General features: G+C 64.3%; 107 protein-coding genes and 1 tRNA gene (1 of these 108 cut by a window edge). 75 read left to right on the top strand and 33 right to left on the bottom strand.

The annotated features are described in order from the left end of the window. From AC3A6F_RS24265 to AC3A6F_RS24255, 3 genes are all read right to left on the bottom strand, one after another. A protein-coding gene (locus AC3A6F_RS24265) for a GH92 family glycosyl hydrolase (protein ID WP_487686110.1) crosses the window boundary here: on the bottom strand, nt 1–1,586 show its 5' portion. Its footprint begins 754 nt before the window's first position; only the first 1,586 of its 2,340 coding nucleotides appear in the window; the start codon lies at nt 1,584–1,586; its stop codon lies off the left edge, out of view. Nucleotides 1,587–1,728: 142 nt separating this feature from the next. Further along, nucleotides 1,729–2,130 (bottom strand): RidA family protein, encoded by a 402-nt coding sequence (locus AC3A6F_RS24260; RefSeq protein ID WP_487686107.1) that lies wholly within the window; start codon nt 2,128–2,130, stop codon nt 1,729–1,731. Nucleotides 2,131–2,192: 62 nt separating this feature from the next. Further along, a complete protein-coding gene (locus AC3A6F_RS24255; protein ID WP_487686104.1) occupies nt 2,193–3,095 on the bottom strand; it encodes a LysR family transcriptional regulator in 903 nt (300 codons plus the stop codon). Nucleotides 3,096–3,233: 138 nt separating this feature from the next. Here AC3A6F_RS24255 and AC3A6F_RS24250 point away from each other — a divergent pair, with 138 nt between their 5' ends. After that, nucleotides 3,234–4,844, top strand: a complete 1,611-nt coding sequence (locus AC3A6F_RS24250) for a CehA/McbA family metallohydrolase (protein ID WP_487686101.1) — start codon at nt 3,234–3,236, stop codon at nt 4,842–4,844. A 3-nt stretch (nt 4,845–4,847) separates the two neighbouring features. Here the strand turns inward: AC3A6F_RS24250 and AC3A6F_RS24245 are convergent, their stop codons facing one another. Then, nucleotides 4,848–5,423 carry a TMEM165/GDT1 family protein gene (locus tag AC3A6F_RS24245; RefSeq protein ID WP_487686098.1) on the bottom strand — a complete coding sequence of 192 codons (576 nt, stop codon included), beginning with the start codon at nt 5,421–5,423 and terminating at the stop codon, nt 4,848–4,850. A gap of 184 nt (nt 5,424–5,607) precedes the next feature. On the opposite strand from AC3A6F_RS24245, the gene AC3A6F_RS24240 reads away from it, so the two are divergent. Both AC3A6F_RS24240 and AC3A6F_RS24235 read left to right on the top strand, forming a co-directional pair. Then, nucleotides 5,608–7,464 carry a M1 family metallopeptidase gene (locus AC3A6F_RS24240; protein WP_487686095.1) on the top strand — a complete coding sequence of 619 codons (1,857 nt, stop codon included), beginning with the start codon at nt 5,608–5,610 and terminating at the stop codon, nt 7,462–7,464. Then, nucleotides 7,461–9,074 carry a serine hydrolase gene (locus AC3A6F_RS24235; RefSeq protein WP_487686092.1) on the top strand — a complete coding sequence of 538 codons (1,614 nt, stop codon included), beginning with the start codon at nt 7,461–7,463 and terminating at the stop codon, nt 9,072–9,074. Before AC3A6F_RS24240 ends, AC3A6F_RS24235 begins: the two co-directional genes overlap by 4 nt. 193 nt (nt 9,075–9,267) lie before the next feature. On the opposite strand, the gene AC3A6F_RS24230 is transcribed toward AC3A6F_RS24235, so the two are convergent. Further along, a complete protein-coding gene (locus AC3A6F_RS24230) occupies nt 9,268–10,875 on the bottom strand; it encodes a S1C family serine protease (RefSeq protein WP_487686090.1) in 1,608 nt (535 codons plus the stop codon). A gap of 122 nt (nt 10,876–10,997) precedes the next feature. Then, nucleotides 10,998–11,783 (bottom strand): class I SAM-dependent methyltransferase, encoded by a 786-nt coding sequence (locus AC3A6F_RS24225; protein ID WP_487686087.1) that lies wholly within the window; start codon nt 11,781–11,783, stop codon nt 10,998–11,000. Nucleotides 11,784–12,113: 330 nt separating this feature from the next. Between AC3A6F_RS24225 and AC3A6F_RS24220 the strand changes: the two genes are divergently transcribed. The 12 genes from AC3A6F_RS24220 to AC3A6F_RS24165 all read left to right on the top strand — a co-directional run bounded on the left by AC3A6F_RS24220 (nt 12,114) and on the right by AC3A6F_RS24165 (nt 27,554). Next, the gene (locus AC3A6F_RS24220; protein WP_487686084.1) at nt 12,114–13,748 is read left to right on the top strand and encodes a TldD/PmbA family protein; all 1,635 of its coding nucleotides are present in this window, start codon (nt 12,114–12,116) and stop codon (nt 13,746–13,748) included. A gap of 13 nt (nt 13,749–13,761) precedes the next feature. Next, nucleotides 13,762–15,096: a TldD/PmbA family protein gene (locus tag AC3A6F_RS24215; protein ID WP_487686080.1), complete on the top strand. Its 1,335-nt coding sequence runs from the start codon at nt 13,762–13,764 to the stop codon at nt 15,094–15,096. A 190-nt stretch (nt 15,097–15,286) separates the two neighbouring features. Next, nucleotides 15,287–16,924: a TldD/PmbA family protein gene (locus AC3A6F_RS24210; protein ID WP_487686077.1), complete on the top strand. Its 1,638-nt coding sequence runs from the start codon at nt 15,287–15,289 to the stop codon at nt 16,922–16,924. Between the two features lie 10 nt (nt 16,925–16,934). Further along, nucleotides 16,935–18,272, top strand: a complete 1,338-nt coding sequence (locus tag AC3A6F_RS24205; RefSeq protein ID WP_487686074.1) for a TldD/PmbA family protein — start codon at nt 16,935–16,937, stop codon at nt 18,270–18,272. Between the two features lie 15 nt (nt 18,273–18,287). Further along, a complete protein-coding gene (locus AC3A6F_RS24200; protein WP_005663557.1) occupies nt 18,288–18,911 on the top strand; it encodes a DUF4159 domain-containing protein in 624 nt (207 codons plus the stop codon). 3 nt (nt 18,912–18,914) lie between these two features. Further along, complete coding sequence (locus AC3A6F_RS24195) at nt 18,915–19,919, top strand: AAA family ATPase (RefSeq protein ID WP_487686070.1); 1,005 nt, start codon at nt 18,915–18,917, stop codon at nt 19,917–19,919. A 14-nt stretch (nt 19,920–19,933) separates the two neighbouring features. Further along, nucleotides 19,934–20,818, top strand: a complete 885-nt coding sequence (locus AC3A6F_RS24190) for a DUF58 domain-containing protein (protein ID WP_487686067.1) — start codon at nt 19,934–19,936, stop codon at nt 20,816–20,818. 3 nt (nt 20,819–20,821) lie between these two features. Further along, nucleotides 20,822–21,805, top strand: coding sequence for a BatA domain-containing protein (locus AC3A6F_RS24185; RefSeq protein ID WP_487686064.1), 984 nt, complete (start codon nt 20,822–20,824; stop codon nt 21,803–21,805). After that, on the top strand, nt 21,789–23,882 hold the full coding sequence (locus AC3A6F_RS24180) for a hypothetical protein (protein ID WP_487686061.1): 2,094 nt from the start codon (nt 21,789–21,791) through the stop codon (nt 23,880–23,882). The genes AC3A6F_RS24185 and AC3A6F_RS24180 overlap by 17 nt, the downstream gene beginning before the upstream one ends. Continuing rightward, nucleotides 23,879–25,414 (top strand): hypothetical protein, encoded by a 1,536-nt coding sequence (locus AC3A6F_RS24175; protein ID WP_487686059.1) that lies wholly within the window; start codon nt 23,879–23,881, stop codon nt 25,412–25,414. Before AC3A6F_RS24180 ends, AC3A6F_RS24175 begins: the two co-directional genes overlap by 4 nt. Before the next feature lie 152 nt (nt 25,415–25,566). Then, entirely contained in the window at nt 25,567–26,580 is a 1,014-nt protein-coding gene (locus AC3A6F_RS24170; protein WP_487686056.1) for an AraC family transcriptional regulator, read from the top strand. 17 nt (nt 26,581–26,597) lie between these two features. Continuing rightward, nucleotides 26,598–27,554 (top strand): AraC family transcriptional regulator, encoded by a 957-nt coding sequence (locus AC3A6F_RS24165; protein WP_487686053.1) that lies wholly within the window; start codon nt 26,598–26,600, stop codon nt 27,552–27,554. On the opposite strand, the gene AC3A6F_RS24160 is transcribed toward AC3A6F_RS24165, so the two are convergent. After that, a complete protein-coding gene (locus AC3A6F_RS24160) occupies nt 27,542–29,971 on the bottom strand; it encodes a TonB-dependent receptor plug domain-containing protein (RefSeq protein ID WP_487686051.1) in 2,430 nt (809 codons plus the stop codon). The genes AC3A6F_RS24165 and AC3A6F_RS24160 overlap by 13 nt on opposite strands. Nucleotides 29,972–30,326: 355 nt before the next feature. Here AC3A6F_RS24160 and AC3A6F_RS24155 point away from each other — a divergent pair, with 355 nt between their 5' ends. Both AC3A6F_RS24155 and AC3A6F_RS24150 read left to right on the top strand, forming a co-directional pair. Next, on the top strand, nt 30,327–30,524 hold the full coding sequence (locus AC3A6F_RS24155; protein ID WP_147936230.1) for a hypothetical protein: 198 nt from the start codon (nt 30,327–30,329) through the stop codon (nt 30,522–30,524). After that, complete coding sequence (locus AC3A6F_RS24150; RefSeq protein WP_487686047.1) at nt 30,525–31,040, top strand: hypothetical protein; 516 nt, start codon at nt 30,525–30,527, stop codon at nt 31,038–31,040. Here the strand turns inward: AC3A6F_RS24150 and AC3A6F_RS24145 are convergent. The 8 genes from AC3A6F_RS24145 to AC3A6F_RS24110 form a co-directional block, all read right to left on the bottom strand. Further along, nucleotides 31,003–31,773, bottom strand: coding sequence for a spermine/spermidine synthase domain-containing protein (locus tag AC3A6F_RS24145; protein ID WP_487686045.1), 771 nt, complete (start codon nt 31,771–31,773; stop codon nt 31,003–31,005). The genes AC3A6F_RS24150 and AC3A6F_RS24145 overlap by 38 nt on opposite strands. A 50-nt stretch (nt 31,774–31,823) precedes the next feature. Continuing rightward, complete coding sequence (locus tag AC3A6F_RS24140; RefSeq protein WP_487686042.1) at nt 31,824–33,194, bottom strand: sensor histidine kinase; 1,371 nt, start codon at nt 33,192–33,194, stop codon at nt 31,824–31,826. Beyond that, a complete protein-coding gene (locus tag AC3A6F_RS24135) occupies nt 33,191–34,522 on the bottom strand; it encodes a sigma-54-dependent transcriptional regulator (protein WP_487686039.1) in 1,332 nt (443 codons plus the stop codon). The genes AC3A6F_RS24140 and AC3A6F_RS24135 overlap by 4 nt, the downstream gene beginning before the upstream one ends. A gap of 25 nt (nt 34,523–34,547) precedes the next feature. Continuing rightward, the gene (locus AC3A6F_RS24130; RefSeq protein ID WP_487686037.1) at nt 34,548–35,780 is read right to left on the bottom strand and encodes an ABC transporter permease; all 1,233 of its coding nucleotides are present in this window, start codon (nt 35,778–35,780) and stop codon (nt 34,548–34,550) included. A gap of 31 nt (nt 35,781–35,811) precedes the next feature. Next, entirely contained in the window at nt 35,812–37,119 is a 1,308-nt protein-coding gene (locus tag AC3A6F_RS24125; protein ID WP_487686034.1) for an ABC transporter permease, read from the bottom strand. 9 nt (nt 37,120–37,128) lie between these two features. Next, nucleotides 37,129–37,842: an ABC transporter ATP-binding protein gene (locus AC3A6F_RS24120; RefSeq protein ID WP_487686031.1), complete on the bottom strand. Its 714-nt coding sequence runs from the start codon at nt 37,840–37,842 to the stop codon at nt 37,129–37,131. Between the two features lie 27 nt (nt 37,843–37,869). Further along, nucleotides 37,870–39,138 (bottom strand): efflux RND transporter periplasmic adaptor subunit, encoded by a 1,269-nt coding sequence (locus AC3A6F_RS24115; RefSeq protein WP_487686028.1) that lies wholly within the window; start codon nt 39,136–39,138, stop codon nt 37,870–37,872. A gap of 169 nt (nt 39,139–39,307) precedes the next feature. Beyond that, a complete protein-coding gene (locus AC3A6F_RS24110) occupies nt 39,308–41,053 on the bottom strand; it encodes a YbhB/YbcL family Raf kinase inhibitor-like protein (RefSeq protein WP_487686025.1) in 1,746 nt (581 codons plus the stop codon). A gap of 280 nt (nt 41,054–41,333) precedes the next feature. Here AC3A6F_RS24110 and AC3A6F_RS24105 point away from each other — a divergent pair, with 280 nt between their 5' ends. Continuing rightward, on the top strand, nt 41,334–42,911 hold the full coding sequence (locus tag AC3A6F_RS24105; RefSeq protein ID WP_487686023.1) for a MutS-related protein: 1,578 nt from the start codon (nt 41,334–41,336) through the stop codon (nt 42,909–42,911). A gap of 133 nt (nt 42,912–43,044) precedes the next feature. Here the strand turns inward: AC3A6F_RS24105 and AC3A6F_RS24100 are convergent, their stop codons facing one another. Together AC3A6F_RS24100 and AC3A6F_RS24095 are read right to left on the bottom strand one after the other, a co-directional pair. Next, a complete protein-coding gene (locus AC3A6F_RS24100; protein ID WP_487686022.1) occupies nt 43,045–44,883 on the bottom strand; it encodes a phytase in 1,839 nt (612 codons plus the stop codon). After that, complete coding sequence (locus AC3A6F_RS24095; protein ID WP_487686018.1) at nt 44,883–47,405, bottom strand: TonB-dependent receptor; 2,523 nt, start codon at nt 47,403–47,405, stop codon at nt 44,883–44,885. The genes AC3A6F_RS24100 and AC3A6F_RS24095 overlap by 1 nt, the downstream gene beginning before the upstream one ends. A gap of 281 nt (nt 47,406–47,686) precedes the next feature. Between AC3A6F_RS24095 and AC3A6F_RS24090 the strand changes: the two genes are divergently transcribed. The 5 genes from AC3A6F_RS24090 to AC3A6F_RS24070 all read left to right on the top strand — a co-directional run bounded on the left by AC3A6F_RS24090 (nt 47,687) and on the right by AC3A6F_RS24070 (nt 51,380). After that, complete coding sequence (locus AC3A6F_RS24090) at nt 47,687–48,550, top strand: GGDEF domain-containing protein (RefSeq protein WP_487686015.1); 864 nt, start codon at nt 47,687–47,689, stop codon at nt 48,548–48,550. After that, a complete protein-coding gene (locus AC3A6F_RS24085; protein ID WP_487686013.1) occupies nt 48,547–49,596 on the top strand; it encodes an AraC family transcriptional regulator in 1,050 nt (349 codons plus the stop codon). The genes AC3A6F_RS24090 and AC3A6F_RS24085 overlap by 4 nt, the downstream gene beginning before the upstream one ends. An 80-nt stretch (nt 49,597–49,676) precedes the next feature. Beyond that, nucleotides 49,677–50,168 (top strand): hypothetical protein, encoded by a 492-nt coding sequence (locus tag AC3A6F_RS24080; protein WP_487686011.1) that lies wholly within the window; start codon nt 49,677–49,679, stop codon nt 50,166–50,168. Between the two features lie 22 nt (nt 50,169–50,190). Further along, entirely contained in the window at nt 50,191–50,421 is a 231-nt protein-coding gene (locus tag AC3A6F_RS24075) for a hypothetical protein (RefSeq protein ID WP_487686008.1), read from the top strand. Continuing rightward, the gene (locus AC3A6F_RS24070; protein ID WP_487686006.1) at nt 50,418–51,380 is read left to right on the top strand and encodes an alpha/beta hydrolase; all 963 of its coding nucleotides are present in this window, start codon (nt 50,418–50,420) and stop codon (nt 51,378–51,380) included. The genes AC3A6F_RS24075 and AC3A6F_RS24070 overlap by 4 nt, the downstream gene beginning before the upstream one ends. 4 nt (nt 51,381–51,384) lie before the next feature. Here the strand turns inward: AC3A6F_RS24070 and metE are convergent, their stop codons facing one another. Then, nucleotides 51,385–53,664, bottom strand: coding sequence for a 5-methyltetrahydropteroyltriglutamate--homocysteine S-methyltransferase (gene metE, locus AC3A6F_RS24065; protein ID WP_487686003.1), 2,280 nt, complete (start codon nt 53,662–53,664; stop codon nt 51,385–51,387). A 104-nt stretch (nt 53,665–53,768) separates the two neighbouring features. Here metE and AC3A6F_RS24060 point away from each other — a divergent pair, with 104 nt between their 5' ends. The 7 genes from AC3A6F_RS24060 (at nt 53,769) to AC3A6F_RS24030 (ending at nt 60,843) form a co-directional block, all read left to right on the top strand. Continuing rightward, nucleotides 53,769–54,650, top strand: coding sequence for a LysR family transcriptional regulator (locus AC3A6F_RS24060; protein WP_487686000.1), 882 nt, complete (start codon nt 53,769–53,771; stop codon nt 54,648–54,650). 319 nt (nt 54,651–54,969) lie between these two features. After that, nucleotides 54,970–55,353, top strand: coding sequence for a 30S ribosomal protein S12 (gene rpsL, locus AC3A6F_RS24055; RefSeq protein WP_005663517.1), 384 nt, complete (start codon nt 54,970–54,972; stop codon nt 55,351–55,353). 149 nt (nt 55,354–55,502) lie between these two features. Beyond that, a complete protein-coding gene (rpsG, locus tag AC3A6F_RS24050) occupies nt 55,503–55,973 on the top strand; it encodes a 30S ribosomal protein S7 (protein WP_005663516.1) in 471 nt (156 codons plus the stop codon). A 129-nt stretch (nt 55,974–56,102) separates the two neighbouring features. Further along, nucleotides 56,103–58,208 (top strand): elongation factor G, encoded by a 2,106-nt coding sequence (gene fusA / locus AC3A6F_RS24045; protein WP_487685996.1) that lies wholly within the window; start codon nt 56,103–56,105, stop codon nt 58,206–58,208. Nucleotides 58,209–58,282: 74 nt separating this feature from the next. After that, nucleotides 58,283–59,473, top strand: a complete 1,191-nt coding sequence (tuf, locus tag AC3A6F_RS24040; protein ID WP_487684141.1) for an elongation factor Tu — start codon at nt 58,283–58,285, stop codon at nt 59,471–59,473. 190 nt (nt 59,474–59,663) lie between these two features. After that, nucleotides 59,664–59,978, top strand: a complete 315-nt coding sequence (rpsJ, locus tag AC3A6F_RS24035; protein ID WP_136219921.1) for a 30S ribosomal protein S10 — start codon at nt 59,664–59,666, stop codon at nt 59,976–59,978. A gap of 562 nt (nt 59,979–60,540) precedes the next feature. Then, complete coding sequence (locus AC3A6F_RS24030) at nt 60,541–60,843, top strand: hypothetical protein (RefSeq protein ID WP_487685993.1); 303 nt, start codon at nt 60,541–60,543, stop codon at nt 60,841–60,843. Between the two features lie 33 nt (nt 60,844–60,876). Here the strand turns inward: AC3A6F_RS24030 and AC3A6F_RS24025 are convergent, their stop codons facing one another. The 7 genes from AC3A6F_RS24025 to AC3A6F_RS23995 form a co-directional block, all read right to left on the bottom strand. After that, nucleotides 60,877–62,193: a TerD family protein gene (locus tag AC3A6F_RS24025; RefSeq protein WP_487685990.1), complete on the bottom strand. Its 1,317-nt coding sequence runs from the start codon at nt 62,191–62,193 to the stop codon at nt 60,877–60,879. After that, a complete protein-coding gene (locus AC3A6F_RS24020; protein ID WP_487685988.1) occupies nt 62,190–63,104 on the bottom strand; it encodes an HpcH/HpaI aldolase/citrate lyase family protein in 915 nt (304 codons plus the stop codon). Before AC3A6F_RS24020 ends, AC3A6F_RS24025 begins: the two co-directional genes overlap by 4 nt. Further along, nucleotides 63,097–64,200, bottom strand: a complete 1,104-nt coding sequence (locus tag AC3A6F_RS24015; RefSeq protein ID WP_487685986.1) for a cysteine protease StiP family protein — start codon at nt 64,198–64,200, stop codon at nt 63,097–63,099. Before AC3A6F_RS24015 ends, AC3A6F_RS24020 begins: the two co-directional genes overlap by 8 nt. Next, nucleotides 64,197–64,961, bottom strand: coding sequence for an HAD family hydrolase (locus tag AC3A6F_RS24010; RefSeq protein ID WP_487685983.1), 765 nt, complete (start codon nt 64,959–64,961; stop codon nt 64,197–64,199). Before AC3A6F_RS24010 ends, AC3A6F_RS24015 begins: the two co-directional genes overlap by 4 nt. Continuing rightward, nucleotides 64,939–66,138 carry a phosphoribosyltransferase domain-containing protein gene (locus AC3A6F_RS24005; protein ID WP_487685980.1) on the bottom strand — a complete coding sequence of 400 codons (1,200 nt, stop codon included), beginning with the start codon at nt 66,136–66,138 and terminating at the stop codon, nt 64,939–64,941. The genes AC3A6F_RS24010 and AC3A6F_RS24005 overlap by 23 nt, the downstream gene beginning before the upstream one ends. Then, complete coding sequence (locus tag AC3A6F_RS24000; protein WP_487685977.1) at nt 66,135–67,154, bottom strand: ATP-grasp domain-containing protein; 1,020 nt, start codon at nt 67,152–67,154, stop codon at nt 66,135–66,137. Before AC3A6F_RS24000 ends, AC3A6F_RS24005 begins: the two co-directional genes overlap by 4 nt. Nucleotides 67,155–67,247: 93 nt before the next feature. Beyond that, nucleotides 67,248–67,823 carry a TerD family protein gene (locus AC3A6F_RS23995; protein ID WP_487685974.1) on the bottom strand — a complete coding sequence of 192 codons (576 nt, stop codon included), beginning with the start codon at nt 67,821–67,823 and terminating at the stop codon, nt 67,248–67,250. Between the two features lie 287 nt (nt 67,824–68,110). Between AC3A6F_RS23995 and AC3A6F_RS23990 the strand changes: the two genes are divergently transcribed. Both AC3A6F_RS23990 and AC3A6F_RS23985 read left to right on the top strand, forming a co-directional pair. Beyond that, on the top strand, nt 68,111–68,866 hold the full coding sequence (locus tag AC3A6F_RS23990) for an SDR family oxidoreductase (protein ID WP_487685971.1): 756 nt from the start codon (nt 68,111–68,113) through the stop codon (nt 68,864–68,866). Nucleotides 68,867–69,174: 308 nt separating this feature from the next. Continuing rightward, the gene (locus tag AC3A6F_RS23985; protein WP_487685968.1) at nt 69,175–70,050 is read left to right on the top strand and encodes a hypothetical protein; all 876 of its coding nucleotides are present in this window, start codon (nt 69,175–69,177) and stop codon (nt 70,048–70,050) included. Nucleotides 70,051–70,404: 354 nt separating this feature from the next. On the opposite strand, the gene AC3A6F_RS23980 is transcribed toward AC3A6F_RS23985, so the two are convergent. The 3 genes from AC3A6F_RS23980 to ggpS are packed head-to-tail and all read right to left on the bottom strand — an operon-like array spanning nt 70,405 to nt 74,801. Next, nucleotides 70,405–71,295 carry an AraC family transcriptional regulator gene (locus tag AC3A6F_RS23980; RefSeq protein ID WP_487685965.1) on the bottom strand — a complete coding sequence of 297 codons (891 nt, stop codon included), beginning with the start codon at nt 71,293–71,295 and terminating at the stop codon, nt 70,405–70,407. A 35-nt stretch (nt 71,296–71,330) separates the two neighbouring features. Continuing rightward, nucleotides 71,331–72,446, bottom strand: a complete 1,116-nt coding sequence (locus AC3A6F_RS23975) for a mechanosensitive ion channel family protein (RefSeq protein WP_487685962.1) — start codon at nt 72,444–72,446, stop codon at nt 71,331–71,333. A gap of 36 nt (nt 72,447–72,482) precedes the next feature. Next, nucleotides 72,483–74,801: a glucosylglycerol-phosphate synthase gene (ggpS, locus tag AC3A6F_RS23970; RefSeq protein ID WP_487685959.1), complete on the bottom strand. Its 2,319-nt coding sequence runs from the start codon at nt 74,799–74,801 to the stop codon at nt 72,483–72,485. Nucleotides 74,802–75,206: 405 nt separating this feature from the next. Between ggpS and AC3A6F_RS23965 the strand changes: the two genes are divergently transcribed. The 30 genes from AC3A6F_RS23965 to dsbD all read left to right on the top strand — a co-directional run bounded on the left by AC3A6F_RS23965 (nt 75,207) and on the right by dsbD (nt 91,865). Then, a tRNA-Val gene (locus AC3A6F_RS23965) sits at nt 75,207–75,283 on the top strand. A gap of 274 nt (nt 75,284–75,557) precedes the next feature. Next, nucleotides 75,558–76,214: a 50S ribosomal protein L3 gene (rplC, locus tag AC3A6F_RS23960; RefSeq protein ID WP_159627946.1), complete on the top strand. Its 657-nt coding sequence runs from the start codon at nt 75,558–75,560 to the stop codon at nt 76,212–76,214. 2 nt (nt 76,215–76,216) lie between these two features. Next, on the top strand, nt 76,217–76,837 hold the full coding sequence (gene rplD / locus AC3A6F_RS23955) for a 50S ribosomal protein L4 (RefSeq protein ID WP_005663467.1): 621 nt from the start codon (nt 76,217–76,219) through the stop codon (nt 76,835–76,837). Further along, nucleotides 76,834–77,151, top strand: coding sequence for a 50S ribosomal protein L23 (gene rplW, locus AC3A6F_RS23950; RefSeq protein WP_123069936.1), 318 nt, complete (start codon nt 76,834–76,836; stop codon nt 77,149–77,151). Before rplD ends, rplW begins: the two co-directional genes overlap by 4 nt. Beyond that, entirely contained in the window at nt 77,151–77,978 is an 828-nt protein-coding gene (rplB, locus tag AC3A6F_RS23945; RefSeq protein ID WP_147936467.1) for a 50S ribosomal protein L2, read from the top strand. The genes rplW and rplB overlap by 1 nt, the downstream gene beginning before the upstream one ends. 9 nt (nt 77,979–77,987) lie before the next feature. Further along, nucleotides 77,988–78,263: a 30S ribosomal protein S19 gene (gene rpsS, locus AC3A6F_RS23940; RefSeq protein ID WP_123069938.1), complete on the top strand. Its 276-nt coding sequence runs from the start codon at nt 77,988–77,990 to the stop codon at nt 78,261–78,263. Then, nucleotides 78,260–78,592 carry a 50S ribosomal protein L22 gene (gene rplV / locus AC3A6F_RS23935; protein WP_170976705.1) on the top strand — a complete coding sequence of 111 codons (333 nt, stop codon included), beginning with the start codon at nt 78,260–78,262 and terminating at the stop codon, nt 78,590–78,592. Before rpsS ends, rplV begins: the two co-directional genes overlap by 4 nt. Nucleotides 78,593–78,603: 11 nt before the next feature. Continuing rightward, complete coding sequence (gene rpsC, locus AC3A6F_RS23930; protein WP_123069939.1) at nt 78,604–79,431, top strand: 30S ribosomal protein S3; 828 nt, start codon at nt 78,604–78,606, stop codon at nt 79,429–79,431. Nucleotides 79,432–79,433: 2 nt separating this feature from the next. Beyond that, nucleotides 79,434–79,853: a 50S ribosomal protein L16 gene (gene rplP / locus AC3A6F_RS23925; RefSeq protein ID WP_005663456.1), complete on the top strand. Its 420-nt coding sequence runs from the start codon at nt 79,434–79,436 to the stop codon at nt 79,851–79,853. 12 nt (nt 79,854–79,865) lie between these two features. Next, nucleotides 79,866–80,057 carry a 50S ribosomal protein L29 gene (gene rpmC / locus AC3A6F_RS23920; protein ID WP_123069940.1) on the top strand — a complete coding sequence of 64 codons (192 nt, stop codon included), beginning with the start codon at nt 79,866–79,868 and terminating at the stop codon, nt 80,055–80,057. Next, entirely contained in the window at nt 80,054–80,329 is a 276-nt protein-coding gene (gene rpsQ, locus AC3A6F_RS23915) for a 30S ribosomal protein S17 (protein WP_123069941.1), read from the top strand. Before rpmC ends, rpsQ begins: the two co-directional genes overlap by 4 nt. 236 nt (nt 80,330–80,565) lie before the next feature. Next, nucleotides 80,566–80,934: a 50S ribosomal protein L14 gene (gene rplN, locus AC3A6F_RS23910; RefSeq protein ID WP_005663451.1), complete on the top strand. Its 369-nt coding sequence runs from the start codon at nt 80,566–80,568 to the stop codon at nt 80,932–80,934. A 9-nt stretch (nt 80,935–80,943) separates the two neighbouring features. Next, entirely contained in the window at nt 80,944–81,258 is a 315-nt protein-coding gene (rplX, locus tag AC3A6F_RS23905) for a 50S ribosomal protein L24 (RefSeq protein WP_091877211.1), read from the top strand. A gap of 6 nt (nt 81,259–81,264) precedes the next feature. Then, on the top strand, nt 81,265–81,804 hold the full coding sequence (gene rplE / locus AC3A6F_RS23900; protein WP_123069942.1) for a 50S ribosomal protein L5: 540 nt from the start codon (nt 81,265–81,267) through the stop codon (nt 81,802–81,804). Nucleotides 81,805–81,808: 4 nt separating this feature from the next. Next, nucleotides 81,809–82,114 (top strand): 30S ribosomal protein S14, encoded by a 306-nt coding sequence (gene rpsN / locus AC3A6F_RS23895; protein WP_123069943.1) that lies wholly within the window; start codon nt 81,809–81,811, stop codon nt 82,112–82,114. Nucleotides 82,115–82,128: 14 nt separating this feature from the next. Then, nucleotides 82,129–82,524: a 30S ribosomal protein S8 gene (rpsH, locus tag AC3A6F_RS23890; protein WP_123069944.1), complete on the top strand. Its 396-nt coding sequence runs from the start codon at nt 82,129–82,131 to the stop codon at nt 82,522–82,524. 10 nt (nt 82,525–82,534) lie between these two features. Further along, the gene (gene rplF / locus AC3A6F_RS23885; RefSeq protein WP_137172336.1) at nt 82,535–83,068 is read left to right on the top strand and encodes a 50S ribosomal protein L6; all 534 of its coding nucleotides are present in this window, start codon (nt 82,535–82,537) and stop codon (nt 83,066–83,068) included. An 11-nt stretch (nt 83,069–83,079) separates the two neighbouring features. After that, a complete protein-coding gene (gene rplR, locus AC3A6F_RS23880; RefSeq protein WP_123069946.1) occupies nt 83,080–83,442 on the top strand; it encodes a 50S ribosomal protein L18 in 363 nt (120 codons plus the stop codon). A gap of 12 nt (nt 83,443–83,454) precedes the next feature. Then, on the top strand, nt 83,455–83,973 hold the full coding sequence (gene rpsE / locus AC3A6F_RS23875) for a 30S ribosomal protein S5 (protein WP_005663437.1): 519 nt from the start codon (nt 83,455–83,457) through the stop codon (nt 83,971–83,973). An 11-nt stretch (nt 83,974–83,984) separates the two neighbouring features. Next, on the top strand, nt 83,985–84,164 hold the full coding sequence (gene rpmD / locus AC3A6F_RS23870) for a 50S ribosomal protein L30 (protein WP_123069947.1): 180 nt from the start codon (nt 83,985–83,987) through the stop codon (nt 84,162–84,164). Nucleotides 84,165–84,192: 28 nt separating this feature from the next. Further along, nucleotides 84,193–84,624 (top strand): 50S ribosomal protein L15, encoded by a 432-nt coding sequence (gene rplO / locus AC3A6F_RS23865; protein ID WP_137172335.1) that lies wholly within the window; start codon nt 84,193–84,195, stop codon nt 84,622–84,624. Between the two features lie 28 nt (nt 84,625–84,652). Beyond that, nucleotides 84,653–85,987 (top strand): preprotein translocase subunit SecY, encoded by a 1,335-nt coding sequence (gene secY, locus AC3A6F_RS23860; protein ID WP_005663430.1) that lies wholly within the window; start codon nt 84,653–84,655, stop codon nt 85,985–85,987. Between the two features lie 21 nt (nt 85,988–86,008). After that, nucleotides 86,009–86,227, top strand: a complete 219-nt coding sequence (gene infA, locus AC3A6F_RS23855) for a translation initiation factor IF-1 (RefSeq protein WP_005663428.1) — start codon at nt 86,009–86,011, stop codon at nt 86,225–86,227. A 37-nt stretch (nt 86,228–86,264) separates the two neighbouring features. After that, on the top strand, nt 86,265–86,378 hold the full coding sequence (gene rpmJ / locus AC3A6F_RS23850) for a 50S ribosomal protein L36 (protein WP_005663407.1): 114 nt from the start codon (nt 86,265–86,267) through the stop codon (nt 86,376–86,378). Between the two features lie 14 nt (nt 86,379–86,392). Further along, nucleotides 86,393–86,758 carry a 30S ribosomal protein S13 gene (rpsM, locus tag AC3A6F_RS23845; RefSeq protein ID WP_320473352.1) on the top strand — a complete coding sequence of 122 codons (366 nt, stop codon included), beginning with the start codon at nt 86,393–86,395 and terminating at the stop codon, nt 86,756–86,758. A 14-nt stretch (nt 86,759–86,772) separates the two neighbouring features. Continuing rightward, complete coding sequence (gene rpsK, locus AC3A6F_RS23840; protein WP_005663404.1) at nt 86,773–87,177, top strand: 30S ribosomal protein S11; 405 nt, start codon at nt 86,773–86,775, stop codon at nt 87,175–87,177. 275 nt (nt 87,178–87,452) lie between these two features. Further along, nucleotides 87,453–88,076 (top strand): 30S ribosomal protein S4, encoded by a 624-nt coding sequence (gene rpsD, locus AC3A6F_RS23835; protein WP_487685928.1) that lies wholly within the window; start codon nt 87,453–87,455, stop codon nt 88,074–88,076. Nucleotides 88,077–88,370: 294 nt separating this feature from the next. After that, entirely contained in the window at nt 88,371–89,348 is a 978-nt protein-coding gene (locus AC3A6F_RS23830) for a DNA-directed RNA polymerase subunit alpha (RefSeq protein WP_332530665.1), read from the top strand. A 178-nt stretch (nt 89,349–89,526) separates the two neighbouring features. Beyond that, the gene (rplQ, locus tag AC3A6F_RS23825; protein WP_005663400.1) at nt 89,527–89,922 is read left to right on the top strand and encodes a 50S ribosomal protein L17; all 396 of its coding nucleotides are present in this window, start codon (nt 89,527–89,529) and stop codon (nt 89,920–89,922) included. A gap of 125 nt (nt 89,923–90,047) precedes the next feature. After that, a complete protein-coding gene (gene dsbD, locus AC3A6F_RS23820) occupies nt 90,048–91,865 on the top strand; it encodes a protein-disulfide reductase DsbD (protein WP_487685923.1) in 1,818 nt (605 codons plus the stop codon). 30 nt (nt 91,866–91,895) lie between these two features. Here the strand turns inward: dsbD and AC3A6F_RS23815 are convergent, their stop codons facing one another. Further along, entirely contained in the window at nt 91,896–92,429 is a 534-nt protein-coding gene (locus AC3A6F_RS23815) for a Spy/CpxP family protein refolding chaperone (RefSeq protein WP_487685920.1), read from the bottom strand. 196 nt (nt 92,430–92,625) lie between these two features. Here AC3A6F_RS23815 and AC3A6F_RS23810 point away from each other — a divergent pair, with 196 nt between their 5' ends. The 7 genes from AC3A6F_RS23810 (at nt 92,626) to AC3A6F_RS23780 (ending at nt 103,307) form a co-directional block, all read left to right on the top strand. After that, complete coding sequence (locus tag AC3A6F_RS23810) at nt 92,626–93,354, top strand: response regulator (protein WP_109345397.1); 729 nt, start codon at nt 92,626–92,628, stop codon at nt 93,352–93,354. Next, the gene (locus AC3A6F_RS23805) at nt 93,351–94,712 is read left to right on the top strand and encodes an ATP-binding protein (protein WP_487685917.1); all 1,362 of its coding nucleotides are present in this window, start codon (nt 93,351–93,353) and stop codon (nt 94,710–94,712) included. Before AC3A6F_RS23810 ends, AC3A6F_RS23805 begins: the two co-directional genes overlap by 4 nt. Nucleotides 94,713–94,850: 138 nt before the next feature. Then, nucleotides 94,851–96,044, top strand: coding sequence for an efflux RND transporter periplasmic adaptor subunit (locus tag AC3A6F_RS23800; protein WP_487685914.1), 1,194 nt, complete (start codon nt 94,851–94,853; stop codon nt 96,042–96,044). Then, the gene (locus AC3A6F_RS23795; protein ID WP_487685911.1) at nt 96,041–99,175 is read left to right on the top strand and encodes an efflux RND transporter permease subunit; all 3,135 of its coding nucleotides are present in this window, start codon (nt 96,041–96,043) and stop codon (nt 99,173–99,175) included. The genes AC3A6F_RS23800 and AC3A6F_RS23795 overlap by 4 nt, the downstream gene beginning before the upstream one ends. Nucleotides 99,176–99,381: 206 nt before the next feature. Further along, entirely contained in the window at nt 99,382–100,323 is a 942-nt protein-coding gene (locus AC3A6F_RS23790; RefSeq protein WP_487685908.1) for a hypothetical protein, read from the top strand. A 616-nt stretch (nt 100,324–100,939) separates the two neighbouring features. Further along, nucleotides 100,940–102,073: an acyltransferase family protein gene (locus tag AC3A6F_RS23785; RefSeq protein WP_487686145.1), complete on the top strand. Its 1,134-nt coding sequence runs from the start codon at nt 100,940–100,942 to the stop codon at nt 102,071–102,073. A 79-nt stretch (nt 102,074–102,152) separates the two neighbouring features. Beyond that, entirely contained in the window at nt 102,153–103,307 is a 1,155-nt protein-coding gene (locus AC3A6F_RS23780; RefSeq protein WP_487685905.1) for an acyltransferase family protein, read from the top strand. Between the two features lie 111 nt (nt 103,308–103,418). Here AC3A6F_RS23780 and hemB read toward each other — a convergent pair whose 3' ends face one another. Together hemB and yihA are read right to left on the bottom strand one after the other, a co-directional pair. Next, nucleotides 103,419–104,426, bottom strand: coding sequence for a porphobilinogen synthase (gene hemB / locus AC3A6F_RS23775; RefSeq protein ID WP_487685901.1), 1,008 nt, complete (start codon nt 104,424–104,426; stop codon nt 103,419–103,421). Between the two features lie 19 nt (nt 104,427–104,445). Then, a complete protein-coding gene (yihA, locus tag AC3A6F_RS23770; RefSeq protein ID WP_487685898.1) occupies nt 104,446–105,189 on the bottom strand; it encodes a ribosome biogenesis GTP-binding protein YihA/YsxC in 744 nt (247 codons plus the stop codon). A gap of 144 nt (nt 105,190–105,333) precedes the next feature. Here yihA and AC3A6F_RS23765 point away from each other — a divergent pair, with 144 nt between their 5' ends. From AC3A6F_RS23765 to AC3A6F_RS23745, 5 genes are all read left to right on the top strand, one after another. Then, entirely contained in the window at nt 105,334–106,008 is a 675-nt protein-coding gene (locus tag AC3A6F_RS23765) for a c-type cytochrome (protein ID WP_487685895.1), read from the top strand. Nucleotides 106,009–106,128: 120 nt separating this feature from the next. After that, entirely contained in the window at nt 106,129–108,222 is a 2,094-nt protein-coding gene (locus tag AC3A6F_RS23760; RefSeq protein ID WP_487685892.1) for a cytochrome c biogenesis protein ResB, read from the top strand. Nucleotides 108,223–108,246: 24 nt separating this feature from the next. Next, nucleotides 108,247–109,425 (top strand): c-type cytochrome biogenesis protein CcsB, encoded by a 1,179-nt coding sequence (gene ccsB / locus AC3A6F_RS23755; RefSeq protein ID WP_487685889.1) that lies wholly within the window; start codon nt 108,247–108,249, stop codon nt 109,423–109,425. Nucleotides 109,426–109,493: 68 nt separating this feature from the next. Beyond that, nucleotides 109,494–110,474 carry a protein-methionine-sulfoxide reductase catalytic subunit MsrP gene (gene msrP / locus AC3A6F_RS23750; protein WP_487685885.1) on the top strand — a complete coding sequence of 327 codons (981 nt, stop codon included), beginning with the start codon at nt 109,494–109,496 and terminating at the stop codon, nt 110,472–110,474. Next, on the top strand, nt 110,474–111,097 hold the full coding sequence (locus tag AC3A6F_RS23745; RefSeq protein ID WP_487685882.1) for a protein-methionine-sulfoxide reductase heme-binding subunit MsrQ: 624 nt from the start codon (nt 110,474–110,476) through the stop codon (nt 111,095–111,097). Before msrP ends, AC3A6F_RS23745 begins: the two co-directional genes overlap by 1 nt. 33 nt (nt 111,098–111,130) lie before the next feature. Here AC3A6F_RS23745 and lysA read toward each other — a convergent pair whose 3' ends face one another. Both lysA and lptM read right to left on the bottom strand, forming a co-directional pair. Further along, nucleotides 111,131–112,408, bottom strand: coding sequence for a diaminopimelate decarboxylase (lysA, locus tag AC3A6F_RS23740; RefSeq protein ID WP_487685879.1), 1,278 nt, complete (start codon nt 112,406–112,408; stop codon nt 111,131–111,133). Continuing rightward, nucleotides 112,408–112,599 carry an LPS translocon maturation chaperone LptM gene (lptM, locus tag AC3A6F_RS23735; protein WP_320473371.1) on the bottom strand — a complete coding sequence of 64 codons (192 nt, stop codon included), beginning with the start codon at nt 112,597–112,599 and terminating at the stop codon, nt 112,408–112,410. The genes lysA and lptM overlap by 1 nt, the downstream gene beginning before the upstream one ends. 41 nt (nt 112,600–112,640) lie before the next feature. On the opposite strand from lptM, the gene cyaY reads away from it, so the two are divergent. Beyond that, entirely contained in the window at nt 112,641–112,970 is a 330-nt protein-coding gene (cyaY, locus tag AC3A6F_RS23730; protein WP_487685876.1) for an iron donor protein CyaY, read from the top strand. Nucleotides 112,971–113,185: the final 215 nt, after the last annotated feature.

Genomic DNA, 113,185 nt, shown 5'->3' with positions numbered 1-113,185 from the left:
TTGCGGTAGTTCTGGGCGCGCTTGTAGTAGCGGGCCGCGACGTCCTTCTTGCCCATCTTCTCGGCCATGCGCGCGATGGTCCAGTCGTCGAAGGCGTATTCGACGGTCTTGGATGCCGCTTCCTTCTCGAGGTCGATCGGCACGTAGCCCAGCTTCATATAGTGTTCCAGGCCGCCGTAGGGACCGTATTCGGCGCTGGCCGTCATCGCGGCCAGGGCCTTGTCGGCGTCGAAGCCACGGATGCCCTTCATATAGGCGTCGGCGATCACCGGCACCGCGTGGTAGCCGATCATGCACCATGTTTCCAGGCCGTGGAACTGCCATACCGGCAGGATGCCGTAGGGGCTGTGCTGCTGAGAAGCGATCAGCGAGTTCACGAAGTCGGCATTGCGCTGCTCAGGCGCGACGATGGTGAGCAGCGGGTGCAGCGCGCGGTAGGTGTCCCACAGCGAGAAGGTCGAGTGGAAGCGGAAGTTCTTCGCCTTGTGCACCTGGTTGTCCGGGCCGCGGTAGCTGCCGTCGATGTCCATGAACAGCGACGGCGCCAGCATGGTGTGGTACAGGGCGGTGTAGAACTTGGTGCGCATCGGACCTTCGGCCTCGACCTTCACCGCGCCCAGCGCGTCGTTCCAGGCCTTGCCGGCGCGCTCGCGCTCCTGGTCGAAGTCCCAGCCCGGCATCTCGGCCAGGTTAGCGATCGCATTGTCTTCGCTCACCGCCGACAGGGCGACCTTGACCAGCAGCGTGCCGTCCTGCGGCACGCCGAAGTTGAAGTCGGCCATCAGCTGCTTGCCTTCGACGAGCGCTTTGTCGCCAGGCGTTTTACCCGGTGGGGCGAAGCCGCGGTAGGCGATCGCCTCTTCGCGGTTCAGGAGCTGGCGGGTGTCGATCGGGCGCGAGAACTGGATCGCGAAGTGCACCTGGCGGCCGGGCGCCCAGCCGCGCGTTTCGCGCATGCCGGTGATGGTGGTGCTGTTGCGCACGCGCAGGCGCGCCCACAGGTTCTTCTCGTCGTAGTTGTAGATGCTGGTGCGCAGGTCGAGCAGCACCTTGGCCGGCTCGCCGGCCTTGAATTTATAACGGTGCAGGCCAACGCGCTCGCTGGCGGTCAGTTCGACGTCGACTTCATGGTCCTTCAGGCGCACGGCGTAGTAGCCCGGTTCGGCCTTTTCCTGGTCGTGCGAGAAGCGCGAACGGTAGCCCGAGAACGGACGCTCCGGATAGCCCGGCTCCAGCTTGGTCTCGCCACTGTAGGGCATCAGGAGCACGTCGCCGAGGTCTGAGTGGCCGCTGCCCGAGAAGTGGGTGTGCGAGAAGCCGAGGATCGAGCTGTCGGTGTAGTTGTAGCCCGAGGCCCAGGGATAGCTCTGGCGGAAGTGGCGGTGCTGGGTGTCGGGGCTGAGCTGCACCATGCCGAAGGGGCGGCTGGCGCCGGGGAAGGTGTGACCATCGCCGCCGGTGCCGATGAAGACGTCCACGGCTTCGGCCGGGCTGCCCGGCGGGGCGGCCAGGGCGGGAGTTGCACTAAACAAGAGTGCCGCACTGGCGGCGATCGAGAGTTGTCCGAAAGTGAGTCTGGCCGTCATGAGGTCTCCACACGTGGCGGCAGCGATGGGCGCCGCCAGTTTTAGTTGCACTATACCCAAATGCAACTTATATGTGGAGACTGGTTTCCGGGCAATCCTTACCGTGTTTCAGCCCATCTGTTTAGCCGGTTTACTAAACATTTTACGCGCGGCGCTTGGCCACCGCCTCGATTTCGACCAGGGTGTCGGGCGACGCCAGCGAGGCCACGCCAATGCCGGTCAGGGCCGGGCGCGGCAGGCCGAGGTGCCGTACCAGGATCGGCGCCAACGTTTCGAGGTGCTCGCCGATCTCGCCGCGCACGTAGACGCGCAGTTGCAGGATCTGCTCGACCGAGGACCCGGCCGCCTCCAGCACCGCGATCAGGTTGCGCGCCGCGCCTTCGGTCTGCTCGGCCAGGGTGGTGTGCCTGACCTGGTAGTCGCGGTCCCAGTCGACCTGGCCCGACACGAACACCAGGCCGGTGTCGTGGTCGATGGTCGCGTGGGACAGGCCGTGCGGGGCGCCGTCATACAGTGCAGGGGGATTGATGCGTTCGATGCTCATGCGGGGACCTTTGCCATTGATGGGAATCGCGTCAGCTTAAGCAAGCGCACCGGCCGTGGCAATCAAGCTTCGCTTGTAGCCGATACAAGGCGGGTCTTGACCCGCTCGAGCAGCCAGGCAATGAAAGGATCGTTCTGCGCATTCGGATGGTGGGCGGCCACCACCTGGTAGCCCGGCGGGTACTTGGGCAACGCGATCTCGAATAGCCCCTCGCAGGGCAGCAGGCGCGATGGCATGAAGGCGACCAGGTCCGATCCCTTCAGGTATTCCAGCGCCATGAAGAAGGACGGCGCCGACGCCACCACCCGCCGCTGCAATCCCTGGCGCGCGAACCAGCCATCGGCCGACCCCGTGAAACTGGCCATGCCCGGGTTGGTGACGATGAAGTCGTGCGCCACCAGCTGCTCGAGCGGCATGACGCCGCCGCCAGCCAGTGCGCGGTTGCCGGTAACGCAGCGGTACTGCTCGATAAACAGCGGCTGCGTGACGAGGCCGGGCGCGACGTAACCGTCCACCGTGAAAATCAGGTCGATTTCGCCCTGGTGCAGCTTGCGGGTGAGGGCGCTGACCTCGATGTCGACCACCGCCACCTTTACCTTCGGCGCCTCGCGCCGCAGCACGCGCACCAGGTCGGCCACGATCACCTTCTGGGTGTAGTCGGTGCCCGAGATTACCAGCGTGCGTTCGGCGTGTTCGGGGCGTACCTCGAAGGGCAGGGGAATCCCGTTCAGCTGGGCCAGCACCTGGCCGATGTGCGGCGCGATCAGTTTCGCATAGGGCGTCGGCGCCATGCCCTGGCCGGTGCGCACGAACAGCGGGTCGCCCAGGATGGTGCGGATCTTCTTCAGTTGCAGGCTGACCGCCTGTTGCGAGACGTCCAGGTGCTCGGCCGCAGCCGAGATGGTGTCGAAGCGGCTCAAGGCGTCGAGCGTGCGCAGGTGGGTGATTTCGAGCTTGTCGATCATGAGGCTGCCAACATAAACGGCTATCCCGCTTGTTGCAAGTTGTCATGATTGAAACTCATCAAAGCAAATGGACGAAATGACAATTTTCATGGGAGGCTGGTCAATATGAATGAGGCATGAAATTGCAAGAATTGCATCATGAAAACCTCACTTCGGCCCTCACTTCTGGCCCTGTCGCTGTGCTGCAGCCTGGCGCAAGCCGCCCCCGCAGAACACCAGGAATTCGAAGCCACCCTGCTCGCGCCGTTCCAGGCCGGCGCGGCCCAGGGGCGGACCTTCACCCTGCACTTCGCCCATCCCGGTTTGGCGCGCGCGGACACCGTCGACTGGCGGGTGGAACTGGTCCGTCCCGACGGCAGGGTCGCCCTGCGCTGGCGCGGCGCGGCGCCGTTCACGGGCGAAGAAATGACGGTCTCCGTGCCCTGGTCCGGCCGCCTGGGATTGTCTCCGGCGCCGAGCGGCATCTACCGGGTCCGGCTGCGCGCCACCGTGCGCGGCGACGCGCATGAAGAAATAGAACAGGACTGGGAGATCGCGGTCGGCGCGCCGCTGCTGCCTGCCATGCCGGCATTTTCTCCGCTGCCGCGCGCCTTCGAGCCGGCGGCCGTCGCGGCGCCGGGTGCGCTGCCCTACACGGTCTATCTCGGCAACCTGCACAGCCAGACCAATCACAGCGACGGCGGCGCCGACATCGCCGAGTGCAAGGGCGCGCAATCGCCCCTGAAGGCGCCGCACGGCCCGATTGATGCCTTCGCCTATGCGCGCGGCCGCGGCCTCGACATCCTGGTCGCCTCGGAACACAACCACATGTACGACGGCTCGGAGGGCAGCGCGCCGGATGCCGACCCCGCTGCCGCCAGTGCCCTGTACCGCGCCGGCCTGGAAAGCGCAGCGGGCTTCTCCAAAAAGCACCCGGATTTCCTCGCGGTCTACGGCCTGGAATGGGGCGTCATCAACAACGGCGGCCATATCAATATCTTCAACAGCGACGAGCTGCTGGGCTGGGAGACCAATGCGAAGGGCGAGCTGATGGCCGACACGCGCACACCGCGCGGCGACTACGCGGCGCTGTACACGCTGATGCGCGAGCGCGGCTGGGTAGGGCAGTTCAACCATCCGGCGCACTCGGGCCAGTTCCAGGTCGATGGCGTGCCGCTCGCCTACACCGAGGACGGCGGCGAAGCGATGGCGCTGTGCGAGGTGATGAACAGCACTGCGTTCTCGACCAACGTCAGCGAGACCGAGACCCGCCGCAGCAATTTCGAAGGCGCCTGCAACCGCTTGCTGGAAGCGGGCTATCGCCTGGCCTTCAGCACCAACCAGGACAACCACTGCGCCAACTGGGGGGCATCCTTCACCAACCGCACCGGCATGCTGCTGCCATCGAACACGGTGCTGAGCCGCGCCACGTTCGTCGAGGCGCTCGAGGCGCGCCGCGTGTTCGCGACGATGGACAAGGATTCGCAGCTGGTCCTGACCGCGAACGGCCGCCTGATGGGCGAGCGCTTCACCAATCGCGGGCCGCTCGCGCTGGTGGCGAACTTCGCCAGCCTGAAGGGCAGGAAGGCCGCTTCGGTCGCGATCATGGAAGGCGTCCCGGGCCGCAAGGGCACGGTCACGCAGATGTCGGACCTTGCCGAGACCACCTTCACCCCGAGTGCGGGGGCGCACTTCTATTATGCGAAGGTGACCCAGGACGACGGCAACGTGCTGTGGTCGGCGCCGGTGTGGATCATGCAGGAAGAATAAATATCAGAACCCCAAGCCTTCGCCCATGCCCAGCAGGGTCGCGATGCCGAGCACCGCGAAGATCAGCGCGGCGATGCCGTGCACGAGCTTGAGCGGCACGCGGTTGGCGATGCGTTCGCCGAAGTACACGGCCGGCACGTTGGCCAGCATCATGCCGAAGGTGGTGCCGGCGACGATGGCGGCCATCGATTCATAGCGCGCGGCCAGCGCCACGGTGGCGACCTGCGTCTTGTCGCCCATCTCGGCCACGAAGAAGGCGATCAGGGTGGTCAGGAACACGCCGTACTTCGCCAGCTGCGCTTCCTCCGCGTCGATCTCGTCCGGCGTCAATACCCATGCGGCCATCCCGAGGAAGGACAGGCCCAGCACCCAGCGCATCACGCCGGCGCCCAGCAGCTGGCTGACCAGCGCGCCGACGGCGGCGGCGAAGGCGTGGTTGGCAACCGTCGCGACGAAGATGCCGAGCACGATCGGCAGGGGGCGGCGAAAGCGCGCGGCGAGCAGGAAGGCCAGCAACTGGGTCTTGTCGCCGATCTCGGCGAGGCCCACGATGCCGGTCGAGACGAGAAAGGCGTCCATCAGTCGGGTGATTACACAGCAGGAGGAAGGCCGCGATCATAGCAGAGCCGGCCCCGTTTTCGCCCGGCCGCACGCGTATTTATCGGGCATGATGCCGGCGCTGGCCCGCTTTCGCTGCCCAGGCGTGCATGCTATCCTGCACCCGCCCCCGGCCTGCCGGGCACACCTTCCCCTGCGAGAGACCATGAACCAAAGCACCCTGCTGCGCGCGAGTACCGCCGCCTTCCTGAGCGCCTGGAGCGCCTACGCCTTCGCCCTCGATCCCCTCAGCTACGCCAAGTACGACCAGGTCAAGACCACGGCGCTGCACCTGGACCTGAAGGCCGATTTCGCGAAGAAAAGCCTGGACGGCTATGCCGAACTGACCCTCGACTGGCTGGACAAGAAGGCGACCACGCTCGACCTGGACACGCGCGAGCTGACGATCTCGAAGATCGAGGCGCAGGATGCGAAAGGCGCCTGGCGCAAGGCCGACTACTCGCTCGGCAAGTTCGACGAAGAGAAGGGCCAGCCGCTGCACGTCAAGCTGCCGGGCCAGCAGAAGAAGGTGCGCATCCACTACCGCACCGCGCCGACCGCCACCGCGCTGCAATGGCTGCAGCCGGTGCAGACGATGTCGGGCAAGTATCCGTTCATGTTCAGCCAGTCGCAGGCGATCAATGCCCGCTCCTGGGTGCCGATCCAGGACACGCCGGCGGTGCGCTTCACCTATAGCGCGCGGATCGAGGCGCCGCAAGGCCTGCGCGTGGTGATGAGCGCCGATAACGACATGAAGGCCACCGGCAAGGGTGGCTGGAAGTTCAATATGCCGCAGCCGATTCCTTCCTACCTGCTGGCGATCGGCATCGGCGAGCTCGAAGCCGCCACGCTCGGCGGGCGCACCGGCGTCTACGCCGAGCCGCAACGCATCAAGGCCGCCGAATACGAGCTGGCCGACACCGAGAAGATGGTCGAAGCGGCCGAGAAGCTGTACGGCCCGTATCGCTGGGGGCGCTATGACATGCTGGTCCTGCCGCCATCGTTCCCGATCGGCGGCATGGAAAACCCGCGCCTGACCTTCCTGACCCCGACCATGATCGCGGGCGACCGCAGCCTGGTCGACCTGATCGCCCACGAACTGGCGCACAGCTGGTCGGGCAACCTGGTGACCAATTCGTCCTGGAAGCACTGGTGGCTCAACGAGGGCTTCACCACCTACGTCACTACCCGCATCCTCGAGGAGATCTACGGCAAGGAAGTCGCCCTCATGAACCTGCAACTGGAGCAGGAAGAGGCGCTGGAGATGCTGAAGGACCTGCCTCAGCCCAAGCAGGCGCTGGTCTCGCGCCAGCCGGACACCTCGGCCGAGTACTATCCGGACACCTCACTGGCCTATCCGAAGGGCGCCTGGTTCCTGCACACGCTCGAGCAGCGCGCCGGCCGCGCCGCCTTCGACACCTTCCTGCGCGGCTGGTTCGACGGCCACGCCTTCCAGAGCGTGACCAACGACCAGTTCCTGGATTACCTGCGCAAGAATCTGCTGGCCAAGAATCCAAAGATCATGAGCGAGGCCGAGCTGGATGAGTGGATCTACGGGCCCGGCATCCCGCAAAGCGGGAAGCAGGCCGTGTCGCAGCGCCTGGCGCAGCTGAATGCCTCGATCGACGGTTGGGTCAAGGGATCGGTGTCGACCGAGCAGCTGAAGGCCAAGGACTGGAACGCCGCCGAGTGGATGAAGTTCCTGAACGATATCGACAACAAGGCCGATGCGAACAAGCTCGCAGAGCTGGACCGCGTCTATGACCTGGCCAACACGAAGAACAACGAAGTCGCGTTCCGCTTCTACCGCGCCTCGGTGCACGCCGGCTACCGCGCCGTGCGTGGGCAGCTCGAAGCGTTCCTGATGAGCGTGGGCCGCCAGAAGTTCGTGGTGCCGCTGTACGCCGCGCTGCGCGAGAAACCGGAAGACCGCGCCTGGGCCGAAGGCATCTACAAGAAGGCGCGCGAGCGTTACCACCCAGAGACGCAATCGAGCGTCGATAAAGCGATGGGCAAGCAATGATGATCATGCATCGACTCGCCGGCGTAGTAGTGCTTGCGCTCTGCAGCATGGGCGCCGCAGTGGCGCAAACTGCGGCCGCGCCAACAGCAGCCGCCGCGGCGCCAGCGTATAACCTCGAAGCCGACGTCAACCGCGTCCTGAAAACCTTCGACGTTCCCGGCATCGCGATCGCGGTGGTCAAGGACGGCAAGGTCGTCGTGACCCAGGGCTTCGGCGTGCGCAAGCTGGGCGATCCGACGCCGGTCGACGGCAAGACCATCTTCGAGATCGCGTCCAACTCCAAGGCCTTCACGGCGGCGGGGCTGGCGATGCTGGTCGACCAGGGCAAGCTGGAGTGGGACGATCCGGTCATCAAGCACCTGCCGGATTTCCGCATGTACGATTCATACGTGACGGCCGAGATGACGGTGCGCGACCTGCTCACGCACCGCAGCGGCCTGGGACTGGGCGCCGGTGACCTGATGTGGTGGCCGACCACCACCTTCAGCACCGACGAAATCATCCACAATCTTCGCTACATCAAGCCGGCGACGAGCTTCCGCAACAGCTACGCCTACGACAACCTACTGTACATCGTGGCCGGCAAGATCATCGCCCAGAAATCCGGCAAGGACTGGGGCGCGACCATGCGCGAATGGATCCTCGATCCCGTCGGCATGGGGGCCACCACCACCAGCCTGGACCAGCACAAGCCGGGCATGAACGTGTCGGCGCCGCACAGCAAGATCGATGGCAAGGCCGCGGTGGTGAAACCGATGCCGGTGGCGAACGCCATTGGCGCGGTGGGCATCAACACCAATGCCGAGGACATCGCGCGCTGGATGAACGTGCTGCTCGACCAGGGCCGCGTCCCGCAGGCTGCGGGCGGCAAGGAAGTGCGCCTGTGGTCCGAGAAACAGGCGCGCGAGATGTGGACCGCGCAGACGCCGATGAAGATCAACGAGCCGCGCCCGCCGCTGGCGGCGACCAAGCCGAACTTCTTCGCCTATGGCCTGGGCTTCCAGCTGCGCGACTACCAGGGCAAGCTGGTGGCGATGCACGGTGGCGCACTGCAGGGCTTCTATTCCCGTGTGCTGCTGGTGCCGGAAGCGAAGCTGGGCATCGCGATCTTCACCAATGCCGAAAGCGGCCCGTCGCTCAATGCACTGCAATACCGCCTGCTGGACCAGTACCTGGGCGTGGCGCCAACCGACTGGATCGGCCGCATCGCCGCCGTTGCCGAAGAAGCGAGCCAGAAGGAAGCGGCGCGCGTGAAGACCGAGACCGCCAGCCGCGCCAAGGCCTCGAAACCGTCGCTGCCGCTGTGGGACTACGAAGGCGAGTACCAGGACGCCTGGTACGGCAAGGCGATCGTCAAGCGCCAGGGCAGCAAGCTGGTGATGACGTTCTCGCGCACCCCCGACCTGACCGGCGAGATGGAGCACTTCCAGCACGATACCTTCATCGTGCGCTGGAAGGAACGCAACTTCAACGCCGACGCCTATGCGACGTTCTCGCTGGACCATGACGGCTCGATCGAGCGGATGCGGATGAAGCCGGTGTCGACCGAGACGGATTTCAGCTACGACTTCCAGGACTTGCTGTTCACGCCCGTGAAAAAGGCGAAGTAAGCAAAAACGCCCGCGGATATGCGGGCGTTTTCTCATGTGCGATGTGTTTGTGGCAGTGCATCGGGCTTGGGTTCCCGCCTGCGCGGGAACGACGTGCATGGGCAGCGGGCCAGCGGCGTATCCATCGACTACGGACATCAAAACGTCGTTCCCGCGCAGGCGGGAACCCAAGTCAACAAGCACACCACAAACGCTATTTACGCTCCCACACCTTCATCATATCCTCCGACCCCTGCGTCCTGATCCCGTTATCCGACAGGATCGACTCGGTCGCCGCCAGCGTCGCCTGGCGCGGCAGAATCATGGTTTCGCCGTAGCGCTGGTCGAAGCGCAGCACCACCTGCTCGTCCTTCAAGTCGCGCAGCAGTTCCACCAGGTGGCGCAGGCTGCGCACGCTCTGGCCGTTCACCGATTCGATCACCGAGCCGAAGCGGTTGTTGTAGCCGCTTACCAGCTTGTGCGGGAAGAACGGCGCGCTGATCACCACCAGCTCTTCGCGCTCCGGCGTGGGCGAATCGCCGCGCCGCGTGACCAGGGGGCTGGCGTTGAAGGCATAGGCGTTCATCCCCGGCGCGCTGCCGGCGACAAAGCTCATGAATTCGCTGGTCGCGCGCGAGAAGGTAACCGGGCCATAGATGAAATAGGACGGATAGCCGCCGTCCAGGTCCGAGATCAGGAGCGGACGCGGGCCGGTGGCAGGCACCTCGACCTTATTCTCCTTGCCGCCGCGGATGATCGTCATCGGCACCTTGCCGTTCTTCGCCACCTGCTGGATGCGGTACTGGAAGCGCACGCGCAGGTTCGAGCCCAGCTTGACCATGCCCTGGTTGTCGACCGCGTATTCCCCGATATGGGTGATCACGTCCCATTCCTTCAGCGGCCAGCTGGCGTCGACCCGGTAGGGGCGGTGCACCACCGCGCCTTCGACCGATTTGTCGAGCTTGAGGAACTGGCGCAGCGCCGGGTTCTCCAATGTCTGCACGCTGTCGTGCAGCAGCGGCTTGCCGTCGTAGCGGCCGTCGGCCACGTCGCGCAGGAACAGTTCGATTTCTTCATTGGGGATCACATAGCCGATGTTCTGCGCGTTGGCCGCGCCCGCGAAGGCCAGGCCGACCATGCGCTCGCCCGAGATCACCGGGCCGCCGCTGTTGCCGGGATTGATCGGGGCATCGATCTGGATCCGCAGGCCCGAGCTGAAGGCGCCGTAGTTGACGAACTCCACGCGCGAGACGATGCCGGTGGTGGTCGACAGCGAGTTGCCGCCGACCGGATAGCCGTAGGCGAACACCTGCTGGCGCACGTCGGGCAGCACGGGCGCCCGCGGCACCGGCGGGCGCTTGTCGAAGAAGGAAGGGTCTTCCAGTTCCAGCACGGCCAGGTCGATGCCGCGCGCCAGCGCGATCACCTTGGCGGCCACCTTGTCGCCGGACTGGCTGGCCTGCACCTCGACCTGGCTGGCATAGCCGACCACGTGGGCATTGGTCAGGATGCGCTTGCCCTCGATGATGACGCCGGAACCAGTGACCGAGCTTGGCGCCGCCTTGGTCCAGGGTTTATAGGGTTCGGGACGGCGGATCGTGGCGAAGATCTTCACCACCGAGTTCTCGACCGCGGGCAGGACCGGCGCGGGCACGGCGCTCTTGGCGGCAGGGGGCGCAACTGCGGGAGCAACGGCGGGCGCCGGGGCCGGAGCGGGGGCAGGCATGGCCTGGGCTTCGGGCGGCACGGTATCCTGGGCGTGCGCGGCGCCGCAGACGGCTAGGGCGAGGGCGGCCAGGCGCAATGTCGGCAGAGTCTTCATGGTTTCCTTCGGTTGGACGGTTCAGGATGCATCCAGAAGAATAACCACAGGCGCCGCAAAAGGAAACACGAGAATCGTCGCGGAGGATGGCGTGGCCTTCCTCCGCGACGTGGCGGCCAGGCTTACTGCTTGACGAACTTGAGCGTCATGCGGTCGCTCTCGCCGATGGCGAGGTACTTCTCGCGGTCCTTGTCCTTGTTGGACAGCACCGGCGGCAGGGTCCACACGCCTTTTTCATGGTCGGCGGTGTCCTTCGGATTGGCGTTCACCTCCGACTTGGCGGCCAGCTTGAAGCCGGCGCGTTCTGCCATGCGGATCACATACGCCTCGTGCATATAGCCGCTCGAGGCCTTGGCATCCTGCTCCATCTTGGCCGGCAGGCGGTGCTCGACCACGCCCAGCACGCCGCCCGGTTTCAGGACCTTGTGCGCCTCTTTCAGGACGGTGAGCACGGCGTCGTCGCCGTTGCCCAGCCAGTTGTGCAGGTTGCGGAAGGTGACCACCATGTCGACGCTGTTCGGGGCGCCCAGCGCGATGCTGCCAGGTGGCGCGAACTGGACCGGGGTCACCTTGCCGTACACGGCGCCATTGGCCGCCAGCCTGTCGCGGAAGGCCTTGCCGCCGCGGCTCTCGGCGTCCGGCACGGCGCCATACAGCTTGCCCTGGTCGCGCAGATAGGGCGCCAGGATCTCGGTGTACCAGCCGCCGCCCGGCGACAGCTCGATCACCGTCATGGTCGGCTTGATGCCGAAGAAGGTCAGGGTTTCGTAAGGATGGCGATAAGTGTCGCGGGCCTTGTTGGCGGCGGCGCGGTGTTCGCCGGCGATGGCGGATTTCAGGGCGTCGTCCGCGTGCGCGGCGCCGGCAAGGCCGGTTGCCAGCATCGCGGCCAGGATCAGTCGTTTCATCGTGCGAGGTCTCCTTGATGGGTCGGACGGCAGGCGGTTCGCCGCCGTCAACCCGAAGATGATCGAACAGGCAACCTCCATAGTCAAGCGTTCCGCGTATATGCTTATGCGTGGAATATTCATCGTACAGACAGTGCCCAGCACAGGCAGAGAACACTGCATTGAGGTGGCACAAAGATTGCCTATTCAAAACGTTAAGTCGATGCTATCGTTGAGAGGTTTGCCGCGTGGCACACAGGCAAATCCACAACAAAAGCGATGTACATACAAGAGCGGCGCCGAGCTGTTTTGCGGAACCGCTGCCCGGAAGTAGGTCATTCAGGAGAACACATGGAACGCCGTACCTTTCTCAATCTCAGCAGCCTGGCCGCCGCCTCGATGCTGCTGCCATTCGGTCGCGCGATCGCTGCCGAGGAACTGGTCAGCACGATGCCCGTCGCCGCCAAGAAGGCCCTGGCCGACGTCGCGCTGAACGCCGCCACCAAGGCCGGCGCCAGCTACGCCGACGTGCGCATCGGCCGCTACCTCAACCAGTTCATCACCACCCGCGACCTGAATGTCGAGAACGTGGCCAATACCGAATCGGCCGGCGTCGGCGTGCGCGTGATCGTGAATGGCGCCTACGGCTTCGCCGCGACCTCGGACATGTCGAACGACGGCATCGCCAACGCGGCGCGCCAGGCCGTGGCGATCGCCAAGGCCAATGCAAAACTGCAGACCGAACCGGTGCAGCTTGCACCAGTCAAGGGCGTCGGTGAGGTTTCGTGGAGCACGCCGTACACCAAGGACTGGCGCACGGTGCCGATCGCGGAGAAGACCGACATGCTGATCGCCGCCAACAAGGCGGGCATGGAAGGCGGCGCCAACTTCATGCGCACGATGCTGTTCCAGGTGAACCAGCAAAAATACTTCGCATCGACCGACGGCTCGTATATCGACCAGGACGTGCATCGCCTGTGGGCCCCGGTATCGGCCACTGCGGTCGACAAGGCCACCGGCAAGTTCCGCTCGCGCGATGGCCTGAGTTCCCCGGTGGGCAAGGGCTATGAATACTTCGACGCCCGTCCCGAGCACAAGATCAAGGCCGCCGGCGGCGTCGCCACCCTGTACACCGAGACCTACGACATCGTCGAGGACGCGCGCGCCGCGGGCCGCGACGCCAAGCGCAAGCTGACCGCCAAGTCGGTCCAGCCGGGCAAGTACGACCTGATGCTCTCGCCCGAACACCTGTGGCTGACCATCCACGAGAACGTCGGCCACCCGACCGAGCTCGATCGCGTGCTGGGCTACGAGGCCAACTACGCCGGCACCAGCTTCGCCACGGTCGACAAGCTCAAGTCCAAGACCTTCAAGTACGGCGCCCCGATCGTCAACCTCTACGCCGACAAGACCACCCCGGGTTCGCTGGGCGCGATCGGCTTCGACGACGAAGGCGTCAAGACCAAGCGCTGGGACATCATCAAGGACGGCATCCTGGTCAACTTCCAGGCCACGCGCGACCAGGCCCACATCATCGGCGAGAAGGAATCGCACGGCTGCTCGTACGCGGACGGCTGGAACACGGTGCAGTTCCAGCGCATGCCGAACGTGTCGCTGGCGCCGGGCAAGGCCAGGCTGACCCCGGACGAGATGGTCAAGGGCATCAAGAAGGGCATCTACATCATCGGCGACGGTTCGTTCTCGATCGACCAGCAGCGCTACAACTCGCAGTTCGGCGGCCAGCTGTTCTTCGAGATCAAGGACGGCAAGATCGGCCAGATGCTGGAAGACGTGGCCTACCAGTCGAACACCCAGGAATTCTGGGGCGGCTGCAGCGCCATCTGCGACGAGCGCGACTGGCGCATGGGCGGCTCCTTCTTCGACGGCAAGGGACAGCCGCCGCAGATCAGCATCGTCTCGCACGGTTCGTCGACCGCGCGCTTCAACGGCATCAACGTGATCAACACCGCTCGCAAGATCGGCTAAGGCAGGGACGCACATGAGCATCTTGACCCAGGAACAAACGAAAAAGATCAGCGACCGCGTGATGTCGCTGACCAAGGCCGACGAATGCATCGTCAATATCGAAGGCAGCCGCATCGGCAATATCCGCTTCGCGCGCAATGCCGTGTCGACCGCCGGCCTGGCCGACGACACCCGCATCCAGGTGCAGGTCGCCTTCGGAAAGAAGCAGGGCACGGCCACCATCAATGAATTCGACGACAAGTCGATCGAGCGCGCCGTGCGCCGCGCCGAAGACCTGGCGAAGCTGGCGCCGGACAATCCGGAATTCATTCCGGCGATCGCCAAGACCGAGTACAAGAAGTCGGACACTTTCGTCCAGAAGACCGCCGACATCGATCCGGAATACCGCGCGCAAGCCGCCGCCTACGCGATCGAGGGTTGCCGCAAGCGCGGCCTGGTCTCGGCCGGCTTCTTCACCGACCGCACCAGCTTCGAGACCATCGCCAACTCCAACGGCCTGTTCGGCCACCAGGATTCGAGCTCGCTCGACTTCACCCTGACCGTGCGTACCGAAGACGGCCGCGGTTCGGGCTGGGTCAAGCGTTCGGCGCGCGACGTCACCAGGTTCGACCCGCGCGAAGCGGCCGAGATCGCGATCGAGAAGGCACTGCGCTCGGTCGACGCCAAGGCGCTGGAGCCGGGCCGCTACACCGTGATCATGGAGCCGGCCGCGACGTCGGACCTGCTGTCCTTCATGCTGGGCGGCTTCGACGCGCGCCGCGCCGACGAGGGCCGCAGCTTCCTGTCCAAGGCCGGCGGCAAGAACCGCCTGGGCGACAAGCTGTTCGACAGCCAGGTGAACATCTGGTCCGATCCGTGGGACAAGGACGTCGCCGTGCTGCCGTGGGACGAGAGCATGCTGCCGCGCGAACGCGTGGAGCTGGTCAAGGACGGCAAGATCAACGCCCTCGACTACTCGCGCTACTGGGCGCAGCAGAAGAAGCAGCGCGCGGTGGGCGCGGCCGGCAACATCATCATGGCCGGCACCAACAAGACCACCGAAGAGCTGATCGCCAATACCAAGAAGGGCGTGCTGGTCACCCGCACCTGGTACATCCGCATGGTGGACCCGCAATCGGTGCTGCTGACCGGCCTGACCCGCGACGGCACCTTCTACGTCGAGAACGGCAAGATCAAGCATCCGATCAAGAACTTCCGTTTCAACGAAAGCCCGGTCTCGATGCTGAACAATATCGAGGAAATCGGCAAGCCTGCCGTGATCGGCGCCGATGAAGCGCGTTATTCGATGCTTATCCCGGCGATGAAGATCCGCGACTTCAACTTCACGTCGCTGTCGGACGCGGTGTAATAAGGCCTGGACTAGCCTGCGACCTCGGCACCGTCGTTCCCGCGCAGGCGGGAACCCAAGTTTTTCAGCGCAGTGGCTGCGCATGCAAACTTAGGTTCCCGCCTGCGCGGTAACGACGTGCCAACGCTAACGCAAGTGCAAGCGCCAACGCGAGCACATGCAAACGCAAACGCAAACGGATAAGACACACATGGAACGTCGACAATTCCTGCAAATCGGCGCCGGCACTGCTGGCGCCATGCTCATTCCGGTCTTCGGCAACGCGATCGCGGCCGAAGACCTCCTCAAACCGATGGCGGCGAGCGCCAAGAAGGTCCTGGCCGATACCGCCATGGGCGCGGCCACGCAAGCCGGCGCGTCCTATTGCGACGTGCGCATCGGCCGCTATCTGAACCAGTTCATCATCACGCGCGACCTGAACGTCGAAAGCATCAACAACACCGAATCGAGCGGCGTGGGAGTGCGCGTGATCGCCGACGGCGCCTACGGCTTCGCCTCGACCAACAGCATGACTGCCGACGGCGTCGCCCAGGCCGCGCGCCAGGCGGTGGCGATCGCCAAGGCCAACGCCAGGCTGCAGACCGAGCCGGTGCGCCTGGCGCCGGTGAAGGGCGTCGGCGAAGTGGCGTGGGCCACGCCGATCAAGAAGGATTGGCGCACTTTGCCGGTCAAGGAAAAGGCCGACATGCTGATCGCCGCCAACAAGGCCGGCCTGGACGCGGGAGCGAACTTCATGACCGCCTCGCTGTTCCAGATCAACCAGCAAAAATACTTCGCGTCGACCGACGGCTCCTACATCGACCAGGACGTGCACCGCCTGTGGGCTCCGATCAACGCTACCGCGGTCGACCAGAAGACCGGCAAGTTCCGCTCGCGCGGCGGCCTGGGCGCCCCGGCCTCGATGGGCTATGAATATTTCGACGCCCGTGCCCAAGACAAGGTGCGCGCCGCCGGCGGCGTCACCACGCTGTACACCAAGTCCTACGACATCGTCGAGGATGCGCGCCTGGCCGGCAAGCAGGCACGCGAGAAGCTTTCCGCCAAGTCGGTCGAGCCGGGCAAGTACGACCTGGTGCTCTCGCCCGAACACTTGTTCTTGACGATACACGAGAACGTCGGCCATCCGACGGAACTGGACCGCGTGCTCGGCTTTGAGGCCAACTACGCCGGCACCAGCTTCGTGGGGCTCGACAAGTGGCAGAGCAAGAAATTCAAGTACGGCGCCGAGCGCGTCAACTTCGTGGCGGACCGCACCACGCCGGGTTCGCTGGGCCTGATCGGCTACGACGACGAAGGCGTGCCGGCCAAGCAGTGGGACATCATCCGCGACGGCATCCTGGTCAACTACCAGGCCACGCGCGACCAGGCTCATATCATCGGCGAAAAGGAATCGCATGGCTGCTCGTATGCCGACAGCTGGAGCACGGTGCAGTTCCAGCGCATGCCGAACGTCTCGCTGGAGCCGGGCAAAGCGCGCCTGACGCCGGACGAGATGATCAAGGACGTCAAGAAGGGCATCTACATCCTGGGCCGCGGTTCCTACTCGATCGACCAGCAGCGCTACAACTTCCAGTTCGGCGGTACGCTGTACTATGAGATCAAGAACGGCAAGATCACCGGCCCGCTCGAGGACGTGGCCTACCAGGCGAACACCCAGGAATTCTGGAATGCCTGCTCGGCCATCTGCGACGAGCGCGACTGGCGCATGGGCGGCTCCTTCTTCGACGGCAAGGGCCAGCCGAGCCAGGTGAGCGCGGTGTCGCACGGGTCGAGCACCACCCGCTTCAACGGCATCAATGTCATCAATACCGCACGCAAGATCGGATAAGGAGACCAGGATGAAAGCGCTGAATCAAGAACAAGCAAAACGCATCACCGATCGCGTGCTGGCGTTGTCGAAAGCCGACGAGTGCACCGTGGCGATCGAAGGCAGCCGTGTCGGCAACGTGCGCTTCGCGCGCAATAGCGTGTCGACCGCCGGCCTGACCGAAGACATGCAGCTGAACGTGCGCGTGGCCTTCGGCAAGCGCAGCGGCACCGCCGTGGTCAATGAGTTCGACGACAAGTCGCTGGAAAAAGCCGTGCGCCGCGCCGAGGAACTGGCCAAGCTGGCGCCCGAGAATCCAGAGTTCATGCCGGCCATCGCGAAGCAGGAATACCGCGCCACCACCACCTTCGTGCCCAAGACCGCGGCGATCGACCCGGACTTCCGGGCAGAGGTGGCGGCCACCTGCATCGAGCTGGCGCGCAAGAACAAGCTGGTCACCGCCGGCTTCTTCACCGACAGCACGCGCTTTGCGACCATGGCCAATTCGACCGGCGTGTTCGGCCACCAGGACTTCACCGACCTGTCGTTCAGCCTCACCGCGCGCACCGAAGACGGCCGTGGTTCCGGCTGGGTGACCCGTTCGGCGGTCGACGCCGCGCGCTTCGACGCGCGCGAGGCGGCCGAGGTGGCGATCGAGAAGGCGCTGCGTTCGGTCGAGGCGCGTGCGCTGGAACCGGGCCGCTACACCGTGATCCTGGAGCCGGCGGCGACCTCTGAAATCCTCGGCAATATGTTCAGCGCCTTCGATGCGCGCTCGGCCGACGAGGGCCGCAGCTTCCTGTCGAAAGCCGGTGGCAAGAACCGCCTGGGCGACAAGCTGTTCGACAGCCAGGTGAACATCTGGGCCGACCCGTGGGACAAGGACGTGCCGGTGGCGCCGTGGGACAACGAATCGCTGCTGGCGCGCGAACGCACGCAGCTGGTCAAGGATGGCCGCGTCGCCTCGCTCGACTACTCGCGCTATTGGGCCCAGAAGACCGGCAAGCGCGCTACCGCGGGCCACGGCAATATGATCATGGAAGGCGGCAGCAAGTCGCTGGAAGAGCTGATCGCGGGCACCAGGAAGGGCATCGTGGTCACCCGCACCTGGTATATCCGCATGGTCGATCCGCAGTCGCTGCTGCTCACGGGCCTGACCCGCGACGGCACCTTCTATGTCGAGAACGGCAAGATCAAGTACCCGCTCAAGAACTTCCGCTTCAACGAGAGCCCGGTCACGATCCTGAACAATATCGATGAGCTGGGCAAGCCTACGACCATCGGCGGCGACGAAGTGCCGTTCCAGATGGTGCTGCCGCCGATGAAGGTGCGCGACTTCAACTTTACCTCGCTGTCCGACGCGGTCTAGCGATCGAGCGTTTACATGGCAAGTTACGACTTCTACTTCACGCGCCTGATGTACGAATCGGGCAACTGGGACGTAGATATCCGCATGCCCAGCAACGTGCTGAACTCCCTGGTGGAGTACACCACGTTGCGGGTGGATACGACCGAGCGCATGGTGGCCCTGTCGGATCCGAAGATGCTGCAGGCGCCGTTCTGCTACCTGGCCGGCCACAAGCTGGTGCAGTTCACCCCGGCGGAACGGAGCAATTTCGAGAAGTACGTGCGCGGCGGGGGCTTCGTCTTCGTGGACGACTGCAACCACGACATCGACGGCCTGTTCGCCAAGTCGTTCGAGGCCGAGATGGCGAAGATCTTCGGGCTGCATGCGCTCAAGAAGATCCCGAACAACCATCCGCTGTACTCGTGCTTCTTCAAGTTCGAGGACGGGCCGCCGACGACGTCGATGGAACTCAATGGCTGGGGCGACGACCTGGTGCACGAGTACCTGAAGGCGATCGAGATCGGTGGACGCGTGCGCGTGCTGTACTCGAACAAGGACTATGGCTGCGAATGGGATTACGACTTCCGCAACAAGCGTTTTCTCGCGGTCGACAACACCCGCTTCGCGGTGAACATCATTCAATATGCGTTGGGAGCATGACCAGTGTCGCAACAAGATGCAGTAGCGTGGAATGAACAGGATATCGCCGCCCTGACGGCGAAAGTGGGTGCGCTGAAAGCCAGCATGGCGCGTGTGATCATCGGCCAGGAAGAGGTGGTCGACCTGCTCGTCACCTGCCTGCTGGCAGGCGGCCACGCGCTGGTCGAAGGCGTGCCGGGGCTGGGCAAGACCTTGCTCGTCAAGTCGCTGTCGCAAGCCACCGACATGCAGTTCCGCCGGGTGCAGTTCACGCCCGACCTGATGCCGTCGGATATCGTCGGCACCGAGATCCTGGAAGAAGACGCCGCGACCCACCAGCGCGTGTTCCGCTTCCAGCCCGGCCCGGTATTCACCCAGGTGCTGCTGGCCGACGAGATCAACCGCGCCCCACCCAAGACCCAGTCGGCGCTGCTGGAGGCGATGCAGGAGCGCTCGGTGACCTTCGCCGGCCAGACCCATACACTGCCGCGTCCCTTCTTCGTGCTGGCCACGCAGAACCCGATCGAGCAGGCCGGCACCTATCCGTTGCCCGAGGCCCAGCTCGACCGCTTTTTGCTGCGCATCGACGTCGTCTATCCGACCGAGGACGAGGAAGTGCTGATGGTCTCGCGCACCACCCACGCCGGCTTGCAGGATGCCGAGCCGGTGATGGACGTCGAGACCCTGCTGCGCCTGCAGCAGCTGGTGCGCGACATCGAGATTGGCGAGCACCTGGTGCGCTATGCGACGCGCCTGGTGCGCGCAACGCGCCCGAGCGAGACCACGGTCGAGGCGGTGAAAAAGCACATCGGCTGGGGCGCCGGCCCGCGCGCCGGCCAGGCGCTGGTGCTGGCATCCAAGGCGCGCGCGCTGATGCAGGGCCGCCTGGCGGTGACCCGCGACGACATCGGGGCCATGCTGCTGCCGGTGCTGGCGCACCGCGTGCTGCGCAACTTCGAGGCCGAAGCCGACGGCATCGCCATCGCCGACGTGCTGCAGGCCCTGCAGAGCGAAATCAAGGTGCCGTAACCGGCGTTCGTACCATGTCGCTTGCGAACACCGCGCTGATCGCGCATACAAGGAAGCTCGACCTCGTCATCCGCCACGTCTTGGCCGGCCTGGGCCACGGCATCCACGCCGGACGCGAACGCGGGGCGGGTGTCGAGTTCTCGGAATACCGCGCCTATGTGCCCGGCGACGAGTGGCGCCGCGTCGACTGGAAACTGGCGGCGCGCGCCGACCGTTATTTCGTGCGCGAGGCCGAGCGCGACAGCCATGTGGCGGTCTGGCTGGTGCTCGATGCCAGCGCCTCGATGGCCGAACCGAGCCGCAGCGCCCCAGGCATCGACAAGCTGGCCTACGCGCGCATGCTGCTCGGCTGTGTCGCCGCGATCGCGCAGCGCCAGGGCGATGCCTTCGGCCTGGTGGTGCTCGGCGGCGGCAAGGTGGCGTTCACGCCGGCCTTGCGCGGACCGCGCCACTTGCAGCGCGTGCTGTCCCAGCTCCAGCGCGCCGAACCGGATGGCGAGCTGCCGGATACCGCGACCCTGAAGGCAAGCCTGCACTTCGCCCAGTCGCCGAGCGCGATCTATGCGGCCAGCGACCTGCTCGACTGGCCGTCGCCGCTGTCGGTGGCCCTGACGCGCCTGCGCCAGATGCGCCACGACGTGCGCGTGCTGGGCCTGCAGACCCAGGCCGAGGTCGACGCCAGCTTTTCCAGCGACCTGGCCTACTGCGACCCGGAACGTCAAGAAGGCGTGTTCCGCTTTGGCGCCGATCTGAAGGAAGGCTACCGCCGCAACCGCGAAGCCCACTTCGGCGCCGTCACGGCCCAGTGCCGCAAGAACGATATGCCGTTGACGATGGCCGCGATCGAGCAGTCGCCGATCGAGGTCCTGCGGCGCTGGTTGCGCCGTCCCGGAAGGTAACTCATGAATGCACTCTGGTGGCTCGCGCTGCCCATTCTCATCCTGCCGATCTGGTGGCACCGCAAGAAGCGCGTGCAGAACCAGGCCGCGCCGATGGCGACCGCGCGCTTCCTGCCGCGCACCGAGCCGCGCCAGACCCGCGTCTGGCGTTGGAGCGATCCGCTCTTGCTGCTGGTGCGCTGTCTGCTGCTGGCCGTCCTCATCGCCTGGCTGGCCGACCCGGTCTATCCGTGGCGCGGCGATACGGTCGTGATGACGCAAGGCGCCGAGCCGGCATGGGTCGAGCGCGAAGCGACGCAAGCCGGCCTGGCGAACGCCGAGCGTGTCACGCTGCCCGCCGCACAGGCCCTGGGCTGGGTGCACACGCACGAGCGCGAGTGGCGATCGGACGCGCGGCTGCTGGTGCTGGGCGACGTGCCGATGCCGGCGGCCAGACCGGCGTTCGGCCGGGCGGTCGAGGTGCGCACCCAGGCCGCCGCGTCCGCCAAGGTCGAGCGCCACGTCTATATCGCCAGCGAGCGTGCGGCCGAATGGCGCCGCATGTTCGCGGCGCAGGGCGGTCTCGAAACCATCATCGTCGACGACGCGCCGGGCGCCGCGACCTCGCTGATCGTGTGGGACCGCGCTGAAGCTCCGCCCGCCGCGCTGCGCGCGCCGTTGTGGTGGGTGACGCAGCCGTCGGCCTTCCCCGAGCTGGTCAAGGCGCGCGTGATCGATGGCCTGCGCTACGCCGACAGTGCGCGCGGCCGCCTGTGGCATCATGCCGACTGGCCCCCACGCGACGCGGATGCCGCGCGTGCGCTGCTCGACGATTGGCAGCAGCTGCACGTGGGCCCGCGCCACTTCATGCTGGCGCCGCAGACGTTCGCGGCGGTCGATGGCGCCAATGCGCCCGAACCGAGCGGCGCGCTGCGCGGTGTCCTGCTGGCCATCCTGGCCGCACTTTTTGTACTGGAAAGGAGTCTCACGCATGCACGGAGGCGTTGAGATCACCAAACGGGTATGGCGCGCAGCCCAGCTGCGCCGCCTGCCGCTGTGGATACTGGGCGCGCTGCCATGGCTGGCGATTCCTTCGGGGCCGGGCCTGCTGGCCTGGGCCGGCTGGTGCGCGCTGGACTGGGTCAAGCTGCGCCGCCGCGTCACCTTCGAGTGGACCGCGTGGCTGGATGGCGCCGTGCCCGAGATGGAAGACAGCGCGGCGCTGCTCGAGGCGGCCGATTCCCCGATCGCGCGCTTGCAGCAACAGCGCCTGTTCGACCGCCTGGACGCCGTCATCTCGCCGGCCCAGCTGCGCCAGATCGTCGCGCGCTACGTCTCGACTGGTTATCCGATCGTCCTGGTCAGCGCCGTGCTGGCGGGGATGGTGTGGTATGCGACCACCAGGCCGTCGGATGGCTCGGCCCCTGTGGCGCCGACCCCGGTCGGCAGCGCGACCGCAGCCACGCTGGCCGGGCTCACCATCAAGCTGGCGCCGCCGGCCTATACCGGCGTCAAACCATCCGAATCCGGCCCGGGCGACCTGCAGGTGCCGGAACAGACCGTCGTCAGCTGGTGCCTGAAGGAAGGCACGGCGGGTAACAACAAGATAGAACTGGGCAACGGCCAGGTGCTCGAGCCGGGCAAGGAGTGCGCGCGCTGGACCGCCACCGAATCGGTGGTGTGGCGCTGGCGCGGCAATCGGCACACACTGCGCGTGATCCCCGACGAGCCGCCCGAGATCACGATCACTGCGCCAACCCAGATGATCCAGGATCTGCGCGAAAACGCGACCGGCACCGCGATGGCGATCCAGATCCGCGACGACTACGCGATCCGGCGCTCCACGCTGCACATGACGCTGGCGCGCGGCAGCGGCGAGAACGTCAAGTTCACCGACCGCGAGATGCCGCTGCCGGCCTCCAGCGATCCGAAGCGGCGTGACTGGTCGAAGCAATGGTCGCTCGCCGAGCTGGAAATGGAACCGGGCGACGAGCTGTATTTCTTCGTGCGCGCGACCGACAACGCCGGCCGTCCCCAGACCGTGCAGTCGCCCACCTACACCGTGCGCCGGCCTGCGCCGGAGCAGGAGGCCGAAGAGGAGAGCGCGGCGATGCCGTCACTGGTCAAGCCGGCTTCGCTGCGCAGCCAGCGCCAGATCATCATCGATACCGAACAGCTGATCGCCGACATGCGCGGCACGAAGATGGCAGCTGACGACGTGCGCGACCGCAGCGAACGCATTGCCAACGACCAGGCGCAGCTGCGCCGGCGCTATGGCCAGTTCCTGGGCGAGGAATCGTCGCTGTTCGCCGACAACGCCGGTGCCGGCATGGCCGGTGCGCAAAAAGCGGACGACCATGACGATCACGAAGGCCACGACCACGGTCCCGGCGAGCATCCGCATGAGGAGGGCCACGGCCACGACCACGGCAGCCCGAACACCCGCAAGAGCGCCATCGTGAACGAGACCCAGCACATCCTTGAAACCTACGGCCACGCCCATGACGAGGCCGAGAACGCGACGATGTACGACGAGAGCACCAAGAAGGTGCTGCGCCGCGCGCTGGTGGCGATGTGGGATGCCGAGAAGTCGCTGCGCGCCATCGCGCCGAAGACTGCCTTGCCGCCCGAGCACAAGGCCCTGGAAGCGATCAAGGAGTTGCAGCAGGCCGAACGCATCTACCTGCACAAGACCGCCTTCACGCCGCCGCCGATCAAGGAAGAAAAACGCATGACCGGCGAGATGGCGGGCGCCGCCAGCTACCGCCGCGAACAGGCCGGCGAGGGTTCGCCGCTGCCGGAAGAGCTGCGCGCATTGGTGGCCGCCCTGTCCGGCGAAGCCGCATTGCCGTCGCTGTGGATGCGCACCGCCAATGACTGGGTGCGTACGCGCTTGAAAGACGACGAGCAGCGCCTGGCAGCCCAGCGCGCGATCCAGGACGTGGCCGACGGCTGCATCGCCTGCCGCCCGGTGCTGCGCGCCTGGCTGCGCACCGGCGCCGGCGAGGGCCAGGTGCTGCTGCAGGCCACCAGCAAGGTCGAGACCCCGTTCGCACGCCACTGGCGCGAGGCGGGCGCGCCATGAACCAGACCCTACTCATTGGCCTGATCGCCCTGGCCGGCATCGTCAGCGCCGCGCTCTACCTGCGCCGCCGCCAGTGGCTGGACGCGCTGCTGATCGTCGTCGCGGCCACCGCCCTGGGCCTGTTCGCGGCCGACCTGCGCGTGCCGGGCGAGGCCGGCCGCACGCTCGCGGTCGATCCCGCTGCGCCGCCGCGATCGCTGGAAGGGGTGATTGCCCTGCGTCTCGAAGGCGATGGCCTGCGCGCCGCCGCATGGAGCGATCTGCCGGCGCTGCCGCTCGCCTGGAGCGCGCCGAAGGGCGGCGCGCTGCGCCTGGACTTCCCGAGCCAGGTGGCGCTGGGCCGGCTGTTCACCCTGACGGTCGAGCGCGAGGACAAGACTGAAGCCCGCCTGGAACTGCTGGCCGAAAACGGCCAGCCGATCGCGCAGGCGCGCGGCGCCGGCAAGCTGACCGTCGAGTGGATGCCGCCGGTAGCCGAACGCGTCGTCCTCAAGGCACGCGTGCTGGATGCGAAGGACAAGGTCGTGGCCGAAGGCCCGGTGCCGTTCACCGTGCATGAGCCGGCCCAGTTGCAGGTGGTCGGCCGCTTCGGCGCGCCATCGTTCGACCTGCGTGTGCTGAACGATTTAATGGCCGGCAGCGGCGCGCTGCTCGACTGGCAGGTCACGCTGGGCCGCGACGTCACCCGTACCGAGGCGCCGCGCGAAGAGATGACGGCGCCGAACCTGATGGTGATCGACGCCGCCCGCTTCGAGCGCATGGGCGCCGGCGAACGCGCGTCCCTGCTGGGGCGAGTGGGCGACGGGATGCCGTTGCTGGTGCTGGGCGGGAATGCGAACGACCCGGGCGTCTGGTCGCGCACCCTGCAATTGCCGCTGCGCGTGCAGCCGCTGGGGGGTATGCTGGAAGCGCCGCTGGAGATGCCGCTGGCGCCGATGTTGCCGACGGCGCGCGACGCCGGTCCCTGGACCGGGTCAAGCGACATGGTCTGGACCCGCGACTGGAAGAAGGGGCGCATCGCCTGGCTGGGCGTGAGCGAATGGCATCGCCACGCGATCGCCGAACCGCGCAAGCTGGCGCTGTGGTGGCAGGGTGTGCTCGACCGCGTCGGTGTCGAGCGCCGCCAGGAGACCGAATGGCTGGCTCCCGTCGAGATGCCGCTGCCCGGACAGCGCCTGGAAGTCTGCGCCCGCGGCGTCGATGGCGAGGTCGCGTTCCCGGAACTGAAACAGGTCTTGCGCTGGCAAGCCCGCGCCGATCGCATCGATGCTTCCTGCGTTGCGCTGTGGCCGCAGAAGTCCGGCTGGCTGCAGATCGCGGACCGCAAGGCGCGCGCGCATGCCGTCTATGTGTATGCTGCCAACGACTGGCCGCAATGGCAGGCCATGCAACGGCGCGATGCCACGGCGCGTTACGCCGCCCGCACGCCGCTTGCCGCCCAGGACGGACCGACACGCCCGATGCCGGCCTGGCCGTTCGCCCTGGCCTTCGCCGCGGCGATGCTGGCGCTGTGGTGGCGCGAGCGCCGCTGAAAGGCTCCGGAGTCGCCCGCGCGCGACTCCGTCGCTTCTCCTTTCCGGTTAGAGTATTAGGCAAGAACTCCAGAAGAACCGGCATTCGTGCGGAATCGGGTCACGTCTACCATCTGCAGAGTTCGACCCCGATTTTTCCGACTCGACTCCCTATGTCCCGAACCCTGAAAGCATTGCGGCAACAGCTGGTCGAGTGCCTGCGGCGCGCGGCGCCCGGCGACGGCCTGCACATCACGGCGGTGCCGAAGCTCAAGCTGCTGCGTGCGTCCAGCGCGTCGTCGATGGCCGAGGTGCTGTACGAACCGGCCCTATGCCTGCTGGTCCAGGGACGCAAGCAGTTGCTGGTGGGCGAAGCGCGCATCGACTACGACCGCTCGCAGCACCTGGTCGCCGTGCACGACATTCCGGTCTCGGGCCAGGTGGTCGAGGCATCGCCCGATGCGCCCTACCTGAGCGTCTGGCTGGACATCGATCCGGTGGTGGTGGGCTCACTCCTGCTGGGCCAGGGAGTACCGGCAGCGCCCGCGCCGGCGCTCGACGACGTCACGCTCGGCATCTATACCGCGCGCACCGACGCGGCGCTGCTGGACGCGGTGCTGCGCCTGTGCCGGCTGCTCGAGACGCCCGAGCACATCCCCGAGCTGGCGCCGCTGTACTATCGCGAGGTCATGTACCGCCTCCTGAGCGGCGAAGGCGGCGGGCGCCTGGCGCAATTCATGACGCCGGGGACGCAGTCGCACCGGATGCGCGTCGCCACCCAGCAGATTACCCTGCGCTACAAGGAGCCGCTGCGCATGGGCGAGATCGCGCAGGCGGCGAATATGAGCCAGTCCTCGCTGCACCACCACTTCAAGCTCGCCACCAATATGACGCCCCTGCAGTACCAGAAGCGATTGAGGCTGCAGGAAGCGCGGCGCCTGCTGGTGTTCGAGGCGATCAGCGTGGCCAGCGCGGCGCACCGGGTCGGCTACGAGAGCGCATCGCAGTTCAGCCGCGAGTACACGCGCGCTTTCGGCATCAGTCCCTCGCAGGACGTGCGCGAACTGCGGTCATCGCTGTTCCAGTCGCGTGGCGGCAGGCCACCGGGCCTGGACCAATTGAGCCAGGCCGAGCGCGCCACCTGGGCCGCCGTCGGCCAGGCCATCACGGCCGAACCGGCGGCCTGAGCGGAGAGGGCGTCGGCATGCAAGGGTTAGCATCCCATCACGCGCAACAGCGCCTGCTCGACGTCCTGCTGCGCGTCGCGCCGGGCGACGGCCTGCACGTGACAAAGGTGCCGAACCTGAAGCTGGTGCGCGTCTCCGGACCGACCGCCCTGGGCCAGGTGCTCTATCAGCCCGGCCTTTGCCTGCTGGCGCAGGGATCGAAACAGCTGCTCGTGGGCGATACCCGCATCGTCCACGACAGCGCACGCCATATGGTGTTTGCGCACGACATCCGGGTGTCGGGGCAGGTGGCCGAGGCGTCGCCCGGGAAACCGTATCTGTGCGTCTGGCTCGACATCGATCCCACGGTGATCGCCAGCCTGCTGCTGGAAGATGCACAGCAGGCCGCGCCATTGCCGGTGGGCGTGGACGCCACCTTCGGCATCCATACCGCCAGCACCGACGACGACCTGCTCGACGCCGTGCTGCGCCTGTGCCGACTGCTCGAGACGCCGCGCCATATTCGCCAGCTCGCGCCCCTGGTCTACCGCGAAATCATGTATCGCCTCCTGAGCGGCGAAGGGGGCTGGCAGTTGGCGCATTTCATGACGCCCGGCACCCAGCCGCACCGCATCCGGCTGGCGGCCCAGCAGATCACGCTGCGCTACAAGGAGCCGCTGCGTATGGAAGAGATCGCGCAGGCGGCGAATATGAGCCAGTCGTCGCTGCATCATCACTTCAAGCTGGCCACCAGGATGACGCCCCTCCAATACCAGAAGCAGCTGCGCCTGCAGGAGGCGCGCCGTCTGCTGGTGTTCGAGGCGGCCACCGTGGCCAGCGCGGCGCACCGGGTCGGCTACGAAAGCGCCTCGCAATTCAGCCGCGAGTACACGCGCGCCTTCGGCATCAGTCCCTCGCAGGACGTGCGCGAGCTGCGTTCCTTCCTGTTGCAGCCCGCGTCCGGCGTGCCGGACGGCCAGCTTCAGAAGGTATAGTCCGCCTTCACGTAGGCCGAGCGCCCATTCATGCCGAACGGGCAGGTCTCCCAGCAGTGCGTGAAGCCCATCTGCGGGAAGGGCGCCGCGCGCTCGGGATCCCAGCGCGTCGGATAGGTGTCGAACAGATTGTTCACGCCCGCCGACAGCGCCAGGTTCTTGTTGAATGCATAGCGTCCGGTCAGGTCGACGATCCACTTGGCGCCCCAGGTCTGCACGAACGGCGCCGTGAAGCCCTGGCCCTGCACCTCGCCGAAGTAATTGGCGCGCGCCGTCACGTTCCACGGGCCGGTGGTGTAGTCGGCCGACACCACGTGGTGCTTGCGCGGCTGGCCGCGTTCGATCAGCGTTACCTGGGCGTCGTCGAACAGCTGGGCGCCGGTGAGCACCGGCGACTGCGAGTGACGATCGTCGACCTCGGTCTTGTTGAAGCCCAGCTGGCCCGACAGCACAAGGGTCGAGCCCTGGCCCCGGATGGTCTGCTGCGCCACCAGGTCCAGGCCGGTGGTGATGGTGTCGATCGCATTGGTGAAGAACTGGGCCTGGCCCACGCGCAGCGGATCGAGGATGTTGCGGATCGGGCAGGCGGTCGGCGTCGCGCAGGGGCCGGACTCGGGCGCGATATTGCTGGAAAAGACGATGCGGTCGTCGATCTTCGTGCGATACACGTCGGCGGTGAGCGAGAAGCCCTGGGTCGGGCGCAGGATCATGCCGATGCTGGCGCTCTTCGAGGTTTCTTCCTGCAGCGGCGCGATGCCGAAGGCGCGCGTGACGGCGCTGTCTTCGCGCGCGGTGAGGGTTTCGGTCAACACGCCGGCGGCGTTCAGGTTGGTCGACACCGAGCTGTAGAACTTCTGCTGCACGCCCGGCGCCCGGAAGCCGGTCGAGGCGCTGCCGCGGATCCCGACCGTGCGGCTCGGGTCCCAGCGCAGGCTCAGTTTGCCGATGGTGGTGTTGCCGAAGTCCGAGTAGCGTTCGTGGCGCGCCGCGGCGCCGAGCGTGACGCTGTCGCCGAACTTGCGCTCGAGGTCAAGGTAGTAGGCGGTGTTGTGGCGGCCCTCGTCGACCGCGGTGCTCGGGGTGTAGCCGGGGAAGCCCTGGATGCCGGAGGCGGCGATGCCGCCGTTCTGGTCGCGGATGACGATGGCGGGATTGTTGGTGCGCCCGTACTGGTACGAGACCGGGTCGCCGGCCTCGATCTCGTAGTTATCGCGCCGCCATTCGAAGCCGGCCGCCACGAACAGCTCGCCGCCCAGCACGTTCACCGGGCCCTTGAATTCGAGGTTGAAGGTAGTCTGCTCGAACTTGAGCGTGCCAGTGTCGGCCGACGTCGGCGACTCACCGTTCTCGTACCAGTAGCTGACGTTGATCGAGTTCCGTTCGTGGAACTTGAGCTGGCTGCGGCCGTGGTTGATGCTGGCGTCGGCGTTCCAGCCGTTCGGCAGGTCGTGGCGGTAGCCGACGGCGAGCGAGGCGTCCTGCACGGTGGTCACGATATTCGGCAGGAAGCCGTTCGGATAGATCTCGGGCACGTTGCGCGAGTCTTCGGCCGGGCGGAAGAAGCCGCCCGAATCTCCCTTGCGCTTGGAGGCGCCGCCGAAGGCATACAGTTCGCCGCCGGCGGTGGGGATGGCCGAATTCAGCCACAGGTAGTAGTCCTTGGCGTTGCTGTCGCCCAGGCGCTGGGTCACGCGCGGCGGGGTCACGCGCAGCGTGTCCGGGCCGGCGCGGTTGGTCTCGTCGCGCTTCCTGGCCTCGACCGACAGGTTCAGGTAGCCGCCGTCGGCCCCCAGCGCGAAGCCGCGGTTGGCGCTGGCCGAATAGGTGTCGCCGTCGCCTTCGTCAGTGGTGCCGGCGCTGGCGCTCAGGGTGCCGTTGCCGGCGCCCTTCTTGAGGATGATGTTGATGACGCCCGCGATCGCGTCCGAGCCGTACTGCGCCGCGGCGCCGTCGCGCAGCACCTCGATCGACTGGATCGCCGACAGCGGGATCGCATTGATGTCGGTGCCGGCCGAGCCGCGGCCGATGGTCTGCTGCACGTTGACCAGGGCTTGCTGGTGGCGGCGCTTGCCGTTGATGAGCACCAGCAGCTGGTCCGGGCCCAGGCCGCGCAGGGTGGCGGGGCGGATGATGTCGGTGCCGTCGCTCACGAAGGTGCTGGTGAAGTTGAACGAGGGGTCGAGATCTTGCAGCACCTTGCCCAGTTCGAGCGTGCCGGCGGACTGGATGTCCTTGCTGTTGATGAGGCCCACCGGGACCGCGGTATCGAGCGCGGTCTTGGCCTGGGTGCGCGAGCCGAGCACCACGACCTGCGACATATTGCTGTCCGTCTCCTGGGCGCCAACGGGCGCCAGTGCCGCCATCAGTGCCGACGCCAGCAGGGCGCGTTGCGGCGGTATCTTCTTGTTCAACTTCATGGTCATCCTCTACCCCCTGCAATAAGTTTTGTCATGTCATCCGCTTGTTCGGATGTCATTTGATGTTAGCAATGGGATATGTCGCTACACTACGAAGATATTGAAATAAGTAAATACGAAGGTAAATAAGCGGGATGTCCGTGGCGCAAAAGAGACGTGCTTTCGCAGTTCACAGCATTTTTATGAGTGTCGGGTAATGCATTGAGAATAAAGAAGTTTTTGGTGAGAAATGTTGTACAAAAGAGTTTGCTGGATTGTTACGTTCTTTAACAAGATTTCCTATAGTGTGCAGCCTAGTGGCTTTAGCATAGGTTTCAAGACGGCGCTTTCGCCGCACTTCGTAGGCAGCCACATCATGATCCAACGACGAATCGACGAGCGGTCCGCGCTCGCTACCGAATATGCGTTGTTCCTGGCCGAGACGCGTGGCGTGTCGGCGGGGCTGGTGTACCTCGAGAGCTGCAATGTCTCACAAGAGATCCTGCTGCGCGCCATGCAGGATCCCGCCGCCCGCCGCAACCGCGAGCGGCGCCAACGGCAACGGAATGACTAGATGAATATCACCCAGCTATGCAAGCGCTATGGCCTGGAACACCACGGCAGTCTCCAAAGCGCCTGGGATGCCCACGGGCCGACCGGCATCGTGCTGATGCAGCTCTGGCACGCTCCCAACCAGAAGATCGACGACCATCCGCTGCCCGGCGCGCAACTGCGGGTGCGCTGCATGGATGCCGGCCAGGACGGGGAATCCGATGAAGAGGCGCATGCCGCCCGCGTGCGCAGCATCGCGGCGGTCGAGAAGGGCGCGCGCGGCTTCGCCGCGATGTCGATCCCGCCGAGCCAGTCGCGCGGCGCCGGCGCCTGGGCCAAGTACGCCAACCTCGAACGGGTCTTTCCGGTGCTGGGGCTGGAGCGCGAACCCTGCGGCGCGGTGTTCGCGGTGCTCGGTGCGCCGGTGCCGGCGTCCGAACTGGGCGTCAGCGGCCACCTGCCGGACCGCCGCCCGCCCACGCCGCGCCACAAGATGACGATCACGAATGGTCGCGCATCCACTCTTTCAGGCCGTTGACCCAGTCCTTGGCCGGCAGGTTCAGGCGCCGCTTGATCTCGCCGGCGCGCTCGTACAGCACCGCGAAGTCGATCTCGGGCGCATCCTTGAAGGCCAGCACCACTACGTTGGCGTCGTGCACCTCGGGTAGCCAGGCGACGGCGTCGAAGACCTGCTCCATGTGCAGGAAGTTCTTGTCGTAGTTGCTGAAGTCGCCGAACACATTGGCGGTCATGAGGCCACCCGGCGCCAGGCAGTCGCGGCAGCCCTGGTAGAACTCGACCGAGTCGAGCACCGGCCCGCGCGCGTCCTGGTCGTACAGGTCGACCTGCAGCACGTCGAACTTGCCGTGGTTGCCGGGGTCGAGCACGAAGTCGAGCGCATTCATTTCGCGCACGTCGAGGCGGGCATCGTTGTCGGGCAGGCCGAACAGCGCGCGGCAGATCGCGATCACGTTGGGATTGAGTTCGACCGCCGTGACCTTCGCCTCGGGAATGCGCTGGTAGCAGAACTTGGTGAGCGCGGCGCTGCCCAGCCCGAGCTGGGCGATGTGGCGCGGCGCGCGCTGGAACAGCGTCCACATCATCATCATCTGCACGTATTCGAGCTCGATCGTGTCCGGCTTGGCGATGCGCATCGCGCCCTGCACCCAGGAGGTGCCGAGGTGCAGGAAGCGCACGCCTTCGAATTCGTCGATGGTGGCGGGCGGATGGCCGGGCTGGGCGAAACGGGGATCGATGGTGGACGGCGGCATGGTCGCAACGAGGCAAAATCAAAGCCGATCTTACCAGAGCGCGCCGGGGTTCAGCCGGATGGCGGGGCGGATAGCGCCGGCAGGAACAGCGTGACGGCGAGGCCGCCACCGTCGCGGTTGGCAAGCAGGATGCGTCCGCCGTGCGCTTCGGCGATCTCGCGCGCCAGCGCCAGCCCCAGGCCGGTGCCGCTGCGCTTGGTCGAATAGAAGGGCACCAGGGCCTGGGTGAGCACGGTATCGCTCATGCCGCTGCCGCGATCGAGCACGTCGATGCGCAGCTGGTCCTGCACGCGCCGCGCCTGCAGCCCGACGTCTTCCGGCGGCGAGCCGGATTCATGGGCGTTCTTGAGCAGGTTCAGGAGCGCCTGTTCGAACTGGGCGGCGTCGACCCAGGCAGGGTCTGGCGGCAGCTCCCCTTCGACCGAAAAATCGACCTGGCCGGCCAGGCGTGCGACCAGGTCCGGCCATGGGCAGGCTTCCAGCCGCGGCGTGGGCAGCTTGGCGAAGCGCGCATAGCCGAGGATGAAGCTTTCCAGGTGGCGGGTGCGTTCGCCGATGGTCGAGAGGATCTGCGGCAGGCGCTCCACCTGTCCGCGCCGTACCAGTTCGGCGCCGGAATGTGCCAGCGAAGCCAGTGGCGCCAGCGAGTTGTTGAGCTCATGGCTGATCACGCGGATCACCTTTTTCCAGGTCTGCACTTCCTGGCGCCGCAGTTCGGCCGTCAGCTGGCGCAGCAGCAGCAGCTCGTGGCGGCGCCCGTTCAGGTTGAAGGTGCTGCGCGCCAGGTGATAGACCTCTTCGCTTTCTCCCTCGCCGGCGCTGAACAGGCCGTCGCCGCCGCGTGCCAGCGCTTCGCGCAGGGCCGGCGCCGCCTCGTCGAGCACGGCGCGCAGGGCGTGTCCCTCGAGCTTGCGGCCATGCGCCAGCAGCCGGCGCGCGGCGACGTTGGCGTAGACGATGACACCTGAGTGCTCACCCGCGTGGGCGGAGGAATCGGCCACCAGCAGCATCGCCACCGGCGTGTTCTGCACCATCGAGTCGAGCAGCAGTTCGCGCTGCACCAGGCCCAGGCGCTGCTCACGCAGCACGGCGCCCAGCCGGTTATGGGCCGCGATCAGGTCGCTCAGCTCGTCGTTGTGCGGCCAATGCAGGCTGAAGGAAAAATCGCCGTCGCGGTAGCTGTCCACCGTGCCTTCCAGCGCGCGAAACAGCGACAGGATGGGCTGGACCTGCGCGCGCAGGGTGATGATCGCCACCGGCAGCAGTCCAAGCAGGCAGAGGCCGGCGACCAGCAGCGGGCGGCCGGGGAACAGGGCGTCGAGGCCGAGCGCGGCCAGCATGGCCAGCACGAGCAGGGTGCCGACCAGTGCCGACAGGCGCGTGACCAGCGAAAACCTGGCCCGTGTCGGCGCCCAGTTCATGAACGTTCGATTCCCAACCGCTCCATGCGGCGGTACAGCGCCTGGCGCGACAGGCCAAGTTCGTTCGCCGCCTGCGCCACCACGCCGCCGGCGCGCGCCAGCGCGCCCACGATGGCGTCGCGGTCGGGTTCCGTCTCCGGGGCCGGCAGGCTGGCCGACGGCAGGCCGAGGTCCGCCACCGTGATGGTGTCGCCGTTCGACAGCAGGTTGGCGCGCGCCATCACGTTCTTCAGCTCGCGCACATTACCGGGCCAGGGATGGGCCAGCAGGGCCGCTTCGGCCGATGGATGCAGGGTCTTGCCGCGCGCCAGGAAGGACTGCGCCAGCGGCAGGATGTCACCCGAACGGTTCGCGAGCGGCGGCAGGCGCAGCTCGATCACGTTCAGGCGGTAGAACAGGTCTTCGCGAAAGGTCCCGGCGCGGATCATCGCGGAGAGATCCGCATTGGTGGCGCTGATCACGCGCACCTTCACCTGCCGCTCGCGGTTCGAGCCGAGCCGCTCGAAGCGGCCGGTTTCCAGTACCCGCAGCAGTTTCATCTGGCCGGCCAGCGGCAGGTTGCCGATCTCGTCGAGGAACAGGGTGCCGCCATCGGCCGCCTCGAACTTGCCTTCGCGCGCCTTCGACGCGCCGGTATAGGCGCCGGCATCGGCGCCGAACAGCTCGGCCTCGATCAGTTCCGACGGCAGGGCGCCGCAGTTGAGTACCACGAAGGGGCCGTTGGCCACCTGTGAATTGGCGTTGATGATTTCGGCGATGCGCTCCTTGCCGGTGCCGTTGGGGCCCGTGATCAAGACCGGCACGTCTGCGCGCGCCACCTGGCAAGCCAGGTGAAGCACGCGTTCGGTGGCCGGATCCTGCCACACCAGGCCGCGCAGGTCGAAGTTCAGTTCGAGCTCGCGCTTGGCCTTGTGTTCGCGTTGCAGGCGGCTGCCGAGCAGCCGGTTGGCCTGGCCCAGTTCGATCAGGTTGCCGACCGTGGCCAGCAGGCGTTCGTCGTTCCAGGGTTTGGAAAGATAGTCGGCGGCGCCCGCCTTGACCAGGTCGACCGCCGCATCCAGGTGGGTCCAGGCGGTGAGCAGGATCACCGGCAGGTCGGGATGGCGCAGGCGGATCTCGCGAAACAGGGCCACGCCTTCCTCGCCCGACGTGGTGTCGGCCGTGAAGTTCATGTCCTGGATCACCAGGTCGACCGGCTCACGCCCGAGGAGGTCCAGGCCCTCCTCGGGCGAGGCCGCGCGCAGCGCCGCGATGTCGTGCAGCGAGAACAGCACTTCGAGCGCCATGGCGACGGCGGCATTGTCGTCAATGATGAGAACTGTGGGCATGGCCGCCAGCATAGCACCCTCCCGCCTAGGTGCTGCGGGTGGCCAGCGCCGGCGAGGTGCTGGCCGCGCGCCACGCCGGACCGTAGGCGGCCAGGATCCCGATTGCCCAGAACAGCAGGGCGCCGGCGATCAGGTAGGGCAGCGGCAGCCGCGTCATTTCCAGCTTGCTCACCAATAGCTGGTTCAGGCCGACGCCCAGCAGCACGCCGCCGAACACGCCGGCGCTGGTGATCAGGACGTTCTCCAGGATGAAGTAGCGCAGGATGTCGATCTTGCGGGCGCCGAGCGCGCGCCGCACGCCGATCTGCTTGCGGCGTTGGGTCACCCACAGGCTGGCCATGCCGACGATGCCACTGCAAGTCACCAGGAGCAGCAGCGCGCTCACCGTCACCAGCATCCACGACAGCGCCACGTCGGCGCGGTAACGGTCGTTGCGATCTCCCTCGACCGTTTTGATGCGCAGGATCATCGGCGTGGCCGACGATTTGCGCAGCGCCTGCTCGGCTTCGCGCATCACGCGGTCGCGCTGGCCCGGCTCGGCGCGCATGGCGTACGTGGTGCCGGGCCGGCCATACGTGAACTCGGGCATCACGATCGAATACTCGGCGTCGACGCCTACTTCGGCATGCACGCTTTGCAGGCGCTCGACCACGCCGATCACCTGGGTGCCGCGCGCCTCGTTGCCGACGCCGAAGTACATGGTCCTGCCCACCGCGGGTGCGCCCGGCCACAGCTTTTCGGCCAGCGCCCTGGTGATGAGGATGTTCTCGGGCATCCTGTTCTCGAGGACCTGGTTGACTTCCGGGACCTCGTGCGGCAAGAAGTCGCGACCCTCGACCAATTTCAGGCCGAAGGTCTTGACCATCGATCCATCCGTCGCGTAGACCGAGGTATAGGCGCTCTCGCGTTCCTGGCGCGGGTCGGCGGACACCGTGGAGGTGGTGCCGCTTTGCGACAGCGGCATCTGCGACACCTGGCCGGCCGCTACCATGCCGGGCACCGAGCGCAGCACCTCGAGTTCGCGCTTGACGGTGGCCAGCATCTGGTCTGGCGTGTCCTGGTTCAGGTTGCGCACCGAGAAGTAGAAGGTCGAGGCTTCGTCGAGCAGGCCCGAAGGGCGCGCCGCCACCTCGCGCCGTTCGTTCACGATGTGCAGGGCGTTGGCCAGGATCGCCAGGCTCAGGGCGACCTGCATCGCCACCAGGATCGGTCCGGTCTTGTTGCGCAGCAGCGCGGACAGGATGGGTCGGATTTCCATATTCATTGCTCCCGGGTTGAGTCTCTGATGATCATTGCGATTTGAGCTGGATGGCTGGCGTTACCTGGCAGGCGCGCCAGGTCGGCAGCAGGCCGGCGACCAGCGAGGCGCAGATCGACAGCACGAAGGTCAAGGCCAGCATCTGCCAGTCCATGCGCGCCACGGCCGCCATGCTCTTGCTTTCCATGCCGATCAGGGCCAGCGCGCCGAAAGCCAGCGCCAGTCCCAGCACGCCGCCGGCCAGGCCGATCACGCCGGTCTCGATCAGGAACTGGCGGAAGATGTCGCGCCGCGAGGCGCCCAGCGCGCGGCGGATGCCGACCTCGGAGGCGCGCACCGAGAACTTCGCCAGCAGCAGGCCGACGGTGTTGACCAGGCACAGGATCAGGAAGCCGAAGGCGAGCCAGGCCGACAGTCGGGTATCGTTGCCCACCACTTTCTGCTTTTCCATCCATTCCATCACGTCGTACAGCTCGACCGGGGCCTGGCGCTTCAGGCGGCCCAGCTTGCGCTGCTCGCTCGCATAGTTTTCGAGGAAGGCATGCAGGTCGGCGCGGTCCATGCCTGAACGGGTCTCGAGCCACAACTGGATCCAGGTGCATTCCGAGGCCAGCAGCGAGGCAAAGCCTGAATCGCGCGACTCGCTGCAGTTGACGCTGCCGTAGGCCGGCATCTCGCGGCGCACCGCGGTCGTGAAGGGAATCATGAAGTCTTCGCCGGTGGCGGGGCCGCTGCCGATCAGCTTGTAGTAGCGGGGCATCGGGTTCCATTCGCCGAGCACGCCGACCACGGTGAACGGTTCTCCGCCCATGCGCAGGCGTTGGCCGACCGGGTTGGCGTCGCCGAACAGTTTTTCGGCCACTGCACGGCCCAGCACCACGACATTGGCGCCGCGCGCATCGTCCTCGACGCTCCACGGCTGGCCATGCAGGAAGGGCACCTCGAACATGGCGAAGAAGTCGCGCGTCGGCGCCAGGCCATAGCCGGTGAAGGCCGGAATGTCGGTGCGCGGCGGCTCGATCGGTATGCCGGTGCCGTACATGGCCGTGCCGCGGTCGCCCGGCTTGGCGCGCAGGAGGTTCGTCGCGTCCTTGTAGCTCATCTGCATGTCGATGTGCTCGGACCCAGGGATATAGCCTTCGGCCTGGGCATTGTCGATGAAGGGCACGAACAGGCGGTCGCTCTTGGAAGGGATCGGGTCGCCCGACATCGCGTGCAGGATGGCGAGCGTGGCGACGCTGGCCGCCACGCCGATGGCCAGGGTCAGCACCATCAGGGAGGTCAGGTAGCGGTTGCGGCGCAGGCTGCGCACGCCGAGCTTGAAGTAATAGCCGAACATGGCCGCTCCTTATGCCGGGACAGAGGCGGGGGTGCCGACCAGCGACGGGCCGCGCCGCACCAGGTCGGACACCTGACCGTCGATGATGTGCACGTTGCGGTGGGTGCGCACCGCCAGCTCCGGATCGTGGGTCACCATCAGGATGGTGGTGCCGGCGGCATTGATCTCTTCCAGCAGTTCCATCACGCCGCGCGCCATCTGCGTATCCAGGTTACCCGTCGGTTCGTCGGCCAGCAGCAGTTTCGGCGAGCCGGCCAGCGCGCGCGCGATCGCCACGCGCTGCTGCTGGCCGCCCGACAGCTCGGCCGGGTAATGTTTCATGCGCGAGGCCAGGCCGACCTTGGCCAGCGCGTCCTCGATGCGCTCCTTGCGTTCGCGCGCATTGAAGCCGCGGTAGCGCAGCGGCACATCGACGTTGTCGAACAGGTTCAGGTCGGGGATCAGATTGAAGCCCTGGAAGATGAAGCCCAGCTTCTCGTTGCGCAGGCGCGAGCGCGCCGCGTCGTCCAGGCCTTTGACGTTGACGCCGTCGAGCACGTATTCGCCCGAGGTGAACTCCTCGAGCAGGCCGGCGATGTTCAAAAAGCTGGTCTTGCCGGAGCCGGACGGCCCGGTCACGGTGACGAATTCGCCCTGGCTGACGTGGATCTCGAAGCCGCGCAGCGCGTGGGTCTCGATCATGTGGGTGCGGTACACCTTGCTCAGGTTGGTCATGCGCAGCATGGTTGGCTCCTTGTTGGACGATGTTGTTTACTGGTTGATGGAGACGCTGGCGGCACTCTCGAAGGCGTCGGTGCCGGCCACGACGATCCGGTCGCCGGCCTTCAGGCCGGACAGGATCTCGACCGCCGAGATGCTGGTGGCGCCGACCTGGATCGGGGTGCGCTGCGCAACGCCGTCACGCATCACATAGGCATGGCGGCCGCCTTCGTTTTCCAGGAACGGGCCACGCTGCACCATCAGGACGTTCTGCTTCTCTTCGATCAGCAGGCGCGCGCTGACGCGCTGGCTCTGGCGCAGGCCCTTGGGCTGCTCGCCGTCGAAGCGCACCCGCGCCAGCACCTGGTTCTTGACCACCTCGGGCGACAGCGCCGACAGCTTGCCGGTGGCGCGGCCCGAAGGCAGGGTGATTTCGGCGCTCATGCCCAGGCCCAGGTCGCCGGCATAGGTCTCGGGCACCTCGACCTCGACTTCGAGCTTGGACAGGTCGACCAGCGTCATCAGTGGGGCATTGGCGATGACCACCATGCGGTTCTGCACGTTCAGGGTGCCGATGAAGCCGTCCACCGGCGCGCGCACGGTCAGCTCGTCGACCCTGCGCTGGGCGTTGGCCATCGACAGGCGCGCGCGTTCCATCTCGTTGGTCTTGGTGCGTATCGCCAGCTGGACGTCGTCGCCTTCGAGGTTGGCCGCCTGCGCCGCATGCCTGGCGCGGATGCCGGCCGAGTTGAGGGCATCCTGGGCCTTCTGGTAGTCGATCTTGGCGATGATGCCGACCACGCCCACGCTGTCGTAGCGCTCCACGGTGCGCTGGGCCGACAAGCGCTCGATCTCGGCGGTGTCGGCTTCGCGCTTGGCCAGCAGTTGCTGCTTGCGCGCCAGGATCTGCTGGCGCGCCACTTCGGCCTTGAGCTGTTCGTAGGTCGAGACTTCGCGCTTGAGGGCGTCGCTCAGGTCGGGCGACTCGAGCACCGCCAGCACGTCGCCCTTCCTGACCGTGTCGCCGGCGGCGACCTTCAGGTTGACGGTGGCGGGGGCGGTGGAATACAGGGTGGGGCTGACGGCGGCCACCACGCGGCCGTTGACGGCGGCGTCGCGCACCAGGGTGCCGCGCTGGACTTCGGCGATGCGCACGCGGCTGCCGGAGACCGAATGTTCGCTGCCGCTCCAGGCGGCGAACACGGCGACGCTCGCGGCCAGCAGGGCGGCGGCGATACCGATTACCAGCGCGGGGCGCTTGAACTTGTGGGACGCCGGCGTCGCGACGACGGCGTCTTGTTGGGATGTATCGCGGATCATGTTGTGTCCAGTAACGACGAGTTTCCTGTCGTTATTGCACGATCCGTGCCAGCGATTATTTCATCGTTAAGTTATTGATTTATAAGAGGCTGACCGGACGGACACCGCTGTCCGCGGTGTCCGTCCGGCCCTTGGCGGTCGTTCGCGGACACGGCTGTCCGCGCAACGTTCACTTCTGTGGCTGCTGCTTCTGCCCGTACTTGCCGACGATCTCGCCCTTGGCCAGTACGTGGCCCTTCATCGCGGCCAGGACCTGGTCACGGTCTGCGCCGAATGGCACATCGAGCATCTTGTCCAGTGCATAGACCTGGAAGTGGTAGCGGTGCGCCGCTTCGCCGGCCGGCGGCCTTGGCCCATAGTAGCCGGGCGCACCGCGCGTGGTGCGGCCCTGCAGCACGCCGTCCGGGTCGGACAGGCGCGGCTGCTCCTGCACGCCTTCCGGCACGCTGGTGATGGTGGCCGGGATATTCCACATCACCCAGTGCACGAAGGGCGTGACCGGCTTGGCGTCCGGGTCTTCCATGATGACGGCGTACGACTTCGCGTCCGCCACGGCTTTCCAGGACAGCGCCGGCGAGACGCCGTCCGCATACTCGGTGTAGCGATCGTCCATCGTCCCGTTGGCGCTGAAGCTCGACGACGTCACGCTCAGCTGACCCTTGGCCCCGGTCTCGGGGCGCTGGTTCGCCAGCGGGACCTTGTTGCCCTTGTTCACTTGCTGCTCCATAGGGCCGGCCGGGGCCTTCGGCGGCGTGGCGGCGGCCGCCTTGCCGCCGGTGTAGGCGATGCGGTAGATCACGCCGTTGGCGTCGTCCGCCATCAGGAGCGCGCCGTCCTTGGCCAGCGCCAGGCCGACCGGACGCGCGATATGGGTCTTGCCGCCATCCGTCAGGAAGCCGGTGACGAACGGCTCAACCGACTTCGGCTGGCCGTCCTGGTAGCGCACGCGCACGATCTCGTAGCCCGATGCCGGCACCCGGTTCCACGAACCGCGCATGGTGACGAAGGCGTCGCCCTGGTAGTCGGCCGGGAAGGCGCTGCCGGCGCCCCAGACCCACTGCATCGGCGCCGCGTGGGCGGTATAGCCCAGCACCATCGGCGTGCTGCGCGCCTTCCACTGTTCCTTGGTGATCTCGCCCTGCGGCGTGCTTTGCGGGTAGATCTCGCCGGCCCCGTAGACGTGCGGCCAGCCGTACTGCTTGCCCAGCTCGATCTTATTGATCTCTTCGGGCTGGACGTCGTCGCCCAGGAAGTCGATGCCGTGGTCGAAGCCCCACAGCTCGCCCGTGGCCGGATGCCAGCCGAAGCCGATCAGGTTGCGCAGGCCGCTGGCGAAGATGGTGCGGCTTTTACCATCGGGGGAAACGCGCAGCAGGGTGGCATTTTCCACATTGCTTTCGTTGCAGGTATTGCAGGTGCTGCCGACGCTCAGGTACAGCATGCCGTCCGGGCCGAAGGCCATGGTGCGGTTCGGGTGCTGGCCCGAATCGGGCAGGTCGCCGATCAGCATGGTGAGTTCGCCCAGGCGGCCGTCGGGCTTGATGTCGGCCACGAACAACTCCTTGACGGTGACGAGGTACAGCTTGTTGTCGCGGATCGCCAGGCCGTGGGCGCCGGCGCGGTTGGCCACCGTGACCGGGGCACCATCGGCGCGGCCGTCGCCGTTGGCGTCGCGCAGCAGCAGCACGTCGCCCTGATCGCGCCGGCTCAGGTAGACGTCGCCGTTCGGCGCCACCGCGATGATGCGCGCGTTCTTGAGGCCGGTCGCGAAGGCGCTGACCGTGAAGCCCGCCGGCGCCTTCAGGGCGGCGATGCGCTCCGGCGTGGCCTCCACCTTATTTGGTTTCCAGACGTTGATCTTGGTGGAGAACATGGTGCCGTCGCCCTGCTGGGCGGTGGCGGAGCTGAATATCATGCACAGTGCGGCTGCGAGCGAAGCGCGTTTCATTTGGGGCCTGCCTTTCTTGGTCGTTGTTATCGGGAGCACTGCGGGGAGCTCTGCGGAAGCCTTGTGCCAATGATCGTGCCAGCGATTCGGAACGCGGTATGTTTGGAAACGTACATTGTCGGATTCAATGTTGAACATGCATCACGGGTAATTTCAGCCCATAAATGTTTTCGATCTTGCAAGATGGCAACCGATCCGTATATTGGACTGGCACCCGGCGCCGCCGGTTCTCCCCCAAGGACAGACCTTGTCGTTGTTCGACCGCTTGCACGACCTGTGGCGCAGCTTCGCGCCAGTGACTCCACCACTACCGCGCCACTTCTTCACCCCGGACGAGATCGGGCGCCTGCACTGTCTGGACGGCGCTGCGGGCATCGATGACCAGACCTGGAACGACCTGCTGATCGCCTCTTTCGAAGACAAGCTGGCGCCCGACGCCAGCATCTTCGGACGCCAGGTATTGCATCAGCGCCTGCGCGCCGGCATCGACGATGCGGCGTGCACGACGCAGCGCACGCGCCTGCGGGCGCTGATGGACGACCCCGCGCGCCTGGAAGCGATCGGCGCCAACCTGTCTACCTTGCGCCATGCCGATGCGGAGGTGGCCAGCCTGCTGTTCCGCGATGCGGCGCCGACCATCCCGTTCTGGTCGCGCTGGCTATGGCTGCTGCCGCTTACCTTGCTGCTGTCGCTCGCGGCCCTGGTCACCCTGCCGTTCGGCTGGGCGCTGACGCTGGCGGCCCTCGTGCCCTTGATGGCGCTGCAGATTCGCTATCACCAGTCGATAGAGGAGTGGACCGCCGCCATCCGCGCGCTGCACGCGCTGCTACGCACGACCAGCCTGCTGGGCAAGCAGGGCGGGCCGATGCTGGAAACCTTCATGGAAGCGCGCGCCAGGGCCGAACGCCTGCACCTGCGCCTGGCGCGTTCGCCAAGTTTGAGAATGATCCCGGCTGCGAAGCAGTATGCCGACTGGTTCGCGGCCGCCAATGTGGCGCACTACTTCAAGACGCTGCGCATCGTGCATGCCGAGCGCGCCTTGCTGCGCGAATGCTACTTCGCTTGTGCCAACCTGGAGGCCGACTTGACGCTGGTGCGCCACCTGGCGTCGAGGGAGCGTTGGTGCTGGAACGAGCGCGGCGATGCGCGCACCCTGGTGCTGGAGGGTGGCGTCCATCCCCTGATGATGCAGCCGGCCGCGCTGTCGGTGACTCTGAAAGGAAAAGGCGCATTCGTCTCGGGCCAGAACGCCTCGGGCAAGAGCACCTTCCTGCGCATGGTGGGCCTGAACGCGATCGCGGCGCGCGCCTTCGGCTTTTGCTATGCCACGCGGGCCTGCCTGCCGGCGGTTCCGGTGCGCGCCAGCATGCAGAACGAGGATTCGCTGCTGGGCGGCGAGAGCCTGTACATGGCGGAACTGCGGCGGGCGAATCAATTGCTGGATGCCGCCGGCCGGCCGCCGGGCATCTGCCTGATCGACGAAGTCTTCCGTGGGACGAATCACCTGGAGTCGGTGTCGGCCGCCTGCGCGGTGCTGGAACAACTGGCGCATCGCGACCTGGTGCTGGTGTCCTCGCACAACCTGGTGCTGGCGCCGCTATTGCGCGAACAGCTCGAGCCGTTCTTCATCGACACCGCCAGCGGCGTGCCGGTGCTGGCTCCGGGCGTATTGCGCAACCCGAACGGCATCGCGCTGCTGGCGAGCCAGGGTTTTGGAGCGGAGATCGAGAGCAGGGCGGCCGAGGTGGCGCGCTGGTTGAGCAGCCACCTGGTGGAACCGGAGGCCGCGGCGCCTGAATCACGTCGTTACTGCCACTGGCAGTAACGACTCCCCGCGAAGGCTGGGACCCAATTCCTTCGATCAGCAACTACGTATGATGCTGCTGGTGCACTGGCAAGCTTGGGTCCCCACCTTCGTGGGGACGACGTGCGGATGCTAGCGAAAGAATGACGCCAACTTACTTTGATGCTTCATCCAGCTTCAAGGCTTTGGCGATGTCGTCCCAGGCCACCGCCTTGTAGTTCTGGGCCGCATCCGGCATGCGCTTGAAGCCGTCGTGCACCACCAGCATGCCGCGCGCAAACGGGCCGCCGAAGTTGGCCGAGTTCACTTCCAGGCCGTCGGTCTCGGAAGCGCCGTCGATGCCGGCCACCGGGTCCATGCCGATGCGGAAGGCGCCGCGCACCTTGAATGGCGGGGCCGCGTCGAACACCACATAGCTGCTATTGCCCTGGCTCGACACCACCAGGTAGCTCTGCTTGTCGCCGTGGTAGATGCCCATGCCTTCGATGTCGTCGTGCAGCCACTCGCCCACCGGCATCACCATCTTCAGCGTGGCCGGCTGGTCGGCCTTGGCCGACGTCACCCACAGCGCCTTGTCTTCTTCGCCCACGAACAAGAGGCCGCTGCGGTCGTCGGCCACGCAGCCTTCGGGTTGCGTGGCGACCTTGAACTGGCGCGCCAGCGTGGCGCTGAACTTGCCGCCGCTGCGGGTGATCTGCCAGTGCTCGTAGCGGCCGTCCTTGTCGTTGACGAAGGCATCCAGGCCACCCGCGGCGGTGCGGTAGGTGCAGGTGCCGTAGATGTCATCCAGGCCGGTCGGCAGGCGCGCCGCTTCGGCCAGCATGCCCCTGGCGTCAATCGTGAACAGCACCATTGCGTTTTCGTCGCGCTGGGTGGCCAGGGCCAGGTCGAAGCGCTCGTCGCCGAAGCGCAGGTCCTGGCGCACGTCGACGTTGTTCAGGCGGCCCGCCGGCAGGAACTGGGTTTGCTTGCCCTGCAGGTCGTACACCAGCATGCCCTGCTTCTTGTTGGTGCCGAGGATGCGCGACTGGGCCGCGTCCTTCGGGTTGACCCAGATCGCCGGATCGTCGGCGGCGTCGCCCAGTTGCGCAACCGGCGCGGTCTGCATGCGCGGCAGCACGATCGGCAGCGCGCGCGGTGGCGGGTTGCCGGCCTTCCATGCCAGCGCCGGCGCCTGCCAGCCTTTCTTCGTCTGCACCAGCAGCGAAGCGCCGCCCAGCGCCACCAGCTGCTTGCCGCCCAGCGTGCGCGCCGGCAGCGCGGTCCAGGCCGCGCCGGTGCGGCGCCAGCTCAACAGGTCGCCCTTCTCGTCCAGGGCGGCCACGCCGCCCGGCAGCACGGCCAGGCCCTCGATCTCGCCGGCCAGCTTGCCGTAGGGCGCGCGCAGCGCCACCGGCACGCGCGCCGACGGACCCTCGGCATCGGCGCCATAGGCCCACAGTCCCATGCCTTCCTCGGCGACGAACAGCGTGGCGTGGGCGTCGTCGACGCGGCAATGGGTGACCGCGGTCGGCAGCGCCAGGCGGCGCACCAGGCGATAGCCGCCCTGCGCCTCGCCGCCCAGCAGCCACTGCTGCGCCTGGCCGTCCGGGCCGACCATGAATACATGGTCCAGGCCCTGGGCGTCGCGGTACATGCAGGCCGCTTCCAGGCCGAAGCCGGCTTCCGGCATCGGCGGCAAGGCCTTCAGCGCGCCGGCCGCGAGGTCGACCCGCACCGGCTGCACGCGCTCGGTGTTGGAATCCATGATCACGGCCAGCACGCCGCCTTCGACCGGGCGCAGGTCGAGCTGCTCGGCGCGGATGGCCAGGCTGGCGCGTTCGCTGCCGTCGGCGCCGACCAGGCGCAGGGCGTTCTTGTCGAGCGCCAGCCAGGCGCCGCCGGGCAGCGCGGCCAGGGCTTCGCTCTTGGCCAGCGAAGCCGGCACTTGCGGCGCAGCGGCGGCTGCCGCATGCAGGGTGGCCAGGAGTACCAGGGATACGATTTTTTTCATTAGAAGATGCTCGCTTTCAGGCCGATCTTGAAGGTGCGGCCGTATTGTTCATGTTGCGCGTTGCGGGACTTGTCGCCCATGTACACATAGTATTTTTCGTTGTTCAGGTTGCTGGCGTCGAAAGTCAGCTGCCAGCGCTTGTCCAGCTTGAACGACATCGAGAAGTCCAGCTGCTTCTGGGCGTCGACGTAGCGGTCCTGGCTCGCGTCGAGCACGTCCTCGCCCAGTTCGAGCAGGTAGGGCGATTTGTAGTTCATCGCCAGGCGGGCGCTGAACGGACCGGACTCGTAGCCGACCATCAGGTTGCCGATGCGGTTCGACTGGCCCGGCATGCGGATGCTGCGCGAAGCCACGCCGCCGTCGCCGTCGGCGCTGTCGATGTCGGCCCGCGAGTGGGTGATGGCGCCGTTGATGCCGATCAGCAGGCCATTGAACGGCGCCGGCAGCATGCGCAGCGGCTGCTGCCAGGCCAGTTCGATGCCGCGCACGCGCGCTTTTTCGCCGTTGGCGTACGAGATCGCGCTATTGAAGTCGACCCATTCTCCGCGCCCGGCCAGGTCGGTGGCGTAGGTGAAGTCGCGGATAGCCTTGGTGAAGACATAGGCCGACACCACGCCGTCGCTGCCGATGGTGCGCTCGATGCCCAGGTCCAGGTTGTGCGAGCGCAGCGGGTTCAGGTCCGGGTTGCCGATGGTGGCTTCGTCGTCGCCATCCAGGCTGACGCCCGGCGCCAGCTGGGCGAAGTTGGCGCGCACCACCGAGTTGCTCCATGCCGCGCGCAGGCTGGTGTGCTGGTCCATGTCATAGCGCAGGTGCATGCCCGGCAGCCAGTTGGTGTAGGAACGCGAAGCGCCGCGCGGCGTGATCTCTTCTTCGTCCGTCACCTGCGAGCCGTCGGCCTTGAAGCGGGTGCGCTCGGCGCGCACACCTGCCAGCAGCGACCAGGCGCCGCTGCGCAGGCTGGCCTGCACGTAGGCGGCGTCGATGTCTTCCTGCAGCTTGAAGTCGTCCAGCGCCGAGTCGACGATCGCGCGTGCGCCGTCGCGGTTCAGGCCCGCCAGGCGGGCGCGTACCAGGTTCGGGTCGAGCGTGTAGCCCAGGTTGCCGAACGGGTAGTCGATGCGGGTGCCGTTGACGAAGGCGGCCATCGAGGTCGGGCCGGCGCCCCAGTAGTCGCCATCCTCGGGATCGTCGCTGCCGAACTCCCAGGCGTCGGTGTCGGTGCGCTTGTCGCGGCGGGTGGCCTTGGCGCCGAACTTGAACGCGCCGCTCCAGTCGCCGGCGTCGAATTCGCGCTGCAGGTCGAGGCGCAGCTGATGGCTGGTGTCCTTGGCGTAGGCGCGTTCGATCGCGAACGAATCGAGTTCGTAGTTGGCGGCATCCGCCACGCCGGCGGGGGCGATCAGGTGCGGAGCGCGGGTGTTGGTGAAACCGACGCCCTCGAAGCTCTCGATGTTGGTGAAGCGCGCGTCGCTGATCGCGTTCGGTGTCTTGTCGGTGGCGCGGCTGGTGGCGGCCTCCAGGTGCATCTTCCAGGCCTCGCCGAAGCGGCGGTCCATCGAGCCGGTGAGCGAGCGGATCTCTTGCGTGTACTTGCGCTGGCGCAGGCGGCGTTCGATGGTGGCGGGAGCGAGTTCGCCTTCGACCACGCTCTCGTCGTCGTTCTCGAAGTCGCCCACGGTCATGCGGTCGCGCGATTCTTCGTCCGAGAAGCGGCTGAGGAAGCCGCGCAGGGCGTAGCTGGTGCTGGCGTCCGGGCGGTAATCGAGGTTGAAGGCGCCGGCGCGGCGTTCGCGCGTGGGCAGGTAATCGCGCATCTCGAAGCCTTCGAGGCGGTTGCCGTCCCAGGCGCCGCCCGTTTCCACGTTGTCCGAGCCGAACTTGCGCTTCTCGCCCGACAGGCCGGCGGCGATGCCCAGCTTGCCGTCCATGAAGCGCTGGGCCCACAGCAGGTTGGCGCTGGGGCTGTTCTGGTCGGTATTGGTGTCGTGGCTGGCGGCCACGCCGACGCTGAGCAGCTTGCCCGGCAGGTCGAACGCCGACAGGGTCTTGACCTCGACCGTGCCGCCCAGCGAGTTGGCGTCCTGGTCGGGCGTGGCCGACTTGGTCACTTCCAGCGAGCGCACCAGGCCGGCCGGCAGCACGTCCAGCGCCACCGCGCGGCGCGTTGCTTCCGGCGAGGGCACCATGGCGCCGTTGATGGTCACGCTGTTGTAGTCGGCGTCCAGGCCGCGCACCACCACGTAGCGGCCTTCGCCCTGGTCGCGCTGGACCGAGATCCCCGGCACGCGCGCCAGCGCCTCGGCGGCGTTCTTGTCCGGCAGGTGGCCGATGTCGTCGCTACTGATGACGCTGACGATATTGTCGGCCTGTTCCTGGGCGGCGATGGCGCGCGCCAGGCTGGCGCGCTGGCCGGTGACGACCACGCTGGATTCGACGGCCGGCGCAAAAGCAGGGGCAGCGTGGACGCCGGCAGCGGCCAGCAGGCTGGCGGTGATGGCGGGGAGGGCGAGATAGCGCATGGGGGGCAAGGAGATAGTTGGAGTGGGGCGGATTCTGGTGTCCCAATATGACGAGTTGGTGACGCGCGCCCACCGCGGAAGCCCCGTGGAGCCGACAATGAGCTGAAATGACCCGCCGCCCATGACGCCGGCCGCATGGCGCGGCAGTATGGTTGCGATGGGACGCCATTTGCTGTGAGCCGTTCGGACCCTGTCGCCGGATGCGACGGTTTTGCCATCCTGTCATCCTGCGGTCATCTGGCTGCGCTATGTTCCGGCGATCCACCTCGAACGCTGCCTCCATGTCCAACGTCATCCGCCATGCCTTGCTGATCGGCGCGCTGCTCGGCGCCTTCGCCTTCCTGTTCGTCGGCGCCGGAACGACCATCCCGATGGCCGAATGGGACTGGGTCGACATCGCGAGCGAGGGCGGCACGTCGCTGCTGGCGGTGCTGTGGTGCCTGACCGTGCTGTCCAGCCGGCCGGACGGGCTGGTCACGCGGCTGCTGGCCGGCGGCCTGGCCTGCATCATGCTCGGCTCCTGGGCCGATTGCCTGGACGAGGTCGTCGACATCGACAAGGCGGCGCTGTGGGACAACGCGCTGGAGTCGCTGCTGCCGCTGGGGATGCTGATCCTTACCGTCGGCATGTATTACTGGAAGCTCGAGCAGGCCACGCTGTCCGACCACATGCGCAAGCGCGAGCGGCTGTTTCGCAACCATCGCCCGTTCGACCGCATCACCCAGCTGGCCGACGCCGCCTACCTGCGCGAGCAGCTACGCCGGGAGAGCCGGCACAAGGAAGGCGAAGGCGTCAGCGCGCTGGTGCTGTTCGACATCGACGAATTCCACCGCATCAACCGCGAACACGGCCAGGCGGAGGGCGACCGCGTGCTGCAGGCGGTGGCGCACATGCTGCTCCTGAACCTGCGCAACGAAGACCTGCTGTGCCGCTATGCCGGCGACCGCTTCGCGGTGCTGATGCCGGGCCTGACGGAGCTCGACGCGCGCGACGCCGCCCAGCACCTGTGCCGCATGGTGTCCTCGATGCGCCACCATGCTCCGAACGGCCGGGTGCGGATCTCGCTGCGCCATGGCTGCGCGCCCGCGCAGGGCGCGCCCGATGCGCTGCTGGCCGCCCTGTGCCGCCAGATGGACGCCGTGTGATCGCCTGGCAGCCAGCCGGAGAACCCTCGATCCCGGCGCGGCAGCAGCCCGCGCTGGCGCTGGAATACGGCCGCTCGCGCGACGCGGACGACGCCGACCTATTGCGCGACACCGGGCTGGTGGCCGGCCTGGATCCCGATGGACTGGTCGCGCCGGCGCAATACCTGCAGCAGTTGTCGAACACCCTGCACACGCTGGACAGCCCCGACACCAGTTTCATGCTGGGCCAGCTGCTGCTGCCCGGCCACGACGGCGCCGCCAGCCACGCGCTGGTGCAGGCGCCGAACCTGCGCGCGCTGCTGCAGGCCCTGTGCCGCTTCCACGCGCGCCTGACGCCGCTGTTGCGGCCGCGCTTCGAGACCTGGGGCGACGTGGCGCTGCTGTACTGGGTCGACGCCTATGGCGCGCCCGGCATCCGGCCGGCCCTGGTCGAGATGCACATGACGGCGGTGGTGGCGCTGTGCCGCTGGCTAGGTGGCGAGCGCCTGCCGTGGCGCTTCTGCTTCAACCGCGGCGCCCCGCGCCACGTCGAACAGCACCACGTCCACCTGGGCACCGAACTGCGCTTCGGTTGCCAGCTCGACGCCATGCTGCTGCCCGCCGGCTGGCTCGACCGGCCGTGGCCGCGCGCCAGCGAGATGGCGGCGCGCCTCGCGCTGCAGTCGGCCGAGCAGGAACGATCGCGCGCACCGGGCATCCTGGCCGCGCTCTACGACTACCTTCTGGAAAATGTGCGCATGGCGCCGACGCTGGAGCGCACGGCGGCCGATTTCGGCGTCAGCCCCGCGACCTTCAAGCGCCAGCTGCTGCGTCACCACACCCATTTCCAGGGTGAGCTCGATGGGGTGCGCACCCATGTGGCGCTGTGGCTGTTCCAGGTCGAGCGGGCCGACAACGAACAGGTCGCGCGCTACCTGGGCTTTCATGACGCCGCCAATTTCCGGCGCTCGTTCAAGCGCTGGACCGGCCTCACGCCGGGGCCGATCCGGGCCGCGCTGGATGGGGAACTGGGCTGGTTCGCGGGTGCGCTGGAGCCCGGAATATAAGGTCAGGAGATAATTCGCGCATCTTCCATTCTTCGAGAAGTGGTATCTTTCACAATCAAGGCCGTTTTCGAAGAAGAGGAATGAGCGCCAGCCTGGTCCTGCATATCGTCTGTCCAACCCAGAAACGTGGCTTTGCCGCGTGCATGTCCTTTTGCTTCGTCTGCCTGCTGGCCTATGGCCTGGCGAGCGGCGCGCGGCGCGACCTGTCGCTCGGCGTGGTGATCTTCACCGCCTGCGCGCTGTCCATCGTCAGCGTGGCCGCCTGGGCGCTGTATCGCAACTTCGTGTTCCGGGATGAGCTGTATATCTCGCCTGCGGGCGAGCTGCCGCCGATCGAGCTGGCCTTCCGGCCCGACGAGATCCGCGCGGTGCGGCTGCTGCCGGCGCCGGAGGCCTGGACGCCCGAGGCAAAATGGGATGCTTTGGGCTTCGGCCATGGCCGGATCGAGATCGAGACCGCGACCCATCGCTACCATTTCGGGGTGGGGCTGGATCAGCGTGAAGCCGAGGCGGCGCTGGAGCGGATCCAGGGTTTCTGCCTGGCGCAGTGCGGCATGCCCGTGGCGGCGTGAGTGATATTGAATGAGGAATGCTATGTCAGAGCTTGAAAAGAAGTGGTGGTTTTCCCTACCCGTGAGCATGCTCACGGTAATGTCGACGATCGGGTTGCTGCACGCGGCCGGACTCCCGCCCTTCCAATACGGCGCCGCGCAATGGGCTGTCTGGTTCCTGTGTTTCATGGGTTTGCAGCGCTGCTTTGCCTTCCTGGGCTGGCTGACGGTACTAGTGGTATCGCCCAAGACGATCACCGCGGGGCGCGCATGAGATCCGCCATCGGCTTCATCGCCACCCTGCTGCTGTTCCTGGCCGCCGGCATCGCCTCGGCCCAAACGAGCGAAGAACACGTCAATCTCGACACGCCGACCGGCCGCATCGCCGGCACCCTGCAATTGCCGGCCGCCGCCGAGGGCAAGTTGCGGGTCGCCTTGATCATCGCCGGCTCCGGCCCGACCGACCGCGATGGCAACAACCCCCTGATCCCCGGTCGCAACGACAGCCTCAGGATGCTGGCGGTGGCGCTGGCCGGGGAGGGCATTGCCTCGCTGCGCTACGACAAGCGCGGCGTGGCCGCCAGCCTGCCGGCCGGGCCGACCGAATCCGAGCTGCGCTTCGAGAACTATGTGGAAGACGCCGCGGCCTGGATCGCCAGGCTGAAGGCCGACCCGCGCTTCGGCTCGGTGGCCGTGATCGGCCATAGCGAAGGCTCCCTGATCGGCATGCTGGCGGCGCAGCAGGGCGGCGCCGCGGCCTTCGTGTCGATCGCCGGCGCCGCCGATGGCGCTTCGACCATCCTGCGTAAGCAGTTGGCCGGCAAGCTGCCGCCAGATCTGGACAAGGAGAACGAACGCATCCTGGCGGCGCTCGAAAACGGAACGACCGTTGACCCGGTGCCGCCCGCGCTGGCGGTCTTCTACCGGCCGAGCGTCCAGCCATACCTGATCTCGTACATCAAGTACGTGCCGTCCCAGCGCATCGCCGCCCTGACCATGCCGGTGCTGATCGTCCAGGGCAATACCGACATCCAGGTGGAGGTCGCCCAGGCCAACGCCCTGTACCGCGCCAAGCCGGATGCGACCCTGGCCATCATCCCCGGCATGAACCATATCTTCAAGCACGTGCGGGCCGACCCGGCGCTGCAGGCCGCGGCCTACAGCGATCCGAGCTTGCCGGTCTCGCCGCTGCTGGTGAAGGCGGTCGGCGATTTCCTGAAAAAGGTCGACTAAGACCTCAGGCGGCGCGCAAGGTGCGCGCCGCCGCCACCATATTGCGCAGCGCCGGCAGCACCTCTTCCCAGTTGCGGGTCTTGAGGCCGCAGTCGGGATTGATCCACAGGCGCTCGGCTGGAATGCGGGTGGCGGCCTTGCGCATCAGGTCCACGATGTGGTCCTGGCTCGGGATGTTCGGCGAATGGATGTCGTACACGCCCGGCCCGATCTCGTTCGGATACTGAAAATCGTCGAAGGCGTCCAGCAGCTCCATATCCGAACGCGAGGTCTCGATCGTGATCACGTCGGCATCCATCGCGGCGATCGCGGCGATGATGTCGTTGAACTCCGAATAGCACATATGGGTGTGGATCTGGGTCTCGTCGGCCACGCCGTTGGCCGTGATGCGGAACGATTCGACCGCCCAGTCCAGGTAGTCCTTCCACTCGCCGCGCCGTAGCGGCAAGCCTTCGCGCAGGGCCGCCTCGTCGATCTGGATCACGCGCACGCCGGCGCGCTCCAGGTCCAGCACCTCCTCGCGGATGGCCAGGGCCAGCTGGCGGCAGCTCACGGACCTCGGCTGGTCGTCGCGCACGAAGGACCAGTTCAGGATCGTCACCGGGCCGGTCAGCATGCCCTTCATCGGTTTGTCGGTCAGCGACTGCGCATAGGTGGTCCACTTGACCGTCATCGCCTGCGGCCGGCGCACGTCGCCGAACAGGATCGGCGGTTTCACGCAGCGCGAGCCATAGGATTGCACCCAGCCGTTCTGACTGAAGGCATAGCCGTCGAGCTGCTCGCCGAAGTATTCGACCATGTCGTTGCGTTCGGCCTCGCCGTGCACGAACACGTCCAGTCCCAGCGCTTCCTGCTCGCGCACGCAGCGCGCGATCTCGCCGCGCATCGCTTCTTCATACGCCGCCGCATCCAGGTCGCCTTTTTTATGGGCATTGCGGGCCTGGCGGATCGCCGCCGTCTGCGGGAAGGAACCGATGGTGGTGGTCGGGTAGCTTGGCAGCTGGAGCAGGGCGGCCTGTTTCAGGCTGCGTTCGGCGTGGCCGCTGGCGCGCTGGCCCAGCTGAGGAGTGATCGCGGCCAGGGCCCGCGCCACTTCCGGGTTCGACACGCGTTTCGAGGCGCGGCGGCGGTCGATCGCGGCGGCGTTCTCGACCAGTTCGAGCTGCACCTGCGAGCGGCCATGGTCGAGCGCATGGGCCAGGATGCGCAATTCTTCCAGCTTCTGCACGGCGAACGCCAGCCAGGAGCGGATTTCGGGATCGAGCGCGGTCTCGTTCTGCAGGTCGACCGGCACATGCAGCAGCGAGCACGATGGCGCGATCCACAGGCGCTGGCCCAGCTGGCGCTGCACCGGCTCGAGCCATTCGAGCGTGGCGTGCAGGTCGGTCTTCCAGATATTGCGGCCGTCGATCACGCCCAGCGACAGCACCTTGTCCTGGCCCAGCGCGTCGATCACCGGCGCGATCTCGGCGCGGGCATTGATCGCATCCAGGTGCAGGCCATCGACTGGCAGTGCGCAGGCCAGCGTCAGGTTATCTTCCAGACGGCCGAAATAGGTGGCCAGCAGCAGTTTGGCGCCGCTGTGACCGAGCGTGTCGTAGGCGTTCGCATAAGCGGCCTGCCAGCGCGCATCGAGTTCGGTGACCAGCGCCGGCTCGTCGACCTGCACCCATTCGATGCCTTGCGTGACGAACCAGGCCAGCAGCTCGGCATACACCGGCAGCAGGCGGGGCAACAGGTCGAGCCGGTCGCTGCCATCCTTGGCCTTGCCCAGCCACAGATAGGTCAGGGGGCCGACGATGACCGGTTTCGCCTTGACGCCGAGGGTGCGCGCCTGGGCCAGCTGTTCGTCGAGGCGCGCGGTGTCGAGCCTGAAACTGGTGTCGGCGCCGAATTCGGGGACGATGTAGTGGTAGTTGGTGTCGAACCACTTGGTCATTTCGCCGGCGTGGACGCCGCCGCAGGCGTGGTCGTGGTCGCCCTGGCTGCGACCGCGCGCCACTCGAAAGTAAGCGTCCAGCGCATCGCCATGGTGGCTGTGAGCGCGCTCCGGCACATTCCCGAGCGTGAAGCTCATGTCGAGCACCTGGTCATACAGGGAGAAATCGCCGACCGGCGCGAAGTCGAGCTTCGATTGCTGTTGCCAGTGGCGCTGGCGCAGCCCGGCGGCCTGGGCCCCGAGTTCCTGGGCCGTGGCCTCGCCCTTCCAGAAGCGTTCGAGGGCGAATTTCAGTTCGCGGCGCGCGCCGATGCGCGGAAAGCCGAGGGTGTGGGTGGTTGTCATGATGGTGTCAGCCTGATGAAGAATGGATGAGTTCATCATAAGCCGCTTGATTCATGAATAAAATTGGTATGATTTCATTCATCCATTAATTCTGTTCATGTGACATGATCGAACGCATCCACCTGTCCCTGATCCGCGAGGTCGACCGGCGCGGCTCGCTGACCGCCGCCGCCGACGTGCTGTGCCTGACGCAGTCGGCCCTGAGCCACACGGTGAAGAAGCTCGAACAGCAGCTCGGCACGCCGGTCTGGACGCGCGAGGGACGCTCATTGCGCCTGACCCAGGCCGGGCGCTATCTATTGACGCTTGCCGAGCGGGTGCTGCCCCAGCTGGAGCACGCCGAGCGCCTGATGCACGAATATGCGCGCGGCGAACGCGGCACTCTGCGCATCGGGATGGAGTGTCACCCCTGCTACCAGTGGTTGCTGAAAGTGGTGGATCCCTATCTGGCGGCGTGGCCCGAGGTCGACGTCGACGTCAAGCAGCGCTTCCAGTTCGGCGGCCTCAAGGCCTTGCACGGCTACGAGATCGACCTGCTGGTCACGCCCGACCCCCTGTTCAAGCCGGGGCTGCGCTTCGTGCCGGTTTTCGATTACGAGCAGGTGCTGGTGGTGGGCAGCGGCCATCGGCTGGCCGGGCGTTCCCACGTCGAGCCGGCAGACCTGTCGGACGACGTGTTGATCACCTATCCGGTCGACCTCGAGCGGCTCGACATCTATAGCCAGTTCTTCCTGCCGGCCGGCTGCGCGCCGCGTCAGCGCAAGACGATCGAGACCACCGACATCATGCTGCAGATGGTGGCCAGCGGCCGCGGCGTGGCGGCGCTGCCGCGCTGGCTGGTGGACGAGTACGCGGGCCGGATGGCGGTGGCGCCGGTGCGGCTGGGGCAAGAAGGGGTGTTCAAGCAGATATTCCTGGGCACGCGCGAGGTGGATGCCGGCACCGCCTACCTGGAAGCCTTCGTGGCGATCGCCCGTCAAGCCTGATGCCTGGCGGACGCGTCCTGCACCGCGATGGGGCAGGGCCTGTCGCGGTGATGCCACATTCACCACGGTTTACCGGGCCGGTTGCCCAAGCCGGCTTAACCGAGCGGCAAATCGGTTGACCTGCCGTCACATTCGGCGTATATTCGCGAGTTCTCGTTTTTATTCTGCACATCGTATACGCATTCGCAGCCGCTCCTTTGCTGAGTGGCTATCGTCGCCTCCGCTGTCAGTTCTTACGGGACTAGGTTTTAGTCCCCGGGCCTGCATGTTCGCCGTCTCGGGTCGTCAATTCAGTAGCAATTTTGTTGGATTAGGAACGATGCCAACCATCAATCAACTGATTCGCAAGCCGCGTGAAGCCGCGGTTGTGAAGAGCAAGTCGCCGGCACTGGAAAACTGCCCGCAAAAACGTGGCGTGTGCACCCGTGTGTACACCACCACCCCGAAGAAGCCTAACTCGGCACTTCGTAAAGTCGCTAAAGTGCGTCTGACCAACGGTTTCGAAGTCATTTCGTACATCGGCGGTGAAGGCCACAACCTGCAAGAACACAGTGTCGTGCTGCTGCGCGGCGGCCGTGTGAAAGACTTGCCAGGTGTGCGTTACCACATGGTTCGCGGTGCACTGGATACCCAGGGCGTCAAAGACCGTAAGCAAGCGCGCTCGAAGTACGGCGCCAAGCGTGCCAAGGCTGCGAAGAAGTAATATCTTCGGTCGCCAAGGCGGCACGTGTCACTGACACGTCACATTAATTAGATAAGTTGAGCCGGCCGCAAGGCCGAGTAAGTGAAGGGTCATGAGGACCTTTCGCGAGTGCGGAATCCGCACTCAACTGAAGACAGGAAGGAATTGAAATGCCACGTCGTCGTGAAGTACCCAAGCGCGAGATCCTGCCGGATCCAAAATTCGGCAACACCGATGTCGCCAAATTCGTCAACGTTCTGATGCTGTCCGGCAAGAAGTCGGTTGCAGAAAACATCATCTACGGTGCATTCGAACACATTCAATCCAAGTCGGGCAAAGACCCGCTGGAAGTGTTCACGACCGCGATCAACAACGCTAAACCGCTGGTGGAAGTCAAATCCCGCCGTGTCGGTGGCGCCAACTACCAGGTGCCAGTGGAAGTTCGTCCGGTTCGTCGTATGGCGCTGTCCATGCGTTGGTTGCGCGAAGCCGCAAACAAGCGCAGCGAAAAATCCATGCCGCAACGTCTGGGTGGTGAACTGATGGAAGCGGCTGAAGGCCGCGGCGGCGCGATGAAGCGTCGTGACGAAGTCCACCGCATGGCAGAAGCGAACAAGGCGTTCTCGCACTTCCGCTTCTAAGCATCAGGACTTGGCTTGGGGCTTTTTGCCCCAATCTAAGGCCCTTGCAGTATCTGTTGTTCAGGCCGAGCTCATTTTGATCGTCAAGATGTTGCTCGGTTTTGTCCATTCAAAGATTTAGGAAAAATTATGGCACGCAAGACCCCCATCGAGCGCTACCGCAATATCGGTATTTCGGCTCACATCGATGCTGGTAAAACCACCACCACCGAACGCGTCCTGTTCTACACGGGCGTCAACCACAAGATCGGCGAAGTGCACGATGGCGCAGCGACGATGGACTGGATGGAGCAAGAGCAAGAGCGCGGCATTACCATTACCTCGGCAGCGACGACCTGCTTCTGGAAAGGTATGGCCGGTAACTTCGAGCCTCACCACATCAACATCATCGACACCCCGGGCCACGTTGACTTCACCATTGAAGTCGAACGCTCGATGCGCGTGCTCGACGGCGCCTGCATGGTTTACTGCGCAGTCGGCGGCGTGCAGCCACAGTCGGAAACCGTGTGGCGTCAGGCTAACAAGTACAAAGTTCCACGTCTGGCCTTCGTCAACAAGATGGACCGTACCGGCGCGAACTTCTTCAAGGTCTACGAGCAGATGCGCGCTCGCCTGAAGGCGAACCCGATCCCTCTGCAGATCCCGATCGGCGCGGAAGAAAACTTCCTGGGCGTGGTCGACCTGGTCAAGATGAAAGCAATCATCTGGGACGAAGCATCGCAAGGCATGAAGTTCGACTACCGCGACATCCCTGCGGAACTGGTCGATCAAGCCAACGAATGGCGCGAGAAGCTGGTCGAGACCGCTGCTGAAGCCAGCGAAGAGCTGATGAACAAGTACCTGGAAGAAGGCGACCTGACCGAAGCCGAGATCAAGGCTGCTCTGCGTCAGCGCACCATCGCATCGGAAATCGTCCCGATGATGTGCGGCACCGCGTTCAAGAACAAGGGCGTGCAAGCCATGCTCGACGCCGTGGTCGAATACCTGCCATCGCCGATCGACATCCCACCAGTCGCCGGTACCGACGAAGATGACCAAGTGGTCACCCGTAAGGCCGACGATAACGAGAAATTCTCGGCGCTGGCATTCAAGATCATGACCGACCCGTTCGTGGGCCAGCTGATCTTCTTCCGCGTCTACTCGGGCATGATCAATTCGGGCGACACCGTCTACAACCCGGTCAAGGGCAAGAAGGAACGCCTGGGTCGTATTCTGCAGATGCACGCCAACCAGCGCGAAGAAATCAAGGAAGTCCGTGCCGGCGACATCGCCGCTGCGGTCGGCCTGAAAGAAGCGACCACGGGCGAAACCCTGTGCGATCCTTCGGCGATCATCACCCTGGAAAAAATGGTCTTCCCTGAGCCGGTCATCCAGCAGGCTGTCGAGCCAAAGACCAAGGCTGACCAGGAAAAAATGGGCCTGGCGCTGAACCGCCTGGCACAAGAAGATCCGTCGTTCCGCGTGCGTACCGACGAAGAATCGGGCCAGACCATCATCGGTGGTATGGGCGAGCTGCACCTGGAAATTATCGTTGACCGCATGAAGCGTGAGTTCAACGTGGAAGCAACCGTCGGCAAGCCACAGGTTGCATACCGCGAAACCATCCGCAAGGCAGTCACCGACGTCGAAGGCAAGTTCGTCAAGCAGTCGGGCGGTCGTGGTCAGTACGGTCACGCAGTCCTGTCGATCGAGCCGCAAGAGCCAGGTAAAGGCTTCGAGTTCGTCGACGCGATCAAGGGCGGTGTGGTTCCACGCGAATACATCCCTGCAGTCGAAAAAGGTGTGCGCGAGACCCTGACTTCGGGCGTGCTGGCCGGTTACCCAGTGGTCGACGTCAAAGTCACCCTGACCTTCGGTTCGTACCACGATGTCGACTCGAACGAAAATGCGTTCCGCATGGCCGGTTCGATGGCGTTCAAAGACGGCTGCCGTAAAGCCAGCCCGGTCATCCTCGAGCCGATGATGGCCGTGGAAGTCGAAACGCCAGAAGACTACGCCGGTTCGGTGATGGGCGATCTGTCGTCGCGTCGCGGTATGGTGCAAGGCATGGACGAAATCCCAGGCGGCGGCGGCAAGATCATCAAAGCCGAAGTGCCACTGTCGGAAATGTTCGGTTACTCGACCTCGCTGCGTTCGGCGACCCAGGGCCGCGCGACCTACACGATGGAATTCAAGCACTATTCGGAAGCTCCGAAGCACGTGATTGACGCCATCGTCACCGCGAAGTCCAAGTAATAGATAATGGGGAGATGGGACGTCCCGTCTCCCCAGTTAAACAAATATATCGTTTCTCTTAAAGGAATTTGGAAATGGCAAAAGGTAAATTCGAACGGACCAAACCGCACGTCAACGTCGGCACCATCGGTCACGTTGACCACGGTAAAACCACCCTGACGGCTGCAATCGCTACCGTCCTGTCGAAGAAATTCGGCGGCGAAGCCAAGGCCTACGACCAGATCGATGCGGCTCCGGAAGAAAAAGCACGCGGCATCACCATCAACACCGCGCACGTCGAGTACGAAACCGAAAACCGTCACTACGCGCACGTTGACTGCCCAGGCCACGCCGACTACATCAAGAACATGATTACCGGTGCTGCGCAGATGGACGGCGCGATCCTGGTGTGCTCGGCCGCTGACGGCCCAATGCCACAGACCCGCGAGCACATCCTGCTGGCGCGTCAGGTTGGTGTTCCATACATCATCGTGTTCCTGAACAAGTGCGACCTGGTCGACGACGCAGAACTGCTGGAACTGGTCGAAATGGAAGTCCGCGAGCTCCTGTCGAAATACGAGTTCCCAGGCGACGACGTGCCAATCATCAAGGGTTCGGCACGTATGGCCCTCGAAGGCAAACCAGGCGAAATGGGCGAAGAGTGCATCACCCGTCTGGCTGAAGCCCTGGACACCTACATCCCAACGCCAGAGCGCGCTGTTGACGGCGCCTTCCTGATGCCAGTGGAAGACGTGTTCTCGATCTCGGGTCGCGGCACCGTGGTGACCGGTCGTGTCGAGCGCGGCGTTGTCAAAGTCGGCGAAGAGATCGAAATCATCGGTATCGTCGACACCGTGAAAACCACCTGCACCGGCGTGGAAATGTTCCGTAAGCTGCTGGACCAGGGTCAAGCTGGCGACAACGTCGGCCTGCTGCTGCGCGGCACCAAGCGTGAAGACGTGCAACGTGGTCAAGTCCTGGCAAAGCCAGGCTCGATCAAGCCGCACAACCACTTCACCGGTGAGATCTACGTCCTGTCGAAAGACGAAGGCGGCCGTCACACCCCGTTCTTCAACAACTATCGTCCTCAGTTCTACTTCCGTACGACTGACGTGACCGGTTCGATCGAACTGCCAGCAGACAAAGAAATGGTCATGCCAGGCGATAACGTCTCGATCACCGTCAAGCTGATCGCTCCGATCGCGATGGAAGAAGGTCTGCGCTTCGCAATCCGCGAAGGTGGCCGTACCGTCGGCGCCGGCGTTGTTGCAAAGATCCTGGCCTAATTCATCAGGCCTGATCGCCGGTCGCTGCTCCCTGTGAGCGTCTGACCGGCACAACGATGGGGACAGACTTTTTGGTCTGTCCCCATCTGTTTGAGCGGGAACGATGCTATACTCCCGCCTCTTGAGCAGTACCGAAGTGACTTGACCACATTGCCGGCAAACAGCCGGAACGTTCTTTAAAGGAAATAGCATGTCCGCTAACCAGAAAATCCGTATTCGCCTCAAAGCATTCGACTACAAGCTGATCGACCAATCGGCTCTGGAAATCGTTGACACCGCCAAGCGTACCGGCGCCGTCGTCAAGGGCCCAGTCCCACTGCCAACCCGCATCCAGCGTTTCGACGTGCTGCGTTCGCCACACGTGAACAAGACCTCGCGCGACCAGTTCGAAATCCGTACGCACCAGCGTCTGATGGACATCGTGGACCCAACCGACAAGACCGTTGACGCACTGATGAAGCTGGACCTGCCAGCTGGCGTCGACGTCGAAATCAAGCTGCAGTAATACAAAATCAAGTGCCGGCGGATGCCTCCGCCAGCGCTGCAAGGGCCGGATCGACCGTTCGCGGGGATCCGGCCCTTGTCATTTGCGGCGCCTGGACTGGTCCAGTCATGCAACGACGGGGTCGAAGGTCAAACGACGGGGTCGAGGTCAAACGACGGGTCACAAACGACGGGGTCAGGTCTGACATTTAGACACAAACGACGGGGTCAGGTCTGACATTTAGACACGGCCTCGACAACAAATACGACGGGGTCAGGTCTGACATTTAGACATTGGCGGCGATCGCTCGCCTGGAGACCGTCGATGCGCCGCTGCCAGCCTGGCGCCGACGCCACGGCGTGGCGCGTACGACGGGGTCTACGACGGGGTCAGGTCTGACATTTAGACACGGCCTCGACAACAAACGCTTTTGAGAGCTGAGCTCGTGTCCAAATGTCAGACCTGACCCTAGCTTTGACCCTAGCTTCTCGCAGCAGCCGCTCCCGCCGATCCTCGGCCGGCTGTCGCGCCACGCTCACCGGTACGACGTCCGGCGGCAACGGCGCCCGTCGAATCGGCGTTGGTGGCGGTGCCGGTCCTGGCCAGCGAGGAAACCCATGCAGCCGAGGCGCCGGACTTGGCGCCGCAGCCGGGACGGGTCGATATGGAGGCATTGCGCGCGGCCGCGCGTCAGGCGGACAGCGAACGCGGTCCGGCCGCACTGGAGCGGCTACGCGCCAGCGATGACAGCGCGCTGTCGCGTGCGGTGAGAAAGGCGAAGGTCCCGGATTGCCAGACCAAGTATGCCGGCGGCGAAAAGGCCAATATCCTGCTCCTGGTCCCTCTCGCCATCGACACCATCACCGGCAAGGGCTGCAAGTGGTAGCAGCCCTGTCGTAACAGACTTATTTACTGCCGCTTATTTACTACCCGTCTTCCAGCGCATGCCGAAGCCGTAGTGCCGGTCCATCAGCTCATGAGCGCTGGTCATGCCCTGCTGCTGGAAGTACTCGGCCAGCTTGGTGATCACCAGGTTGCCGCCGCGGTTTTCGATCAGCGCGATCGCGCACATGATCTGGCGGTCGCCGCCATCAAGTTTCACTTCGACCGGCGCCTGGCCCGGCGCCGTCACCGTCACCACGCCATTGGTCACGGCCCAGTTGGCCGCGCCTTCGTAGATGAAGGAGAAGATCACCGCGCGCTTGATCTGGTCGAAACGTTCGCCGTTGATGAACAGGTTCTCGCCATTGGCGGCGGCGCCGGTGCGGTCGTCGGCATCCAGTTGCATGAAGGGTTCGCGCTCGTAGTCGCCGAAGGTGTTGCCCAGCGCCTGCACGAGGCCGCGGCGGCCGTCGGCCAGTTCGTACATGCAGCCGAGATCGAGGTCGATGCCGCTGCGGCCCTTGCGCGCCCCGCCGGCCTTGTTGGCCATTTCGCCGGCCTTGTTGGCGAGGTCGCCCGCCATGCTGGTGAGGCGGTCGAGGAAGCCGCCGCCGCGCGCGGCCGAGGATGGCGGCGGTGGCGAGGCAGGAGGCGGCGCGATCGCGGCCTGGTTCCAGTTCAGGTTGACGTGGATGCGGCCATAGCCGCCGCCGGGGCGCTTGTCGAGCGAGACCTTGTCGCCGCGCTTGTCGAGCGTGACCTTGGACAGCGACACCGTCCGTGCCGCGGGTGCGGGCGCGGGTGCGGCAACAGGTGCGGCCGCAGGCGCCCTGGTCGAGGAGCCGGCCTCGGTTCCGCCGAAGTTGGCCAGCAGCGCCGACAGGCCGCCATTGAAACCCTGGCCGACGGCGCCGAAGCGCCACAGCCCATCGCGGCGGTAGATCTCGGCCACGATCAGGGCCTTCTCGTCGCCGAAGTCGGCGCCCGACCACGGGAAGCGCACGGCGCTGCCCAGCGACAGGGAGCTGGCGCCCAGGGTGCGCATGGTGGCCGCGCCGTCGATCGCGGCCACGAACACGAGCTTTGCGATCGAGCTGGGCAGCAAGTCGAGATTCACCGCGAAGCGCGCGCGGCCGCCGCCCAGGTCCAGGCGCACCGCGCCTTCGGGGCTGGTCAGCTGGTTGTAGAACACCATGTAGCGGTCGTCCGACAGCTTGTCGTTGGCGTCCAGGCCAAAGCACGAGACGTCGACCGAGGCGCCGTTGGCGGCGATCTCGACGTCGACGTTGAAGACGTTGCCGGTGCCGAGGTCGGTCAGCTTGCCTTTCTGTCCCCGTCCAAATTGAGTAGTCATGAAGGTTCTCCTTCCAGGAATGGTTTGTGGCCCAGTTCGGCGCGCGAGCCGAACAGGCGGGATTGTTCGAGGGTGCGCTCGGCCCAGGCGCGGTGGGTGGCGACTTCCTGCATCGCGTCGTCCATGCGGAACACCGCCGGGCTCGAGGCGTCGAGGATGGCGCGCGCCACCGCCAGGTCTTGCGGCGTCACCTTGAAGTGCTGCTCGATCGCCGCGATCTGGGTCGGGTGGATCGCGGTCTTGCCGACCATGCCGTGGGCCAGGTCTTCGATCACTTCCTGGTCCAGCAGTTCGGGCAGGTCGAGGTATTCGAACACCGGCGCGGTCAGCATGAAGCCGTAGGGACGGAAGGTCGTCACCAGGCGCGAAATCACCGGCCCGAGCGGCGTGCGGTACAAGGTCATGCCGCGCGGGCGGCGCAGGCCGAGCAGGGCCAGCAGGTCGTTGCCGCCGATGCGCAGCGCCAGGATGCGGTGGCGCACGCCCGGCGCTTCCAGCGCGGCCCGCAGGCCCTGCATCTCGCCGTCGTCGAAGGCCTCGGCCGTCTCCAGGGTCGGCATCAGCACATGTTCGGTGTGGCGCACCAGCTTGAAGTAGCTGTCGAAGTTGTGGCGCGTGATCTTGGGCAGCACGAAGCCGGTCAGCTTGTCGGCGCCCGGCATGGCCAGCACGCGCGCCAGCACTTCGGGATTACGCACCCGCACGAAGCGGTCGGCCGCCACGTCCAGGCGCATGTTCGCCAGCACCACCGACAGGTTGAACAGCGACCAGCTGAGTTCCCGGTCGGCGATCGAGTCCTCGGTGCAGAAAATCAGCGAGCGCGCGTGCGGCAGGCGATCGCCATTGGCGATCGCGGTCAGGTTCTTGTGATTGGCCGGCACGTACAGCGACGCGCCCAGTGATTTAGCCATCCGATGCACTCCTGATCAGGGATACTGCGTGATAGGGAAGGTGCGGGTCGATCTCGACCGGCACCTGTTTTTCTTCGGCCAGCACGGCCAGGTGCGCCACCTCGGTGGCGGCAGGGTCGCGCAGCACGACCAGCCGCGGCACGCGGCGCAGCAGCACGCGCGTGGCTTCGCCGATGCCGGGCTTGACCAGGTTGACGTCGGCGACGCCGTAGCGCCGCATCGCCCTGCCGATATAGGTCTGCGAGCGCTCGCGCGCCGCCGCGGCGTCGATCGGTTCCGCGCGCGGCAGCGTGTCGGATTGCGCCAGCGCCAACGCCAGTCCCACCAGCTCGTCGGCAAACGCCTGTGAGCGGTCTACGTCCGCGAACTGCTGGTAGAACACGCAGCCGTGGAAGTCGTCGGCGCGCATGTCGTCGCTCATGACGGTGCGGCTCACCAGGCCCGACACCGTGGCGTTGAGGATGCTCGACGGGATCAGGTAGTCGTCGCACGAGGCCGCGCAGGCGGCGGCGCCGGCGAGGTCGGACAGCACGTGCAGGCCGGCGTCGATATGGGTGCCGTGGCGCACGTTGAACGTCTCGATCGAACCGGCCAGCTCGCGCGCAATCACGCCCTTGCCGGTCCAGCCGTCGAGAAAGACGATGGCATCGGCCTGGTGTCCATGCGCCAGGATGTGGCGCAGGGCGGCGGCGTCGATGCCGCGGTCGCGCACGATCGATATCGAGTAGTGCACGGCGTCGCGTCCGAACAGCTCGCGCAGCAGGCGGGCCACCACCACGCCGACCGGGGTGCCGGCGCGCGCCAGCGACACCAGCGCCAGCCGGTGCTGCGGGCGCGCGGCGATCAGCCGGGCCAGGCGCAGGCAGTCGCGCGCCATGCGCGCATTGTTGGCGCGGCAGGCCTCGTCGAACAATGCCATATAGCGCGCGGAAGGTTTCGACTCGGGCGACAGCATCTGGCTGTAGTGGCGTTGGCCGCTCTGGATCAGCGCTTCCTTCTCGGCGACGTCGACGAAGCCTTCCTGCGGCAGGCGGCGCAGCAGGAAGCTGACCTCGCCCTTGCGGTAGCTGCCGGAGAAATCTTCCCAGTCGCTCACAGCGCCCCCACGGTGATGCCGGCGAGCTGGGTGCCGCGCGGGATGATGGCGTAGTCGCAGGCGGCCATGAAGCGCGCGTCCGAGCGGCTGTCGCCCATGCCGAAGGTGACGATTTCGCCGTGTTCTTCCTTCAAACGCGCGGTGATGTGGGCCACCGCGTTGGCCTTGTTTAGCGCTTTCGGCAAGATGGCCAGGTTGTTGCCGTTGCGGTGGATGAAGTAGTCGCGGTCGCCGTCGGCGATCCAGGGCCGCACCACGTCTTCCTCGAGCGGCGCCAGGCGCTCGGCCTGTTTGTCCGGATCCTTCACCACCAGGAAGAACGGGGTGGCGAAATCCTCGATCATGCGCGCGCGGCCGCCATAGCCGGTGCGTGCGCCATGGTCGTCGATGTGGGCGGCCAGCGCCAGGAGGCCGGGCAGGGCGGCATGCATCGCCGTGCGCATGCCATCCAGCCAGGGCTGGTCGACTGCGCCACCCGGCTCGAGCACCACGCCGCCGTAGTTGATGACGGCGTAGCTGTCGAACGGCAGGGTCACGCGGCGCAGCCCGTCGAGGTCGCGCGCGGTGGTCGGGATCATCGTCATCCCGTCCTGCAGCAGGGTCAGGAAGGAACGCTGGGCCGGCGTCGTGTATGAACAGATGCTGCCGTCCTTGTAATAGGCGGCCGGCGCCAGCGCGTCCGGGATGTCCCGGTGCGCGCCGCATTTACCGAGGGTCTGGAACAGTGTGTCGTCCAGGTCAGCGAACAGGAACTTCTTCAACGTGGTCCTCGGACTGGAAGTGGAACAGGCGCGCCTGCAGCAGGCGCACCAGCGTGAACAGCGCTGGGCCGGGCGCGGTCTCGTGGCAGACCAGCACGTGGTCGTACTGGCCCGGCGCGACGTTGTACAGGTAATTGGCAATGCCTTCGCCGTAGTTGTCGGGGAAGGTCAATGCATGGTCCACCGCGCCCCAGGTGAGGATCGGCGAGCGCGTGGTCGACTGCACCACCACGTCGACGCCCTGGCGCTGCAAGGCGGCGCCGAACAGGGTCGAGACGTGCATGAATTCGCCGGTGCCCAGCACCAGCACCCGGCTGGCGGGAGCAAATTCGCCGGCCAGGCGCGCCGCCAATTGCTCCGGCGTCCTCAATGCGCGCGCCGTGCCGAGGCGGCCGAAGGCGGCGCTGGCACCGCGGTCGGCGTCTTCCGCATAGCGCTGGGCGACGCCCTGGTCGGGCGGCGAAGGGCCTTGCGCGAAGCTGAATTCGCCCTCGACCAGCGCGCCGCAGGTAGTCGGCATGCCGAAGCGGGCGTCCAGCGCCTCTGTCGTGGCGCGGCCCATGAAATTGGTGATCGTGGCCAGGTGCACCCGCTCCAGGCCTGGATTCAGGCGGCGGCAGGCGGCGGCAAGGTTGACGAAGGTATTGCCGGTGCTGGCCTCGTCGTCCACCAGCACCAGGGTGCGCGCGGCCAGCAGCAGGGCATTCAGCTCAGGATCGACCGGCGTGTGCAGGAACTGGCGCGGCGCATGGCTGTGCGCTTCCTCGAATTCGATCAGCGGGCCGTTGCCGACCCGGTAGCGGGTGGTGTGCAGGAACAGCGCCTGCTGGTCCGGATGGGCGCGCACCCAGGCTTCGAACACGCCCTGGCCCAGCCCGATCGCGGTCTCCGCCATGGCGATGAACACCACCGGGCCTTGCACCGCGCCTTTCAACTGCGGCACGGTCGCGGCCAGGCGCTCGTGCACCATTAGCATGTCGATCGGCTGCGCCGGCCAGTGCTTGCCCAGCACCTTGCTCAGGAACAGGAAGCCGCGCTTGGCGTTGGCGCGCGCGGCAAAGCCGAGCAGGGCGTCGAGTTCGGATGCGCCGCTGTCGATGCGCAGGTCGAGCGTGCCCGTTGGTAGCTCAACCTGAAGCTCAATACGCTGAACAGGCGTCGGGAGTGGCGCGTTCATGCCAGCTCCGTCGCGACGCTGACTTCGGCCACGCGCATGCCGTGGCGCGGCGCGGGAATCTCGAGACCCTCATAGCCTTCGGCGAAGCCGCGCAGCGCGATATAGGGGAGGTTGGGGCCGGCCAGGCAGGCCATGCCGATCCCGCCCGACATGCGTGGATTGATCTCCAGCAGGCGCGGACGGCCGCCGCCTTCGCGGAACTGGGCGTTGAACACACCATTCAACTGGTAGTCGGCGCACAGGCGCGCGGTCGCATCCAGGATGTCCTGGCGCATGTCGATCAGCTGGCCGCTGCCGGCTTGCGGCAGCTTGCGGCGCACCACGGCCGCCACCAGGCGCCCATGGTCGCCCACGCAATCGACGCTGTATTCGGGGCCTTCCAGGAATTCCATCAGCAGCATGGTATTGAAGGAGTCCAGTTCGCCCAGCCCGCGGCGCAGGTCCTGGTAGCCGATATGGTATTCGACGCCTTTCATCAGGAGCGCGGCGCTGCTGCGTTCTTCGTCGATGATGGCGAAGCCCAGGCCATAGATGCCGTGCGCCGGCTTGATGCACAGCTTCGCGTGCTGCGGGCGCAGTTGGGCATAGGCGGCGTCGAACTGCTCCAGTGTCTCGAAGGGGCGAAAGGCCGCCACCGGCGCGTCCGGCAGCACCGTCGCGGCATAGAAATCGGCCTTGTCGTGGATGCGTTTCAGTTGCGCCGGCGGCGCGGCGCTGAGCACGCGCGTGCCGACGTCCGCGAAGCGCGCATGTTCGGCGGCCAGCACGGTGGCTTCGCGGCCCGGCACGAAGACGTCGATTTTTTGGTCGCGGCAGAACGCGAGGCACCAGTCGACATAGGCGTCGCCTTTCAGGCCGGTGGGCTCGACGTGGAATTCATGGGCCAGGCGCGCGGCCGGCGCATGGCGGTTGGCGTTGCTGTGGACGATGGTGAAACGGCCTTCGGTATCGGCTTCGCGGATCAGCTTGATCGCCGCATTCACGGACGAAAACGTCCTGTTGTACCAGACGCGCATGTGGGCTCTCTTGATGGTGATCGGCCACTGGCGTGGCGTTGCAGGGTCCGCGCCGGGCGGCGCGGACCGTCAGGGAAGCTCCCTGTGTGACTCTTAGACGTTGACGCCGAACGAGCGTGCCAGCGGACCGAGGCCGCCCTTGAAGCCCTGGCCGACGGCGCGGAACTTCCATTCGCTGCCGGCGCGGTACAGCTCACCGAAGATCATCGCGGTCTCGGTCGAGCTGTCCTCGGACAGGTCGTAGCGCGCGATCTCGGCTTCGCCGGCGGCGTTCAGGCAGCGGATATAGGCCTTGCCCACCTGGCCGAAGTTCTGGCGGCGCGCATCGGCGTCGTGGATGGTGACGCAGAACGAGACCTTGTCGATGTCGGCCGGCACGCGCGCCAGGTCGACCGTCAGCTTTTCGTCGTCGCCATCGCCCTGGCCGGTCGTGTTGTCGCCGGCGTGGGTCACCGAGCCATCGCTCGATTTCAGGTTGTTGTAGAAGATGAAATCGGTATCGCCGCGTACCTTGGCGTCGGCCTTCAGCAGGAAGGCGCTGCCGTCCAGGTCGAAGGCGGAACCGTCGGTCGAGCGTGGATCCCAGCCCAGGCCGATGATGACCTTGGTCAGGCCCGGTGCTTCCTTGCTCAGGTTGACGTTGCCGCCTTTTTGCAGACTGATTGCCATGCGAACTCCTTTTCCGTTGAGGGATGAGATGGACGGCGATGTAGCTGTCGCCATCGGGATTGCATCCGCCAATATAGGCGGTAATTGATCAATTGTACATGGGGCTGGGCCGCGCGAATTTCAACATTTTTCATAGAGGGATGTACGTACTTACGCTCAGCCCAAACCACGGAATGTCACATTTGCGGATTTGGAGGATCGGGCAAAAACGAACAAGCTTCCGGCAACGGGAAAGCATGCGCCAACCCGATACTGGGTGCTCTTCCACCCACCTGAAGGAGCACACCATGAACAAGATCGCACTCGTCACCGGCGCCAGCCGCGGCCTGGGCCGCAACACCGCGCTGCACATCGCGAAGAAGGGCGGCGACGTCATCATCACTTATCAAAGCCGCGAGCAGGAAGCCCAGGCCGTGGTCGACCAGATCCGCGCCATGGGCCGCCAGGCGCTGGCGCTGCGGCTCGACGTCGGCGACGTCGCGGGCTTTCCACTGTTCGTCGAACACCTGCGCGCCGCCCTGGAGCAGACCTGGGGCCGCGACAGCTTCGACCATCTGGTCAACAATGCCGGCCACGGCGACATGGCAGCCATCGCCGACACCACGCAGGCGCAGTTCGACCGCCTGGTCGACGTCCACTTCAAAGGCGTGTTCTTCCTGACCCAGGCCCTGCTGCCGCTGCTGGCCGACGGCGGGCGTATCGTCAACCTGTCGACCGGGCTGACCCGCGTTTCCTTCCCTGGCTTCGGCGCCTATGCGGCGGTGAAGGGGGCGGTCGAGGTATTGAGCGTCTACTTGGCGAAGGAACTGGGCAGCCGCGGCATCGCCGTCAACACGGTGGCGCCGGGTGCGATCGAGACCGATTTCCTGGGCGGCGCGGTGCGCGATACCCCGGACCTGAACGGCGTCTTTGCCGGCATGACGGCGCTCGGACGGGTCGGGGTGCCGGACGATATCGGCCCCATGATCGCGAGCCTGCTGGGTGAAGAGAATCGCTGGATCAACGGCCAGCGGATCGAGGTGTCGGGTGGGCAGGTGATTTGAGTTCTGCGGCCTTTATCGGTCTAGAAACGCAAGGTCTTTTCTTCGGCGGCTTTGTCCGGACGCGGGTACGACGAAGCGCCAAATTACGTGCTTGTCAACGTGTCCGATGGCGCGGTGCTTCAGGTGTGCAGTTGGCTGGGTTGCGATGGAATCGAGTAATTTGCGCCGCAAACTGCTGAAAAGATCACCGCAGTTTCGCGAGGTACGCGGTGCAAATCCACACACGGTGAGCTTGATTTGTTATATTTCATTAGGGAAATATTTTTATTGGCGTTTTTCGCTAAGAATTTGAACAATGAAAGGCTCTCATGCAGCAAATTATCACCAGGCTTGGGGGGACCGTCCTCGTGACTGTGCTCCTCGCCGGATGCGACAGTTCCGAGGTCAATACTGTCAAAAAAACGACGGTATTGGAAGACAAAACCCACACCTATGAAACAGCACTGTCTGGACGCGCCTTTTGCGATGGCGAAGAGTGGCGTGCTTTCAAGGACGATAGTAATCGCCCTGCCGTAGAATATCGATGTGTCCTCAAAGGGGCACCGGAGTTCATGGCTGCCATGCGCATACAGAAAATTTCCGAGGTAACCAAGGAATTCCAAGGCTACTACCAATCCCTCGACCAGCGAATAGAAGAAGCAAAAGAGGCGCCAGGAGTGTATGCCGAACTTGCCGCAGAAGCTCAACAAAAGCTAGAACAAAAGGCAGCCGACGAAACCGATGCAAGTCGGCAGTTTGCGCACGAAGATCCTGTGTCGGCGATGAGACGTGCTGCCGTGCGCAATGAAATGGGATCTCTTGCGAGTGCACAATCCATCTCTGAGCGCGCTCAGCAGGCCGCAAACGAGGCAGCATCTAACTTGGAGCGTAACCTCGCAAGCTTGCAGAGCGAAAAGACACGGTTTGAGAACCAGGAAAAGATCACTCTTGCAGAAATTGAAAAAAGCTTCGGTGGTATCGCGGAAGCGACTGAAGTCGTCCAATGGGTCGTCAAAGACAATGAAGTCTTGCCAAGCTGGGTCGGTGTTGAATTTCAAAAGCAGGATGGCACCATTACAAGAATGAACAAGAATTGGAGTATGCACATTCGTCACATCCTGCACTATCGCGGTGAAGAACATGTTCCATATGCTCTCGGCGTATCAGGAGATGCTGCTCAAGTCGATACATCGGGGCAGAAGTAAGGGGGAAGTGCGTTCAGAAGTACGATTTATTACAAGCGCCAATAAGCATGAAGAGTGCTGATTTAGTTATGGCAGCAACCTTCACATCGAAATGGTAAGTCGGCTTATCAATATTGGTGCTCTTGACATTGACTGGAGGGGACGCTGACCCCCCGTTAGTTTCGGACTTTTGCAGGTAACAATTTCAAAGCGCAGCGATGACTCAGGTGAAGTGGTCATGTTTGGTGACGGTATTCAACTGCCTTCATCAAGAATGGTTGCCTCACCCGTCACGCCCAGAAAAGCCTAAGAAGGCATGGACATCTGCGTCCGAAGGAAACCTGCTAACGTAAGCTTGGCGCAGCGGGCTTGTGTTTACGCAGCAGCATGCATATGGGCCTGAGTCATCACATGGCGCACAGGCGGCAGCCCGAACATGCGCCCATATTCGCGCGTAAACTGCTGCACGCTTTCATAGCCCACGGTATGCGCGGCATGGCTGGCGCTGGCGCCCTCGGCCAGCATCAGGCGGCGCGCCTCGATCAGGCGCAGCTGCTTCTGGAACTGCCGCGGCGTCAGCGAGGTCACCGCGCGGAAGTGGTGGTGGAAGGACGAGGGGCTCATGCCGGCCAGGGCCGCCAGCTCCTCGACCGGCAGCCGCCGCGCATAGTCGCGGCGCAGGACGGCGACCGCGCGCGCCACGCGCCGCACATGGCTGTCGGGCAGGCCGAGGCGGCGGATCGCGGCGCCGTGGCGCCCCAGCAGCAGCCAGTAGTGGAATTCGCGGATCAAGGCGTCTTGCAGCACCGGAATCGAGGCCGGCCGCTCGAGCAGGCGCATCAGCCGCAGGGCGGCGTCCTGCACGTGGTTGTCGGTGGCCTCGCTCCGTACCGGCCGGTCGTCGGCTTCTTCCACCGCCGCCATCTCGGTCGCCAGCCCCGCGATCACGGCGGGATCGAGGTCCAGCACCACCGAGTAATAGGGCGCCGCGGCGCTGGCCCGGGTCACCTGGCTGGAGGTCGGCACGTCGGCCATGACCAGCAGCGAATCGCCGGCCTCGAAGGTGAACGACTGCGCGCCCAAGGCGACCTGCTTGCTTCCTTGCAGGACCAGGCAGGCCAGCGGGCGCTGGATCTGGTAGCTCAGTTCCGTGCGCCCGGCCTGGCGGATCGCCACCAGGCCGGGAATGGGCGTGCGCGCCACGCCGTCGGCATCGGCGTGGTCGTCGGCGAAGCGGCGTACCGCATCGAGAAGCGTGGTATCCATGCCGCCATGGTAGCCCGCCTTCGCCGGCTTGGGAACTACGCAGCCCGGGCCGCGTCGTCGCCGGCGTGCAGGACGCCGACCTGCGCCGGCGACGTTTGCGGCGCGGTTTGCGCCGGCTCGCGCGCCAGCCGCACCAGCTGCACCGGCAGCGCCAGCGACACCCCACGCTCCTCGAGCCCAGCGAGGATGCTCAGGTAGATCTCTTGCTGCACGTTCATGTAGACGGCATAGTCGGTATTGTCGACGTAGTACACCACCTCGTAGTTGAACACCGGCGCCGCGATGCCGGCCAGGTGGGCGCGGTCGAAGCGCACCTGCGGCTGGGCCGCGACGATCTCCTGGACCATCTCGGGCAAGCCGCGCAGCAGGCTGGCCGGCGTCAGGTGCGACACCCCGAACTGGAACACAACGCGGCGCGATTCCATGCGGCGCAGGTTCTGGATGCGGCTCTTGAGCAGGTCGTTATTGGAAAACACGATCTGCTCGCCGGAGAGGCTGCGCACGCGTGTGGTTTTCAGGCCGATCTTCTCGACCGTGCCGAGCATCTTGTCGACGATGATGAAGTCGCCCACCACGAAGGGCTTGTCGAGCACGATGGAGAGCGAGGCGAACAGGTCGCCCAGGATGCTCTGCACCGCCAGCGCGATGGCGATACCGCCGATACCCAGGCTGGCCACCAGGGTGGTGATGTTCACGCCCAGGTTGTCCAGCACCATCAGGGCCACCACCGCCCACAGCGCCACCCGCACCAGGAAGGTGATGGCGGCCGAGGAGGTGATGCGGTCCGGGTCTTCATTGCGCTGGGCGCGTGTCGCCAGCAGCCAGGCGCGCAGCGCGCGGTCGCCCCAGATCGCGACCTGGAACAGCACCGCGGTGATGGTAATACGGCCGATGAACAGCTGCGCCTTGTCCGGCAGCGCCAGGAAGCTGGCGCCGGCGTAGACGCCGACGATGACCAGCACCAGCAGCTTGGTCGCGCGCAGCGCGGCGACCGCGATATCGTCCCATTTGGCGTCGGTGCGCGCAGCAAGCAGGGCCAGGCGCCGCGCCAGGATCGACTTGACGGCGTCCAGCCCGGCCGCCACGGCCGCGACCACGGCCAGCGCGACCAGCCAGTCGGCGACCGGATTCTTGAGGATGACGTATTCCATCACGGTTTCATTTCCCTTTCATTCAATGTTCAGGCGTCAGGCGGCGGAGCGGTCTTCCAGCGCGTCCTCCTGGCCGGATGCCGGCAGCGCCGCCAGCGCGGCCAGGAAGTCGTCGCCCCAGCGCGCCACGTCGCGGTCGTTCACGATCGCCGCCATGCGTCCGGAGCGGTAGGCCACTTCGTCGGCGCCCATGGTCAGCGCGTGGTACAGGGTCGCGCTCATCGCGTTCCTGTCATACGGGTTCACCAGCAGCGCACCGTGCAGTTCGACGGCGGCGCCGGCGAATTCGGACAACACCAGCGTGCCCGGACGGCCGGCGGCATGGCGGGTGGCCACGTATTCCTTCGCCACCAGGTTCAGGCCGTCGCGCAGCGGCGTGATCCAGGCGACGTCGCAGGCGGCGTAGTGGGCCACCACGTCCTCGAACGGCAGCGAGCGGTAGAAGTAGCGCACCGGCACCCAGTCCAGGGTCGAGAAGCGGCCGTTGATGCGGCCGACCACGCGATCGAGTTCCTCGCGCAGGCTGTCATAGATCTCCATGCCCGACGCCGCCGGCGTGATGATGTTGATCAGCATGACTTTCCCCAGCAGCTCGGGATGCTGTTCGAGCATGCGCTCGTACGCTTGCAGCTTTTCGAGTGAGCCTTTCACGTAGTCGAGGCGCTCGATCGAGATGATGCCGGTGCGGCCATCCAGGTACTCGTCCCATTCGGCGATCTGGCGCCCGACGTCGTCGGTCTTGACCAGATCTGCGATCAGGCCGGCGTTGGTGCCCACCGGATGGGCGCCCAGCGTGACCCGGCGTCCGCCCACTTCGAGCGCGGTGTGCATGCGGTCCACGCCCAGCGCGCAGCCGAAGGTCAGGTAGCGCGGCGCGCACGGCACGGCGTCCAGCACCTCGACCGGCGCGCAGGAGCGCGCGGCGTCGACGAAGTTCTCGACGTAGCGCGGGATGTGGAAGCCCACGTAGTCGCACTGCAGCAGGCTGCCGATGATGTCGTTCCGCCATGGCAGGATGTTGAATACGTCGGAAGACGGGAAGGCGGTGTGGTGGAAGAAGGCGATCGTCAGGTCGGGACGCAGCGGGCGCAGGAAGGCCGGCACCATCCACAGGTTGTAGTCGTGGATCCAGGCGGTGGCGCCGGGCGCCGCCTCGCGCGCGGTCTGCTCGGCGAACAGGCGGTTCACCTCCAAAAAGCGTTCCCAGTGGTCCTGGCGGAATTCGGCTTTATCGGGGAAGGAGAAGATGATCGGCCAGAACGCCTCTTTCGAGAACTTCTTGTAGAACTGGTCGATGTCGTCCGCGGTCAGGGGAATCCGGGCCGCCTTGAGCTGCGGGTAGCGTTGCGCATCGACGGCGACGTGCGGGATGAATCCGCCCGGCGTCCGGCTGGCCTGCTGCGACCAGGCGACCCACGAGCCCTTGCGGCCGCCGGCGAAAAAGCTGAGCAGGGTCGGCATGATGCCGTTCGGGCTTTTCGGGCGGCGCTGGTACGTCACGCCGCCTTCCACCACTTCGTCATAGGGCAGGCGGTGATAGACCATGACCAGCTCGGCCTCGCCGTACGAAGTCGCGTCATGCGCCGCGGCGTCGCCGTCCAGGCGCAGGCCGTGGCGGTCGAACGCCTGCAGGATGCCGCCGCAGCCGGCGGCGTCGGCCACCACCACGCGCGGCATCTTGCGCACCGCCTGCACCAGCGCCGGTTCGGCGGCGCCGACCACCACGCCGCGGAAACCCGCCTCGAACATCGACAGGTCGTTCAGGGTGTCGCCCGCCACCACGATATGGGCCGGATCGAAGCCGGCCACTTCCGCCAGGCGGCGCACCGCGACGCCCTTGCCGACGCCGCGCGGCAGCACGTCCAGGTAGCGGCCGGCCGAGAACAGCAGGTCGCAGTCGAGGGCGTCGACGGCAGCGCGCAGCGCGGGCGTGATGGCGTCTTCGGTGGCGTAGAAGGAGACGCGGCGCTCCTGCGGCACCGACTGGCGCACCAGCTCCGGGAAGTCGGCCAGCGCTTTCAATACGGCCTGGCTGCCCGGCCAGCGCGCGGCGATCTCGTGGGCCAGCGGCTCGACCGGCCGCAGGTCGGCGTCGACGATGGTGGCGCCGACATCGGCGATGATGTAGTGGGGACGCGGTACCGTGGGGTCGGACAGCAGGGGAATGACGGTTTCCAGGCCGCGGCCGGTGACGAACACCAGTTTCGCCTCCGGCAGGGCGCCGGAAAACAGTTCGCGGATGCGGCGCCGCGCCTCGTGGGTGCCGGCCAGCAGCGTACCGTCCAGGTCGGTGGCCAGGACCAGGCGTGAGGGATCGAGCTGGCGCGGCCAGTGGCGGGTTTCAATGACAGTCATTCCTGATCATCCTTTGCAGCGATGCGTCCGCCCATGAGCCATGGGTTGGGTGGCGGACCGGGTCTGGGCCCACGGTGCTCGCCGGGGAGGCGCGCGGGCCGGAGAAAGGCGGGACAGGGACCTGCGCTCTCTTGTAGTTGAATGCGCGATCGACACGTCGGGAACCGCCAGGCGGACGAGGGAGGGCAGCGCCGGCATGGTTGCCGGAATCACGTGCGCCAGGTGCGCGCGACACGGCCGTCCCTCGAAAAACATTTGTACAATAGCATTTCACGCCGGCATCTTCAACCCGCGATTTCCTTGAGCGACGCGGGCGCGGCCGTCGTCGGCGCGGCAGGGAATTGGCGAGCACACGAAAAAAGCTATTGCAAAACTTTAAGCCGGGCACTTATAATTCGGCTCCCCGGGCGGTTAGTTCAGCTGGTTAGAATACTTGGTCGACATCCAAGGGGTCGCAGGTTCGAATCCTGCACCGCCCACCAGACTTCCAGATCGCAGGCTCCCAGCAATGGTCGTAGCCTGTAGAGAAAAGACACAGCGGTGTGTCTTTTCTGTGCCGTTCAGCTCGAACGGATTCTTCTTTCTCCAGTTACTGCGAAAAGCGCAACAGGCCGGTCTTGACTCCGATTTTTCCTGTTGCGCCGAAGCCTTTTGCGCGTTATACTAGCCGGCTTCGGTATGGGTGCCTCTTTTATTGCCCATATTATTTAGTAGTTCAACTACCCCCGCCCAATCGTAGGTGGGAATGGAGAAAAAATGAGCTTGGGCCTTCTCGGTCGCAAGGTTGGCATGATGCGTATCTTCACGGATGACGGCGATTCGATCCCTGTCACTGTGCTGGATGTGTCGAACAACCGTGTCGCACAAATCAAAACCCCTGAAACTGATGGCTACACCGCAGTTCAGGTCGTCTACGGCCAACGTCGCGCTTCGCGCGTGACCAAAGCTGCTGCCGGTCACTACGCCAAAGCTGGCGTCGAAGCCGGTACGATGCTGAAAGAATTCCGCATCGATTCCACCAAAGCCGCCGAACTCAAAGCCGGTGACACCATCGATGCTTCGCTGTTCGAAGTGGGCCAGAAAATCGACGTGCAAGGCACCTCGATCGGTAAGGGCTACGCCGGTACCATCAAGCGTCACAACTTCGCCTCGGGTCGCCAGACCCACGGTAACTCGCGTTCGCACAACGTTCCTGGCTCGATCGGTATGGCCCAGGATCCAGGCCGCGTGTTCCCAGGCAAGCGCATGACCGGTCACATGGGCGACGTTACCGTCACCACCCAGAACCTGGAAGTGGCTCGCATCGACACCGAACGTCAGCTGCTGCTGATCAAGGGTGCCGTTCCTGGCGCGAAGAACGGCCAAGTGGTCGTCAAGCCAGCTGTCAAAACCAAAGCCAAGAAAGGAGCGTAAGCATGGAACTGAAGCTCCTGAATGAGCAAGGTCAAGCTGGCGCCAACGTTGCAGCAACCGACGAAGTGTTCGGTCGTGAATACAACGAAGCCCTGATCCACCAGATCGTCGTCGCCTACGCTGCCAACGCACGTAGCGGCAACCGCAAGCAGAAGGACCGTGAAGAAGTCCACCACACGACCAAGAAGCCATGGCGCCAAAAAGGTACCGGCCGTGCTCGTGCTGGTATGTCGTCGTCGCCTCTGTGGCGCGGCGGTGGTCGTATCTTCCCGAACACCCCGGACGAGAACTTCTCGCACAAAGTTAACAAGAAGATGTTCCGTGCAGGTATCTGCTCGATCTTCTCGCAACTGGCTCGCGAAGGCCGCCTGAACGTGGTCGAGAACCTGTCGATCGAAGCTCCAAAGACCAAGCTGCTGTCGCAAAAACTGCAGACCATGGGCCTGGAATCGGTCCTGGTGATCACCGACACCATCGATGAGAACCTCGAACTGGCTTCGCGCAACCTGCCGCACGTGCTGGTCGTCGAGCCGAAGCACGCTGATCCGATGTCGCTGGTGTTCTACAAAAAAGTCCTGGTCACGAAAGCTGCTCTGGCCAAGATCGAGGAGATGTACGCATGAGCGCCGCAATCAAATTCAGCGAAGAGCGCCTGATGAAGGTGCTGCTGGCTCCGATCATTTCCGAGAAGGCTACCTTCGTTGCGGAAAAGAACGAGCAGATCGTGTTCAAGGTCCTGCCTGACGCGACCAAGCCAGAAATCAAGGCTGCCGTCGAGATGCTGTTCAAGGTCGAAGTGGAATCGGTGCAAACCGTGAACCGCGAAGGCAAGCAAAAGCGTTCGGGCCGTTTCACCGGTCGTCGCAACCACACCAAGCGTGCTTTCGTGTGCCTGAAGCCAGGCCAGGAAATCAATTTTGTCGAGGAGGCTAAATAATGGCACTCGTAAAGATGAAGCCAACCTCCCCAGGCCGTCGCGGCATGGTGAAAGTTGTGACCGAAGGCCTGTACAAAGGTCGCCCGCTCGCAGCCCTGGTTGAAAAGAAATCGAAAACTGCCGGCCGTAACAACAACGGTCACATCACCACCCGTCACAAGGGCGGTGGCCACAAGCAGCACTACCGTCTGGTCGACTTCAAGCGCCAGAAGGACGGCATTCCTGCCAAGGTCGAGCGTATTGAATACGACCCGAACCGTACCGCGCACATCGCACTGCTGTGCTACGCGGACGGCGAGCGTCAGTACATCATCGCCACCAAAGGCATGGCTGTCGGCGACGCGATCATGAACGGCGCGGAAGCTCCGATCAAGGCCGGTAACTGCCTGCCAATCCGCAACATCCCGGTCGGTACCGTGATGAACTGCGTCGAAATGCTGCCAGGTAAGGGTGCCCAGATGGCCCGTACCGCCGGCGCCGGCGTCGTGCTGATGGCCCGTGAAGGCACCTACGCCCAGGTTCGCCTGCGCTCGGGTGAAGTCCGTCGCGTGCACATCGAGTGCCGCGCTACCGTTGGCGAAGTCGGCAATGCCGAACACAGCCTGCGCAAGATCGGTAAGGCTGGCGCGATGCGCTGGCGCGGTGTTCGTCCTACCGTCCGCGGTGTGGTCATGAACCCGGTCGATCACCCGCACGGTGGTGGTGAAGGTAAAACTGCAGCCGGTCGTCACCCAGTGTCGCCATGGGGCCAGCAGACCAAGGGCAAGCGTACGCGTTCGAACAAGCGCACGTCGTCGATGATCGTTTCGCGCCGCGGCAAGAAATAAGGATAAAAAATGACTCGTTCATTGAAAAAAGGGCCGTTCATTGACGCCCACCTGGTGAAAAAAGTCGAGACCGCGCAAGCGACCAAAGACAAAAAGCCAGTCAAAACCTGGTCGCGCCGCTCGACGATCTCGCCAGACTTCATCGGTCTGACGATCGCCGTGCACAACGGCAAAGTGCACGTGCCTGTGTACGTGTCGGAGAACATGGTCGGCCACAAGCTCGGCGAATTCGCGCTGACCCGTACGTTCAAGGGCCACGCCGCTGACAAGAAGGCGAAACGATAATGGAAACTAAAGCAATCCTCAAAGGCGTGCGCCTTTCGGAACAAAAAGGCCGTCTGGTCGCCGATCTGATTCGTGGCAAGAAAGTTGACGCAGCACTCAACATTCTGCAATTCAGCCCGAAAAAAGGCGCGACCATCATCAAGAAGGTTCTCGAGTCGGCTATCGCCAACGCGGAACACAACGATGGCGCCGACATCGACGAACTGAAAGTGGTTCAGATCTATGTCGAAAAGGGCCCGATCCTCAAGCGCTTTACTGCACGTGCAAAAGGCCGCGGCGATCGCATTTCCAAACAATCCTGTCACGTTTACGTGACTGTCGGTAACTAAGGAGTCATACGATGGGTCAGAAAATCCACCCAACCGGCTTCCGCCTGGCGGTCACCCGTAACTGGGCGTCGCGTTGGTATGCTGGTAACGGCAACTTCGCTTCGATGCTGCAGGAAGACCTGGAAGCCCGCGCTTTCCTGAAAAAGAAGCTGAAGAACGCTTCGGTCGGCCGTATCGTCATCGAGCGTCCTGCCAAGAACGCACGCTTCACCATTTACTCGTCGCGCCCTGGTGTCGTGATCGGTAAAAAAGGCGAAGACATCGAAGTGCTGAAAACGTCGCTGGCGAAGATCATGGGCGTGCCCGTGCACGTCAACATCGAAGAGATCCGCAAGCCAGAGATCGATTCGCAGCTGATCGCCGACTCGATCTCGCAGCAGCTCGAAAAGCGCATCATGTTCCGTCGCGCCATGAAGCGCGCAATGCAAAATGCAATGCGCCTGGGCGCCGTCGGCATCAAGATCATGTCGTCGGGCCGCCTGAACGGCATCGAAATCGCACGTACCGAATGGTACCGCGAAGGCCGTGTGCCACTGCACACCCTGCGCGCCGATATCGACTACGGCACCAGCGAAGCATCGACCACCTACGGCATCATCGGCGTCAAGGTCTGGGTCTACAAGGGCGACCGTTCGGTCACCGGCGAAGCACCAGTCATCGACACCCCGCCAGATGAGAAGAAGCCACGCGGCCCACGTCGTGACGACGGCAAGCCATCGCGCGGTCCACGTCCAGCCGGCGGTGCACGTCCAGCTGCCGCGCCAACCGTGCGCGCTCGCCCAGCTGTCAAGCTGGCGACCCCGGCTGCCGCTGCACCCGCTGAGAAAGCAGGAGAATAAGCATGCTGCAACCATCGCGCAGGAAGTATCGTAAAGAGCAGAAAGGCCGTAACACCGGCATTTCGCACACCCGCGGCACCGCGGTCTCGTTCGGTGAATTCGGTCTGAAGGCAGTTGCCCGCGGCCGTATCACCGCACGCCAGATCGAAGCGGCACGTCGCGCCATGACCCGTCACATCAAGCGTGGCGGTCGTATCTGGATCCGTATCTTCCCGGACAAGCCGATTTCGAACAAGCCGGCCGAAGTCCGTATGGGTAACGGTAAGGGTAATCCAGAGTACTACGTCGCTGAAATCCAGCCAGGCAAAGTCCTGTACGAGATGGACGGCGTCGCAGAAGAACTGGCGCGCGAAGCGTTCCGCCTGGCCGCTGCCAAACTGCCACTGGCTACCACTTTCGTGGTTCGCCAAGTTGGCCAATAACAGGAGTTGAATATGAAAGCATCGGAACTCCGCGGCAAAGACCAGGAAGCGCTGCAGAAGGAGCTGAACGAGCTGCTCAAGGCCCAATTCGGTCTGCGCATGCAAGTCGCCACCCAGCAGCTCGGTAACACTTCGCAGCTGAAGAAAGTACGTCGCGATATCGCGCGTGTGAAGACTGTGATGAACACGAAGGAAGCCAAATGACCGACACCACCATCAAAACGGCGCTGAAGCGTACGCTGGTCGGCAAAGTCGTGTCCGATAAAATGGACAAGACGGTAACCGTCCTGATCGAACGTCACGTCAAGCACCCGCTGTACGGCAAGATCATCGTGCGCTCGAACAAGTATCACGCGCACGACGAAGCGAACGAAGCGAAAATCGGTGACACCGTCGAGATCGCAGAAGGTCGTCCGATCTCGAAGACGAAAGCGTGGACTGTGACCAAAGTGTTGCAAGTCGCACAGGTACTGTAAGTACCCATAAAATTTGTCTTGCGTGGCCCGCTGGTATCTGAGATACTAGCGGGCTTCGTTCATGTGTTGCCGCAGTTATCCCCCGCGGTACAGCGGCCTGTAACGAAAGTGTTTTTGGAAAGTCCATCACCCAAACATGGGGCTCCAGCAGGGGCGTCATGGCGGGACCAAGACTGACCGCAGGCCCACGGTTCTCCGTGGGGTTTTCTACGGCTTAAGTTGGGAAAGAAACTACTATGATTCAAACCGAAAGCCGGCTCGAAGTAGCCGACAACACCGGTGCCAAGGAAGTTCTGTGCATCAAGGTGTTGGGCGGCTCGAAGCGCCGTTACGCGAGCATTGGCGACATCATCAAGGTCACCGTTAAAGTCGCAGCCCCACGTGGTCGCGTCAAAAAGGGTGAAATTTACAATGCCGTGGTTGTGCGTACCGCCAAAGGTGTGCGCCGCCAGGATGGTTCCCTGGTCAAGTTCGACGGCAATGCCGCTGTCCTGCTGAACGCCAAGCTGGAGCCAATCGGTACCCGTATCTTCGGACCAGTCACGCGCGAACTGCGCACTGAAAAGTTCATGAAGATCGTGTCGCTGGCACCTGAAGTTCTGTAAGGATTCGACATGGATAAGATTCGTAAAAACGACGAAGTCATCGTTCTGGCCGGTAAGGACAAGGGCAAGCGTGGCGTCGTTCAGAAGCGTGTAGACGCTGAACACGTCATCGTCGAAGGCGTCAACGTCGCTAAAAAAGCGACCAAGCCTAACCCGATGACCGGTGTTACTGGTGGTATCGTCGACAAGACCATGCCGATTCACGTGTCGAACGTCGCGCTGTTCAACGCAGCGACCGGCAAGGCAGATCGCGTTGGCTTCAAAGACCAGGACGGCAAAAAAGTCCGCGTCTTCAAGTCGAGCGGCGAAGTAGTGAAAGGGTAAGAAGAAATGGCCCGTCTCCAAGCAATTTATAAAGAAAAAGTCGTCGCCGAGCTGACCGAGAAATTCGGTTACAAATCGGTGATGGAAGTGCCACGCCTGACCAAGATCACCCTGAACATGGGTCTGTCGGAAGCAGTCGCCGACAAGAAGATCATCGAGCACGCTACTGGCGACCTGACCAAGATCGCCGGCCAGAAGCCAGTGATCACCAAGGCACGCAAGGCAATCGCTGGTTTCAAGATCCGCGAAGGCTACCCGATCGGCACGATGGTGACCCTGCGCGGCGCCCGCATGTACGAATTCCTGGACCGTTTCATCACCGTGGCCCTGCCGCGCGTGCGTGACTTCCGCGGTGTCAATGGCAAATCGTTCGATGGTCGCGGCAACTACAACATCGGTGTCAAAGAGCAGATCATCTTCCCAGAGATCGACTACGACAAGATCGATGCACTGCGCGGCATGAACATCTCGATCACCACGACTGCTAAGACCGACGAAGAAGCCAAAGCGCTGCTCGCCGCCTTCAAATTCCCGTTCAGGAACTAAGAGCATGGCAAAACTTGCACTGATTAACCGCGAACAGAAGCGTGCAGACCTGGTGGAGAAATTCGCCCCGAAGCGTGCCGCTCTGAAAGCAATCATCGACGACCAGTCGAAGTCGGAAGAAGAACGTTACGAAGCGCGCCTGAAGCTGCAAGCGCTGCCGCGTAACTCGGCACCGACCCGTCAGCGTAACCGCTGCGCCATCACTGGCCGTCCACGTGGCACTTTCCGTAAATTCGGTCTGGCACGTACCAAACTCCGCGAATTCGCCATGAAGGGCGAAATTCCGGGTATGACCAAAGCAAGCTGGTAATAGGAGAATATGCAATGAGTATGAGCGATCCTATCGCCGATATGCTGACCCGCATTCGCAACGCACAAGTCGTCCAGAAAACCACGGTCGCAATGCCGTCGTCGAAAGTCAAGGTTGCCATTGCCAACGTCCTGAAGGACGAGGGTTACATTGAAGATTTCGCAGTGTCGTCGGCTGACGGCAAATCGGAACTGAAAATCGGTTTGAAGTATTACACTGGCCGTCCGGTCATCGAGCGCCTCGAGCGCGTGTCCCGTCCAGGCCTGCGTATCTACAAGGGCAAAGACGAGATCCCAACCGTCATGAACGGCCTGGGCGTGGCAATCGTGTCGACTCCGCAAGGCGTCATGACTGATCGCAAAGCACGCGCTACCGGTGTCGGTGGCGAAGTGATTTGCTACGTGGCTTAAGGAGTAGACGATGTCTCGAGTAGCTAAGATGCCAATCGCCGTCCCTGCCGGTGCCGAAGTCGCGATCAACGCGTCGTCGATCACCGTCAAGGGCCCGCTGGGCACCCTGACCCAAGCCCTGAACGGCCTGGTCAAAGTAGAAAACAACAATGGCACGCTGACCTTCGACGTGATCGACGATTCGCGTGAATCGAACGCCATGTCGGGCACCCTGCGCGCCCTGGTCAACAACATGGTTACCGGTGTCACCAAGGGTTTCGAGCGCAAGCTGAACCTGGTGGGCGTGGGCTACAAGGCAGCAGTGCAGGGCAACGCCCTGAACCTGTCGCTGGGCTTCTCGCACCCGGTGCTGCACGCGATGCCTGAAGGCGTCACCGCAGTGACCCCGACCCCGACCGAGATCCTGATCAAGGGTATCGATCGTCAAAAGGTCGGCCAGGTCGCCGCTGAAGTGCGCGCTTACCGCTCCCCTGAGCCTTACAAGGGCAAGGGCGTCCGTTATTCGGACGAAGTGGTCAAGCTTAAAGAAACCAAGAAGAAATAATCGGAGCAGACATGGACAAGAAACAATCCCGTCTGCGTCGTGGCCGTCAGACCCGCATCAAGATTGCCCAGCTGGGCGTGAACCGTCTGTCGGTTCACCGCACCAACCTGCACATCTACGCGAACCTGATCAGCCCGGACGCAAAAGTACTGGTGTCGGCTTCGACCCTGGAAGCGGAAGTGCGCGCCGAACTGGCTGGCCAGACCGGCGCCGGCGGCAACGCTGCAGCAGCTGCCCTGGTTGGCAAGCGCGTCGCAGAGAAAGCACTGAAAGCAGGAATCACCGAAGTTGCGTTCGATCGCTCGGGTTTCCGTTACCACGGTCGGGTGAAGGCGCTGGCGGAAGCCGCGCGTGAAGCCGGTCTGAAGTTCTAAGGAAGAATCGTCATGGCAAAAATGCAAGCGAAAATGGCAAGCGACAAGCCGGATGATGGCATGCGCGAAAAAATGATCGCGATCAACCGCGTGACCAAAGTGGTCAAGGGTGGTCGAATCATGGGTTTTGCAGCGCTGACCGTTGTCGGTGACGGCGATGGCCGCATCGGCATGGGCAAAGGCAAGTCGAAGGAAGTTCCAGTCGGCGTGCAAAAAGCGATGGAAGAAGCCCGCCGCAACCTGATCAAGGTGCCACTCAAGAACGGTACCCTGCATCACACCGTGTCCGGTCGTCACGGCGCCTCGCGCGTCATGATGATGCCAGCGAAACCTGGTACCGGCGTGATCGCTGGTGGCGCAATGCGCGCTATCTTCGAAGTGATGGGCGTGACCGACGTGGTCGCCAAGTCGACCGGTTCGTCGAATCCTTACAACCTGGTGCGCGCAACTCTCGACGGTCTGTCGAAGATGAGCACCGCGGCTGACATCGCTGCCAAGCGCGGCAAGTCGGTCGAAGACATCGTCGGTTAAGGGGAAATAACATGGCAAACACCGTTAAAGTTCAGCTCGTCAAGGGCCTGATCGGTACCCGTCAAGACCACCGTGCCACCGTGCGCGGCCTGGGCCTGCGTCGCGTCAACTCGGTCTCCGAGCTGCAAGACACCCCATCCGTGCGTGGCATGATCAACAAAGTCTCGTACCTCGTGAAAGTTGTTTCGTAAGCCTTCGGGCTTGTGAACGGAGAAATCAATGGAACTCAATACCATTCAACCAGCTGACGGCGCCAAGCACTACAAGCGTCGCGTTGGTCGCGGCATTGGCTCCGGCCTGGGCAAGACTGCCGGCCGTGGTCACAAGGGTCAGAAATCGCGTTCGGGCGGCTTCCACAAAGTCGGCTTCGAAGGCGGTCAGATGCCTCTGCAGCGCCGTCTGCCGAAGCGTGGCTTCAAATCGCTGAACGCGACCTTCAAGGCTGAAGTGCGTCTGTCCGACCTGAACAACCTGGCTGTCGGCGACGTCGACATCCTGGTGCTCAAGCAGGCAGGCATCCTGTCGGTCGTGGCACGCGACGTGCGCGTCATCCTGTCCGGCGAGATCACCAAAGCGGTGAACCTCAAGGGCCTGAAAGCGACCGCTGGCGCGAAAGCAGCGATCGAAGCAGCTGGCGGCTCGGTCGCGTAAAGCGACCGCTGCCTGATCGGAGCAAAAATTGGCGACTAATTCACAACTTGGTAAAAGCGCCGCTTCCGGATTCCCCTGGGGCCGGCTGTGGTTTTTGCTTGGCGCATTGGTCGTGTACCGCATCGGTGCTCACATCCCGGTTCCCGGGATTGACCCGGTGCAGCTCGCTGCGCTGTTCAAGCAGAACGAGGGCGGCATCCTTGGCATGTTCAACATGTTCTCGGGTGGCGCCTTGTCCCGCTTTACCGTGTTCGCGCTCGGCATCATGCCTTACATTTCGGCTTCGATCATCATGCAGCTTGCATCGATCGTCTCGCCGCAACTCGAGGCGTTGAAGAAAGAGGGCGAAGCCGGCCGCCGCAAGATCACCCAGTACACCCGTTACTTCACGGTGGCACTGGCGTTGTTCCAGGCGTTCGGCATCGCAGTCGCGCTCGAGGCGCAACCTGGCCTGGTCATCGACCCTGGTCTCGGTTTCCGCTTCGTGACCGTCGTTACCCTCCTGACCGGCACCATGTTCCTCATGTGGCTGGGCGAGCAGATCACTGAACGTGGTCTTGGCAACGGCATTTCGATCATCATCTTTGCCGGTATCGCAGCAGGTCTGCCTTCGGCCCTGGGCGGCTTGTTCACCCTGGTCTCGAACGGTTCGATCGGCAGCTTCTCGGCCATCCTGATCGTGGTCCTGGTGGCTGCGGTGACGTATGCGGTGGTGTTCGTGGAACGCGGGCAGCGCAAGATCCTGGTCAATTACGCGAAACGTCAGGTCGGCAACAAGATCTACGGTGGCCAAACCAGCCACCTGCCCTTGAAGCTGAACATGGCAGGCGTGATCCCGCCGATCTTCGCATCGTCGATCATTCTGTTCCCGGCGACGATTGTCGACTGGTTCACTCGCGGCAAGGATTCGTCCGGCCCGGTGATCGGGTTCCTGAAGGATCTGGCGGCGTCGATGGCGCCAGGCGAGCCAATCCACGCTTTGCTGTATGCGGTGGCGATCGTGTTCTTCTGCTTCTTCTACACCGCGCTGGTATTCAACAGCAAGGAAACGGCGGATAACTTGAAGAAGAGCGGCGCGTTTGTTCCGGGCATCCGTCCGGGCGAGCAAACCGCACGTTACATCGACAAGATCCTGATGCGCCTGACCCTGGCCGGTGCAGTCTATATCACCCTGGTGTGCCTGGTGCCGGAGTTCATGACCGCCCAGTGGAAGGTTCCCTTCTACTTCGGTGGCACGTCGCTCCTGATCATCGTGGTGGTGACGATGGACTTCATGGCACAAGTGCAGAACTACGTCATGTCGCAACAATATGATTCTCTGTTGCGAAAGGCCAACTTCAAGGGTGGAGTTCCGACGCGATAAGCGACGGAGTGCATAGAGCGAATGGCAAAAGACGACGTCATCCAAATGCAGGGGGAGATCCTCGAGAATCTCCCAAACGCGACGTTCCGCGTAAAGCTGGAAAACGGCCATGTGGTCCTGGGGCATATCTCGGGTAAAATGCGGATGAACTATATCCGCATCCTCCCGGGTGACAAGGTAACGGTGGAGTTGACTCCGTATGACCTGTCCCGGGCCCGCATCGTGTTCCGCACCAAGTAAAAACATCATCAAGTAAACGAACCGAAGAGAGTGCAAAATGAAAGTTAACGCTTCAGTCAAGCGGATCTGCCGCAACTGCAAGATCATCAAGCGCAAAGGCGTGGTCCGTGTGATCTGCGTCGAGCCGCGTCACAAGCAGCGTCAAGGTTAATCGAGGAATAACGAATGGCACGTATTGCAGGGGTTAACATCCCAAATCATCAGCACACCGTTATCGGCCTGACGGCTATCTACGGTATTGGCCGTCCGCGTTCGCAGAAGATCTGCGACGCAACCGGTGTCGCGACCAACAAAAAGGTCAAGGACCTGGACGATAACGAACTCGAGAAACTGCGCGACGAAGTCGGCAAGTTTGTCGTGGAAGGTGACCTGCGCCGCGAGCTGTCCATGAACATCAAGCGTCTGATGGACCTGGGTTGCTACCGCGGCATGCGTCACCGTAAGGGCCTGCCGGTCCGCGGTCAGCGTACCCGCACCAATGCTCGTACCCGTAAAGGTCCGCGCAAGGCAGCTCAATCGCTCAAGAAATAATCTAGGAACCGACTATGGCCAAGCAACAAAGCAGCGCAGCAGCAGCACGCGTGCGCAAGAAAGTGAAGAAGAACGTTGCCGAGGGCATCGCCCACGTGCACGCTTCGTTCAACAACACGATCATCACCATCACCGACCGCCAGGGCAACGCTCTGTCGTGGGCAACCTCCGGTGGCGCCGGCTTCAAGGGTTCGCGCAAATCGACCCCGTTCGCGGCTCAGGTCGCTGCCGAAGCTGCAGGCAAGGTCGCTCAGGAATCGGGCGTGAAAAACCTGGAAGTGCGTATCAAGGGCCCAGGCCCAGGCCGTGAATCGGCTGTGCGCGCTCTGAACAATCTCGGCATCAAGATCACCGAGATCCAGGACGTCACCCCAGTTCCACACAACGGCTGCCGTCCGCCGAAGCGTCGCCGTATCTAAGATCCGGGGCAGGGTGATCGCCGCCCGGCGGTTCGTCACCCGATCCGTGTCTTGATGACGACGCACGGGGCGCAAGCCCCGTTGTGTTTTGAGAATAGCCGGTGCAGTCGCCCAGAAATGGGTTATACTGCCCGGCTCTTGTCGCCTGCCGTCCCTGATGGCGGGCGATGTTGTAAGCCACGTCCGGCCTGAATGCAGAGCTGGACTAGCGCCTGGGTGCATAGGATTTTTCCATGCGTCTCTGGGGCGTGATCAAATATTAAAGGAAATCTAACGTGGCACGTTATATCGGACCAAAAGCAAAACTGTCGCGCCGTGAAGGCACCGACCTGTTCCTCAAGAGCGCACGTCGTTCGCTCGATTCGAAGTGCAAACTGGACGTCAAGCCAGGCCAGCACGGCGTCAAGTCGGGTGCCCGCACCTCGGACTACGGCAACCAGCTGCGCGAAAAGCAAAAAGTCAAACGCATGTACGGCGTCCTGGAGCGTCAGTTCCGCCGCTACTTCGCTGAAGCGAACCGCCGCAAGGGCAACACCGGCGAAACCCTGCTGAAGCTGCTGGAAGCGCGTCTCGACAACGTCGCTTACCGCATGGGCTTCGGTTCGACCCGCTCGGAAGCGCGTCAGCTGGTGAGCCACAAGGCCTTCACCGTCAATGGCAACGTCGTGAACATCGCTTCGTACCAGGTCAAGACCGGCGACGTGATCGCTGTTCGTGAAAAAGCCAAGAAGCAAGTGCGTATCGCTGAAGCGCTGTCGCTGGCTGAACAAGTCGGCTTCCCGACCTGGGTCTCGGTCGACGCGAAGAAGCTGGAAGGCACCTTCCGTTCGTTCCCAGAGCGTAACGAAATCGCTGCTGACGTCAACGAAGCGCTGATCGTCGAACTGTACTCGCGTTAATTGACAAATCGGGCGGCGCGCCGCCCGATTTGTCATCCCCGCGCAGGCGGGGACCCAAGTTTGCCGGCTAAGTCGAAAACTTGGGTTCCCGCCTCCGCGGGAACGACGGTGGGGTGGTGCAAGCGCAGCGATCCAGGATCGGCACTTGCAGCGAACAGCAAATTCCACGGAATCGTAGTTCCTCCACACCGTCGCACAGAATTGTTTTACCCGCCTGCCTTTGCGCAGGCGTTCTCTTTAAAGCCATCAGCCTTATCGGTGTAACGAGCCGAGGGTATTGAAAAGGACTCATTCATGCAAAATAGTTTGTTGAAGCCACGTATCATCGACGTCGAAGCACTGGGCGCCGGCCACGCGAAAGTCGTGATGGAGCCGTTCGAGCGTGGCTATGGCCACACCCTCGGCAACGCACTGCGTCGCGTGCTGCTGTCGTCGATGGTGGGCTATGCGCCGACCGAAGTGACGATCGCTGGTGTCGTGCATGAATACTCGTCGCTGGATGGCGTGCAGGAAGACGTCGTCGACCTGCTGCTGAACCTGAAAGGTGTGGTCTTCAAGGTCCACAACCGCGACTCGGTCAACCTGACCCTGAAGAAGGAAGGCGAAGGCCCAGTCCTGGCATCGGACATCGACCTGCCGCACGACGTCGAACTGGTCAACCCGGATCACGTGATCGCTCACCTGACCGCTGGCGGCAAGCTGGACATGCAGATCAAGGTCGAAAAAGGCCGCGGCTACGTGCCGGGCAACGTCCGTCGCCTGTCGGAAGACACCAACAAGACCATCGGCCGCATCATTCTGGACGCATCGTTCTCGCCAGTGCGCCGCGTGTCGTACGCCGTGGAATCGGCCCGTGTCGAACAGCGTACCGACCTGGACAAGCTGATCATCAACATCGAGACCAACGGCGTCATCACGCCGGAAGAAGCGATCCGCCAGTCGGCCCGCGTGCTGGTTGACCAGCTGAACGTGTTCGCCGCCCTGGAAGGCACCGAAGCCGCTGCCGAAGCACCATCGCGCGCACCGCTGGTCGATCCGATCCTGCTGCGTCCAGTCGACGACCTGGAACTGACCGTCCGTTCGGCCAACTGCCTGAAAGCAGAAAACATCTACTATATCGGCGACCTGATCCAGCGTTCGGAAAACGAACTGCTCAAGACGCCGAACCTGGGCCGCAAGTCGCTCAACGAAATCAAGGAAGTCCTTGCTTCGCGTGGCTTGACCCTGGGCATGAAGCTGGAAAACTGGCCGCCTGCCGGGCTGGAGAAGTAATAGCATTCACCCGAAAGTGGACCCCTACTTTCGGGTGGTAACAGCCAAAAAGGACCGGCGGAGCCGGATCCTTTTTGGATGATAAAACCGTAGTAAAAACTAACCGAACCGGTCCGCGGTCACGCGCAAGTGTGGACGATCGAAGAACTGGATTTGAAAACACCCGAAAGGAAATACCATGCGTCACCGTCACGGCCTTCGTAAACTGAACCGTACTTCGTCCCACCGTCTGGCAATGCTGCGCAACATGACTGTTTCGCTGCTGCGTCACGAAGCCATCAAGACCACCGTCCCGAAAGCCAAGGAACTGCGTCGCGTCATCGAACCGATCCTGACCCTGGGCAAGACCGACACCCTGGCAAACAAGCGCCTGGCCTTCGCTCGCCTGCGCGACCGCGAAATGGTCCAGAAGCTGTTCGCTGAACTGGGTCCTCGCTACGCAAACCGCAACGGCGGCTACCTGCGTATCCTGAAGATGGGCTTCCGCGTTGGCGACAATGCTCCTATGGCCTACGTCGAACTGCTGGACCGTCCAGAAGTCACCTCGGCTGAAGAAGCACCGACCGCCGAGTAATCGGTAGTCTGACGACTGAAAAGACCAGGCCCTCGGCCTGGTTTTTTTTCGTCTAAAATGAGTTCCGGCGTGAAACAGTAGCCGGGTGTACCATTTGCGGTGCGCTTCACAACCTCTTCGACACCATGCTTCGACTTTCCGTTCGTGGCCTGCTACAGGCCTGCCTGACGCTGTTCGCCGTCTTCTTCCTGTTCACCGCAACGCCAGCCCGTGCCCAGCAGGACTTTCTGGACCCCGCCGTCGCCTTCCGTTTTGAAGCACGCATGGCCGATCCGCAGACCGCCGAGATCACCTACGTCATCGCCCCCGCGTACTACATGTACCGCGAGCGCTTCGCCTTCAAGGCCGGCGGCGCCGGCATCACGCTGGGCGAACCGCAGATCCCGCAGGGCAAGGTGAAATACGACCCGACCTTCGAGAAGGATCTCGAGACCCATACCGGCACCCTGACCATCCGGATTCCGGTCGAGGGCACTGGCCCGTTCACCCTAACCGCCACCAGCCAGGGCTGCGCCGATGCCGGTCTGTGCTATCCGCCGCAGGAGCACAGCGTGAACCTCGGCGCCGGTGGCGCGCAAGCCGCGTCCGGACTGCCGATCGGGATCGGCGCGGGACAGGCTCCGCTGTCCTCGCAGCCGATGGCCGACAGCGCGCCTGCGACGACCGTGGCGGCGCCGGCATCGGACTTGTCGAACATCGCCGGCATCCTCGGCGGCGGCAGCCTGCTGGCCATCGTGCCGGCCTTCGTCCTGCTCGGCCTGGGCTTGGCGTTCACCCCTTGCGTGCTGCCGATGGTGCCGATCCTGTCCTCGATCATCGTGGGCGAGGGCAAGCACGTGAGCCGTTCGCACGGCTTCGTGCTGTCGCTGGCGTATTCGCTGGGCATGGCGATCGTCTACACCTTGCTGGGCATCGCTGCCGGCCTGGCCGGCGAAGGACTGGCCGCCGCGCTGCAGAATCCCTGGGTGCTGGGCGCCTTCGCAATCCTGATCGTGGCCATGTCGCTGTCCATGTTCGGTTTCTATCAGTTACAACTGCCTAACACCTTGCAGACCCGTTTGACGCAGGCATCCAACAGCCAGCAGGGCGGCAAGCTGCTTGGGGTGTTCGTCATGGGCGCCATTTCGGCCCTGATCGTGGGCCCCTGCGTGGCCGCGCCGCTGGCCGGCGCCCTGGTCTACATCAGCCAGACGCGTGACGTCTTCATCGGCGGCGCGGCGCTGTTCTCGATGGCGGTGGGGATGAGCATCCCGCTGCTACTGGTGGGCCTGTCGGCCGGCTCCCTGCTGCCGCGCGTGGGGCCGTGGATGGAATCGGTCAAGCGCCTGTTCGGCGTGCTGATGCTGGCGATGGCGATCTGGCTGGTGTCGCCGGTGCTCCCGGCCGTGGCCCAGATGCTGCTGTGGGCGGCGCTGCTGCTGGGGTATGGCTTCTATCTGCTGCGCCATACCCGCCATTGGGCGGCGATGGCCTTCGGCGCAGCCTTTGCCGTGCTGGGGGCAACCCAGCTGGTGGGCCTGGCCAGCGGCGGACGCGACGCCTGGGCGCCGCTGGCGCACCTGGGTGGCGCGCCGCAGGACCATGGGCTGGCGTTCAGCCGCATCAAGACCGTGGACCAGCTCGACGCCGCGTTGGCCGCCAACGCCGGCAAGACCGTGATGCTCGATTTTTATGCCGACTGGTGCGTGTCGTGCAAGGAGATGGAGAAGTTCACCTTCGTCGACCCGGCCGTGCAGCAGAAGCTGGCCGACACGGTGCTGCTGCAGGTCGACGTGACGGCCAACGATGCCGCCGACAAGGCCATGCTCAAGCGCTTCGGCCTGTTCGGGCCACCGGGGATCATCCTGTTCGATGGACAGGGGAAGGAAATCGCGGATAGCCGGGTGATCGGCTTCCAGAATGCGGAGAAGTTCCTGGCGTCGCTGCAGCGGCTGCAGCAGTAAGGTCGGCGGCATCGCCGCCAACCTTCACGCTTACGCGTTCGCGCGGTGACCGTGGTGACCGTGATGACGCGGGCCCTTGCGGTGCTTGGCCTGCTCATCGAAGGTCTTGCGCTGCTCTGGCGTCAGCTGGGCGTAGAAGCTGTTCAGGGCTGCCAGGCGCTGCTCCATGCGGGCGGTGCGCTGTTTCTGCAGGTCGATCCCTTTCTGCATGCGCTGCGGCGCGGTCAGATTGGCCCAGGCGGCGCGGTCGCCACGTCCGGCGCGCTCGCCCTTCTTGTGCGGCGCCTGGGCTGCGACGAACGCGTCCCAGGCCGGCTGCTGCTGCGCATTGAGCTTGAGCGAATCGCGCAGCTTGGCCTGGCGTTCGGCGCGGTGCTGTTCCATCCTGGCGCGCCGCTCGCCGGCCTTGGCCTGCCACTCGGCCTTCTTGGCCAGGCGTTGCTCGGCCGTCAGGGCCGGACGGCCTTCGGCAGGGGCGGCGGTCTGGGCCTGGGCGCCGATGGTGGCGCCGAACAGGCCGGCAGCGGTGAGGGCGATCACGAGGTTCTTGCGGAGGGTGTTCATGGTTCTTCCTTTGTGAGAGTCTGGTTGACTGTGCATCCGAAACGCTCGCTGCACGGTTCCCATCTTGCGCACAAACTGTAACCACGGGGTTTCCCCTGTCGCGGACATTGTATCAATATGTTTCGGGCCTATAGGCTTATACACAGCGATACAAAATGCTCCTCCGGCATTGTCATAAACTCGGATAATTGCGGTTATGGATACTCCCTCTACGATTCTGATCGTCGACGATGACCGCGACATCCGGACGCTGCTGGCCGACTACCTCGAGTCGAACGGCTACCGGACGCTGGCCGCCGCCGACGGCACGGCGATGTGGAAGGCGCTCGACGAAACCCGTCCCGACCTCATCGTGCTCGACCTGAACATGCCCGGCGACGACGGCCTGACCCTGTGCCGCAAGCTGCGCGCCACCTCGACCTTGCCGGTCATCATGCTGACCGCCCGCAACGAGCCGCTGGACCGCATCCTCGGCCTCGAGATGGGCGCCGACGACTACCTGCCCAAGCCCTTCGAGCCGCGCGAACTGCTGGCGCGCATCCGCAGCGTGCTGCGCCGCTCGCACGCCATGCCGTCCAATACGCCATCCGAGAACGTGCAGCAGATGCGCTTCTCGGGCTGGACGCTCGACCTCACCGCGCGCCACCTGCTCAACCCGGACGGCATCGTGATCATGCTGTCGGGCGCCGAATTCCGCCTGCTGCGCGTATTCCTCGAGCACCCGAATCGGGTACTCAACCGCGACCAGCTGCTCAACCTCACGCAAGGCCGCGACGCCGACCCGTTCGACCGCTCGATCGACATCCAGATCAGCCGCCTGCGCCAGAAGCTGGGCGAGGATGCGCGCATGCCCCAGATCATCAAGACGGTGCGCAACGGCGGCTACGTGCTGGCCGGCCAGGTGACGGTGGAGCCGGCGGCGTGAAGGATTTCTTCGGGTCGATGACGGGCCGGGTATTCCTCACGCTGCTGCTGGGCGTGTGGATCTCGGCGGCGCTGATCCAGCTGGCGGCCGACTACCAGCGCCTGCGTGACTGGGAGCGTCAGCTCGACCAGCACCGGCTGGAGCGCGCCGAGCAATTGATCATGGCCACAGAGATCGTGCCGGCGGAGGCGCGCCCGATCTACCTCGAGGTCGCCAACCGCCCAGGCCTGGAACTCGAAGTCAGCGACACCCAGCCGGCGGCTGCCCCGGCCACGCCCTTTGCCCGGCAGCTGGCAACGCGCCTGGGCAAGGGCTACCGGGTCGAATCGGTCGGTGCACGCCCGTCCGCCTGCGACACCGCGCAGCGCCTGCCGATGATGTACGGCCTGCTCAGCATGGATTATGGCGGCGCCTGCGAATCGCTCAACGTGCATCTGCGCGACGGCGCCGAGCTGCGCCTGTCGGTGCTGCCGCCGCGCACGATCTTCAAGGGCGATGCCGACCTGCGCATCCTGGTGGCCCTGTTCATGATCAGCATCGCCGTGCTGGCCTACCTGGTGGCGCGCATGACCACCCGGCCGTTCAAGCAGCTGGCCCAGGCCGCGCAAGACCTGGGGCAGGACATCAACCGCCCGCCGCTCGACCTCACGGGCGCCAGCGAGATTCGCCAGGCCAGCGCCGCCTTCAATGCGATGCAGGCGCGCATCCGCCAGTACATCTTCCAGCGCACGCAGATGCTGGCCGCGATCACCCACGACCTGCAGACGCCGCTCACGCGCATGCGCCTGCGGCTGGAGAAAGTATCGGACAACGAACTGCAGGAACGCCTGATCGGCGACCTGTCGGCCATGCAGGAAATGGTGCGCGAAGGCCTGGTGCTGGCGCGCAGCATGGACACCACCGAGACGATGCAGATGCTGGACCTCGATTCGCTGCTCGAGGCGGTGTGCGCCGACGCCAGCGACGCCGGCCAGGACGTCGCGCTGCAGGGCAAGGCCACGATGGCGGTGCTGGGCCGGCCGCTCGACCTGCGCCGCTGCCTGGGCAACCTGATCGACAACGCGGTGAAGTACGGCCGCGATGCGCGCGTCTGCGTCGACCGCGTCAACGGCACGGCGCGGGTGCGCATTCGCGACAGCGGACCGGGCATCCCGAGGAGCGAGCTGGGACGGGTGTTCGACCCGTTCTACCGGGTCGAGACCTCGCGTTCGCGCGAATCGGGCGGCACTGGCCTGGGGCTGACGATCGCGCGCAACATCACCGAGCAGCACGGCGGCAGCATCACCCTGGCCAACCACCCGGAAGGCGGTCTGGAAGTGACCCTGATGCTGCCGGCCTACTATCCGAACAAATCGTAGACGAATAGTGAATCAATAAGGCAGTACACGAAGCGGTAACAACACTGTGGGACAATGCGCCGCCCTCATTCCTGGGCGGACGGCAGGGCCACCACGATCAATGATGGAGTCGCCGACAACGGGCGGCAAGGGACGAGAATGAACAAGAAGAATGTCGGCGTCATCGCCGGAATCGCGGCGCTGGTCGTGGCTGGCGGCTGGTATCTGAACCAGGGCAACGATGCCAAGGCCGAGGGTGGAAGCCAGGGACCGGCAGGCGCGGGCGGCCCGCCGCCGGTGACCGTCAACGTGGTCGCGCCCGAACGGCGCGACGTCGGCGTCGAACTGTTCGCCAACGGCACCGTGACCCCAATGAAAACGGTCAACCTGCATCCGCAGACCGTCACCACGATCCGCCAGGTCCATATCCGCGAAGGCGACTTCGTCAAGGAAGGCCAGCTGATGTTCTCGCTCGACGACCGCGCCGACATGGCCAACGTCGCCCGCGCCGAAGCGCAAGTGGCGCGCGATTCGGCCACCTTGTCCGACCTCGAGCGTCAGTACAAGCGCAGCCAGGAACTGGTGGCCCAGAACTTCCTGGCCCAGAGCGCCCTCGACTCCCTGCTCAGCCAGGTCGAAGCCCAGCGCGCGCTGGTGCAGTCGAACCAGGCGGCGGCCCGCGCCACGCAAGTGAGCGCCAGCTACACCACGATCCGCGCGCCGATGACGGGCAGGGTCGGCGCCATCGACGTCCACCCGGGCGCCCTGGTGCAGATGAGCACCTCGCTGACCACCATCACCCAGCTCGATCCGATCAACGTCTCGTTCACCCTGCCGGAATCGACCCTCGGCGCGCTGCTGGCGGCCCAGAAACTTGGCAACGTCGAAGTCCGCGTAAACTCGGGCAACAGCGCGGGCAGCGGCGCCGACGATGCCGCGCAAGTCATCGGCCGCCTGAGCTTCATCGACAATGCCGTCGATCCGCAGGCCGGCACCATCCGCGTGAAGGGCGAGTTCGCCAACCGCGACACCAGCCTGTGGCCGGGCCAGTACGTGACCGCCAACGTGGTGGTGCAAACGCTCAAGAATGCCGTGGTGATCCCGCAGACCGCCATCATCACCGCGACCAACGGCACCTTCGTCTACGTGCTGGCAGAAGGCAACGCGGCGCGCCAGGTGCCGGTGCAGCGCGTGTACGCCTTCGGCGACCGCGCCGCCGTCACCGGCCTCAAGGGCGACGAACAGGTGATCACCGAAGGCAAGCAGAACCTGCGTCCGGGCGGCAAGGTGCGCCTGGCCGGGCAGGGCGCCAAGCCGGCCGCGCCGGCCCCTGAAAAGGGCGAGCAGGCATGAATCTGTCCGAACTGTGTATCCGCCGTCCGGTGATGGTGGTGCTGCTGTCGCTCAGCCTGGTGCTGGTCGGCATCCTGTCGTACATGCAGATCCCGGTCGCCGCACTGCCCAGCTATAACACGCCGGTCATCAACGTCTCGGCCAACCTGCCGGGCGCCAGCCCGGAGACGATGGCGTCCTCGGTGGCGCTGCCTCTCGAGAAGCAGTTCTCGACCATCGCCGGCATCAAGCTGATCACCTCGAGCAATACCCAGGGCGACACCAATATCACGCTCGAATTCGACAACGAGATCGATGTCGACAAGGCGGCGGTGGATGTCCAGGCGGCGCTGCTGGTGGCCCAGCGCCGCCTGCCGCTGGAAATGACCGAACTGCCGGCCTACCGCAAGGTCAACCCGGCCGACGCACCGATCCTGTTCATGCACCTGACCTCGCCGTCGATGGACTTGTCGGAGCTGAACGACTATGCCGAAAACCTGATCTCGCCGGCGATCTCGACCGTGCAGGGCGTGTCGCAGGTGTCGATCAACGGCGGCAAGCGTTTCGCCGTCCGCGTACGCGCCCGTTCCGACCTGATGAACGCGCGTAATATTTCGATGGACGAGCTGGCGGCCGCCCTGCGTGCGGCCAACTCGAACACCCCATTGGGCATCCTCGACGGGCCGACCCAGGCGCTGACGATCCAGGGCGGCGGCCAGCTGATGAAGGCGGCCGACTTCGCCAACCTGATCATCGCCACCCGCGATGGCCTTCCGGTGCGCTTGCGCGACATCGCCGAGGTACAGGACAGCTACCAGTCGGTCAAGGCCATGGGCAGCCTGAATGGCGAGCGCTCGATCTCGCTGATGGTGCAGCGCCAGCCGAATGCGAATACCGTGCAGGTGGTCGACGCGGTGCGCGCGCTGATCCCGCGCTTTGAAGGACAACTGCCGGCCTCGATCAAGATCGAACTCGTCAACGACCGCTCGCTGTCGATCCGCGAGGCGATCCACGACGTCAACCTGACCCTGGCCGGCACCGTGCTGCTGGTCATCCTGGTGATCTTCCTGTTCCTGCACCGCGCAGCCGCCACCTTCATCCCTGCCGTGACGGTGCCGATCTCGCTGCTGGGCGCACTGTCGCTGCTGTACTGGTTCGGCTACAGCCTGGATAACATCTCGCTGCTCGGCATCACGCTGGCGGTCGGCCTGGTGGTCGACGACGCGATCGTGGTGCTGGAAAACATCGTGCGCCATATGGAGATGGGCAAGAAGCCGATGGCCGCCGCCCTCATCGGCGCGCGCGAAGTGGGCTTCACCATCATCTCGATCTCGATCTCGCTGGTGGCGGTGTTCATCCCGATCTTCTTCATGCCGGGTGTGATCGGCCTGCTGTTCCGCGAATTCGCGGTCGTCGTCGGGCTGGCGGTGCTGGTCTCGGCCCTGGTCTCGCTGACCCTGGTGCCAATGCTGTGCTCGCGCCTGCTCAAGGATGGCGGCCACGTCGATCCGAAAGACATGTCGTGGATCGGCCGCCGCTTCGAAGCCGGTTTCACTCGTCTGCGTAATGGATATGGCCGCACGCTCGACCTGGCGCTGCGCTTCCGCTTCATCGTGCTCATGCTGGCGGCGGGCACCTTCGTGCTGACCGGCGTGCTGTATTCGACCATGCCGAAAGGCTTCTTCCCAGAAGAAGACATCGGCCAGATCCGCGTGATGGTCGAAGCCTCGGAAGACACCTCGTCGATGGCGCTGGCCGAGCTGCAGGGCAAGGTGGTCGACATCATCCGCGCCAATCCCTATGTGAAGGACACCACCTCGTTCAGCGGCGGCGGCAATACCGGCCGCATGTTCCTGGTCCTGAAAGACCGCGGCGAGCGTCCGCCGATGGACCTGGTGATCGACGACCTGCGCAAGGCCACCCGTGCGGTGCCGGGCGTGCAGGTCTTCATGTCGCCGCAACAGAACCTGCAGTTGGGCGGTCGCCAGAGCAAGGCGCGCTACCAGTACACCCTGCAGAGCGTGTCGGGCGGCGAGATCGGCGGCTGGGCCGAGCAATTCCTGGAAGGCATGCGCAAGGACGAGCGCTTCCGCGACGTCAACAGCGATTCGCAGAACAAGGCGCTGCAGGCAACCGTGGACATCGACCGCGACAAGGCGGCGCTGCTGGGCGTGGAAATGGACGATATCCGGACCGTGATGTACGCCTCCTTCGGCGAGCGCCAGGTCTCGACCATCTATTCCACGGCGGCCAGCTATTACGTGATCCTGGAAGCCGCCGCGAGCGACCGCTACTATGACGAAGCGCTGTCGCGGGTCTCGGTGCGTTCCAAGTCGGGCGAACTGGTCAAGCTGTCGAGCATCGCCAGCGTGCGCCGCACGGTCGGCCCGCTGCAGGTCAATCACCAGGGCCAACTGCAGGCGATCACCCTGTCGTTCAACCTGGCGCCGGGCGTGTCGCTGGGCGACGCCACCGCCCACATCGACGAGCTGGGACGCGAAATGAAGCTGCCGGCATCGGTCATCGCCACCTATGGCGGCGATGCCGCCGTGTTCCAGGACACGCAGTCGAGCCAGCTGATCCTGATCATCACGGCCATCGGCGTCATCTATGTGCTGCTGGGTGTGCTGTACGAGAGCTATATCCACCCGCTGACGATCCTGGCTGGCCTGCCATCGGCGGCCGTCGGCGCCCTGATCACCTTGTGGATTTTCGACAAGGACCTGACCCTGATCGCCATGATCGGCATCCTGATGCTGATCGGCATCGTCAAGAAGAACGCGATCATGATGATCGACTTCGCGCTCGATGCCCAGCGCAACCTGGGCATGAGCCCGCAAGAGGCGATCCGCGAGGCCTGCATCCTGCGCTTCCGCCCGATCCTGATGACGACCCTGGCGGCGCTGATGGGCGCGCTGCCGATCGCGCTGGGCATCGGCGCCGGCGCCGAGCTGCGCCAGCCGCTGGGCCTGGCGGTGTGCGGCGGCCTGATCTTCTCGCAAGTCATCACCCTGTACATCACCCCGGTGATCTACCTGTACCTGGACCGCTACAGCGGCACCGGCCCGATGACCGACGAGCAGATCGCCAAGGCGGACCAGGACCACGTGGCGCATCCGGCCTCATCGACCCATCCGGTGCACCCGGCGTAAGCCGAACCCCATGGCAGGCCCCTGCCGGCCGCCAGTATCGGATACATTATTGTTCCGATACTGGCGGCCGGAAACATTTGGTAACAACCATCAATGGATCGGATAGGGCGGCCGGGCGGCTAGCGTGATGCGGTTGCGCCGCAAAACGGTTAGACTGCGGCTCTCTGCCGTTTTTTTAGACGTAGCTACCAGGAAATTGATCCATCTTGCGTGACCATTCCCACACCTACGACCAGGACAGTGAAGTGTGTTCCCACTGCGGACAGCCATTGCCGCCCTCGGGGCCGCGCTATGGACTGGGGAAGAATTACGGGCGCAAGGGGCCGAGCCGCTTCGGCGTGGGCGGCACGATCGCGGTCCACCTGTTGCTGGTGCTGCTGTGGTTCTATGAGCCAAAGGAACCGGAGCAGCGCACGGCGCGCCCGGCCTCGGAAGACCAGGGCGATAGCCAGGTCGTCTATGTAGCGCCATTGCAGGAAACCTCACCCGTCGAGTCGGCGCCGAGCCCGACGCCGCGGCCGCTGCCGGCGCCGCCGGTGCCGCGCGTGGAACAGGAACGCATCATCGTCCAGCGCCTGCCGGACACCATCACGGTCCCCGACGAGCGCCCCGCGCCGCCGGCCCCGCCGCAACCGCAGCGCCAGCAGCCGCCCACCGAAGTGCCGCCCGACATGGACATGGCGGCCTACGTGAAGGCCCAGCGCGAGCGCCGCGGCGCGCCGACCGGCGCCGAAGTGCCGGCCCAGGAAAGCGACGCCGCGCGCGGCACCCGCAACGCGCTGGCGAACATCGCCGCCATCAACGGCCGCGGCACCGACGACAGCAACGAAACGGGCGGCATCTTCTCGGTGTCGAACAAGACTTTCAACACCATGGACCTCAAGTTCCGCGGCTGGAACCCGAGCTTCAAGCGGCGCTGGCTGACGGCGGTGACGGTAGAGCAGGGCAGCGAGCGCGATATCGAGACCGCGGTGATCAAGAAGATGATCGAGCTGATCCGGCGCGAGAAGAAGGGCGATTTCGAATGGGATTCGCACCGCCTGGGGCGTGTGGTGAAACTCAGCGCAAGGCCGCAGGATACCGATCAGCTGGTGGAATTCCTGTACAAGGAAATGTTTCCGGATTACAGGCCGGTGCCTGGCCGGTAACGCCAGGCGCCGGCTACGTGCCGGTTCATACCCGCCAGTCTTCTCTACATGGCGCCGCATCCGCGCGCGGCGACATCTCGGGCGCCATGACCGCGCCGCAATGCGTCACATGCCGTGGCGCCGACAATACCTTCCGCCAAGCGTGCACGCGATCGCGCGGATTGCCAGAACGCCATTCCCGTCCTTCGCTTGGCGCGCAGCCTGCGCCGGCTGCTGCCAGTGTTCGCCATTGTGTCCTCTGACCCAATCTCATCGATTGGAAAATCGCCAATCGGGCGTCTTTCCCAGACCTGCCGTGCATCCTGTCAGCCTGAGCGTCATCTATCTTTGTTGTACAGAGAATACAAAGAGCCAAGCTATTCATTGTAAATATTGTGTCGCAAAAACGGATAAAAGCCGGAGCGGCTGGGAGAAATGCGCCTTCTCTTGTGGGCATAGTCTTCTACCCGTATCAATAGTGGCGAATTTAACATTTTGCAAAATTACCGAACGGGAATTATTTAAAAAATTTTAAAAGCATCATTGTCGTACCGTTAAGAATAATATGGGATTACAATTCTGAAAAAGATCGGTCGAAGTCGCCAATCCAGTGCGATGGACCGATGATGTCCTGGTGATGTCGTTTCTCTTTCAAATTAATCTCATGCAGGTTATTCCTCGACATCGCAGCATACCTCCCGGCCTGTCGGTGTATCTGGACGTCGTCCGTCTGGGCGCTGCCGTGATTGTGCTTCTTGCACATCTCTGGCCGATATTATTTCCCGCGTTACCGAATTACTGGCCCGGCCATTCGGCCGTCGTCGTCTTTTTCGTTTTATCAGGATTCGTTATTTCCCATGCGGCACGGCCCGGCCTTGGCCTGCGCACGTATATCCTTCATCGGGTTGTACGAATTTATCCGGTGCTGATCGCGGCGGCCCTGTTATCCTTTGTGATTGCCTTGCTCGTTCCAGCGAATATCATGGGATATGGAAGTTCGCGAGGATCTGATTGGCAGGACATTGGTCTGAATCTGCTATTCCTTGGGCAGTCGTGGATGGATGTGCCCATGCCCTATGTCGGAACGGTCTGGTCGCTGAACTACGAAGTGTGGTATTACGTCCTGTTTGGTATCTGGTGCTATTACCCGAACAGATTACTGCTCATCTGCGCCATGCTGGTTGCCGGCCCCAAGATCCTGTTGCTCATGCCCGTATGGCTAACAGGCGTGCTGTTGCATCGATGGATGATTCCACTGAAGCCCATGCAGGCACTGTGCTTGTTTCTCGTATCGGCGCTTGCGGGGTTGTTATTCCTATGGAAAGGCGCCGGGATAGCGATTCGTGAATTGATGCGAGGGATCGTGCCGGAACTGGTCGAGTCGGCCCAAGGATCGAACCAATTCGTTGGCGACTTCCTATTGGGTATGATCGTTGCGTTGCATTTCCTGGCAGCCGCCTCACTGAAGCATGTTCTGCTTTTGAAATGCAGGCGCCTGATTCAATACCTGGCCAGCCTGACGTTTTCCTTATACCTGTTTCATTTGCCGCTGACTGTATTGATCTGGAACGGTTTGCAGGTTCGGTCATTGGTGACGTTCCTTGCCTTGCTGTTGGGGGGCGTGTGGACATTGGGAGTGCTGACCGAGCGGCGTACGACATGGTACCGGTCCTTGTTGAGCGGAGTATTGCGCCCAAGAACTTCTTCCCTTGGCGGGGCCTCAATATCGCTCGAGTCTCCGGCCATAGAATTGAAATCAGCAGCCAACTGATGAGAGCACGCTCCGCGTCATCTCTTGTCGATCAAACATCTCCTATTTAACCGTATTTCAGACCGGCGCTTGGGACAACATGATGACGCGATCGCTTTCCTTGTATTTGGACCTGCTGCGCCTGCTCGCTGCACTGGCAGTCTATCTCTTTCATGTCAGTTATTTCGCGAAAGTGCGCATTCCCTTGATCGGCAATCTGGGCAGCGAAGCCGTCATTGTTTTCTTTGTCCTGTCGGGTTTCCTGGTAACCGCGGCAGGCATGCGGCAGCCGAATCTGGAAAGATTCGCCCAGTCCCGCTTGTCCAGGTTATGGTCTGTATGCCTGCCGGCGCTGTTGCTGACATTGATGGTCGATCTGGCAGGGCAGTACATCTCGCTGTCGTCCTATCATCCGATGCAACCGTATTCCTTGTTCAAATGGGTTGCCTCTATGGCGATCAATGCGCTGTTCCTGAACCAGATCTGGAACTTGAATATATACCCGGGCACCAATGGACCTTTCTGGTCGCTATCGTATGAATTCTGGTACTACATGATTTTTGCGGCATGTTTCTATTGCCGGGGAGGCAGGCGCGTCATTGCAGTGATACTTGCCGCCTTGATCGCCGGACCGTCCATTCTGGGGGCGTTTCCTATCTGGCTCCTGGGTGCGTATATCTACCTTGCGTTGCGACGCGGAGATGGAGCAGGAAAACGTATAGGATGGATACTCTGGGTGAGCTCGTTTTTTGCGGCTTATGCTTATTGGCAATTCGAGTTGAATTCGATGCTGAGAGAGGCATTCCCAGAACTTGCTGCAAGCGCGCAATGGGGGGTAAATTTCTGGCCCACCAGCTATCTAATAGGCCTGATGGTCGCGGCAAACATATACGGCTTTGCGCTGATGAAAGAAACGTTTCTACCTCTGCTCGATAAAATCTCTGGAGTGATTCGTGTAGGCGCGGGCCTCAGTTTTGGACTATATCTGTTCCACTATCCGCTCATGTATTTTTTCAAGGCATTACTGCATAGTAGTGGCGTGACTGGCGGCCACCAGTTTATTATCGCTATGTATGCCTTACCATTCCTTGCCTCCGTAGTGCTGGCGTTTTATGCGGAAAAGCACAAGGATGTGACGGCATGCGCCCTGGAAAGCGCTTGGGCGTCGCTGCGCGGACGGTTCAGGAAAGTTACGATAAAAAATCCGGATCCCTTCAGCGACATCCTGCCGGTCTCAGAAAAGACGAATACCTGAAGCACCGTTGATCAGGCGATCCCGTGCGCTAGGTCTAGGTGGTTGCGTTGGCGAGGTGGCCGCCAACGCATCGGGTCTGCACTTCGCCAGCTGCAGTCAACTGCGGCGCGATCAACCCGCCTTCAGCTTGCGCGCGATATCGAGCGCGAAATAAGTCAGCACGCCATCGGCGCCGGCGCGCTTGAACGCCATCATCGATTCCATCATGACCTTGTCGTGATCGAGCCAGCCATTCTGCGCCGCTGCCTTGAGCATCGCGTACTCGCCGCTGACCTGGTAGGCGAAGGTCGGCACCTTGAACTCGTCTTTCACACGGCGCACGATGTCCAGGTAGGGCATGCCCGGCTTGACCATCACCATGTCGGCGCCTTCGGCCAGGTCGAGCGCCACTTCGCGCAGGGCCTCGTCGCTATTGGCCGGATCCATCTGGTAGGTGTTCTTGTCGGCCTTGCCCAGGTTGGCGCTGGAACCCACGGCGTCGCGGAACGGGCCGTAGAAGGCGGAGGCGTACTTGGCCGAATAGGCCATGATGCGGGTGTGGATGTGGCCTTGCGCCTCGAAGGCGTTGCGGATGGCGCCGATGCGGCCGTCCATCATGTCCGACGGCGCCACGATGTCCACGCCGGCCTCGGCGTGGGTGAGCGCCTGCTTGACCAGCATCTCGATCGTCTTTTCGTTGACGATGTAGCCGTTTTCGTCAGGCAGGCCGTCCTGGCCGTGGGTCGTATACGGGTCGAGCGCGACGTCGGTGATGACGCCCAGTTCCGGGAAGTTCTTCTTCAGTTCGCGTACCACGCGCGGCACCAGTCCGTCCGGGTTGGTCGCCTCGATGCCGTCATAGGTCTTGACCAACTGGTCGACCAGCGGGAACAGGGCCATGGCCGGGATGCCGAGTGCAACGCATTCTTCGGCGACCTTGAGCAGCAGGTCGAGCGAGACGCGTTCGACGCCCGGCATCGACGCCACTTGCTGGCGCTGGTTCTGGCCTTCGAGCACGAACACCGGGTAGATCAGGTCGGCGGAAGTGATGGTGTTTTCGCGCATCATGGCGCGCGAGAACGGGTCGCGGCGCATGCGGCGCGGGCGGGCCGCCGGATAGGCGGAGGTGATGATGGTCATGTCAACAGTCCTTGCTAGATCAGGCGGAAGGATTATCGTCGTCCGCCGACGGCGCAGCACTTTCTTCGTTGCCGATATCGTCTCCTGCTTCTTCCTCTTCCGAGCTCAGCCCGGCCAATTCCAGGATCTTGGCGTCCGCTTCCTCGATGCCGATGCGCTTGAGCGCCGAGAACAGTTGCACCGTGAACGGGAAGCCATTGCCATCCTCGTCGACATAGCTGTCGAGCACGGCGCGTGCTTCGCGCAGGGCATTGGTCGACTCGTTGCGGTTGAGCTTGTCGGCCTTGGTCAGGATGCAGTGGATCGGCTTGCCGGTCGGGGCGAACCATTCCAGCATCTGGACGTCGAGGTCGGTGAACGGACGGCGCGAATCCATGATCAGGATGAGCGCCGCCAACTGGTCGCGGCGCTGGACGTAGTCGCCCAGCAGCTTTTGCCAGTGCAGCTTGGCGGTGCCCGAGACTTCGGCATAGCCATAGCCCGGCAGGTCGACCAGCAGCGCTTCGATCTCGTCGACCCGGACCGCATCCTTGCGGTGCTGGCCCACGTGGGCGCCGCCGATCGAGAAGTAATTGATGTGCTGGGTACGGCCAGGCGTCTTGGAAGCGAACGCCAGACCCTTCTGGTTGGTCAGGATATTGATCGCTGTGGATTTGCCGGCGTTCGAGCGCCCGGCGAAGGCGATTTCCGGTACTTGCGTGCCTGGTAAATCGCGCAACTGGTTAACGGTCGTGAAGAACCGGGCTTGCCATAATCTGGACATTGGGGAGAGGGATTAAGGGCCATGAAATGGCGTTGGGGAAACAAAGCTATTGTACAATAAGGGGTTGATTGCTGCTCCGCCCATCGGCGGGTAGATCAAGCCGCTGCACTGAACTTTCAATCTTGACTTTATAAGGTGCCAGTTATGAATCGGTTGACGTCCCCCTTGCTCAAAACACTGTTGGTCACTTCGCTGACTGTCTTTGGGGGACTACCGGCGGCGATGGCGGCGTCCGCCGCAACCGCGCCAGCGGTCAAAGCCGATCCAGCCAAGGGCGGCGCCCTGTACGAAGCGGGCGACGCCGCACGCGGCCTGCCGTCCTGCCTGTCCTGCCACGGCGCGGCCGGCAATTCGTCGATCGCGATCAATCCGAAACTGTCTGGGCAGTTCGCGACGTATACACACAAGCAGCTGGTCGACTTCACGACCGCACACCGCCAGCAGCCCATCATGACGACCTATGCCAAGATGCTGACGGAGCAGGAGAAGAAGGATATCGCAGCCTGGCTCGCGACGCAGGCGCACAAGCCTGGCGCGGCGAAAAATAAAGAGACCGTGGAACTGGGTCGCAAGATCTACCGCGGCGGTATCGCGGAAAAGGGCGTGGCGGCCTGCGCCAGCTGTCACGGCGCCACCGCCAACGGCATCCCGGCGCAATACCCGCGCCTGGCCGGCCAGCACCAGGATTACACCACTGCCCAGCTGGAAGCATTCAAGACCGGCAGCCGCGCCAACAGCCCGCAGATGACGGTGCTGTCGCAACGGATGTCGCCGGAAGAGATGCGTGCAGTGGCAGACTATATCGCCGGCTTGCGCTAAAAGTGTCGTTTTAGCGCTACGCATGAGCATGAGATGAACGGAAGAGGGCGGCAGCGTCGAGCTGACGCCCTTTTTTCCACGCGCAGGCCCCGCCTCGGCGCAGGATGAAAGTTGTAGAGCATGAGTACCACCGGAATTGAACTGAATACCCGCCGCCGCTGGCTGGCCGACGCGGTCGAGCTGATCTCGTCGATGCGCTTCGCGATCAGCCTGCTCACCATCATCTCCATCGCCTCCGTCATTGGCACCGTGCTCAAGCAGAACGAGCCGATGCCCAATTACGTGAACCAGTTCGGGCCGTTCTGGTTCGAGATCTTCGACAGGCTCGGCCTGTACAACGTCTATTCGAGCTGGTGGTTCCTGGTCATCCTGGTGGTGCTGATCGTCTCGACCGGGCTGTGCGTGGTGCGCAACACGCCGAAGATGCTGCGCGATATGCGCAGCTGGCGCGAAAACGTGCGTGTCGATTCGCTGCGCAATTTCCACCACAAGGCTGAATGGCAGGCGCCGCTGGCGCGCGCCGGGCTGGCCGAGCAAAGCGCGCTGCGCCTGCGCCACGCCGGCTATGCCACCAGGATCGTGGAAAAAGACCAGGCCATCCTGGTGTCGGCCAAGAAGGGCGCCGGCAACAAATTCGGTTATATCTTCGCCCATTCCTCGATCATCGTGATCTTGCTGGGCGGCATGCTGGATTCGGAACTCCCCGTGCGCGTCCAGCAATGGTTCTTCGGCAAGACTCCCTTCACCGGCAGCGGCGTGATCGCCGAGATCCCGGCCCAGCATCGCCTGGGCACCGGCAATCCCAGCTTCCGTGGCAATACCGCGATCGCCGAGGGCCAGACCAGCCATACCGCGATCCTGAACCAGCCGTCCGGCGTGCTGGTGCAGGAATTGCCGTTCGGGATCGAGCTCAAGAAATTCCACATCGAGTTCTATTCAACCGGCATGCCCAAGCTGTTCGCCAGCGACGTCGTGGTGCACGACCTGGAAAACGGCCACAAATTCGAGTCGACCATCAAGGTCAACCATCCGCTGATCTACAAGGGCATCGCCGTCTACCAGTCGAGCTTTGACGATGGCGGCAGCAAGCTCAGGCTGACCGGCTTTCCGATGACGGGCGCCAGCGCGGCCAGCTTCCCGATCGAAGGCGACGTCAATGGCGCCACCGAGCTCAAGTTCGGTAAGGATACCTATGCCGTCGAGTGGTCGGGCTTCCGCCCCTTCAACGTCGAGAATGTCGCCCAGGGCAACGATGCACGCGCGGTGGGCAAGAACACCGGCTTCAATGCGCAGTTGTCGGCCACGCTGGGCAAGGCCTCCGGCGCGGCGGCCGACCCGGACGCCAACAAGGACCTGAAAAACGTCGGCCCGAGCGTGCAATACAAGCTGCGCGACCACACGGGCCAGGCGCGCGAGTACATGAACTACATGCAGCCGCTGACCCTCGAAGGCGCCCAGGTCTACCTGGCCGGCGTGCGTTCGAACCCGTCCGAGAACTTCAGCTTCCTGCGCATCCCGTCCGACGAGCGCTACGGCGTGGGCGACTGGATGCGCCTGCGCGCGGCGCTGTCCGACCCGGCCGCGCGCCAGGAGGCGGCCGCCCGCTACGCCAGCCGCGCGCTGAGCGAGCAGCAGCGCGGCGGCGGCGCGTTGGCCAGCCAGCTGAAGGATTCGGCCGCGCGCACGCTCGACATCTTCGCCGGCGGCGACGGCCGCGGCGGTTTCGTCGGCGTGGCCCGCTTTTTGGAACAGATCCCGCAGGCCGAGCAGGAAAAGGCGGCCGCCATCTTCATGAAGATGCTCAACGGCGCGCTGTGGGAGCTGTGGCAGGTGGCGCGCGAGAAGAACGGCGACGCCGCGGCCAAGCCGACCGACGCGAACGGCCGCTTCCTGCAACTGGCCACCAATGCCTTGTCGGACAGCTTCCTGTACGGCGCCCCGGTGTATTTGCAGCTGGACGATTTCACCGAAATAAAGGCTTCGGTGCTGCAGATGACGCGTTCGCCAGGCAAGAATGTGGTTTACTTCGGCTGCCTGCTGCTCACGCTGGGCGTGTTCGCGATGTTCTATATCCGCGAGCGCCGCGTCTGGATCTGGGTGCGCGACGTAGATGGAGGTGCCGAGGCACTGATGGCGATGAGCACCCAGCGCAAGACGCTCGATTTCGAGCGTGAATACGACGAATTGTCGGTCAAGCTGCCGCAACCGGCGTAAGCTGGCGACGATCTGGAGAAAATGATGGAACTGTCCCAAACGAAAAACAGCGCCCCGACGCGCTCGACCGACAAATACCAGGAAAAGGTCGGCTACTTCCGCCGCCTGACCGCGGCCGACTGGCTGTACGGCATCGCGCTGCTGGCCGCGGCCCTGTACGCGCAAATCCAGTACGGCCATTTCATGGACATCTACGAAGAAGCGATTCTGATCTGTGCCGCGCCGGTATTCGCGGCGCTGGGCTGGTACTGGAAGCCGATGCGCTGGCTGTTCCCGCTGGTCGGCGTGCTGTCGCTGGGCGCGATCTCGATGTACGACGGCAACCTGGCGGCGGCCGAGCAGAAATTCTTCCTGAAATACATGCTGTCGAGCGGTTCGGCCATCCTGTGGATGAGCGCGCTGTTCATGTTCTCGACCGTGTTCTACTGGGTCGGCCTGTTCAGCCGCGGCAAGTTCGGCGGCAGCGTCGGCGCCAACCTGTGCTGGGCCGCGATCGTGATCGGCTCGGTCGGCATGATGGTGCGCTGGTACGAAAGCTATCTGATCGGGCCGGACGTGGGCCACATCCCGGTGTCGAACCTGTACGAAGTGTTCATCCTGTTCGCGATCATCACCGCGATGTTCCACCTGTACTACGAAGAACACTACGCCACCCGCCAGCTGGGCCCGTTCGTGATGCTGATCATCGCCGCCGCGGTCGCCTTCCTGCTGTGGTACACGGTCTCGCGCGACGCCGCCCAGATCCAGCCGCTGGTCCCGGCGCTGCAGAGCTGGTGGATGAAGATCCACGTTCCGGCCAACTTCATCGGCTACGGCACTTTCGCCCTGGCGGCGATGGTCGGCAGCGCCTATTTGTTGAAATCGCACGGCATCCTGGCCGACCGCCTGCCTTCATTCGAGGTGCTCGATGACGTGATGTACAAGTCGATCTCGATCGGCTTTGCCTTCTTCACCGTCGCCACCATCCTGGGCGCACTGTGGGCGGCCGAGGCCTGGGGCGGCTACTGGTCGTGGGATCCGAAAGAGACCTGGGCCCTGATCGTCTGGCTCAACTACGCGGCCTGGCTGCACATGCGCCTCATGACCGGCCTGCGCGGCCGCGTGGCGGCCTGGTGGGCGGTGGTGGGCTTGCTGGTGACCACCTTCGCCTTCCTGGGTGTGAACATGTTCCTGTCGGGGCTGCACTCCTACGGCGAGCTGTAAAGCACCCTAACGCTGGCTTAAGGGAACTTGGTGTAATGTAAGCACAACACCAGTTCCCGAGGCCAGCCATGCTGTTCAAACGTCATCCCAACGGACTCGATCTTCCGTTCCCATCCGAAATCACGCCGCAAGAAGTCTATACCGGGCGGCGCCAGTTCATCGCCCGCATGGCGGCCACGGCGGCAGTCGGCGGCGGCGTGTGGGAGATGGCCAACCGCGAAGCCTTTGCCCAGGCCTCCCCCGCCCAGAAGCTGGCGGCGCGCGCCAACGTGGCGCTGTCCACCGACGAGAAACAGACCCCGTTCAAGGACGCCGCCGGCTACAACAATTTCTATGAGTTCGGCCTCGACAAGGACGACCCGGCCAAGAACGCGCATACGCTGGTCACACGCCCCTGGACCGTGCGCATCGAGGGCGAGGTCAACAAGCCGCTCACGCTCGACCTCGACGGCCTGCTCAAGCTGGCCCCGCTCGAGGAACGCATCTACCGCCTGCGCTGCGTCGAAGGCTGGTCGATGGTCATTCCCTGGATCGGCTATTCGCTGTCGAACCTGCTCAAGCAGGTCGAGCCGACCGGCAACGCCAAGTTCGTCGAATTCACCACCCTGGCCGACCGCAAGCAGATGCCGGGCCTGCGCAGCGGCGTGCTCGACTGGCCATATGTCGAAGGCTTGCGCATCGACGAAGCCATGCATCCGCTCACCCTCCTGGGCATGGGCATGTACGGCCAGGTGCTGCCGAACCAGAACGGCGCGCCGGTGCGCCTCGTCGTACCCTGGAAATACGGTTTCAAGTCGGCCAAGTCGATCGTGCGCATCCGCCTGACGAGTCGCCAGCCGCGCACCGCCTGGAACGATTCGGCGCCGCGCGAATACGGCTTCTATTCCAACGTGAACCCGAACGTCGACCACCCGCGCTGGTCGCAGGCGAGCGAACGGCGCATCGGCGAGACCGGCCTGTTCCAGCCGAAGAAGAAAACCCTGATGTTCAATGGTTATGACCAGGTTGCTTCGCTGTACACCGGCATGGACTTGAAGCGCTATTACTGATGGCGCTGCAGTTGACGAACAAGCAGGTCGGATGGGTCAAGGTCGCCATCTTCGTGCTGGCGCTGCTGCCCTTCGCGCGCCTGGTATGGGGGACGGCGACCGGCGCCTTCACCGATCCGCTGGCGGAAATCACCAAGATCAGCGGCGAGTGGGCGCTGTACTTCCTGTGCATCACGCTGGCGGTCACGCCGCTGCGGCGCCTGACGGGCTGGAACTGGCTGGTCAAATTGCGGCGCATGGTCGGGCTGTTCACCTTCTTCTATGCGCTGATCCACTTCATCGCCTTCCTGTGGTTCGACCATTTCTTCGACGTTGCGGCGATGCTGGCCGATGTCGTGAAACGGCCGTTCATCCTGGTCGGCTTCATCGCCTTCGTGCTGCTGATCCCGCTGGCGGCCACGTCGACCAATGCGATGATCAGGCGCCTGGGCGGCAAGCGCTGGCAATGGCTGCACCGGCTGATCTACGCGATCGGCCCGCTGGCGATCCTGCACTACTGGTGGATGAAAGAGGGCAAGAGCGATTTCGCGCAGCCCATCCTGTTCGGCGCCATCGTGGCTGTGCTGCTGGCGCTGCGGGTGTTCTGGCATTTCAGGCGCAAACCGCAAGCCGTGCGCGCCTAAGATTGAAAAGGCCCGCATTGCGCGGGCCTGTTTTTACTTGATCATGGTTTCGAGTGCGAACACCTCGGACGGCGTCTCGCGCCGGCGCACCAGGTGGGTGACATCGCCATCGACGATTACCTCGGCCGCGCGGCCGCGGGTGTTGTAGTTCGACGCCATCGTCATGCCATAGGCGCCGGCCGTCATGATGGCCAGCAGGTCGCCCTGTTCAAGCGCCAGTTCGCGTTCGCGCGCCAGCCAGTCGCCCGACTCGCACACCGGACCGACGATGTCCCACACCAGCTTTTCGCCGTCGCGCGGGGTCACCGGCTGCACGCCCATCCAGGCCTGGTACAGGGTAGGGCGCATCAGGTCGTTCATCGCGGCGTCGACGATGCAGAAGTTCTTTTCGGCGCCGGGTTTCAGGAATTCGGTCTTCGTCAGCAGCACGCCGGCATTGGCCACGATCGAGCGGCCCGGCTCGAAGATCACCTTGACCGGCTGCCCGCCGTGCTTCTCGGCGCGCCAGGCGTCGATGCGCGCGAACAGTCGGCCCAGATAGTCGCCCACCGGCACCGGCGGCTTGTCGCCGGCCACGCCGTAGTCGACGCCGATGCCGCCGCCGATGTCCAGGTGGTGCAGGCGGATGCCCTCGGCGTGCAGGGCGTCGATCAGCTCGATCAGTTTATCGAGGGCTTCGAGCAGCGGGGCGTCGTCCAGCAGTTGCGAGCCGATATGGCAGTCGATGCCGACCACGTCCAGGTGCGGCAGGCTGGCGGCGGTGCGGTAGGTGTCCAGCGCATCGGCGAAGGCCACGCCGAACTTGTTGGCCTTCAGGCCGGTCGCAATATACGGGTGGGTCTTGGCGTCGACGTTCGGGTTCACGCGCAGCGAGACCGGGGCTCGCATGCCGAGCTTGCCGGCGACCTCGTTCAGGCGGTGCAACTCGGGGATCGATTCGACGTTGAAGCACAAAATGCCTTTTTCCAGCGCAAGCTGCATCTCGTCGACGGTCTTGCCGACGCCCGAGAAAATGGTCTTGCCCGGATCGCCGCCGGCCGCAATCACGCGCAGCAGTTCGCCGCCCGAGACGATGTCGAAACCCGCGCCCTGGCGCGCCAGCAGGTCGAGCACGGCCAGGTTCGAGTTGGCCTTCATCGCGTAGCAGACCAGGGCGTCGCGGCCCTGGCAGGCGTCGTGGTAGGCGGCAAAGTTGTCGAGCAGGGCGGCTTTCGAATAGACGTAGGTCGGCGTGCCAAATTGTTCCGCGATGGCGGACAGCGAAACGTTTTCGGCGTGCAGGACGCCGTCTTGGTGCGAAAAATAGGACATTAGCGGTGCGGGGCGGGCGTGGAGGCGTTGTTCGAAGGGACTGGCTGGGGTAGCTGGTCGACCGGGGCCGCGGGCGGCGCCGATGCGGGCCTGGCGGGCGGCGTCGGCATGTACAGGTCGCCGGTCTGGCCGCAGCCCGACAGGGCGGCAAGCAAAACAGCGGCCGGGAGAAGCGCAAGAGAGGACTTCACGATTAGAATCACGGTTTGATTAGCAGATTTTGGAGTGTAGCATGACCGAAACCGAATTTTTGGACCTTGCCGACCTGACCCTCAAGCAGATCGAGGAAGCCTTCGACCGCCTGAACGACGAGGACGTGATCGACGTCGAATGCAAGCGCAGCGGCAACGTGCTGGAGATCGAGTTCATCGACAACGGGTCCAAGATCATCGTCAACAGCCAGGCGCCGTTGCAAGAGATGTGGGTGGCGGCGCGCTCGGGCGGCTACCACTACAAGCGCGTGGGCGACGAATGGCGCAATACGCGGGATGACAGCGAGTTCTTCGTGTCGCTGTCGAAGTATGCGGGCGAGCAGGGCGGGGCGCAGGTTTCTCTGGTTTGATCTGATGCCGCGCTCCCGCGGTGTCACCATTTTCGTTACCCTCAAAACGTCGTCCCCGCGAAGGCGGGGACCCAAGTTTGCCTGCATACCACTTACTTCAAACGTAGCGGCAGAGCGGATGACTTGGGTCCCCGCCTTTGATGTGACCCCTTGAAGTGAGACTCCACTTCAAGGGGTCTTATGAAGTACGACGAGCAGTTCAAATTTTCAGCCGT

Source organism: Massilia sp. Soil_C_3, from assembly GCF_057657035.1.
The sequence above is the reverse complement of the archived record's forward strand: the minus strand, read 5'-3'. Positions and strand labels throughout refer to the sequence as shown.

Bases quoted from the DNA above. Each gene is read 5' to 3' on its own strand.
- AC3A6F_RS24260 (WP_487686107.1), bottom strand. From the start codon at position 2,130: ATGAGCATCGAACGCATCAATCCCCCTGCACTGTATGACGGCGCCCCG.
- AC3A6F_RS24255 (WP_487686104.1), bottom strand. From the start codon at position 3,095: ATGATCGACAAGCTCGAAATCACCCACCTGCGCACGCTCGACGCCTTG.
- AC3A6F_RS24250 (WP_487686101.1), top strand. From the start codon at position 3,234: ATGAAAACCTCACTTCGGCCCTCACTTCTGGCCCTGTCGCTGTGCTGC.
- AC3A6F_RS24245 (WP_487686098.1), bottom strand. From the start codon at position 5,423: ATGGACGCCTTTCTCGTCTCGACCGGCATCGTGGGCCTCGCCGAGATC.
- AC3A6F_RS24240 (WP_487686095.1), top strand. From the start codon at position 5,608: ATGAACCAAAGCACCCTGCTGCGCGCGAGTACCGCCGCCTTCCTGAGC.
- AC3A6F_RS24235 (WP_487686092.1), top strand. From the start codon at position 7,461: ATGATGATCATGCATCGACTCGCCGGCGTAGTAGTGCTTGCGCTCTGC.
- AC3A6F_RS24230 (WP_487686090.1), bottom strand. From the start codon at position 10,875: ATGAAGACTCTGCCGACATTGCGCCTGGCCGCCCTCGCCCTAGCCGTC.
- AC3A6F_RS24225 (WP_487686087.1), bottom strand. From the start codon at position 11,783: ATGAAACGACTGATCCTGGCCGCGATGCTGGCAACCGGCCTTGCCGGC.
- AC3A6F_RS24220 (WP_487686084.1), top strand. From the start codon at position 12,114: ATGGAACGCCGTACCTTTCTCAATCTCAGCAGCCTGGCCGCCGCCTCG.
- AC3A6F_RS24215 (WP_487686080.1), top strand. From the start codon at position 13,762: ATGAGCATCTTGACCCAGGAACAAACGAAAAAGATCAGCGACCGCGTG.
- AC3A6F_RS24210 (WP_487686077.1), top strand. From the start codon at position 15,287: ATGGAACGTCGACAATTCCTGCAAATCGGCGCCGGCACTGCTGGCGCC.
- AC3A6F_RS24205 (WP_487686074.1), top strand. From the start codon at position 16,935: ATGAAAGCGCTGAATCAAGAACAAGCAAAACGCATCACCGATCGCGTG.
- AC3A6F_RS24200 (WP_005663557.1), top strand. From the start codon at position 18,288: ATGGCAAGTTACGACTTCTACTTCACGCGCCTGATGTACGAATCGGGC.
- AC3A6F_RS24190 (WP_487686067.1), top strand. From the start codon at position 19,934: ATGTCGCTTGCGAACACCGCGCTGATCGCGCATACAAGGAAGCTCGAC.
- AC3A6F_RS24185 (WP_487686064.1), top strand. From the start codon at position 20,822: ATGAATGCACTCTGGTGGCTCGCGCTGCCCATTCTCATCCTGCCGATC.
- AC3A6F_RS24180 (WP_487686061.1), top strand. From the start codon at position 21,789: ATGCACGGAGGCGTTGAGATCACCAAACGGGTATGGCGCGCAGCCCAG.
- AC3A6F_RS24175 (WP_487686059.1), top strand. From the start codon at position 23,879: ATGAACCAGACCCTACTCATTGGCCTGATCGCCCTGGCCGGCATCGTC.
- AC3A6F_RS24170 (WP_487686056.1), top strand. From the start codon at position 25,567: ATGTCCCGAACCCTGAAAGCATTGCGGCAACAGCTGGTCGAGTGCCTG.
- AC3A6F_RS24165 (WP_487686053.1), top strand. From the start codon at position 26,598: ATGCAAGGGTTAGCATCCCATCACGCGCAACAGCGCCTGCTCGACGTC.
- AC3A6F_RS24160 (WP_487686051.1), bottom strand. From the start codon at position 29,971: ATGAAGTTGAACAAGAAGATACCGCCGCAACGCGCCCTGCTGGCGTCG.
- AC3A6F_RS24155 (WP_147936230.1), top strand. From the start codon at position 30,327: ATGATCCAACGACGAATCGACGAGCGGTCCGCGCTCGCTACCGAATAT.
- AC3A6F_RS24150 (WP_487686047.1), top strand. From the start codon at position 30,525: ATGAATATCACCCAGCTATGCAAGCGCTATGGCCTGGAACACCACGGC.
- AC3A6F_RS24145 (WP_487686045.1), bottom strand. From the start codon at position 31,773: ATGCCGCCGTCCACCATCGATCCCCGTTTCGCCCAGCCCGGCCATCCG.
- AC3A6F_RS24140 (WP_487686042.1), bottom strand. From the start codon at position 33,194: ATGAACTGGGCGCCGACACGGGCCAGGTTTTCGCTGGTCACGCGCCTG.
- AC3A6F_RS24135 (WP_487686039.1), bottom strand. From the start codon at position 34,522: ATGCCCACAGTTCTCATCATTGACGACAATGCCGCCGTCGCCATGGCG.
- AC3A6F_RS24130 (WP_487686037.1), bottom strand. From the start codon at position 35,780: ATGGAAATCCGACCCATCCTGTCCGCGCTGCTGCGCAACAAGACCGGA.
- AC3A6F_RS24125 (WP_487686034.1), bottom strand. From the start codon at position 37,119: ATGTTCGGCTATTACTTCAAGCTCGGCGTGCGCAGCCTGCGCCGCAAC.
- AC3A6F_RS24120 (WP_487686031.1), bottom strand. From the start codon at position 37,842: ATGCTGCGCATGACCAACCTGAGCAAGGTGTACCGCACCCACATGATC.
- AC3A6F_RS24115 (WP_487686028.1), bottom strand. From the start codon at position 39,138: ATGATCCGCGATACATCCCAACAAGACGCCGTCGTCGCGACGCCGGCG.
- AC3A6F_RS24110 (WP_487686025.1), bottom strand. From the start codon at position 41,053: ATGATATTCAGCTCCGCCACCGCCCAGCAGGGCGACGGCACCATGTTC.
- AC3A6F_RS24100 (WP_487686022.1), bottom strand. From the start codon at position 44,883: ATGAAAAAAATCGTATCCCTGGTACTCCTGGCCACCCTGCATGCGGCA.
- AC3A6F_RS24095 (WP_487686018.1), bottom strand. From the start codon at position 47,405: ATGCGCTATCTCGCCCTCCCCGCCATCACCGCCAGCCTGCTGGCCGCT.
- AC3A6F_RS24090 (WP_487686015.1), top strand. From the start codon at position 47,687: ATGTCCAACGTCATCCGCCATGCCTTGCTGATCGGCGCGCTGCTCGGC.
- AC3A6F_RS24080 (WP_487686011.1), top strand. From the start codon at position 49,677: ATGAGCGCCAGCCTGGTCCTGCATATCGTCTGTCCAACCCAGAAACGT.
- AC3A6F_RS24075 (WP_487686008.1), top strand. From the start codon at position 50,191: ATGTCAGAGCTTGAAAAGAAGTGGTGGTTTTCCCTACCCGTGAGCATG.
- AC3A6F_RS24070 (WP_487686006.1), top strand. From the start codon at position 50,418: ATGAGATCCGCCATCGGCTTCATCGCCACCCTGCTGCTGTTCCTGGCC.
- metE (WP_487686003.1), bottom strand. From the start codon at position 53,664: ATGACAACCACCCACACCCTCGGCTTTCCGCGCATCGGCGCGCGCCGC.
- AC3A6F_RS24060 (WP_487686000.1), top strand. From the start codon at position 53,769: ATGATCGAACGCATCCACCTGTCCCTGATCCGCGAGGTCGACCGGCGC.
- rpsL (WP_005663517.1), top strand. From the start codon at position 54,970: ATGCCAACCATCAATCAACTGATTCGCAAGCCGCGTGAAGCCGCGGTT.
- rpsG (WP_005663516.1), top strand. From the start codon at position 55,503: ATGCCACGTCGTCGTGAAGTACCCAAGCGCGAGATCCTGCCGGATCCA.
- fusA (WP_487685996.1), top strand. From the start codon at position 56,103: ATGGCACGCAAGACCCCCATCGAGCGCTACCGCAATATCGGTATTTCG.
- tuf (WP_487684141.1), top strand. From the start codon at position 58,283: ATGGCAAAAGGTAAATTCGAACGGACCAAACCGCACGTCAACGTCGGC.
- rpsJ (WP_136219921.1), top strand. From the start codon at position 59,664: ATGTCCGCTAACCAGAAAATCCGTATTCGCCTCAAAGCATTCGACTAC.
- AC3A6F_RS24025 (WP_487685990.1), bottom strand. From the start codon at position 62,193: ATGACTACTCAATTTGGACGGGGACAGAAAGGCAAGCTGACCGACCTC.
- AC3A6F_RS24020 (WP_487685988.1), bottom strand. From the start codon at position 63,104: ATGGCTAAATCACTGGGCGCGTCGCTGTACGTGCCGGCCAATCACAAG.
- AC3A6F_RS24005 (WP_487685980.1), bottom strand. From the start codon at position 66,138: ATGAACGCGCCACTCCCGACGCCTGTTCAGCGTATTGAGCTTCAGGTT.
- AC3A6F_RS24000 (WP_487685977.1), bottom strand. From the start codon at position 67,154: ATGCGCGTCTGGTACAACAGGACGTTTTCGTCCGTGAATGCGGCGATC.
- AC3A6F_RS23995 (WP_487685974.1), bottom strand. From the start codon at position 67,823: ATGGCAATCAGTCTGCAAAAAGGCGGCAACGTCAACCTGAGCAAGGAA.
- AC3A6F_RS23990 (WP_487685971.1), top strand. From the start codon at position 68,111: ATGAACAAGATCGCACTCGTCACCGGCGCCAGCCGCGGCCTGGGCCGC.
- AC3A6F_RS23985 (WP_487685968.1), top strand. From the start codon at position 69,175: ATGCAGCAAATTATCACCAGGCTTGGGGGGACCGTCCTCGTGACTGTG.
- AC3A6F_RS23980 (WP_487685965.1), bottom strand. From the start codon at position 71,295: ATGGATACCACGCTTCTCGATGCGGTACGCCGCTTCGCCGACGACCAC.
- AC3A6F_RS23975 (WP_487685962.1), bottom strand. From the start codon at position 72,446: ATGGAATACGTCATCCTCAAGAATCCGGTCGCCGACTGGCTGGTCGCG.
- ggpS (WP_487685959.1), bottom strand. From the start codon at position 74,801: ATGACTGTCATTGAAACCCGCCACTGGCCGCGCCAGCTCGATCCCTCA.
- rplC (WP_159627946.1), top strand. From the start codon at position 75,558: ATGAGCTTGGGCCTTCTCGGTCGCAAGGTTGGCATGATGCGTATCTTC.
- rplD (WP_005663467.1), top strand. From the start codon at position 76,217: ATGGAACTGAAGCTCCTGAATGAGCAAGGTCAAGCTGGCGCCAACGTT.
- rplW (WP_123069936.1), top strand. From the start codon at position 76,834: ATGAGCGCCGCAATCAAATTCAGCGAAGAGCGCCTGATGAAGGTGCTG.
- rplB (WP_147936467.1), top strand. From the start codon at position 77,151: ATGGCACTCGTAAAGATGAAGCCAACCTCCCCAGGCCGTCGCGGCATG.
- rpsS (WP_123069938.1), top strand. From the start codon at position 77,988: ATGACTCGTTCATTGAAAAAAGGGCCGTTCATTGACGCCCACCTGGTG.
- rpsC (WP_123069939.1), top strand. From the start codon at position 78,604: ATGGGTCAGAAAATCCACCCAACCGGCTTCCGCCTGGCGGTCACCCGT.
- rplP (WP_005663456.1), top strand. From the start codon at position 79,434: ATGCTGCAACCATCGCGCAGGAAGTATCGTAAAGAGCAGAAAGGCCGT.
- rpmC (WP_123069940.1), top strand. From the start codon at position 79,866: ATGAAAGCATCGGAACTCCGCGGCAAAGACCAGGAAGCGCTGCAGAAG.
- rpsQ (WP_123069941.1), top strand. From the start codon at position 80,054: ATGACCGACACCACCATCAAAACGGCGCTGAAGCGTACGCTGGTCGGC.
- rplN (WP_005663451.1), top strand. From the start codon at position 80,566: ATGATTCAAACCGAAAGCCGGCTCGAAGTAGCCGACAACACCGGTGCC.
- rplX (WP_091877211.1), top strand. From the start codon at position 80,944: ATGGATAAGATTCGTAAAAACGACGAAGTCATCGTTCTGGCCGGTAAG.
- rplE (WP_123069942.1), top strand. From the start codon at position 81,265: ATGGCCCGTCTCCAAGCAATTTATAAAGAAAAAGTCGTCGCCGAGCTG.
- rpsN (WP_123069943.1), top strand. From the start codon at position 81,809: ATGGCAAAACTTGCACTGATTAACCGCGAACAGAAGCGTGCAGACCTG.
- rpsH (WP_123069944.1), top strand. From the start codon at position 82,129: ATGAGTATGAGCGATCCTATCGCCGATATGCTGACCCGCATTCGCAAC.
- rplF (WP_137172336.1), top strand. From the start codon at position 82,535: ATGTCTCGAGTAGCTAAGATGCCAATCGCCGTCCCTGCCGGTGCCGAA.
- rplR (WP_123069946.1), top strand. From the start codon at position 83,080: ATGGACAAGAAACAATCCCGTCTGCGTCGTGGCCGTCAGACCCGCATC.
- rpsE (WP_005663437.1), top strand. From the start codon at position 83,455: ATGGCAAAAATGCAAGCGAAAATGGCAAGCGACAAGCCGGATGATGGC.
- rpmD (WP_123069947.1), top strand. From the start codon at position 83,985: ATGGCAAACACCGTTAAAGTTCAGCTCGTCAAGGGCCTGATCGGTACC.
- rplO (WP_137172335.1), top strand. From the start codon at position 84,193: ATGGAACTCAATACCATTCAACCAGCTGACGGCGCCAAGCACTACAAG.
- infA (WP_005663428.1), top strand. From the start codon at position 86,009: ATGGCAAAAGACGACGTCATCCAAATGCAGGGGGAGATCCTCGAGAAT.
- rpmJ (WP_005663407.1), top strand. From the start codon at position 86,265: ATGAAAGTTAACGCTTCAGTCAAGCGGATCTGCCGCAACTGCAAGATC.
- rpsM (WP_320473352.1), top strand. From the start codon at position 86,393: ATGGCACGTATTGCAGGGGTTAACATCCCAAATCATCAGCACACCGTT.
- rpsK (WP_005663404.1), top strand. From the start codon at position 86,773: ATGGCCAAGCAACAAAGCAGCGCAGCAGCAGCACGCGTGCGCAAGAAA.
- AC3A6F_RS23830 (WP_332530665.1), top strand. From the start codon at position 88,371: ATGCAAAATAGTTTGTTGAAGCCACGTATCATCGACGTCGAAGCACTG.
- rplQ (WP_005663400.1), top strand. From the start codon at position 89,527: ATGCGTCACCGTCACGGCCTTCGTAAACTGAACCGTACTTCGTCCCAC.
- dsbD (WP_487685923.1), top strand. From the start codon at position 90,048: ATGCTTCGACTTTCCGTTCGTGGCCTGCTACAGGCCTGCCTGACGCTG.
- AC3A6F_RS23815 (WP_487685920.1), bottom strand. From the start codon at position 92,429: ATGAACACCCTCCGCAAGAACCTCGTGATCGCCCTCACCGCTGCCGGC.
- AC3A6F_RS23810 (WP_109345397.1), top strand. From the start codon at position 92,626: ATGGATACTCCCTCTACGATTCTGATCGTCGACGATGACCGCGACATC.
- AC3A6F_RS23800 (WP_487685914.1), top strand. From the start codon at position 94,851: ATGAACAAGAAGAATGTCGGCGTCATCGCCGGAATCGCGGCGCTGGTC.
- AC3A6F_RS23795 (WP_487685911.1), top strand. From the start codon at position 96,041: ATGAATCTGTCCGAACTGTGTATCCGCCGTCCGGTGATGGTGGTGCTG.
- AC3A6F_RS23785 (WP_487686145.1), top strand. From the start codon at position 100,940: ATGTCGTTTCTCTTTCAAATTAATCTCATGCAGGTTATTCCTCGACAT.
- AC3A6F_RS23780 (WP_487685905.1), top strand. From the start codon at position 102,153: ATGATGACGCGATCGCTTTCCTTGTATTTGGACCTGCTGCGCCTGCTC.
- hemB (WP_487685901.1), bottom strand. From the start codon at position 104,426: ATGACCATCATCACCTCCGCCTATCCGGCGGCCCGCCCGCGCCGCATG.
- yihA (WP_487685898.1), bottom strand. From the start codon at position 105,189: ATGTCCAGATTATGGCAAGCCCGGTTCTTCACGACCGTTAACCAGTTG.
- AC3A6F_RS23765 (WP_487685895.1), top strand. From the start codon at position 105,334: ATGAATCGGTTGACGTCCCCCTTGCTCAAAACACTGTTGGTCACTTCG.
- AC3A6F_RS23760 (WP_487685892.1), top strand. From the start codon at position 106,129: ATGAGTACCACCGGAATTGAACTGAATACCCGCCGCCGCTGGCTGGCC.
- ccsB (WP_487685889.1), top strand. From the start codon at position 108,247: ATGGAACTGTCCCAAACGAAAAACAGCGCCCCGACGCGCTCGACCGAC.
- msrP (WP_487685885.1), top strand. From the start codon at position 109,494: ATGCTGTTCAAACGTCATCCCAACGGACTCGATCTTCCGTTCCCATCC.
- AC3A6F_RS23745 (WP_487685882.1), top strand. From the start codon at position 110,474: ATGGCGCTGCAGTTGACGAACAAGCAGGTCGGATGGGTCAAGGTCGCC.
- lysA (WP_487685879.1), bottom strand. From the start codon at position 112,408: ATGTCCTATTTTTCGCACCAAGACGGCGTCCTGCACGCCGAAAACGTT.
- cyaY (WP_487685876.1), top strand. From the start codon at position 112,641: ATGACCGAAACCGAATTTTTGGACCTTGCCGACCTGACCCTCAAGCAG.